The 90,272-nt window shown below is 55.8% G+C and carries 66 protein-coding genes (1 of these 66 only partly in view); 23 read left to right on the top strand and 43 right to left on the bottom strand.

Annotated features, from left to right (window positions below; translation table 11 throughout):
* Window positions 1-40 precede the first annotated feature (40 nt).
* The 6 genes from NB063_RS23520 to NB063_RS23495 form a co-directional block, all read right to left on the bottom strand.
* A complete protein-coding gene (locus tag NB063_RS23520; RefSeq protein WP_250931346.1) occupies window positions 41-460 on the bottom strand; it encodes a hypothetical protein in 420 nt (139 codons plus the stop codon).
* 495 nt (window positions 461-955) lie between these two features.
* Window positions 956-1,282, bottom strand: a complete 327-nt coding sequence (locus NB063_RS23515; protein WP_250931345.1) for a TfoX/Sxy family protein — start codon at window positions 1,280-1,282, stop codon at window positions 956-958.
* A gap of 204 nt (window positions 1,283-1,486) precedes the next feature.
* Window positions 1,487-1,990 (bottom strand): hypothetical protein, encoded by a 504-nt coding sequence (locus tag NB063_RS23510; RefSeq protein ID WP_250931344.1) that lies wholly within the window; start codon window positions 1,988-1,990, stop codon window positions 1,487-1,489.
* Window positions 1,991-2,572: 582 nt separating this feature from the next.
* On the bottom strand, window positions 2,573-2,962 hold the full coding sequence (locus NB063_RS23505; protein WP_250931343.1) for a hypothetical protein: 390 nt from the start codon (window positions 2,960-2,962) through the stop codon (window positions 2,573-2,575).
* A gap of 147 nt (window positions 2,963-3,109) precedes the next feature.
* Entirely contained in the window at window positions 3,110-3,598 is a 489-nt protein-coding gene (locus tag NB063_RS23500; protein WP_250931342.1) for a hypothetical protein, read from the bottom strand.
* Between the two features lie 186 nt (window positions 3,599-3,784).
* Window positions 3,785-4,267, bottom strand: coding sequence for a hypothetical protein (locus tag NB063_RS23495; protein ID WP_250931341.1), 483 nt, complete (start codon window positions 4,265-4,267; stop codon window positions 3,785-3,787).
* A 305-nt stretch (window positions 4,268-4,572) separates the two neighbouring features.
* Here NB063_RS23495 and NB063_RS23490 point away from each other — a divergent pair, with 305 nt between their 5' ends.
* Window positions 4,573-4,731, top strand: a complete 159-nt coding sequence (locus tag NB063_RS23490) for a hypothetical protein (RefSeq protein ID WP_250931340.1) — start codon at window positions 4,573-4,575, stop codon at window positions 4,729-4,731.
* A 264-nt stretch (window positions 4,732-4,995) separates the two neighbouring features.
* Here NB063_RS23490 and NB063_RS23485 read toward each other — a convergent pair whose 3' ends face one another.
* The 5 genes from NB063_RS23485 to NB063_RS23465 form a co-directional block, all read right to left on the bottom strand.
* Entirely contained in the window at window positions 4,996-5,274 is a 279-nt protein-coding gene (locus tag NB063_RS23485; RefSeq protein ID WP_250931339.1) for a hypothetical protein, read from the bottom strand.
* Window positions 5,275-5,984: 710 nt separating this feature from the next.
* On the bottom strand, window positions 5,985-6,329 hold the full coding sequence (locus NB063_RS23480; RefSeq protein WP_250931338.1) for a DUF3140 domain-containing protein: 345 nt from the start codon (window positions 6,327-6,329) through the stop codon (window positions 5,985-5,987).
* Entirely contained in the window at window positions 6,310-7,182 is an 873-nt protein-coding gene (locus NB063_RS23475; RefSeq protein ID WP_250931337.1) for an alpha/beta hydrolase, read from the bottom strand. The genes NB063_RS23480 and NB063_RS23475 overlap by 20 nt, the downstream gene beginning before the upstream one ends.
* Before the next feature lie 465 nt (window positions 7,183-7,647).
* On the bottom strand, window positions 7,648-8,586 hold the full coding sequence (locus NB063_RS23470; RefSeq protein ID WP_250931336.1) for an archaemetzincin: 939 nt from the start codon (window positions 8,584-8,586) through the stop codon (window positions 7,648-7,650).
* A gap of 383 nt (window positions 8,587-8,969) precedes the next feature.
* Entirely contained in the window at window positions 8,970-9,113 is a 144-nt protein-coding gene (locus NB063_RS23465; protein ID WP_250931335.1) for a hypothetical protein, read from the bottom strand.
* Between the two features lie 259 nt (window positions 9,114-9,372).
* On the opposite strand from NB063_RS23465, the gene NB063_RS23460 reads away from it, so the two are divergent.
* Complete coding sequence (locus NB063_RS23460; RefSeq protein ID WP_250931334.1) at window positions 9,373-9,654, top strand: hypothetical protein; 282 nt, start codon at window positions 9,373-9,375, stop codon at window positions 9,652-9,654.
* Between the two features lie 314 nt (window positions 9,655-9,968).
* On the opposite strand, the gene NB063_RS23455 is transcribed toward NB063_RS23460, so the two are convergent.
* The 5 genes from NB063_RS23455 to NB063_RS23435 form a co-directional block, all read right to left on the bottom strand.
* The gene (locus NB063_RS23455; protein ID WP_250931333.1) at window positions 9,969-11,165 is read right to left on the bottom strand and encodes a tetratricopeptide repeat protein; all 1,197 of its coding nucleotides are present in this window, start codon (window positions 11,163-11,165) and stop codon (window positions 9,969-9,971) included.
* Window positions 11,162-12,196, bottom strand: a complete 1,035-nt coding sequence (locus NB063_RS23450; protein ID WP_250931332.1) for a hypothetical protein — start codon at window positions 12,194-12,196, stop codon at window positions 11,162-11,164. Before NB063_RS23450 ends, NB063_RS23455 begins: the two co-directional genes overlap by 4 nt.
* Complete coding sequence (locus NB063_RS23445; protein ID WP_250931331.1) at window positions 12,193-13,464, bottom strand: multiheme c-type cytochrome; 1,272 nt, start codon at window positions 13,462-13,464, stop codon at window positions 12,193-12,195. The genes NB063_RS23450 and NB063_RS23445 overlap by 4 nt, the downstream gene beginning before the upstream one ends.
* A 113-nt stretch (window positions 13,465-13,577) precedes the next feature.
* The gene (locus NB063_RS23440) at window positions 13,578-13,988 is read right to left on the bottom strand and encodes a hypothetical protein (RefSeq protein ID WP_250931330.1); all 411 of its coding nucleotides are present in this window, start codon (window positions 13,986-13,988) and stop codon (window positions 13,578-13,580) included.
* A 37-nt stretch (window positions 13,989-14,025) separates the two neighbouring features.
* On the bottom strand, window positions 14,026-15,135 hold the full coding sequence (locus tag NB063_RS23435; protein WP_456061998.1) for a DUF1559 family PulG-like putative transporter: 1,110 nt from the start codon (window positions 15,133-15,135) through the stop codon (window positions 14,026-14,028).
* A 491-nt stretch (window positions 15,136-15,626) separates the two neighbouring features.
* Here NB063_RS23435 and NB063_RS23430 point away from each other — a divergent pair, with 491 nt between their 5' ends.
* Window positions 15,627-17,618 carry a LamG-like jellyroll fold domain-containing protein gene (locus tag NB063_RS23430; RefSeq protein ID WP_250931328.1) on the top strand — a complete coding sequence of 664 codons (1,992 nt, stop codon included), beginning with the start codon at window positions 15,627-15,629 and terminating at the stop codon, window positions 17,616-17,618.
* 144 nt (window positions 17,619-17,762) lie between these two features.
* On the opposite strand, the gene NB063_RS23425 is transcribed toward NB063_RS23430, so the two are convergent.
* The 4 genes from NB063_RS23425 to NB063_RS23410 form a co-directional block, all read right to left on the bottom strand.
* On the bottom strand, window positions 17,763-19,115 hold the full coding sequence (locus NB063_RS23425) for a hypothetical protein (RefSeq protein ID WP_250931327.1): 1,353 nt from the start codon (window positions 19,113-19,115) through the stop codon (window positions 17,763-17,765).
* Window positions 19,116-19,778: 663 nt separating this feature from the next.
* A complete protein-coding gene (locus NB063_RS23420; protein ID WP_250931326.1) occupies window positions 19,779-20,630 on the bottom strand; it encodes an HAD-IIA family hydrolase in 852 nt (283 codons plus the stop codon).
* 839 nt (window positions 20,631-21,469) lie between these two features.
* Window positions 21,470-22,963, bottom strand: a complete 1,494-nt coding sequence (locus tag NB063_RS23415; RefSeq protein WP_250931325.1) for a mannitol dehydrogenase family protein — start codon at window positions 22,961-22,963, stop codon at window positions 21,470-21,472.
* 59 nt (window positions 22,964-23,022) lie between these two features.
* Window positions 23,023-24,750, bottom strand: a complete 1,728-nt coding sequence (locus NB063_RS23410) for a purine-cytosine permease family protein (RefSeq protein WP_250931324.1) — start codon at window positions 24,748-24,750, stop codon at window positions 23,023-23,025.
* Between the two features lie 1,147 nt (window positions 24,751-25,897).
* Between NB063_RS23410 and NB063_RS23405 the strand changes: the two genes are divergently transcribed.
* The 3 genes from NB063_RS23405 (at window position 25,898) to NB063_RS23395 (ending at window position 31,741) form a co-directional block, all read left to right on the top strand.
* Complete coding sequence (locus NB063_RS23405; protein ID WP_250931352.1) at window positions 25,898-27,469, top strand: sulfatase; 1,572 nt, start codon at window positions 25,898-25,900, stop codon at window positions 27,467-27,469.
* Window positions 27,466-30,192, top strand: a complete 2,727-nt coding sequence (locus tag NB063_RS23400) for a PSD1 and planctomycete cytochrome C domain-containing protein (protein ID WP_250931323.1) — start codon at window positions 27,466-27,468, stop codon at window positions 30,190-30,192. Before NB063_RS23405 ends, NB063_RS23400 begins: the two co-directional genes overlap by 4 nt.
* A 61-nt stretch (window positions 30,193-30,253) precedes the next feature.
* Entirely contained in the window at window positions 30,254-31,741 is a 1,488-nt protein-coding gene (locus NB063_RS23395) for a DUF1501 domain-containing protein (RefSeq protein ID WP_250931322.1), read from the top strand.
* A 19-nt stretch (window positions 31,742-31,760) separates the two neighbouring features.
* Here the strand turns inward: NB063_RS23395 and NB063_RS23390 are convergent, their stop codons facing one another.
* The 13 genes from NB063_RS23390 to NB063_RS23330 all read right to left on the bottom strand — a co-directional run bounded on the left by NB063_RS23390 (window position 31,761) and on the right by NB063_RS23330 (window position 51,694).
* Entirely contained in the window at window positions 31,761-33,668 is a 1,908-nt protein-coding gene (locus NB063_RS23390) for a 3-keto-disaccharide hydrolase (RefSeq protein ID WP_250931321.1), read from the bottom strand.
* Window positions 33,669-33,766: 98 nt separating this feature from the next.
* Window positions 33,767-34,990, bottom strand: coding sequence for a glycoside hydrolase family protein (locus NB063_RS23385; protein ID WP_250931320.1), 1,224 nt, complete (start codon window positions 34,988-34,990; stop codon window positions 33,767-33,769).
* 54 nt (window positions 34,991-35,044) lie between these two features.
* Window positions 35,045-37,849 carry a hypothetical protein gene (locus NB063_RS23380; RefSeq protein ID WP_250931319.1) on the bottom strand — a complete coding sequence of 935 codons (2,805 nt, stop codon included), beginning with the start codon at window positions 37,847-37,849 and terminating at the stop codon, window positions 35,045-35,047.
* 60 nt (window positions 37,850-37,909) lie between these two features.
* Window positions 37,910-39,271, bottom strand: a complete 1,362-nt coding sequence (locus NB063_RS23375) for an arylsulfatase (protein WP_250931318.1) — start codon at window positions 39,269-39,271, stop codon at window positions 37,910-37,912.
* Between the two features lie 508 nt (window positions 39,272-39,779).
* A complete protein-coding gene (locus NB063_RS23370) occupies window positions 39,780-39,956 on the bottom strand; it encodes a hypothetical protein (RefSeq protein ID WP_250931317.1) in 177 nt (58 codons plus the stop codon).
* A 182-nt stretch (window positions 39,957-40,138) separates the two neighbouring features.
* Window positions 40,139-41,383, bottom strand: coding sequence for a DUF1559 domain-containing protein (locus tag NB063_RS23365; RefSeq protein WP_250931316.1), 1,245 nt, complete (start codon window positions 41,381-41,383; stop codon window positions 40,139-40,141).
* Between the two features lie 407 nt (window positions 41,384-41,790).
* A complete protein-coding gene (locus NB063_RS23360; RefSeq protein WP_250931315.1) occupies window positions 41,791-43,746 on the bottom strand; it encodes a glycoside hydrolase family 97 protein in 1,956 nt (651 codons plus the stop codon).
* A 164-nt stretch (window positions 43,747-43,910) separates the two neighbouring features.
* Window positions 43,911-45,368 (bottom strand): sulfatase family protein, encoded by a 1,458-nt coding sequence (locus tag NB063_RS23355; RefSeq protein WP_250931314.1) that lies wholly within the window; start codon window positions 45,366-45,368, stop codon window positions 43,911-43,913.
* Between the two features lie 10 nt (window positions 45,369-45,378).
* Window positions 45,379-46,887 carry a sulfatase family protein gene (locus NB063_RS23350; RefSeq protein ID WP_250931313.1) on the bottom strand — a complete coding sequence of 503 codons (1,509 nt, stop codon included), beginning with the start codon at window positions 46,885-46,887 and terminating at the stop codon, window positions 45,379-45,381.
* 278 nt (window positions 46,888-47,165) lie between these two features.
* Window positions 47,166-48,878, bottom strand: coding sequence for a LamG domain-containing protein (locus NB063_RS23345; protein ID WP_250931312.1), 1,713 nt, complete (start codon window positions 48,876-48,878; stop codon window positions 47,166-47,168).
* Window positions 48,879-48,882: 4 nt separating this feature from the next.
* On the bottom strand, window positions 48,883-49,431 hold the full coding sequence (locus tag NB063_RS23340; RefSeq protein ID WP_250931311.1) for a sigma-70 family RNA polymerase sigma factor: 549 nt from the start codon (window positions 49,429-49,431) through the stop codon (window positions 48,883-48,885).
* A 349-nt stretch (window positions 49,432-49,780) separates the two neighbouring features.
* Entirely contained in the window at window positions 49,781-51,214 is a 1,434-nt protein-coding gene (locus tag NB063_RS23335) for a sulfatase family protein (protein ID WP_250931310.1), read from the bottom strand.
* Between the two features lie 321 nt (window positions 51,215-51,535).
* The gene (locus NB063_RS23330; RefSeq protein WP_250931309.1) at window positions 51,536-51,694 is read right to left on the bottom strand and encodes a hypothetical protein; all 159 of its coding nucleotides are present in this window, start codon (window positions 51,692-51,694) and stop codon (window positions 51,536-51,538) included.
* A 153-nt stretch (window positions 51,695-51,847) separates the two neighbouring features.
* Here NB063_RS23330 and NB063_RS23325 point away from each other — a divergent pair, with 153 nt between their 5' ends.
* A complete protein-coding gene (locus NB063_RS23325) occupies window positions 51,848-53,290 on the top strand; it encodes a sulfatase family protein (RefSeq protein WP_250931308.1) in 1,443 nt (480 codons plus the stop codon).
* Between the two features lie 54 nt (window positions 53,291-53,344).
* On the opposite strand, the gene NB063_RS23320 is transcribed toward NB063_RS23325, so the two are convergent.
* On the bottom strand, window positions 53,345-54,349 hold the full coding sequence (locus NB063_RS23320; RefSeq protein WP_250931307.1) for an alpha/beta hydrolase: 1,005 nt from the start codon (window positions 54,347-54,349) through the stop codon (window positions 53,345-53,347).
* 314 nt (window positions 54,350-54,663) lie between these two features.
* Between NB063_RS23320 and pflB the strand changes: the two genes are divergently transcribed.
* The 3 genes from pflB (at window position 54,664) to NB063_RS23305 (ending at window position 59,641) form a co-directional block, all read left to right on the top strand.
* Window positions 54,664-57,027 carry a formate C-acetyltransferase gene (pflB, locus tag NB063_RS23315; protein WP_322975281.1) on the top strand — a complete coding sequence of 788 codons (2,364 nt, stop codon included), beginning with the start codon at window positions 54,664-54,666 and terminating at the stop codon, window positions 57,025-57,027.
* A 108-nt stretch (window positions 57,028-57,135) separates the two neighbouring features.
* Window positions 57,136-58,008, top strand: coding sequence for a pyruvate formate-lyase-activating protein (gene pflA / locus NB063_RS23310; RefSeq protein WP_250931306.1), 873 nt, complete (start codon window positions 57,136-57,138; stop codon window positions 58,006-58,008).
* Window positions 58,009-58,501: 493 nt separating this feature from the next.
* Entirely contained in the window at window positions 58,502-59,641 is a 1,140-nt protein-coding gene (locus tag NB063_RS23305; RefSeq protein ID WP_250931305.1) for a tRNA-uridine aminocarboxypropyltransferase, read from the top strand.
* Here the strand turns inward: NB063_RS23305 and NB063_RS23300 are convergent.
* A complete protein-coding gene (locus tag NB063_RS23300; RefSeq protein ID WP_250931304.1) occupies window positions 59,592-60,329 on the bottom strand; it encodes a thioesterase II family protein in 738 nt (245 codons plus the stop codon). The genes NB063_RS23305 and NB063_RS23300 overlap by 50 nt on opposite strands.
* 356 nt (window positions 60,330-60,685) lie before the next feature.
* Here NB063_RS23300 and NB063_RS23295 point away from each other — a divergent pair, with 356 nt between their 5' ends.
* The 10 genes from NB063_RS23295 to NB063_RS23250 all read left to right on the top strand — a co-directional run bounded on the left by NB063_RS23295 (window position 60,686) and on the right by NB063_RS23250 (window position 74,673).
* Entirely contained in the window at window positions 60,686-62,890 is a 2,205-nt protein-coding gene (locus NB063_RS23295) for an AMP-binding protein (RefSeq protein WP_250931303.1), read from the top strand.
* Between the two features lie 50 nt (window positions 62,891-62,940).
* Window positions 62,941-63,714: an RNA polymerase sigma factor gene (locus NB063_RS23290; RefSeq protein ID WP_250931302.1), complete on the top strand. Its 774-nt coding sequence runs from the start codon at window positions 62,941-62,943 to the stop codon at window positions 63,712-63,714.
* Window positions 63,714-65,159, top strand: coding sequence for an anti-sigma factor family protein (locus tag NB063_RS23285; RefSeq protein WP_250931301.1), 1,446 nt, complete (start codon window positions 63,714-63,716; stop codon window positions 65,157-65,159). The genes NB063_RS23290 and NB063_RS23285 overlap by 1 nt, the downstream gene beginning before the upstream one ends.
* A 306-nt stretch (window positions 65,160-65,465) precedes the next feature.
* Entirely contained in the window at window positions 65,466-65,897 is a 432-nt protein-coding gene (locus tag NB063_RS23280; protein WP_250931300.1) for a response regulator, read from the top strand.
* 109 nt (window positions 65,898-66,006) lie between these two features.
* Window positions 66,007-66,213 (top strand): 50S ribosomal protein L35, encoded by a 207-nt coding sequence (gene rpmI / locus NB063_RS23275; protein WP_250931299.1) that lies wholly within the window; start codon window positions 66,007-66,009, stop codon window positions 66,211-66,213.
* Window positions 66,214-66,371: 158 nt separating this feature from the next.
* The gene (rplT, locus tag NB063_RS23270) at window positions 66,372-66,743 is read left to right on the top strand and encodes a 50S ribosomal protein L20 (RefSeq protein ID WP_250931298.1); all 372 of its coding nucleotides are present in this window, start codon (window positions 66,372-66,374) and stop codon (window positions 66,741-66,743) included.
* 15 nt (window positions 66,744-66,758) lie between these two features.
* The gene (gene pheS / locus NB063_RS23265) at window positions 66,759-67,799 is read left to right on the top strand and encodes a phenylalanine--tRNA ligase subunit alpha (RefSeq protein ID WP_250931297.1); all 1,041 of its coding nucleotides are present in this window, start codon (window positions 66,759-66,761) and stop codon (window positions 67,797-67,799) included.
* A 134-nt stretch (window positions 67,800-67,933) separates the two neighbouring features.
* The gene (gene pheT, locus NB063_RS23260; protein WP_250931296.1) at window positions 67,934-70,003 is read left to right on the top strand and encodes a phenylalanine--tRNA ligase subunit beta; all 2,070 of its coding nucleotides are present in this window, start codon (window positions 67,934-67,936) and stop codon (window positions 70,001-70,003) included.
* 410 nt (window positions 70,004-70,413) lie between these two features.
* Window positions 70,414-72,633 carry a hypothetical protein gene (locus NB063_RS23255; RefSeq protein WP_250931295.1) on the top strand — a complete coding sequence of 740 codons (2,220 nt, stop codon included), beginning with the start codon at window positions 70,414-70,416 and terminating at the stop codon, window positions 72,631-72,633.
* A gap of 489 nt (window positions 72,634-73,122) precedes the next feature.
* The gene (locus tag NB063_RS23250; protein WP_250931294.1) at window positions 73,123-74,673 is read left to right on the top strand and encodes an outer membrane protein assembly factor BamB family protein; all 1,551 of its coding nucleotides are present in this window, start codon (window positions 73,123-73,125) and stop codon (window positions 74,671-74,673) included.
* A gap of 119 nt (window positions 74,674-74,792) precedes the next feature.
* Here NB063_RS23250 and NB063_RS23245 read toward each other — a convergent pair whose 3' ends face one another.
* Window positions 74,793-78,377 (bottom strand): 3-keto-disaccharide hydrolase, encoded by a 3,585-nt coding sequence (locus NB063_RS23245; protein ID WP_250931293.1) that lies wholly within the window; start codon window positions 78,375-78,377, stop codon window positions 74,793-74,795.
* A gap of 196 nt (window positions 78,378-78,573) precedes the next feature.
* On the opposite strand from NB063_RS23245, the gene NB063_RS23240 reads away from it, so the two are divergent.
* Window positions 78,574-78,780, top strand: coding sequence for a dodecin (locus tag NB063_RS23240; protein WP_250931292.1), 207 nt, complete (start codon window positions 78,574-78,576; stop codon window positions 78,778-78,780).
* Window positions 78,781-78,786: 6 nt separating this feature from the next.
* Here NB063_RS23240 and NB063_RS23235 read toward each other — a convergent pair whose 3' ends face one another.
* Entirely contained in the window at window positions 78,787-80,190 is a 1,404-nt protein-coding gene (locus NB063_RS23235; protein WP_250931291.1) for a sulfatase family protein, read from the bottom strand.
* Between the two features lie 323 nt (window positions 80,191-80,513).
* Between NB063_RS23235 and NB063_RS23230 the strand changes: the two genes are divergently transcribed.
* The gene (locus NB063_RS23230; RefSeq protein WP_250931290.1) at window positions 80,514-80,714 is read left to right on the top strand and encodes a small basic protein; all 201 of its coding nucleotides are present in this window, start codon (window positions 80,514-80,516) and stop codon (window positions 80,712-80,714) included.
* Between the two features lie 127 nt (window positions 80,715-80,841).
* Here the strand turns inward: NB063_RS23230 and NB063_RS23225 are convergent, their stop codons facing one another.
* The 6 genes from NB063_RS23225 to NB063_RS23200 all read right to left on the bottom strand — a co-directional run bounded on the left by NB063_RS23225 (window position 80,842) and on the right by NB063_RS23200 (window position 88,151).
* Window positions 80,842-81,441 carry a hypothetical protein gene (locus NB063_RS23225; RefSeq protein ID WP_250931289.1) on the bottom strand — a complete coding sequence of 200 codons (600 nt, stop codon included), beginning with the start codon at window positions 81,439-81,441 and terminating at the stop codon, window positions 80,842-80,844.
* Between the two features lie 442 nt (window positions 81,442-81,883).
* On the bottom strand, window positions 81,884-83,629 hold the full coding sequence (locus NB063_RS23220; protein WP_261367543.1) for a fatty acid CoA ligase family protein: 1,746 nt from the start codon (window positions 83,627-83,629) through the stop codon (window positions 81,884-81,886).
* Window positions 83,626-84,588: an ATP-grasp domain-containing protein gene (locus NB063_RS23215; RefSeq protein WP_250931288.1), complete on the bottom strand. Its 963-nt coding sequence runs from the start codon at window positions 84,586-84,588 to the stop codon at window positions 83,626-83,628. Before NB063_RS23215 ends, NB063_RS23220 begins: the two co-directional genes overlap by 4 nt.
* Window positions 84,589-84,604: 16 nt before the next feature.
* Window positions 84,605-85,594 (bottom strand): methenyltetrahydromethanopterin cyclohydrolase, encoded by a 990-nt coding sequence (gene mch / locus NB063_RS23210; protein ID WP_250931287.1) that lies wholly within the window; start codon window positions 85,592-85,594, stop codon window positions 84,605-84,607.
* Between the two features lie 36 nt (window positions 85,595-85,630).
* Window positions 85,631-86,503 (bottom strand): DUF4339 domain-containing protein, encoded by an 873-nt coding sequence (locus NB063_RS23205; RefSeq protein ID WP_250931286.1) that lies wholly within the window; start codon window positions 86,501-86,503, stop codon window positions 85,631-85,633.
* A 202-nt stretch (window positions 86,504-86,705) separates the two neighbouring features.
* The gene (locus NB063_RS23200; protein ID WP_250931285.1) at window positions 86,706-88,151 is read right to left on the bottom strand and encodes an amidohydrolase; all 1,446 of its coding nucleotides are present in this window, start codon (window positions 88,149-88,151) and stop codon (window positions 86,706-86,708) included.
* Between the two features lie 114 nt (window positions 88,152-88,265).
* Between NB063_RS23200 and NB063_RS23195 the strand changes: the two genes are divergently transcribed.
* A protein-coding gene (locus NB063_RS23195) for an O-antigen ligase family protein (RefSeq protein WP_250931284.1) crosses the window boundary here: on the top strand, window positions 88,266-90,272 show its 5' portion. Its footprint extends 813 nt past the window's final position; only the first 2,007 of its 2,820 coding nucleotides appear in the window; its start codon is at window positions 88,266-88,268; the stop codon falls past the right edge of the window.

Raw genomic sequence — 90,272 nt, 5'->3', positions numbered from 1 at the left:
AAAGCCTTACTGGTTACCCGGTGCGATACAGGGATAGCAGCTAGTCTTCGTATTGTAACAGCAAGCGCAGCAACAGAAACACGCCCGCAAGAACCAAGACGACGAGGGCAGTATACACTCCAGCGCCGACGAAACGTGGCGTTCCCCAACCGAAGCAGACGAAACGGCGTCTCGACAGAATGAAAGGAATCACCAGGCAAGCGGCAAGTGGGATCATCAATGAAATTGAGAGCGTCAATGCGCATGTCGCGTAAAAAAATGTCATCCGGATGGGATACGAGAATGCGCCGAACCATTCGTCAATCCGCGGCGAGTCGCGGAAGGAGGGGAACAGAAGCGAAAACAGTAACGCGACCAAATAACAGAGGACGGCGGATTCAGGTACCGACACCGTCAAACTGCGAGAATCCGCGGCAGCAATGTCGCGGGTCGTTGGCGATTGGTAAGGGTTTCGGCTCAATGGGCGTGCCAGGCGGTTGATTGCACGGATTGCAGTCGGATGACAAGCACTCCTCGCCGGTTGGGGCGGTGAGAACTTGGCCCCGGCGACAACCAGTTCATTGCCATCACCGGGCAACCCCATTAGAGGGAGTGAGCATGACGACGTCCACTCTTTTTGGGGTACGCACGGTTCGGCACGGGGCCAACTGGCGGGCGGTCGGCGTATTGATTCGCGAGCGGAAAAACACTTAGGAGTCAAATTCCCAAACAGTCGGCGACCGCTCTCGAAACCGTGCCGCTCCCCAACCCGTCCGATCTCACCAGCCGGCGACGTGAACGCATGCGGGGCCTAACTCATCTAGAGACCACACATTGCGTCCGCCTAAATGAAAAACGCAACACTCAAAATCTTTTACATGACATTGCTAAATCGGCATGTCGCCTGGCTCGCGACATGTGGACCGAAAATCAACCATGGAACACATTGGGAGCCACGTTCAATTCGAAGCATCGTTCATTTCTTCGCCACCGCGAGCGAAGCGGTAGCCCAACTGCGAAGAGACCGAGTGTTGGTCAAGACGCTGGCCGGAATTTCGTAGTATGGCATTCGCCCATGTTGTTTAGCCCCAGCCTTTTCAAACTTCGCAATGTTTGAATCGTCAGCCTTTAAGTGAGCAATGCCTTCGGAAGTCACCAAAGCAAACATGGAGCCCGATTCAAATATGCCGTAGCCACCAAACATTTTGCGGCTTGTGATGTCCCCAAGTGTGGCCAATTTCTCTACCAGCATTTCGGCCGTCCCCGTTGCCGCTGGTGTCAACTTGGTATCTTTTCGTCCCATGATTCCCACCTCGCGATTGTTTAAGCGACATAACGTTTCAACCACCCTGCATCGACGAGAGACTGTCCATGAACAACGCTCAACTTTGCCGCTCGGGTGCGTTTTTGTTCGAGCAAGCTTCTCACGCCGGCCCACCGGGCTTTTCATTGGCAATCCCGCGGCTTTGTGATGCCTCGGTGACGAAGTAACGTCACCTGTGGCACGTTAATGGGCAGCGACTCGACGCTTTCCAGAGCAGATCACAAAGTAGCCAGGCGAAGCGGCATAGAGAGTAACCGGCGTTTCCCCGACACGACAATTACGCTCGGCGACTTGCAACCCAAACCGCTCTACAAACTCCTTTTCCTCAGCTTCAGAACCAAGCCAGTATTTGTAAACAACGTCGCCATCCTTGAATGCGTGACCTTGGAGCATCGATTTGTAGTCAGCGACAGTATGGAAAACGTGGAGTACTTTATGATGGAAGACTGTGAAACGGCCATTTCCACGTGTGTCCTCTTCGAGATTGACTCCACCTGCAGCGAATAGTTGCGCCGCAGCAGCCCGTGGATTCGAAGTAATTACTTCAACGAAGTTGGGAACTCGATCTATTGTCGTGCCTTTGATCTTAAGCTCGATCTCAATCAATTGTTGAGCGTTCGACACCGATGTGAACACGAACGAGGCGACGAAGAGGGCTGCGAACATCAGACAAGGATTGAACTTCACTGGGCTTCCAGTTTGTTGTTGGAATCAGGTAACACGATCAAGCTGAAGAACATTGGCGGTTACCAGACATGGGTGTTATGGTTGCAAGCAGACCAAACGATGCGTCCTCCCACTCCGCGTGCACCATGGTTCAAGTAATCCGCTATCGAAGCCGGATGGATGCTGTTTCTTGCTTGATAGTCTAGCGGATCTGTCACGTGCTGACATGTTTTCTTGTTGTTTTCTACTCACTCGACAGGCATCAACGATGGTTAACGATGCCCCCCCGCCGCTTTTAGGCGACTGTCGGATATAGCTCTGAGTCGTCAAAAGACATCTGCGATTGAGCGAGCGCCGACTCAGCCAACCCTAGATCACGAAGTCCATCGGCACCACCTCATCCCCCGTCCGCCCCCAACAAGCGTTGACGTGGGAGCAAGAACGGCCTGCCCCACGTGCAGTTGACACTGACTCGTTTGATTTCCCCGTCGTGCTGCTATCCGCGATCAAGCAGTGAGTGCCGGTGGCCTGACAGGTTGACGAGTGCCGTCCATTGGCCCGACCTGAACATCCGGTGCAGTTTTTTGTTCGCGTCCAACATTATCAGTAGCGTACGACCGATGCAACGATGGCGACGACTAAGGCTGCGGTCGGCAACACGGAGCAAGTACTGAACCACAATTTGTCAGCCAACGAAATATCCCGGCGGCATTTGCGATAAACCAGCAGACAAACGATCAAAACGGGAATCGAAAAAAGCCATGCATACACCGGTGCAATGATCACCTCGTATGCTTCCGGATTTTCAGGGTCGCCGGTCAGCAACGCGAATGCTCCCAGTGAACCTAGTAAACCTAACGGAATAAGCAGCAACGTTACGACACGCAGCGTCCAAACCAGGAAGCGAGGGTTGTCCAATGGATCGCCGTCGAACCCGGGCGGTTGTTCCTCGTCCGACGCGTTTGTGGGCGGAGCATAGGGTGACGGCGTCAAAGATAATTCCTATCGAATATTCAGCAAGGCGAACACATCAGTTACGCAACGTCCGCAATACCTGAGTCGCGGCAAGCCTTTCTCACTCGCCCAAAAGAGACGGCTCCCCGACTTCGGTTCATCGGATGGTTCCACGCGAATATTGGACTATGCGGTTGAGAGTCCGGTGCCATTGGCAGGTGAGGTGAGTTTCGTCGCGGCAAACAGTTCGCTGATTGACGTCAAGTACGACAACGCGAGCACTGCACCAGCTGTCAGTAAACCAAGGTCGCCGAACAGTCGAGCGATTCCCCATGTTAGTGACAGATTAAAAATTCCGAACCCCAAAATTTGCAATCCCCAAGCGAGCATCAGGAACGTAAACAGTTTTCTGCCCCAAGACTGAAACCGAAGCATGCCAACAAATGCGAGCAAGAACGCCGGCAGGCCAACGAAGAGAGCCAAACGTGTGGCAACGAGGTACGACGACACCAGAAGCGACGGCTCCGCATCAACGGCCGGTGCAACGTTGTATCGACGTGAAAGGATTTCCACGAGTAGCGCCGATCCAAACATGAGGACGATGGAAACCATGTTGGCGACCAAACAGAGTTTGTAGCTGCGTTTCATTGATTCGATTGGAGATACGGTTGCCATTGTGTGCTCATTTATATGGTTGGGAGATAGATTGCGTGGCCCAGTTAGAGGGAACCTAGGGCGCAACGATCCGTGAATTTTGGTTCGGGGAACGCTACCGATCAGCAGGTGGCGACAGTTGAGCATCTACCTCAACACGCCCGACTTCGCTGTTCCGGTGCATCGGATGGCTCGTCCAAAAATGAGTCAGTTGTCGTCGACGTGGACGATTTTGGGTCTTTCTTCTGAGCTGACAACAAATGTCATCATCGCCACGTCGCGGGGATCCTTCCCAGCCGCACGTGCGCGTTCCGCGAGATCTCCTTTCAGTGCCAGCTTAACAAGTACCCCTTGCTGATCGCCAATGTGTTTCCGGACGCGTGGCCACAAGTCATCAGGATAGGAGTCTTCGAGCTCATCCATGTCCGCTTTGCGAAAAAATATGATTTGCGCAAGCTCAACTGACGCTAATTTTTCCGATCGCTGCTTGTTTAGTTTCGAGACAGCAGATCCGGGCGCAAGATCGCCCTGCACGGCTTCGTCGGCCACGAAGGATCTAAACGCTCCAAGGTCATGGTTCACAAAAAGTTTGGTGACGGCTTCTAGTGCAACTGCTTGTGGTTCGGAAGCGAAGCAAGAACTTGGAAGTGAAGCGGCCAGGACTGCCAAGGCTAGAAGGAGGAAACGCATTTCGTGTACTCTCGGTTGAATGGACGAACACCAGCGATAGCCAGGTTATATGACCGTTAAGAAGGTGCGGCAAAATGCCGAAGGCAACCCCGTCGTAGCGGAGAACATGTTACTCAGGTTCATCGCAATCGTTTTCTGCTCGGTTATGGAACCCGCGTTGCTCCACCGGAGAGCGGATCAATCGAGTCGACAAAATTTGGATGGGACTTGTCCGGCCAGAATCCGATTAGTCTTGCGGGTACTGGGTGTGACGTGAAGTATATCACGACCGGACGAACCAAGAACGCCCATGAGATCATCGCGGCATGAAACGTCCAATCTGGCAGGCCAAACCGACGTTCGACAACCGCGACTCCAAACAGCACGACAGCTACAAGTATCGCTTCAGTGCTTCGGATGACCGATGGCGTCCAAAGACAAAGCAACTGCCGGCAACCGCGACAACGAGCAGGGGGAAGCAGTAACCTAACCCGATTGCACTCATGCTGACACACAGGACACAAATCGCGAGTTCGTGATGGGGCGTCGGCTCCGCGTGGGGTCTGATACGGATTCGTCATTGTGTTGAATCAAAGTCGCTAATGAGTCGCTCCCCGGTACGAATTTGAGGTCCGGCAACGGCAACTGTCACCGCGGACGGCGAGTCGATTTTCCATTTTTAAACGCGCGATGTCGTCCTCCGCGTGCACGGCATTGTTATCCGCAATTCATATCGCTGTCGAAAATGGTCAAGGTATGACGCCCAATTCAAGAAGCAACCAGAATACCGCCGCAGAAGCGAGCGTGCCGAAATTAAGAAACGTAGCGATTCGGTTCTTTTGCGTCCAGTAAAGTCTTGACGAACACGCCCATAAAACCCCCAGCCCCATAAAGCCAGCTGCCACGAAATACCCTTTGATAATTTCCACGCCAATGCCTTGACGCTGCGATATACCGAACCCTTCCGCCGCAATGAAGAGCCCGACGCAGACGCTGGCAATTCCGAATCCGCTCGCGAAAATCACCATCAAAACGGATCGGCTTCGGACATGAGAACCGGGCCCATCACAAAGCAACGTTGGTTCGTACGGGTTCGGTTCAGTCATTCACTTGTGATCTGCTAGAAAGGTCAACCAGTCGGATAACCAAGGACTTCTCACAGGTTGGGGCCGGTGACAACTTGAATCCGGGGATCTTATCGCCGGATGACCGGCCATAATAGGTCGGCTGCCATCACCAAGCATTGCTATTAGAGGGAGTGGGCACGTTGTTGTCCACTCTTTTGAGGACGCGCACAGTTCGGTTTGGTGCCAGCTTGCGGGAGGGTGAGCTTTTTAATTCGCGATTGGAAAAAAGTCCGGGACTTCAGTTCAAAATCAAGTCCGTGATCCCCCGCGAAACCGTACCGTTCCCGAGCCTGCCAGCCCTACGCAGCTGGCGAAGTGAATATAAGAGAGGCATGCCCATTGAATCGTCATATCTTCCCGCAAAATTCTTCGGGAGTACAAGTTTATCCGCATCGACCGCGCAACATCGGCCCTGGGAAAAGATGAGCCACAGAGGAAACCGAGAAGAGACATGACAGGAGTCTGTGTGACTTCTGTGCTCTCGATGGCTAAATCGACCGCTCCCACTTCGATCCCAATCCCCCAAAAATCCACGCCACCTCATGCAAACGGCTAACCATGATCAACAGCAACTCGAAGATTGGTGGGAGGATCACTGATGTAGACCAACCTTAACGCGTCGGGTCGTGGCCCCAATTCTTTAGGCTATAACACCAATCGGTTTCCGCGACATCGCCGCTGGGACGCTGGGCAGTATGCCGTTTGATGTAGCCGCAGACCTTACGCATGTGGGTAAGTTGGTCTTCCGTCAAATCGGACTTTTGGGTGCGTTTGATCTCGACGATTTTGCCCCCGGATTGGTGGCCGACGGATTCTTTCTCGCCGTCTCGGGTGTGCCCGACAGACTGCGACTGCTCGGTTTCCAACCACTCTTCGATTTCTTTGGGTTGCATGTTTACAAGCTCATAGAACTCTTGATAAGCCTCTTCATTTTTTTCATTCAGCGTTGACGACATTTGTTAGTTTCTTCTTCGTTGGGAGATTTGTTTGACGGAACCAGTCCAACATTGCTTCGTAGACGAGTTCGCGCTGCTCTTCGATGAGCAAACTATGTTTCGCATCTTCGAAAACGACTCGCGTCGCCGAGGGCATGGCCTCGATCATGCGCTGAGTTGAATCTTCGTCACAAAGTGTGTCCTGACCACCGAGAAGAAAGAGCGTCTCCTGCGAGATTTCGCTGGCGCGTTCTCGCAACTCATGACCGCTGGACATCAACGCGCCTCCGATGCCGATGGACAGTTGCTCGTGAGTGAGTGGATCATTGGCCAGTTCGCGCAACATCTCAGTGTCGGTCGTTAATTCTGTCGGTTCGATATCGGCCGAAAAACGCACTCGTGGAATGACCTTCGATGTCAACCATGCGGCAAACGCCTGAGGTTTCGTCGGCGGATTTTTCGGCAGTATCATCGGATTGGTTACGATGGCGTGACGAACAGTTGTGCCGGATTGCTGCATTAGATATCGCAGTACCAGATGCCCTCCCATGCTATGACCAAGCAACACGACCTCCGCCTCAGGCCAATTCTCTTGGGCCGACGCAACCGCGACGCCAATGTCGTCGACGAGCGTTTGCAGAGTGGGCGCATCGCCGCGGCGACCAGGACTCTTGCCGTGCCCGTGCTGGTCATAAGCAAGCGATGCCATTCCCACCGCGGACAACTGGTCAGCCAGCTCGGCATACCAACCGCTGTGCTCGCCCAATCCATGCACGATCACAACAACGCTGTCCGCGTCAACAGCACCGCTGTGGCGACAATGCAGCGTTCGTTCGTCGGGGGTAACCAAAGTGTCATCAGGCAAAATAGGCATATCGGTGACTCAAAAGCATGGCAATCGGTAAGCGGACTGACCGTGGAGGGGGGCAAACTATCGCTCTACGATCTTCTGCGGAGCAATTCGGTTCGGAATGATGCAAACGTTGTTCCAATGTCGCGTGCTTGCTCTTAAATGGTGAGACCGCTGCGCCGAATAGCATGTCTTCTTGAGCCGGTTCGCAGTCCTACCACGGACGAACTGGGCCTTTCCCGAGAATCAACGTCAGCGGATTGGTGATATCGAAGTTTCAATCAAACTCCGTCCTCGCAACCACCAACACCACCAAAAAGAGGCGTCACCCCGATGCACCACCCCAAGGGGAAGCCTCAAACGCGGTTCCAGCAGCAATCAAGACGCTCGCCGTTCCGCCGTGCGGGCCGCCAACGTTTCTGCAGGCCTACGCAGCGTCCCAGCTTTGGCACAGGTCCCGATCGGGCACGTGACCACATCGACGCAGCCTTAGCTTGGCACGGCTTGGAGTGCTTTTGCGTAGTACTCGGCTTCGGCATCGAGCCCGTTCTTTTGGCAAAACGCGAGTAACCGTTGAAAACGCTGGAGCATGTCGCAACGCGTCGACCATCCTACTTTGGCAACGCATTGCGGGCACAAGTACAACGGTCGTCGGTCGGATTCGGCAAGACTGTTCGAACCACACATGTTGCACTCGTAGGCGGTGCAGTGGGGGATCGAAAACATGTGACCAGTCTCGTGCGTCGCGATTCGCAGCGTTCTTTTGAGGCAAAGATGAAAGTCGGTTTTCGGATCACCGTTTCGATACAGCGACCAAACGCCCACGCGATCACGATAAGTGGCTTGACCGAACACGAAATTCCAATCGTCGTCAGGATACAAGTCTGACGTCATGAAACAAATCAGCGCCACTGCGTCTCTTGGTACCCGCGGCGGTAAAAGTTTTTCGAGGACGTACGTCGACCGGATCTGCGGCATTCCCCATTGCGGATGAACGCGTTTGGCCTCTGCCGGTATCACGTTATCAGTCGACAGCGTTTCCAAAGTCTCGACCCGGCAGTTGACATAGATCGCGAGAAACTCGGCACTCAATTCCACGATACGGCGTTGAGCGTCATCAAACTCGCCCATCGGCAATACGAAAAGCACGTTTCGCGTCTGCGTCAGCGTGATCGGATTCGAACGCACGTAGTGAGTGAACGTTTGCCCTTTCTCCTTGTGCGATGCCAGCCAATCACCCGGCCGCACAGGTAGCATCGCCTGATGAAGAGGGATTAACGCCTCAGACAACTGTCGAAGATTTGTCATCCGCTGGCGATCTCGTATCTCGGCCGACGATTGACCGGAAGCAGTCGTCATCGCCACCGACAAAACGAGGTGCACACCAAGTGCGGACCAGTTGGCAACGAATTTGACGTTATCCCGCATCGTCTACTTTCCTTAAAGGAGCGTGTCCCATCGCAAGCTACACATGTCCTAACTGGACAGCGTCAATATTCATGTAGCTCGGTCGGTCGGGACATTGATTGTCTTAGTGCTCTTGTTACCAGCCGGTTCGCGTCGTTCCGCTACGTTTGAAATCCCGCAGTAATTAAATCGATGTATTCCGCGACCGAGAATTGCGGTCGACACCCGCTTCCGAAGCCCCGTCGAGGCTTTGCTACGTGAACGTCGAAAACTCCAATACCGCCTGCGGGAACGTGACGTTGTCCAACGAAGTCAAGGCTTACAATCGATCGAAGAACCTGGGCAATCTCTCAATCAGTTTTCGACACAACGAGTTATACCGCGCGGCGTCTGACCGTTGTTGTTCACGATCCTTTCAGATCGACAACAGAGGCCAACCCCGGGACGCTGCCGCCCCCGACGGAAGTACGCGTCATCGATGAAGCCGCGTCGTCGAACGCGTGCTGCACCGGATTGACGTCGCCTCCGACGAGAAAGAACGAGGACACCTGTTGGGTTCGGATCGCAAGACTGCGACTGCGTCCCCCAAGCGGAGTCATCCGCACCGGTACATCGCAGCGTCCAGCACTTGTAGGCTGGGCCCGGTACGGTGAGAGTCCTGTACGCTGAGAGCCCCGCACACTGCGGGGATGAGGCAGGATTTCGCATCTCGATGGCACTCGCTAAACTGCCCAGCCGCCATTCCCAGAAAAGGTCATCCCAGCGTTTCGAGGTACCTCGGAGGAACGGCGGTTCACGAGAAAAACAATGAAATCACCCCTCCACACTGCCGCCGCTGCTTTTTTGATCACAATTTCCTGCACGGGCATTGTTTCCGCCGGCGATACCGGTTGGTCACCCGTCGTGATCGCTCGCGGAGAGTATCGCGACCAAATCAAGTCTCTACCCATCGAACAGCGGCCAAACCGACCACTGCACTTCTACGGAAACTCTGTTCGACGCAAGCACCAACGCGACACCGTCATCCCATCACGACAAACCATCGCAACCCCAACAACCGCGTTCGGATCGAGGTGGCGTCAACGTTAACACGTGACAGCCAAAATAGATTGCTGCCATCCACAGCCCTTCCGCCTCCGCGGGCCGCAGGGAGCTGGGCTTGTAACCCGCATGACCTCCGAGGCAAGGAGGCTTGGCCAGCGAGTTTTCCGGCGAGGGAATATTACGAGAACGTCACATGTTTGCCACTCGACTGCGTCGTCCCGAAGCGTGATGGACGCGCATCGCCCCCAATAACTTAATGCGCTAGTGTGAAAGCCACGAAGCAGCTCACATACAATCCAGGCCGCAAAGCAGCGAAAGCTCAGCCGCATGAAGACGTGAGAACTTGGTTCTCAAGCGGCTCAGTGCCTCGGCACCAGCCAACAACCAAAATGATCCGTCGACATGGACGACAACATGGAATCGGATTGCCCCTTTCGTTCAGGCGCAAGCCGCGCTGCGATGGACAAGTGACGTGACGCCAGGTGTGTCTTTTGGTGCTCTCGGTAACACTGCGCCAACAGCATGTGGTTTTCCGCCGTGGGCGCGAGCTCAACGAGCTGTCGGTAAGCGTGCTCTTCCATGCTCCGTTCGTTGAGCCGGCGGGCGGCGAAGCCAACTCCTTTCCACGCGCTGGCGAGACTGGCTTGTCGTCGCGGATCCGGCTTTTGAGCCTGCCAATAGTCAACCGCTGCCTGATAGGCGTCGAGGCTTTCTTGAAAACGCTCGAGTCGTTGCAAACAAAGTCCGCTGTAGTCCAAACTGATCGGTTGAAAACGCGGGCCGTGAGTCAACGGAGCGAGCAACCGTAGTGCCTCTTCGTTTCGATCGAGCTGCATTAGAATCGTTACACGACGGCCTACGTCGGAAGTCGACAGACGCTGCGATGTCGGCCCTTGCAGCGAAGCCTCAAGTTCATCCACCATCCGCGAAAGTTCGCTTTCGGCGATCGCGATCGGCTTCTGCTGAATCTTGCTTCCCGGGTTGAGTTGACCGAGCCGCGCCGCATACACACTTGCCAAAGCATAACGCCGCGTCTGCAACGCCTTCTCCAGTTCCATACGTGTGCCTTCGGCGATCGAATCGGCATACGTTGCGGGAACCATGATTGCGATGACGACGAGTGCCAGCTTTGAGCCCCAAGATTGGCCCGTAAACGGAGACAACCACGACTCCGTCGCAGTCACTCGAACCCACATCACCACCACCAGCATCACAAGGACTGCGAAAGCGGTTCGAGCAAGCGAGGACACGACCAAACTGCCGTCGTGCATCCATTCCAGCGAACTCGCCGTGTAAGCGATGATCACGGTGATCGAAGTGACCACGAACGATACCGAGACGGACTGCCATCGACTCCGCCAACTGATTCGGCAAACGATCAAAATCGACAGGGGAGCAACCGCGAGCAATGTCACCACGAGAACATCCCATCTCGCAAACAGCCGCATCACGCCGCTCGGTGTCGTCAGCAACCTGCATATCAACGCGACTGCGGAAACGGTGAACAACGCATGGACGAGCCATCGCACCTGAAAGGGATGGGGCGGTTGGTTCATGAGGCGACAGCGGTTGCCGGGGACGGCTTACTTTTTCGCGACTTCCAGATCATGCCGTCAAAGCAATAGTGCCAAAACGCGACGATCAAATTGACGAAGACCCAAAAGTCAAAGTAACCACGCGAGAGCAGGTAATTTCCGATCCCAATGACCAGCACGAAGATTGCCAAGAAGGACAACCAAACGGTAGCCAAATGCGTCAGCACATCGCTCTGTGACCTTTCGCGAGAACGATTCATCGACCATGTAACAATGGCCATGTATTCCAGCGAGTGAAAGATCGCAGATGCAAGTGCCAACTGGACTACCCACTGGTTGTTCTCGAAATGGGACGCCAATAACAGCGCGGTAAACAACATCATCACGCTGGACAGATAGGCAACGCTCGCGAGCGTCACTTCTGATTTCCAAGAGTACCGGATGATCTGACGCCCTACGAAGCCGAATGGAACAACGAGTACCAACCAATCGACCGAGCCGATCCAGTAAAATGATTCCAGCGGCCCCTCGCTCCATCCCCACCCCGCAACCCGTGCAATCACGTATAGCATGAAACCACGAAACACGATTCGTTCGACTTTTAATTTCGCCGGACTCGTTAGAATCGACTCGTCGGGACGTTTCGGTCGCGATTGACGCTGATAGATTTGAAACACGCCGTGATGCTGGGAAGCAAAGTGCCACGCGTTCCAGATGTAATCGATCGCCCCTAGACAAAGCAGCGACCCTGTCCCCATTTTGACACAGAGACATCCGATCAAGATCGCGGATCCCAATGCCAGAAACTGACGACGACGGTCATGCCCCTTGTGGTGATCAACGGCCACCAAAGCCAACGTGATCCAGCGATGAGGAGCGGTCACGAAATAGATCTGCCAAAACAACAGACTTTGATGCGTCGTCACGCCGCCCACGCGGTCAACGAGCAAGATCAACGGCCAACAAACATTGATCACAAAGAAAAGATCGATCCACGGTGAGAAGAGAAACCCCGATGCGTTTCCCTTCGCTGAAACTGCCTCGCCCCTCATTGAACTCGAATCCAGTGGTCGTGAAACGAGATCTCGCCGGCCCATTCGACCGCTGGCATGTGGCACTCGATACAGTCCCCTGACGGTTCATGAGAACAGATCGCCTTGACAATCCCTGCCGCTTCCTGTCCCGCATCATGCGCTCCATCGTGACAATTCACGCACTGGGCAATCGAACGCAAACGGTCATGTGACACGGTATCGTGGGGATCATGACAAGTCGAACACGTGAGCTGACCGTCGGACTGCAAATAACACTTGCTACGCTTGATTCCATAGGGCTGAAACCGTGCCAGCTCGAACGCCTTTGCGTCGGGGTGCACGGAATTTTCATCACGATGACAGGCCGCACAGGCGTCCATGTAGGCTTCCGCGTTTTCATATTTCAGCATCGGCTTGGCCTGTTCGGCGAACCCGTGGTGCGCAAGATCGACATGATCTTTGCGAGGCCCATGACATCGCTCGCATCCGACGTTCGCGATCACCAGCGATTGCATGATCGGAATTGACGGCGGCGCAGCGATGGTGCTGTGACATCCCAAGCACGCCCGGATGTCGGACGCATCGAGCGGCCGACCGAAACATTCGATTGAACCAGGAACAAACTCGTCAAATCGCTCATGATCAGGCGTCAGACCGACTTCAACGTGACCGGCGAAAGATGACCATCGCAGTTCAACACCCTTTTGTGTTAATTCATCGACGGCAATCGGTGTTTGAGCATGGATCCCCGAACCGACCAACCAAGTCACCGGTACCGCGATCCCGGGAGCGTTCGCCTCGTCACGGACAAGGAACGTATCCGCCGTGGCGGTGAACGTAAATTCTTGTTCACGCCGAGAATCTTTGTGCATCCCCTGCTCGGATAACTCGCTAGCCAAAATCGACTTCGTCATCAACGTCAACGTTCGCGAGTGCCCTGACCGCTGATGGGCAGCATACTCGGCGGCATGACATTCCGCACACGCTTCGTCGCCCGCGAAATTGTTTGCAACGAACTCACGCCACGCCATCAACGATTGCCGAATACGCGGCGGAAGATTCGCCTCGTGCAAACGACGATCGGGAGCAGCCGAGCGACTATCGCGACTGCTTGCGCGGGCCTCTAAGGTTGTTGCTTTCGGATCTTCGTCAATATCCAAGTGTGATATCGAAACGGAGGCAGTACCCAGGACGGCCCATGTGACCATTCCAGCCAGAAACACAGACGCGATCAGAAAGCGAAGTGAAAAAACTGTAAACGGAATGGTCGCGGACTTCTTCGACACAAATAGCAAACGGGTGTGATGAGACTGTAAGAATGCTCTCGTCGCCGATGGAGACGAGAGCGTTTTTCGGCGTCACAGGCGTGAACACCGAAAAACGCTTGCAGGGGGAAGGATTAACTCAGTGGAGCGTCTTTAATTTTCCACTTGTCATCGACGCGGATTAGCGTCCAGATTTGCTCGGTTTGCGAAACGGCGCTAGGCTTTCCGCCTCGTTTTTCACCGCCGCTGGTAGCGTGCACACCGCCGAAGATTTTGACGGGAACGGTCGCCGTATCGCCGTCAAACGTTGCTTCTCCGGCGACTTCGTATCCGCGTTCGCTGTAGTCTTTGCGATTCTTGGGAACCGATCCCGCTACGAACGCTTTGGCGAATGACTCATCGTCTCCGGCCATATCGCCCAATCCTGCGACGCTGGCAAACGCGTTCTGCTCATCGCTCGGCTTCACGCTTCCCGATGAATCGCATCCGATCCCCGTCAGCGTAAACAACGCCAACGCGAGGGCCATCAATATTTGTGTTTTCATGATCTCTCTTCTATTTATCAGTGGGGAAAATTGGCACTCAGTCTTCCGTGATGACTTCGTGGTTTTGAGCCGTGCTCATCGGACGCCAGATCTTGAGATTGTCAACCGAGTCGGTCACAAACCGCACCGCACCGTCTGCCATCAGCACGTTCACACCCCCGACGTGATGGCTGCGAGCGGCAGCGTAGACGGCGGCCGTATCTCGTTCTTCCAAACACGCCAAGCGCGGTTTGGAATCTTCGAGAATGTCTTCGTCGCAAGCAGCCAACACGTCCTTTTCTTGCGTGTTCGGGTTGTAGTACGCTGAGAAGATGGTTGCTCCCATTGCCGGTGACATCCAAACGCCTCGAATGTCGTCCGCGCCGCCACCAGAAATGATCTCGCTCATCGCGATCGTGTTGCTCAAACCATCCAAGAAATCGCGGCTCTTCATACCATTGCGATTCTGGAATCGGTCACCGGCGGTTACTGTACTACCGACCGTGGTGATGATTTTGTCTTGATCCACGTAGTAAGTCCCAAACGCACCGCGGGTTTCTTTTTGTTCCCAGGAGAGCATGTCGCCCGATCCCCAACACGCAGCGTAGTTATTGCCCTTGGCAAGTGCCTCGAGACCATAACTGCTGTCGGTGAACTGCGTGTAATCCGACGGCGCCGAAGGGCACTTGTCGAAACCGGCCAACTGTTCGCGACCAAGGTTTCCTAGATCGTCGAGCGCCTCGCAGTGGTCGCAGGGATTGCTTGTGTGATCGTCGGCGCGATCATCCTCGCATTGATTCACCCATTCCCACATAGCGGTTTCCTCCATGTATGGGAACAGCATCGGCAACCAGTGCCAACCCATTTCATTTTGACCGTGTTGCCAGCCTCCGGTTTTGTACCGGTTACCCGATTCGTCATAGTTCACGCTTCCCGGTGGGAACGCTTCGAAAGCGGCCATGTGGTTGTGCATCGCCAACCCAAACTGCTTCATGTTGTTTTGGCACTGCATCCGCCGTGCAGCTTCGCGAGCTGCCTGCACTGCGGGTAACAGCAGGCCGACGAGCACACCAATGATAGCGATCACTACCAGCAGCTCGACGAGAGTAAAACCATTCCGATTAGCGAAAGCTCGCCCCGTCTTGGTTGATTCAGTGTTTCGGGGAATCACGTTAACGATGGACACGCATGTCCTCCTTGCAGGAAAAGTTTATAGGGCGCCCGAATCAATCCAACACACAATCTGCTGGCGGGCTTCAACGCGGCAAACAATACAAATCCATTGCGTGGAAACCGTGATGCCAATGCTAAGATCAGGTGAATGGCGGCACGCTCAAAACCAACAAAGGGACACACAACTTTACACGCCCCCAGAGTGCGTTCATGTCCCCTTAAGCGATTTCCTTTTGCAAATTTATTTGGTGCCGATCGTCACCCACCCACCGGCACGAACACGTCTGTCCACTCGCTCGCGAGGTGCGTTCGACCCTCATGCACAGGCGTTGCCCTAACACGTGAACAAACCCATTTTTCACACTGGACGCACTTGTTCTTAACACTTTCTTCGCTGCCGAAAGATAGGTTCTTTCCCCTGCTTTCCCCGCGAGGACAAAACAACTTCGCTCCTCGCCCCCATCCCACATCAATGAATTGAATTTCATGAACAGACTCTCTCCTTACCTGAAAATGGCAGCCTGGGTTTTGCTCGTCCTGAGTGTGCCCACAGTTGCCAACGCACACGAAGGTGCGCACGGACACTCACACGAACCGTCCCATAGCCCGTTCACCACCCGTAACGTTTCTCGAACGCTGCCCCTCGCCAGTGATGAGGAAGCGTTCCACTTCGTGATCTTTGGTGACCGCACCAGCGGCGTGCCCGCGGGACTAAAGGTGCTCGAACAAGCGGTTGCCGACACCAATTTGCTCGATCCGGATCTTGTCATGACCGTCGGCGATCTCGTGCAAGGTTACAACGAAACTCCAAAATGGATGACGGAGATGCAAGAGTACCGCGACATCATGGAACGCCTGAAGATGAAGTGGTTCCCCGTCGCCGGAAACCATGACGTCTATTGGCGTGGGAATGGCGAGGCCCCCCAGGGACAACACGAATCCAACTACGAAAAACACTTTGGACCGCTGTGGTACTCGTTCCGACACAAGAACGCCGGATTTGTTGTTCTCTACAGCGATGAGGGAGACCCGGTCACCAATGAAAAGAGTTTCAGTGAAGGACGGCTTCAAATGATGAGCAACGAACAACTGAGCTTTCTCAAACAAGCCCTCGACTCCCACAAAGACCTCGACCACGTCTTCGTCTTCCTGCATCATCCGCGTTGGATCGGTGGCGGCTACACCGGGAGCAACTGGGACGTCGTTCACGACATGCTCCGCGAAGCGGGCAACGTCACCGCCGTGTTCGCCGGCCACATTCACCACATGCGATTCGACGGCCCCAAAGACGGAATCGCGTACTACGCACTAGCCACAACTGGCGGGCACTTGCAGGCCGAAATTCCTGGTGCCGGTTACCTACATCACTTGAACATTGTCAGCGTTCGCCCCGACTCGGTAACCGTCTCGGCGCTACCAATTGGCGCGGTCATCGATCCTACCGACTTCACTCCCGAGTTCCTCGCGGAAATCGACAACGCTCGCGGGATTCGCCCCAAACAAGTGAGCAACACTGTCCAGTTGGACGTCGACGGAAACGGATCGGGGGCGGTCGTTTATGAATTGACCAACTCGTCACCGCGCAGCATTGATTTCACCGTCTCGTTCGATCCCGCCACGCGTGATTGGTTGACATCACTCGACCACGATCACTTCACGGTCGAGCCCGGTGAAACCAAGCGACTCGAAATCGCATTAAAACGTTTCGCCGATCCGAACGCCCAACTCACCGTTCCTCGAATGATTTTTGAAAAAGAATATCTCGGTGAATCCGCTCGGATCAGTTTGCCCGCCACGTCCATGCCCGTCTCGCTCGCACTCGCAGCTCTTCCGGCGGACTACTTCAGCGGCGAGGAGAACCATTGCCTGAAAGTCACCGATGGACAATCAACGCTGCGGATCGAATCCTCTGAACTTGCCTTACCAGATGGGCCGTTCACCTTGGAAGCTTGGATCAGCGCGGATCAACTGGCCGGTGAACAAGGCATCGTGGCCAAAATGCACAACAGTGAGTTTGCGTTCTTCATGAAAGAAGGCGTTCCGCAATTCAACGTCCACTTGAACGGGCGCTACGTGACCGCGAGAGCAACCGATTTGCTAACCGCCAACCGTTGGACACATCTCGCAGGTGTCTACGACGGCAGCGAAGTTCGATTCTACGTCGATGGCAAAATGGTGGCCTCGAAAGCTGGCAGCGGCAAACGCACGACCAACCGACTGCCGCTCTACATCGGGGCTGACCCTGGAAAAGGCGGTGAAGCGACACGTCCTTTTAACGGCAAAATCGATGAAGTGAAGATTTCGAAAGGTGAACTCTATCAGGCCGACTTCACCCCCGCGCGACGATCGTCTCCCACCGATGAGACCATCATGCTGTTGCACTTCGATCGAAAGATCGGCCCGTTCGTCTTGGACCACAGCTCCTCGGCACTCAAAGGCACCCTGGGTGTGAATGCCGAACTCGTTCCAAGTTTCTGAGAACGCCCCCACCCATTCGCTCGCCTGCTCGCGAGGAAGCGTGCAGGCTGAGCGTTTTGCCGCCAGGCATCGGCCGCTTTTTGAGATTCACAACCGACACAAACTAAAACGCTTTTTTCGCGACGGGTGAGGGGACGAACCGCGTCAAAATCGATATCGCAACGTTCCTTCAATCAATACCGCTTCGCCCGGTTCGGTCGGCGAATCGATAGAGGTAAACCCTGGCTCGTTGGTGCGGTTGTGATATTCGGTTCGGCGGTGCGATACCTCGACGCCAGTCGTAAGGTTGGTGTTGAACTGATAGAACAAGTTCGTGTAGATCGCTTGGTTCTTCGTTCGGCCAATCAGGCTGTCGTCGTCGTTCGGATCATCAATGGAACATCCGATGTGTGTTGTCACTTTGTCACTGCATCGATACTCGATTTCACACCATCCACCGATCGAACGTATCGGCACGCGTAGGCAAGGGCAGACTCCTTGTCCGGCGCCACCGAGCAGATTGCTCAGGTTGGAGCCCATGAAGAACTCACCTTGGCAACTGATCTGCTCCGTCATCGGTAACACGGCGTCCATGTTAGCCGACCATGTTCGAATGCGAACGTCATCCTCGGCGGCGAGCGCGGGGTTGGCGGGATGACCACTGGAGAAGTCAAATCCGGTGTCGCCGATGTGTCCTGACGTGCCAAGGGTCAGCGTCTTGCCTCCTGCTTGGATACTCGCACACTGAACCGCGGCGCGAGCTTGAATCATCGGCCAATTACCTGTTTCGCGAGTCACGCCCTCGGCACTGGAACCGGTCGCGAAGTCGGCGATCACATTCTGAGCAAGTGCCGTCTGAATCGTCAGCGTTGTTGTCTCGCCGAGCGAAAAATAGCGTTCCAGCCGCAATTGGTTGCGCCGAAAACCGATGTTCCCCGCCGTCCACAACACCGGAAAACTAACCGTATTGGGCAGCAACGGGGAAACGACGTCCCACGTCTGCCCCACTAAAAAGCGGGCGTTTTCGTTCTTCGCTTCCCAGTAGACGTGACGCAGCCGAACGTCCGGCTGATTGTCGGTCGTAAAATTGCCTAGAAAGTCGACCTCGAACTTTGCGCCGCTATCCAAACCGCCGAACACATCGATCGGTGGTCCGATGATGTCGAGCCCAATTCGACTTCGACGAGCGTCCAACTCAAACGCGGACTCGCCTTGTGATTCTTCCGACGCGATCCACAAGGTGAACCGCCCCGGAACCGTTCGGCTCGAAGCGTAGGTCATGTCTGACCAAACCGTGCCGTAGGGTCTGAATTCAAAACCTCCAACCGAAAACTGCGTCCGCTTCGGCTTTTGAGGCGTCAGACAACTCGTCAACTGAATCTCGTCGGCGTTCGCCCGGTATTCAGAGCTGACTAGATAATCAGAATCATTCAACCAATTTGTTGTCACCGAACTGTCCATCGGATCGACATCGAACGCCGCATGCAACACACCTTCGTCGGGAACCGGTGGTTGCATTGGAACAAGAGACACATCGCTGGAGAGACCCCCGCCACCCAGCATAAGGTCTGCGGTTTCCGCATGAACGGCTCGAGGATTCGATGCGATTGCAATGAAACATACAACTAACCCGCACGTAGCGAGTCGGCGGCGGGGCCGGCGGTGGGCGTTGCAATTGATATTCATCGATCGGCCATTTTCAACTCACAAACCCGTTCAGCCGCCATCCTTCGACTCGGTCATACTTTGATGCCTTTTGTACAGTTCTTCGGTATCGTCACCCCGTTTAATCGGTGTTCCCAGAAAAGGCAGTACGGATGACGTAGCCGTTAAAGTCAACCGACCAATGGAAAACGCGTTCAGGGCGTCTGGATGAGCCTGATAACCTGCCTCGGCCTGCATTCATGCTGCGGGACGACTTGCGAACCAACACCGCACTGTTTCACCGACGATAGTGGGCTCACCGGCGATAGTGGGGCTTCCAAGTGATAGCGGGCATAAAAACAGTGTGGGCGTGAAACGAGAATCCTCCGATGAAAGATCGAGCCTCTCCCCACAAACGCATCAGGCACACGCTGGGTACGCGAGAATGAATCTCAACCTACCAACGTGTGCCTCGAAAGAGCCGCATTTGCTGCGGCGATACTCAATACGTGCAACATTAATTGCCGCTACGTGATGCTAAGCGAGCTGCCGCTCACGCCATGCCGCGAGGTTAGTCACGGTATCGTCTTCCTGGTTACCTTGGGGCAACGCGTGTGCGAAGAAACTAAGTGGATCCTCCATGTCAGCGATCGAATCGATCACGACATCCGGCCCGAAGGCGAAATTGTCTAGGTCTTCCGATTTGGTTGTCCCGGTCAAGGTCAGCACCGTGCGGTATCCCATTTGAACGCCTCCGAGGATATCGGTATCCATCGTGTCGCCAATCATCACCGTTTGCGAGGTTTCCAACCCGAGTTGCTTGCGTGCGGCTCGCATCATGATCGGACTCGGTTTCCCGACTCCAAACGCTTTAATGCCAGTCACCGCCTCCAGGTACGCCACCGTGGCTCCGCATCCAGGACGCGTGCCGTTGATGGTCGGGCAGTTCGGGTCCAAGTTGGTGGCAATCAGTTTGGCACCATCCATGATCATGTTCACCGCACGCTCGAGGGTCTCGAGCGTAATGGTGCGTCCTTCGCCAACGACGACGAAGTCTGGTGAATGGTCGACGATTGAGTAACCATGGCGGTGCAATGCTTGCAACAGCCCACCTTCACCGATGACGTATGCGGTTCCGGATGGCTTGCGTGATGCCAGATACTGCGCCGTTGCCATCGCGCAGGTGAAGATGTGCTTCTCGGTGACTTTGATACCCATGCGTTCGAGCTTGGTAGCGACATCACGTCGAGTGCGTTGGCTGTTATTTGTCAAAAACATAAACGGGATTCGTTCACGTTTGAGCGCTTGGATAAAGCGATCTGCGCCGGGAATCAATTGACTCCCTCGGTAGATCACGCCATCCATGTCGATCAAGAGTCCTGTCTGCATCTGTGTCCCTTTTTTGTCTTTCTTCAGATAGAAGGTTGTGGCACCCTGACTTCTCCCGCTAACTCAATTGGTACTTCTGGGGGGAAGACAGGTTTGTGCGTTGACGATCAAGACGTGACCGTCGTCTCGATCGAAGTATTGCGGTGTGGCATGAGGCGTCAACCAAGAATCCGTTACGCGGTTTACACGCCAACACTGCGTGATGAGTAGGGTGGAAAACGAACCAAACCTACAAACCTTTTCCTATCTGCTTGGCTCTCACTCGCAGCGTCTGGGTCGTTTGACGGTGTGTTCTCGACGCCATATCGACAGTGAATAACGCTTGCCCTGAAAAGGGCAGAGGTTTTGCGTGGCCGACGGGCATAGCATTCGCGTTAAAAACTTTGGCGGCGTGTCTGCCATTAGCCGTCTCGTCGGGAAACAATTATTTTGGGCTGGTAGATACCGAGCAATCTCACCGCGACTTGCGCACAATGCCTGAGCGATTTGTCACCGACGAGGTCGATTACCGTTCAAAATGCGATGCATTCCATTGACGGCTATCCATGGAACGCCAAATCATCACTACGGCATGATCAGCATTGAAGATGGGGACGAAACCGGACGGCTTGCGCCGTTCCGCTAAAAACATCACGACAGGGACGTCGATTTAATTACTGCGGGATTTCAAGAGTAGCGGAACGGCGTGAGCCGCCCGGTGACTCAGGACCGGACGGCTTGCGCCGTTCCGCTAAGAAGAGCACTCAGACAATTAATGTCCCTTCGTTGTGTGGGCCGGATCGAAAAACGGCGTGCCCCCAGAAGGAGGTGCGCGGTTGCTCCGCGCACGCTTGGCCGTCTTAGCCATTGCTCATGACGTTTCGCATTTGCTGAGCCACGTCTGAGTCTTGGTAGAGTCGGCCTACCATTTCGGTGTAAGTCTTTACAAACCGTTCGTTGGACGCGAGATCGCCGAACACCGATTGAATTTTGAGGAATGACAGTGGGTCGTCGGATGTCTTCGCCGCTGCTTCATTGAGCGACGCCTTCATTCCATCGACAATATCCAACTCGTTCCCGTGCCGGTCGACTCCTCGGTCGCAATACAGACACCACGCGGCAATGACGAGCGTTGCGTACCGGATGCTCCCGCCGCGTTCAAGATTATCTTTGATCGTGGGGATCAGGAACACGGGCAACTTGCTGGAACTTTCCAGACATATTCGCGAGAGGCTGTCCTTGATATTCGGATTTCGGAATCGTTCGAGCAGCGTGTCTTTGTACTTATCCAAGTCGATGCCTTCGACGGCGTCGAGCACGGGCGTGGCCTCGGCGTCCATAAACTGCCGCAGATACCCGGCAAACAACTCATCCGAAACGGACCCGTCGATGGTTTGATGCCCATGGATCGATCCCAATATTCCCAGCACGGAATGGCCCGCATTGAGCAGCCGCAGTTTCATCTTTTCGTACGGAGTGACATCGGGCACGAACTGCGCACCGACGTTCTCCCACGGCGGTCGACCGTTTACAAAATCATCTTCAATCACCCATTGGCAGAACGGTTCGCTCGTTACCGGCCAAGCGTCGTCTAATCCGAACTCATTTTTGAGGTACTCGATATCCGCCTGAGTGGTGACGGGAGTGATTCGATCGACCATCGCATTGGGAAATTTGACATTTGCGTCGATCCAATCAGCCAACTCGGGATCCTGCCGACGGGCAAACTCCAGCACCATTTTGCGAGTCAAGTTGCCGTTGTGTTGAATATTGTCACACGACTGAACAGTGAACGCAGTCAGTCCTTGATCACGTCGTTTGCGAAGTGCCGCGGTGATGAATCCGAACACCAATTTCGGCTGCATCGGATGCGCAAGATCGTGCTGGGCATCCGGATTGCTGAAATCAAATTCGCCGGTAGTGGAATCGACGTTATAACCACCCTCCGTAATCGTCAGCGAGACGATCTTGGTCTCCGAACTCGCCATCCGGTCGATGACGGCCTGCGGATCATCACACCCCATCATAAAATCGACGATTGATCCGATCACTCGGTTCTCGATTCTGCCGTCAGGGTGTCGGATAATTAACGTGTAGAGATAATCCTGCTGCTCCAACACCGAGGCGATCTTGCGATCCCCATCCCGCAAACCGATGCCGCAAATCCCCCACTGCGAGAAATCACCCGTTCTCAACAACTCGTCGGTGTAGTAAGCCTCGTGCGAGCGATGGAACCCGCCCACGCCCACATGCACAATCCCAGCACAGATATTTTTTCGGTCGTATTCGGGGCGCGACACACCGTCCGGCAGCCGCTGAAGATTCTCCTGACTCAGCGGAATCGTTCCGTTCATTGCATTCACTTTGTGTTCTTTACTCGTTCCAAGGTGTGTCGACGATCCGGCTCGCCGAATCAGCTTTCGTGTTGTGGATTCAATGCTTTACGTCGGTGCAGTACCCAATAGGCAAAGACGAAATAGGTAATCGTAAAAACGAATCCCCAAGTATAAAAAATGTCGCGATTCTGGATGTAAGTGTTCATGTCAGGGCTCCAAAACATCACCATTAGAGCCAACACGAGGGTCAAACCGAGGCTGCTGCGTGAGATCCCATGAAACACCTTGGACAGCATCGAATGGTCTACCACTGGCTCACCTTCGGCCTCCGCCTGTCGCGTTTGAAACTCGCGAATCGCTGCGTTCATCTGTCGTTCAGCTTCTTCCTCGACTGGATACTTTTCCGCGGCGCCATAAAGCTTCGCGAGCAGGGTGTAGAGCGCGATCGTGAACAGCCATGTGGGGATGAAGAGATAGTAGAACGACATCACCTGCATCGCATTGAGCCCGAAACCGAACACCAATCCGGCAGCCCAAGACGCCACCGCGGGAGTGCTGTGCGTTAGTTTGCGGTAACTCGCCCAATAACGTGTGAAACCGATGTGAGGAAACACGACGTGTTCGGCAAAGACGATCCCGCCGACCGGAACGACCAACAGCCCCGCGTAGGTCAGCAGGGGTAACATTTGACTAAACACGAACGGAAAGCACGCTACCGCCACGGTCACACACCCCACCGTGAAGGTGACCCCGCGGCGAGAGTGATTGTGGAAAATCGCCTGCGCTGCCAAACCGGCCCGATACAGATTCGCGTTTGCCGTCGTCCATCCAGCAACGATCACGATCACGTAACCTGACAATCCCAAGGCGTTGTAGGCAACGTCACCGGGGTCGAGTTCGACGATCGTCGATTTCAAAAGCACCGCTGCCCCGGCACCCATGATCCCGGAAGCAATCCAAGCGACGTAATGTCCGAATAACATTCCCGCGCTCGTACACAACCCGTAGATGGAACGTTTGGCGTATCTCAGCAACGCCATGTCGATCAGACCGAAGTGGGTGATCGTATTGGCCGCCCACGCGAAACCGATCACCTCCAATAATCCAATCCCCGGTTGCCCTGCGCTGTTCCTCCCCGTCCAAATCGAATGATCGCCGATCTTGATGAAGTCCCCGAATCCCGTGAGCGTCGTCCTGCCCAGGACAGACTCCGACAAGGCAGGAAACAATACGAGTGCCCCACTGACGAACATGACGACCAACCACGGCCCGCAAAGACCTGAGAACTCAGCAACCGCATTGAAGCCATACATCGCGACAAACACGACGATCATCCCGACGGCCAGCACCACCGCGACAAACATTCCATCGGTGGGATACCACTGCAACTGCGCCGGGATGTTGAACAGCAGCCTCACCGCCGTACATGAAACTGTAATCATCGCCGCCGAAATGACGGTGAAAATCAGCACGTTCGCCCAGTTGTAGAGCGTCGTCATCGAGTCACCCGCGATCTTGTGTAGATACGTGTAGAGACTCAGTCGCGTTTGCACAGCAATCGGGGCCGTGATGATGGTCCAGCTCAAAATCGCCAGAATATTGCCGACCAGTAGACCAATCAGGATGTCTTTCGTTGTGGCCCCCAAGGCAACGAACGTCGCGCCAATAACGAACTCAGTCGCGGCAACGTGCTCACCCGCGTAAAGGCCGACAAAATGTGTCCAGCCGTGAAGACGATGCTCCGGAACCGGCAGTTGCTCTTGCTTCATATTTGCAATCGCCTGCTGGCTCGTATCAGCGTCCATTTTTGCTTCTCAACGTCGCGGGATAAGGTTCATCATCAAGAATCGTCGCAACTCGTCGTACGACATTAACCGATTGTAATGGTCGGGAAAGCTTCCGTGTTACGTTAACTGCCAATTAAGATCCCTCATCCTTGACGAACCATTTCCGCTGGCGTGCATCTGGCAAGTCGGTGATGAATGCGACGGCGTGCCAACTCAAACGCTCGGTTACTTGGGATCGTTATCGCGACTGCCTTCCAACGCTCAACCAAGCGTAGCGTTTCGCGTTTGAGGAGAAACACGCCGCGACATTGCGCCGCAATTTCGCGGCAAAAAAATAGACGGATCGCTCTGTCTTGAACTCAGACGATGGATCGTGTCGCCCATCTTTGGGTGACTCCTCGCTCGTCGAACGGGTACCTCACCGTAAAACGCCCCCCCTTCACCGCCGCACGTGCCGAGCCTTTCGGAAGATCGGAAAGTGAACAGCGTCCGCGATTCTCCACCTCGGAGAGAGCGAAGCGACCTAAATCGAACTCCAAACAGTTATTCGCTACCGCAAATGGGACGAACCATTGGTCCAATCTACTTGAGCCGGCGTGCATCGCCCCCCACGCGGCAGTTCGGGCCGCATTAAAAGTGGACAGGGATGCTATTTTGCGTCCCTTAAGCATCCGCCAGACGCGAAGCGATTGCTGGGCAAGCGGTCAAACAGGTGGGGGCGAGAAAGTTATCGATGCAGCCCGTTGAAGAGCTAAGCAGGTACATAGAAGTGATTCGGTATAACGACAATTCCGCGGATCGTGATCGGTTCGGCGTAGGCCGGACNNCCAGATGATTCCTGCACACCTGCTCAAGCAGTCGCCTGACTGAACAAGGTCACTGCCGCTGACATGCCCCCGACGAAAGCGGAAAGACTGCTTCACCACTAAACAGAAGCACACCTCCTGCGACAAAAAAGAAGAAATTGGAAGAATCCCCTCAACACACCCGCTAATTTGTCATACAATAGCAGCCATTTCTCCGCCGTTAGCTTCCCAACGCGGAGCCAGCGGGCAACAGCAGTCCCATTATCCACCTCAGCGGTTATCGCTGTCAGTCATCCTCAGACGTTCGATGGAGTCACCATTTGCTTCGCGCTAAACCATTCCTAACGATCCTGTTCACGATGATATTGGGTTGCCACGCGGACGCCGCGGATAGGCCAAACATCCTGTTCATCGCGGTGGATGACTTGCGTCCGGAGCTGGGTTGTTACGGTTCCCCCATCGCAGTGACGCCACATCTCGACGCACTCGCCGCGGACGGACTCTTGTTCAATCGTGCCTACTGCCAACAAGCGATCTGCCGACCATCCCGGGCGAGCTTGATGACTGGTGCCCGCCCCGAAACCACGGGGCTGTTCCATAACTACGTCTCGTTGCGAGAACTGCAACCGGACATCGTGACGCTGCCACAGCACCTAATCGCTAACGGTTACGAAACGGTCTACATGGGAAAGATCTTCCATCAAGGCGACAACGATGAAGAGAACTCCTGGAGCCGCGAACCGGTCGGCCGATTGGCGGGAATCAAGAAACCGACTCACGGGTTTGCATTGCCGGAGAATCAACGGATCCAGGCGGAAGATCGCCGGGAGATGATCGCGAAATACGGCGAGGCGGCGAAACGAGGACTCGCCAGCGGTCCGGCATACGAATGTGCGGACGTCCCGGACCACGCCTATGGTGACGGTTACGAAACGCTCCGTGCGATCGCAACGTTAAAAGAGATGGCACGAAAACCGGACCAGCCCTTCTTTTTGGCACTGGGATTCAAGCGTCCCCATTTGAATTGGGTGGCACCGAAGAAATACTGGGACATGTACGACCCATCACAGATCCCGATGGCGACGAACGACGCGGCGCCGCAAGATGGCGCCGCGATGGGATTACACGCTTCGTTCGAATTGCGGACGCGAGCGGGCATTCCCAAATCAGGACCACTCGGTTCAGAACTCTCCCGAACACTCAAACACGCTTACCTCGCTTGTGTCAGTTACGTCGACGCGCAAGTCGGAAAGATGATTGCGGCTCTGGAAGAGGAAGGTCTACGCGAAAACACCATCATCGTCGTTTGGGGAGACCACGGTTGGCATCTCGGAGACATGGGCGTGTGGGGCAAGGCGACCAACTACGAGATTGCGACTCGCGTGCCGCTGATGATTTGGACTCCCGACATGAAGACTCGCGGAGCGAAAACGGACGCATTGGTCGAGCTTGTTGACATCTATCCGTCGCTTTGCGAACTCGCCGGAGTCTCCGTCCCCGATCACGTTGAAGGGCACAGTTTTGTTCCGCTCCTCAATACCCCGCACCAAAAGTGGAAGTCGGCTGTGTTCAGCCAATATCCCAATCCGGCGATGCGGGAATGGGCAGCCAATCCGCTCTCGCCTGCCATGCGTGAAACCTGGTTTGGACCGTTGATCACCGAAGTCGAACAGCGTGTCAAAGAACAGCAATCCGAACACTGGAACCGTGAACTGTTTGAACAACACTTGATGGGCTACGCGATGCGAACGGACCGATATCGATTCGTCGTTTGGAAAGATCACCGTCAACCTGATGCAGTGCCGGTGTTTGTTGAACTTTTCGATCATCAATCCGATCCGCAAGAGTCGGTCAACATTGCCGCCGACAATCCAGACCTCGTCGACTCGTTAACAAAACAATTGAATGCCGGTTGGGAGGCCGCCCTATGAAGTGCTACCTACAAAACCTCTGCCTGTTCGCGTTTCTAGCGTGCGGAATGACGGCCACTGTCTCCGCCACCGAAATTGATTTTGAAAACGACATTTTTCCGATCCTCGACGACAACTGTTTATTTTGTCACGGAGAAGACGAGCAAGAATCCGGCTTAAGGCTCGACCGACGCGGTTTCATGCTGCGTGGCGGCGATTCCGGTCTGGCTGCCATCGTCCCCGGACATCCCGAAAAAAGCTACTTGGTCGATGCGATCAGTCATGTCGACGAAGACATGGCGATGCCTCCTGACGAAGACAAGATCGCCGACGAGGATATCGAGCTGATCACACGCTGGATCAAAGAAGGTGCGATCTGGCCGGGGCAGATGGACGACGTCGCCGAAGAAGAGATCGATCACTGGGCATTCCTGCCTCGACAAACGGAATTTGATCACCACACGATTGATGGCTTCGTACACGCCAAACTCAGCGAGGCGGGACTCTCCTTTTCACGCCCCGCGGATCCGCGTTCGCTCATCCGTCGTGTTTCGATCATCTTGACGGGCCTCGCACCAACTCCCGAACGTACGTTTGACTTTATCGCCGCATTCAACGAAGACGCGGACTCGGCCTACGAACAACTCGTCGACGAATTGCTCGCGTCGCCACATTTTGGCGAACGCTGGGCTCAGCACTGGCTCGACGTGATTCGATGGGCCGAAACCAACGGCAGCGAAAGCAATCTGTATCGTAAGAACGCGTGGATGTACCGAGACTACGTCGTTCGCTCATTCAATGAAGACAAACCGTACGATGAATTCATCCGCGAGCAAATCGCTGGTGACATCACGGGTCACGGTGATGCGACGGGCTTTCTCGTTGCAGGGCCACACGTACCGGCGGCAACCGTCGGTCAAGAACCAACGGCGATTCGCCAAGCTCGCGCGGATCGAATGGATGAGGTTCTGCAAACGGTCGGCGCCTCAATGATGGGCGTCACGATCGGTTGTGCCCGGTGTCACAATCACAAGTTCGATCCGATTTCGATCAATGATTACTACTCGATGACGGCAGCGTTCCAAGACGTCGAATTCGGGAGCCGGTTCCCCGAACTCGGCGCGGATCATCCCCGAACATTACGCGCCGCCCAATTGCGCGACGAACTCAAAACACTACGCGAACAGATGCGCTCCAAGGGCTGGGCATGGGTCGAAGACTGGACCGGCTATGAGGAAGTCCATTTCCCAACGAAGACAATCGACGAACTGAGAATCCACTTCGACGGCCGCTGGGTGATGCTCGACGAACTCGAAATCTTCGAATCCACGGGCGAGCAACGCAACGTTCTGGCGGAGGACATGGGAACCGTCATCACCGACAATCCCACCACACATGTTCCCAATCAACCGCCGAAAAACCTAAACGACGGTGTCTTTGGAACCAAAGGATGGCGTGGTGTCAGCAAGAAAGGCAACAAAGAAACGCCTTGGCTCGAGTTTGCGTTCGCGGCCCCATTCGATATCGGCATGATCCGGCTCAGTTCTAACCGCGAAGATTTCCTTGAAACCGATTACTTGGAAGGCATGAACCAATCCAAGTACGGTGATTTCAAGCTTGAAATACGCGACGCCGATGGCGATTGGAAACCGTTCGCATCGACTTCCGCAATGAAGAAACGATCGTCTGAAAACGAAGAACGCCAGGCCCTACAGTCACAGATCCAAGAAACGATTGCTGCGTTACTGATCGAAGGCCCACAACCTGCGTTCTTGGGACAATTCGTGCCGCCGGTGGAAACGTATGTGCTCGCCCGGGGAAGCCCCGAAAGCCCTCGCGACCAAGTCTTTGCGGCCGCACCGAAACGGCTCAACGGTAACCTGGACGTCGAACCGAACGCACCGGGGCCTCAGCGTCGAAAGGCGTTCGCCGAATGGCTTGTCGCATCGGACAATCCGCTCACCGCACGCGTGATGACCAACCGAATGTGGCACCACATCTTTGGTTCGGGAATCGTCCCGACACCCAGCGATTTTGGCAGAGCAGGTGCCCCACCGACACACCCCGAATTACTCGACTGGCTAACCTCGCAGTTCATCGACTCAGGTTGGTCGATGAAATCAATCATCCGTCAAATCGTACTTTCGAGAGCGTTCCGACAATCCAGCACCCCGGACCAAGACGGCCTCGCGAAAGACGGCTCGGCACAACTACTGTGGCGGTTCCCACCGCGGCGTGTCGAAGCCGAAGTGATTCGCGACAGCGTTCTTCAAGCGAGCGGTCGTCTCGACTCCACCATCGGCGGCCCCAGCTACCGGATTCACAACGTCAAGAAGCGATACGCCCAGTGGGAAGTGATTGATAATCACAGCGACGAGACTTGGCGAAGAATGCTATATCAAGAACGCATGCGCCGCGTCGACGATCGGATATTTACCGCGTTCGACTTTCCCGATTGTGGGCAAATCCGAGCGAAACGTCCGGTGTCGACAACGCCGCTGCAGGCACTCAATTTGATGAACAGCGATTTCGTCGTCACCCAGGCTCAACTCTTGGCAGATCGAGCGGAATCAGAGTCAGGTCCTTCGATCGAAGATCAAATCAACCGGTGTTTCGAATTGTTGCTTTGTCGCCGACCCTCACAAACGGAACTAACCGCATCGGTAGAGTTTGCTCAAACGCAAAGCATCGAGTTGCTCTGCCGCACGCTCATCAACACCAACGAATTCGCGTTCCTGCCTTAGCCTTCCATTTCCATCGTTTCATCTCTCGCCCTTCGACTACATTGACGTCCCGGATATCCAGATGAACCCTGAAAAACTATCACCTGTTGGCCGCTCACTTCTTGATCGCCGATCTTTCTTCGGTCAATCGGGGATGGCGATGGGGGCGATCGCGTTATCCCAATTACTGGCGAAAGACAATCTGCTCGCATCCGGTTTGGAGAGCGGTCCGATCCGCCCGAAGATCGACGACAAAAACCCGTACGCTCCTCGACCGCCGCACTTCGACATGCCGGCCAAACAGGTCTTGGTTATCTATTGCCCGGGTGCCGTCAGTCACGTTGACACTTTCGACTACAAACCGGACCTCTACAAACTCGACGGCCAAAAACCACCGGGTATTCCGCAGGTCACTTTTGAAGGACCTACCGGCAATATCGCCAAGCCGTTTTGGGACTTCAAACCGCGTGGAGAGTCCGGCAAGATGGTTTCCGATCTATTGCCTAACCTCGCCGGCATGGTCGATGACTTTTGCTTCATGCATTCGCTGACCACGCAAACGAGCGCGCACCCTCAAGGCGAAAACTTCATGAACACCGGTTTCACGATGGAAGGCTTTCCCTCGTTTGGTGCGTGGGTAACTTACGCGTTGGGCTGCGAAACCGATGAACTTCCCGCGTTTGTTGCCATCAACGACCCTCGTGGTCTCGCGCGTAGCGGCAAGAACAACTTCGGCAGTGGCTTCTTACCTGCCGCATTCCAAGGCACGGACTTCACCGCATCCAATCCGCCCGCGAACTTGGGGCGTCCCAATGCCTACACTCCCGCCGCTGATCAGGCGAGCGTCTCGTTGCTACAACGGCTCAACGCGAAACACTTGAAGCAGTTTCCCGGTGATGCGGATCTCGCCGCGCGGATCGCCAGCTACGAACTGGCCGGGCGGATGCAAACATCGGTCCCCGAAGTGATGGATATCGCAAACGAACCGGCACATATCCACCAAGCCTACGGCACCGGTTCGGGCACCGAGTTGAAGAAGGCATACGCCAACAATTGCATCCTCGCCCGTCGACTGCTCGAGAAAGGCGTCCGCGTCGTGCAACTGTTCAACGGCAGTGATCCGGCGGGCGGCAACGGTATCACGAACTGGGACTCGCATAGCGACATTAAGGAAACGCATGCGATGCAGGCTGAAATCATGGACCAGCCCACCGCCGCGTTGATCGCTGACCTGAAACAACGCGGTATGCTCGAACACACACTCGTCGTTTGGTGCACCGAATTTGGACGGATGCCGTTTCTGCAAGCCAACGGAACCGGTCGCGACCACAACCCCGATGCGTTCACGTGCTTCCTCGCCGGGGCGGGCGTGAAGAAAGGATACAGCTACGGAGAAAGCGACGAATTCGGATTCAAAGCCGCCGTCAACGAAACCTCCGTCTACGACTTTAACGCCACACTCTTACACCTGATGGGACTCGACCACGAACGCCTGACGTACTACCACAACGGACTCGAACGCCGACTTACCAACGTGCACGGGCACGTCGTCAAAGACATCCTCGCTTAGCAACGCTTCGGTTGCCGTGTTACATCGGGCGGACAGCGTTTGCTTGCGACCTACTCGATGTGCGAGCACGGATTTCGTGGTTCTGATTCTTGACGACCGGACGAATCACAATGTTACGATATTGAACGGACGTGTGATCGCCTTGCAGATAAAGCGGTCCCGGCTTGGATTCGTCGGCGTCGAGTGCCCCATTGGTGCATCCCGCCAGAGGTTCGTTGTCAATCACTTTGACACCGTTCAAAACCACCGTGACGTGCCGATCGACGAGTGTGATGTCGTAATGCTGCCACTCGCCGCCGACCTTTCCCGCGTTGACGGCTGGTTCAATCCGATTGAACAGTGAACCAATTCCGATGATTCCCTGCATGCGGCTGTCCCGATCAACAACTTGTACCTCGTACCGGCCGCAGAGATAGATGCCGCTGTTACCTCCCGGCGGAACATTGAAATCGATCTGCAAGTTGAAGTCATTAAACTCGCGATCGGTCCGCAGATTGCCGTAGCGAGCATAGGGATTGAAGTCCGTTTTCGGCGTTTCGTTGACGAGCACCGAATCAACGACTTTCCATCGATTTTCCTGTGCCGCATTGGTCAATCGCCAACCGCTCAAATCGGTGCCGTTAAACAGTTCGATCGGTTCGCCAAATGTCACCAAGCTCAAGTCCGGCTTTGGCGGCAATTCGGCAATCCGAGTCCCTGAATACGAAACTTGTTTGACGCCACCCGTTCCATCGGGTTGATCCATCACGATCGCCATCGCGTCTCCGTCAACCGCCGCCACGTGGCGGCGCGGCAGTTTCTCACCAACAGGCGGCCCGCCGGGATAGTCGGGCTCTCCAACGGCGCGTCGGTGATAGAACTGAAGCTTACCATCGACGACCGCGACGTCTGTCAGCGGCTTGGGTGCACCAACCGTCCAAAGCTGTCCCACGAGGGCACCTTGTGATTGGTTAAGCGACAGCCATCCGGCAGCACCATTTGGCAATTGCAACGCCCAATTCCCAACGTATGAATCAATGACCGATTTCGATTGAGACACGTCCGCGTCGACATCCTTCGCTGCTGGCACTTTGGATTCGAGGTTTAGCAACTCGATTTTACGAAACTCGGTCGGATGACTTTCCGACTGGATCGAGATCGTGCCGCGATCGATCATCAAATTTCCGTCGACAATCAACGGAGCCGCTTCGGGATCTTTGGGGTCGTACTGCGGGTGCGTGTATTCAAGGACCGTTTCGCCTTCCAGGATATGTCGTACGACTTCATTGCCGCGAACTTCGATTTCGGCCGTGACCCAACGATCGCCGTGGTAGGTTTTGGAATTGCTGCTCGTGCAATGCGGTTTGAACAGTTCGCCATTCAAGACGACGTTCGTACCGGGGGTGCACAAGTTTAAGTTCGTCCGTTCATCTTTGCCGTTGCCACCGAGCAATTGAACTTCGATCGATACCGGAAACTTTTGATCGCTTGTCATCAGCTTCGGATCTTGACCGTGCAGCATCAATCCATTGTTCCTGAACGCCCATCCAGGCCCGCCATCAATCTGCTCGCCAACGAATCGATATTCGATCCGCAACCGATAATGTGAGAACGCGTCCTTGTAAAACAGATGCCCGAACTTGTCAAAGCTGTGAGGTTTTCCGCTGTCGAGACTCGTAGAATCTTCCGGTTTGTAGTCATCGTACGAGACGACCAACAAACCGTCGCGGACGCGGAAGGTGTCGGCATAGTTATCACCGAGTTCATGACTGCGGATTTTGGGAGTCCAACCGGTCAGGTCTTTTCCGTTAAACAACTCAATCCATTCACCATCAACGTGGGTGCTGGATGCAGACGCATCCTCCGCCGGCGAGGAATTCGCGGAAAGGGTCGCCGCCAGCATCGCCGCCGCGACAATGGAAGCTGAGAATCGGGATGAAAGGTTCACGTCAGATTGCCTTGTAGCTTGGGGAGAAACACCAGCATGAGTATACCGAACTTACTCTGGAGCCCGCTCGGCGAGGAAGTCTTGCCAGCATTCGGCGTTTAATTTTTCTTGGACTTGGCTGGCTTCTTATCCGCATCGCCTTCGATCGGCTCAGTCACCACATCGTCTGCGAATTGGAATCCGTGTGCCGACACGTTCTCAACGACGACCTCGTAATTCGCATCGTTGAGCACCGCCGCAATCGACGGTCCGATGAATGGAGTCGCAAAGCCGATTCCCTCAGGTATTTCAGCATCGTCCATCAATTCACGCGGCATGTAAGGCAAATGCTTTTGTTTGAGCTGGGCATTTTCCCCAAACGTGGCGTCAACGTTTTTGACAAACGATCCGTCGGCAAAGGTGCCAGGCTTGAGGCCCGATGTCGAATATTTTTTCCAAACGAAGCCTCCCTCGATGCGGACTGCGAACCCGCAACCAACCGATTTCACCCCCTCTATCTGAACGACGCCATTGGTCATCGAATGAGGAGAAATCATGACGGCGGCGTTCCCCTCGGTGCAGGAAATGTTCTTCGCAACGAGATTGTGCAGGCCGCCGTACTGCGCGTCATTCATCTTGGTTAATCCGGTTTCAAACCGCAACGTAGCACCACCGATTCCCGACAGGTTTTGAAACAAGACGTTTTTGGCCGCCTGAGCTTGAATCGCCCCATAACCATAGTGCGCATTTTCGACACTCAGGTTTTCGACCGTGCCTTGCTCGGGCATTCCGGTGCCACCTGCTTCAAGTCCGGTCGCGTTGAAGTTCACGCAGGACATCGATGTCTGTTCGTCGAGGCAATGGAAATTCGCGATGTAAAAATTCCTAACGTTGCCGACGGCGACAACCTGCAAACCTTTTGCGTACCTGAAGAACTTCGCTGTAAAGCGTCCGCCGATTCCTCGGACACTCACATTCTCCACTCGCTCGTCGCCTTTTCCGATTTCGAAGAGAGTCGTATTTTTCACGCGATCTCCAACGAACGGGATCAAGACCGCATCTTTGTCGATGCCGACATGCACATTCGATTTGACTTCGATATTCGCAAACCGATAGGTCCCCGCGGGGATCGTTAAAACGCCCCCACCAGCGGCGTTCAACTCGTCGACCGCTCTCTGTACAACGCTGGAAACATCCTCGCTGCCATCGGTCGAAACGCCGTAGTCAGACACAAGATTTTTGACGACCGATCGGTTTTCAACCGACGAGTCGTAAAACTCGCTTGCTTGCGAATCCATCAGACAGCCAAACAAAATCAATGCGATGAAAAAAACTCGTTTCATTGGGGAACTCGTCAAGAGGATTCGATGGACGCTGGAAAATTTCAGCACGCGATGTCAGCGATTGGTTGTGAGTGGTTGCTTCAATTCGATATCGATGAATCGGAACATGCCCAGCGGCACGGAGACCTCGACCGCCGTCGGGTCACTGACATCAAAACGCGTACCGAACAAAACGTCGGTCATCGCTACGGGTTGAGCGGTGTGAAAATGAACGACCGCTTTACGGTTTTGGGGATTCAGATAGCCACTGTCGATCAGTGTGAGACGCAAATGAGTCGGCGACGATTGAGCGGCCACCCAAGCAACCTGACCAGTCACGGTTAGCGGCAACTTCTTAGATGCTTGTTTGATGTCTGCTTCAATGGTTTGGTAATACTGGTCCGCGGGAAACGATTTCGAACCGCTCGCCGCATAATAGCTGCGACCATCGGTGTAATATTCGCTCAGAGCGTTCCTATAGATCGGATGCAGCTGATCGACGAGTGCACCGCGTGGTGCGTCGGTATCGGCATATCGGCCGTCCTGGGGCGGTGTGATGAGCACGAGTCCATTTTCGTAAGGCGGCAAGAAATTCAACCGCCGATCCTTCACTCCGGCCGCGTATCGAGAGAAGTCCCATTTCGTCACCGGAGCACCGGGCCAGCTACCGTTGAGGCGGCTAAACACCATCGGACGCTCGGCCTCTTTTTCAGCATCGAAGAACGTGCACCATTTCACATTACTGCTTTCGAGCATGTACTCGTGGTCCGGCTCTTGTATGCTCAAATGAACGGGCGAGTAGCTGACGATCTCATCACGTTTGGGAACATACAACGCGCCTGTGGCGATTAGCTCCCAAAGCAGACTCATGTAGTCCTGATCGACCGCAAAATTGTCGATGTACTGCGCACCATGGGAGATGTGATAAATCATCATTCTCAGGAAATGGTTTGGCAGCATCTGGTGTGAGTGCTGACGCGACCGATCAAAACTCGTGTTGTCACGTGCACAACGACTGCCCCAAGCATTCGTCGCACCACTCGCCCAAATTCCTGACCGTCCCGCGATGCTCAACTCCATCGCCTTGTCCGTGGTCTCTTCCATCGCGGGGACGAACACATCGGCAAACTCGCCGGAGAGCAAACGCTCCCACATCGGCATGTAGACGTTTCCTTGCCAAAAACAGTGCTTGGTTCGGACATAGATATTCGTGTTCTTACCCTGAGCGTATTCTGCCAACGGATAAAAATGGTCATTCAATACAAACGCAAAATCTTCGCTGTGATCTTCCAATTCAGGATAAATCAAAACCGTTTTTTTGCCGTCGACCGCGTCGATTACTTTCTTCAGCGTTTCGAGCGTGTACATGTAGGGATCGTTTCCGTGGCCAGCCCAAAATGCTGCTCCTGACTCACCACGATAGACATCGACCAATGAGTCCACGGCCTGCTGCTGCGTCAACGTGTACTTTCGCCGTTGATCCCGTTTGGTTTGATACTTTTCGTTGCCGAGGTTCGAGCGATCCCAGTTCTCCGCAACTCCAAAATGCTTGTGGTCCAGAAAAACCGGGCTGTCGGACTGCTGCTCAATTTTTTCCACCAATGGCTCGAGCGATTCGCTGATACTTTCGGACATCAAATAGACCGGCAACGGGTCGCGTTCCCAACTTGGACGCTCGAACGCCCGTGTTCGCTGACGAACGAGATCCGAGGCCTTCAGGATCGCCGCAATTTTTCCGGGAGGCTCCAGTTCGACGAACTCCTGCTTCCACGCGTCGTTCTTTAAATCTAGAACATGAATACAACTTCCACCGCTCTGGGCACTCGCGAGCACAACGTTCGATTTCTCCGTATCCATCCACATGTCATTGAACGAGTAGCGACACGAGTAGACTTCACAATCCGCCGCGTTCAAGCTCGCTGGGATAAGCACGATCTGTCTACCGTAGAGCACGAAATATCGAAACGCACCGTCACCGGGCAAAAACGCCGGTTGCACGACGCGATAACCGAACCCATCGACATTTCGCTTGAGCGAACTCAATTCGAACGAGGTTTGCTTCCCATTACTGGGATCCAATAGGCACACGGATGAATCCTTGCCGTGCGCGGATGTCCCAAGCAAGATCTCGCCGTTGTCGGGTGAGACGAAAAGTTCGCCGACCACGCCTTTCGCCTTAACCGGCGTCACACTCAGCGGTTTGTCGGACATCGGTTCGAACAGGTAAACGGCACCTTTGTCCTGCATCCCATTCATCGTGCCATGGACAACGAGTGTTTCATTTCCATCACGTTGAACGATCTTGCGAAGAAAGTTCGCCACATGAAGCCCTTTGGGAGGCCGCGGTTTATGCGGATCGTTACCCCAGGGTTTCGCGATCGAGTACGTCTTCGACGGAAGAACTTTGACTTGTTCGCCGGTCGATGACAGGTAGTAGACGTTGTTGTCAAATCCGCCGCAGACCACGTAGGGCGTACCCGCATCGTGCACGACACAGACCGAATACATTGGCGCGTCGTTGGCTTTGAACTTCCACAGCAATTTGCCGGACGTTGACAGACAATAAACGTGCCCGTCTGCGTTGGCCGCCAGAATTTCATCCTGATCGTCGCCCGAAATGTCTTCACACCAGAGATCGTGATTCATGATCCCCGAAAGGACGTTCTTCCAGACCAACTTGCCATCCTCGCCGAGCGCCAGGATGGTTCCTTCATAGCTGCTACCGATAATCCTTTTCTGATCACCATGATCGGCGACACGCACTTTCGTGATTGTATAGCCGGTGTCATAGCTGGAGATACCGGCTGCGGCTTGGGCCACGCCAGATAAAGCGGCCAAAATCCCGATCGCGGTGAGAACACGTAAGTTAAATCGAGTCATGTGTGCAAGGATGATCAAATGTGGGGAGGATGGCCGCTCGCGAATTTGCGGACGGCCGGGTCAGTCAGATCGCGCCTGACTCATCAATTCGCTGAGCTCTTGAACAATCTCGGGATGCGTTGCCGCGACGTTGGTCGTTTCCTCGACATCCGTTGAAAGATCAAAGAGTTCGGGGGGCGCGTTTGGCTTTTTGTTGGTGTTGTATCGCACCGCTTTCCAATCACCTTTTCGAATCGCTTCACGTCCGCCTTGGGCAGGAAACTCCCAATATAAATATTCGTGTTCCTTCTGACCGGACTTACCCAGCAACGTCGGCAACATCGAAACACCATCGACCTCATGATCGAGAGGTGTTGCGGTCAAATCTGCCATCGTCGGCAGGAAGTCCCAGAACGCCGAAACATGATCTGATTGCGATCCCGCTTTAATTTTCCCTGGCCATGTTGCGATCATGGGCACCCGCACGCCTCCTTCGTAAAGGTCACGCTTGATCCCCCTCATGACTCCGTTGGAATCGAAGTATTTCGGATCGTGCCCGCCTTCTTCGTGAGGTCCGTTATCCGAACTGAAGATCACCAGCGTGCTGTCTGCGATCCCCAAGGTATCCAACTCGGCGACAATCTCGCCGACGTAATCGTCAAGCACCGTAACCATGGCTGCGAACGCCGCGTGCGGTTCGGCCTGGCCGATGTAATAGTCGTCAGGATAACTGGTCTCCGGCAACAGTTTGCCTCGAAACTTTTTCATGTACGCTTCGGGAGCGATCATGTCAGCGTGTGGTTGGATCGCGGCGTAGTAACAAAAAAACGGCTGTTCCTTATTGCTACGGATGAAATCCAACGCTTGCCGGTGGATGAAGTCCGGTGCGTAATCGTATGTGTGCGACGCCACATTGCCCCACAACAACTCCCGCTCATCATCGTTCCACAGGAAGGCCGGGTAGTAACAGTGTGCAAGCCGTTGGCAGTTGTACCCGTAGAAACGGTCGAACCCCATCTTCATCGGATCACTTACCGACCCTGGATATCCAAGCCCCCATTTGCCGAAAAGGCCTGTTTCATAGCCCGCGGATTGCAAGAAATGCCCGACGGTGAACGTATCCGCTGGCATCGGCATTTGGCCCTCGGGCTCGTACTCGGCGTTCCCTTTCACCGGCGTGTGCCCGGTGTGCAAGCCCGTCAATAACGAACAACGCGAAGGTGCGCACACCGTACTGCCGGAATAGTGCTGCATGAATCGCATGCCACGCGCAGCCAGAGCATCGATATTGGGAGTCTCAAACTTGGTCTGGCCGTAACAACTCAAGTCGCCATAACCTAAATCATCGGCCAGGATAAAAATGACGTTGGGGGGCTGCGTCTGGTCTGCGTAACCAAAGGCTGGCGATGCCAACGCGAGTAAACAAAGGATCAGCTTCTTCATGGTGGTATCTGGCTTCCGACAACGGAATTTTTGGAGGAACACGGGCGCTTCGTGGCAGGTTATAGGTGCCGCGACCAGTATACATCGTTCCGCAATCGGTGCCCGCGGCTCCACGTGATGTGAATCCATTTCCTAAACGACTTCGCGCCCCATATTTCAGAAACGCGGATACGATCCATCTGCGCCGCGAATATCGTGTCGAAGGCATTCGTGTGTGAAATGTCTCGCCACTTTCAACCACGCTGGAAACGCCCAGCAGACAAACGCGTCAGACATCAACGTTCTGCGATACTCAATGCGTTGCAGAGCGTTCGTTCGAATACTAGCGTCTGCCCCGACCGCGAACCAAGCCCGCCGAAACGGACTCATCACGTGGAATGAATCCTGTCCCAACAAAGCACCGCGTTGAGGCATTAAGCCGCACCGTTCCCTCGCACGAACTCAACCCCGCGTTCCTAGGCAACCGCGACTCTCAACTTACGAGCTCCCGTTGCTTCCGCAGCAAGAACTACTCCGGATTGGCATCTTCGTCGGCAGCTCGCGCCTCCAGTTCGGCGGCTTCCTTCGCCATCAGCTCCCGCAACTCATCGCGTTCGGTCGGCGAGGGCACCGATGGCGACGACTCACCGCATCCGTTCAAGGCAAAGCCCCCGAAAAGCAATACGACAACAAAAAACGATCTCATTCAAATCTCCTTGGTAGGTTACGTCGTGTTTTAATCTTGGGGTTCGCGATCAACACGAACTTGCGTCCGGCGTGCGGCACGGTGCTGTCACACCGCGCCGCGATTCAACATAAAAAAAGAGGTCTTGCGGATCGTCATCTGGATTTCCTCAACGAACGATCAGGACCTTATTGGCGATCAGATTAGAAATCTTGGTCAATCGTCTCTTTATTTGCACGAGTTCCGAGAGCCCCCCAAAGACCGTATGGACTCTGGCTACCTGGAGCCTGCGTCCCAGTGCCTTTCAACCAAACGCTACCGGCTCGCGAGTTACCGGCCTCAATCGAATCTGTGACAAACTTCACGGCACCATCGGCCATCAGGACATGGACGCCGCCTTGGTGTCGACTCGATGGCGGGTAGTTTCCGGTCGTCCGTCCAGCGCTGCAGATTTCACTATTGGGAGGCAACACGGTCTGCATCGCTGAGAACAGTGCGTCACCCGCATCCGCCCAACGATAACCACGAGCCGAGGTGACCGACGCAGGCGAGCCCGACCAAAACTGAGGCCGAGTTGCATCAATCCATCCCGCTTGGTCGCGACAATAGCTGGGATTTTGGCGGATCTGAGAATTCGATGGCGTACCTCCGTTTTGGGCAACGGTGCGATTGTCGTTGTCTCCGAGATCAGTCGCAATCTCCCCCATCGCGATCGTGTTCGACAGGCCATCAAGAACATCTCGGAACTTCGTCGTCTTATGCATCACGAAAATACCTCGACATGCAGCCCGAGCATCCTCACGCGATCCTTGCCAGTTTCCGCCGCTGCTGCCAACGTCGTTGTTTCTGGTATCAAAGACGCCATGATTGACGGCGTAGAGTCCGTCACCCAAACAAGCGGCGTAGTTGGTGCGACCAAGGGCTGGCAAGCCGGTGCCGGGGTCACTGGGACAACGCAGCGACGGAATGTTGGTCACCCATGGATCGTATTCGACATGACGAGGGGCGGGACCCATCGGTGGATAATCGGCGACCTCCGATTGCCATTGATGACCTGGAATTAAATATGTCAGACCTGCCGCGCCATCGTTCTCGTAGGGATTACTGATCCGTTCCCAGATCGCTTGCTGTTCGAAGAAAGGAAGCAGCCCGACCAAGATGCTCAAAGAATCTCGGTTCGAATACTGGCAGTTGCGATTGTGGTGCTGATTATCGTTCAGCGCCGAAGTGCCTCCGCCATGCCTTGGCAATTGCTTGTACGCGGAATGGTAATTGTGGATCGATAACCCGAGTTGCTTGAAGTTATTGCTGCAACTCATTCGACGCGCCGCTTCGCGTGCCGCCTGAACAGCAGGCAACAAGAGGCCGACGAGCACGCCGATGATTGCGATCACGACGAGTAATTCGACGAGCGTGAAGCCCGATCGATGATTACGTGTTCTGTGCATTGGAAACTGCTCCGCTAAAAGGAAAAGAGAAAAGCTCAAGGGGAGGGACGCGCCTAAGGCAAATCTCAACTCCCCTAACCCTATGATTCCGGCGGCCAACGCATTTACTTCAAAAAGCCACGCGTTTTCCCGAAATTTTTCCGTAGCTGCTTCGTTAGCAGTCCGCGCACCGTGTAACGTCGGTGAGCGTCGTTCATCTCAATGCGTTAAAACGCAAGCCAACTTCATGCGCAAACCAGTACACGCTAGCCGGTTGCGCAGCATCTATAGACAAAGCGATCGAGCACCGATACTGATTCGCGTAAGCTGCGATTGCGAAGCACAACGATTGCGAATACTCACGCGAAGTTTGAGCAAGCCGGTTGTTTACCTGAATCGGCCGAGCGAGCAAATTGAAACAGGGACGATTAGTTCACCACTTTGGTAAACCGGGCGACATAGCCGCCTCCTGGCGCAAGCTGCACCAGCACATCTTGCCCGCGACGCGATGCCCGTGTCTCAACACGCAGCGGCACGGCGGTGGTGAATTCGTGGAGCACCGCCTTGGGATTCATCCCGACAAGATCGACGCCGCGACGCTGTAGATCATCGCAAACGATCTCCATTTTGTATTGACCTTCGTCTAGAAACGAAGGACTTAACGAATAGCCTTTGGTTGCTTGCTCCCCGTTGAGAATTCCAACAAACCAGTCTTGATCGCGACGCCGTGCCATTACCGCGAGTTTTCCAATTTGACTCCCGGGAAGAACACGCGTTTCATCCCAAACGGCAGGTATATCGCTGATCACCGTGAACGCATCTTTGAGAATCGGATGACGCATCATCGTGTCAGGATGTTCCGCATACGTCTGCAATCCAGAAGTGAATAACACCAGTGTTGCCGCCTGATGTGCCCACGTCGTCGGTCCAGGATTAGAAAACAGCACGGGCGTGTAGTCCGCGTGACCCACCACAAATCGCGTGAACGGTAAAGCGGCGTTGTGGGATGCAGGCAGCGGCCCCTCTTTCATTTTGTTCACTTCGATACCGCGAATCCCTTCACGGGTCATTTCATTGGGATAGGTCCGTTCTTCGCCCGTTGAGGCGTGACAACCATGAAAGTTGATCATCAGCCGATACTTCGCGGCGTTTTGCAAAACCGCGACTTCAAAATCAACCAGTTCTTTTGACTCACCGTTCATGAAATCAATCTTCAGGCCAACCGCGCCCACCTCAGCGACTTGGGCAAAGTACATCCGCATTTGTTGATAATCGTTTGCTGGATCCATGATGTCCGCCGAATGCACCCACAACCACACGCCGACGCCCATTTCGTGGGCGTGTTTGCATAGTTTGCCGATGGTATCCCACGGTGCATCCCAGTTCTTCCATCCGTCATCAATGGTTGTGTATTCAAACCCCATTTCGGCGGCCAGATCGATGAATCGTCGCTGTGTCGTTGGGTCACCGAGACCGAGCGTTTCCCAACTCCAAACGGTGCGTCCTGACTTGATGTAATCGACATCGGTGAAAAGTTTGGCATCGGGGGGCGGATTAAGATTCTTAATCAAATCACTGTTAACAAGTTCGTTGAGATCATCCGCCAACATGGTGACTCGCCACGGAGTCACAATCGTGCCTTCGACGTCAAACCCTTTCTCCCCTTCGGTGAAATCGGCCACCAAGGTTCGATTACTCGTCGCCCGCAATCGCATGCCGCTGTAGTTGTAGGTCGCGGCCTTTGTGATTACGGCGTAGCCGATTTGACGGGGAAGCTCTAAGATGATCGGAGTGCCTTGAATCGGCCCCACCGGAGAAACCCGATGCAATTCTCCCACGTCCGTCGAGAGCCATTCGCCGGCATAAGATTTCAACTTCCAGCCTTTCGTCAGCCGTTCAAAGTACCACGCCGTGGCACCATCCATCAGCTTCCAACTCGAACTCTCTCGATCGACATGCTGAGTCCCCTCACCTCGCACGGTGTATCGCACCGCCACTGCATCGTCGTAAACGCGAAACTCTAGATCGCATTGTCGACCGCTATCCAAATGCGTGATCGGATAGAGCCAACTATGGAAATGATTGCGAGCCAAGTGATGGACGCCTCGCGTCGCGTAAGTCTCATCGACCGACGACATCGTGGGTGAACCGATGCTGACCCGTTTCCCGAAATCGACTCCGTCTACCGTGACGCCCAACGGAGAGGGTTCAACGATGTCTTCGCTCTTCCATTTGACTGAATAGCAAAGCACATCCCCTTCATTGACGAACACCGACACGGCAACCTGACCGTCGGGACTCGTCATTGTTCCCGCCTGCGATATGCCCGCCGCGAACAAACCAACGATGAACGCGAGATAAGTTGGAATCAGGGAGTTGCCCATTCGCAGCACGCTATGAGTAAGAGAGAAACTTCTGCAATTTACAAACAATGGTAGATGGCGACCATGAATGTCATCGCGACGCATTTTGGAAAGCGATTCGACTGAGCCACGCGAGCTTCTTGAACGTTTGCCGGACCACACAGCAAACCCAACGACAGACGGAGTTACTCAGGCGTTTCACCCCCCAGTTTTCGCTCCCACCACCGCAAATATTCAACATCGGAGATGTCGGGTGCGAGACCTCGTTTTTCCATTGTCTTCTCATACCATCGGCGTTTTTCCGCCATCAATGAGTCCATGTCGACGGTCTTACTTTCGTCGATGGCGCCTTTGTCGCCAGTCTCTTCGATCCATCGATCGACCGAAGCTCGCAGTTCGCCGAGTTGGCTCGCATATTCGGGATCAGTCGCCAAATTGTGCATCTCAAACGGATCGTCTTGAAGGTCATACAATTCTTCTTCAGGTCTGGTCTCCGCCATGAACGGTGAACTCCATTGCCCACTGGCATGCAGGACCTTCATCACCGTTTCGACGGGGTAGGACAGTTTCTTGTAGCTGCTCAGCTGCATGTACGGCCGATCGGGATGGAAGTTCCGAATGTACTTAAAACGTTTCGTGCGAACGCTGCGAATTCGGTCGGGGGCATCTCCACATCGATCTCGGGCCGCAAACAACTGCTCATGGCCCGTCGACGTTCTATCCAAAAGGTTGAGTCCCGGAAGATCAGGGGACGGCACATTTGCTGCCGCCAATGTCGTCGGCATCAAATCCAACAGCGACGCGAGCCGGTCGTCCACGGCACCTGCCGCCACCTTCCCTGGCCAACGCACAATCAGCGGCACGTGCAGACCTCCGTCGTACAGCCACTGTTTTCCTCGAACATGCGGCCGCCCATGATCGCCAAAGAAGATCACCAGCGTGTTGTCGGCCAATCCCTCCTCTTCGAGACGATCGAGCACGCCACCCACTTTCCAGTCAAGCACCTCGATACTGGCGAGATAGTTTGCCCAGTCCGCCCGCGTCACCGAGTGATCGGGGTAGTACGGCGGAATTGGCGCGTGGGGATACTCACGCGTGCTCTGAACGAACTCACGGTGTGGTTCTTTGATTTGCACTTGAGCGAAAAACGGCTGTCCCTCACTCCGCGCCGACCAATCAACGCCATCAAAGAACTCCTTCGGCGTATAGGCAAAGTTCAGGTGCGATTTGGCAAACTTGACGTCTGTCTTCTTTCCATTCCCGTTACAGACGAAGTAGCCCGCCTTCTGCATCAGGCCCGTGACGGTCGGAACATCGTCTGGCAAGACAGGGATGTCTCGCGTGTCATGGTGATGGCCACCCACTGTCGTTTGATAACGTCCGGTTTGAAACGCTGTTCGTGATGCTGAACAAACCGGGGCGGTCGAGAATGCGTGGGTATAACGCGTCCCCTCGCTCGCTAAGCAATCGATATTCGGCGTTGCAACGTCCGGGTATCCATAGCACCCTAGCTCCGGGCACAAATCATCCGAGATGATCCACACAACGTTAGGACGTTCGTCGGCAAATGACGAACACGATATGGAAGACAGCAAGGCGATCACGAAGGCACTCGCGATCGACAGAAGAGTCTGGAATTTCATAGGTGTTCGATCACGAATCGTTGCGGAACTGGTCATACTCGGGATTCACATCCGCGTCACGGAAGATGGGTTTGTTTTTCCAAAGGTCGTACGTGGCCTTTAATTGCTCGACCGATTCGGGATACTGCCCTTGGTCGTTCGTATTCTTGATCCAGCCCTCGAGTATTTCACGATGACGAATCAGTTCGTCGTGGTACGCGGGCTCGGACGCCAAGTTGTTGATTTGGTGCGGATCGGACTCGAGGTCGTAAAGCTCCTCCTCAGGGCGAACGCCGAACCAGTGCTCATCCTGGTAATCGGTGAGTTGTCCGGCCGCATGCAACCGCTTGAGATCAAGTACTTCCACTTTGTTGTCGCGGTACTGCGCTTGCAGCATCGGACGATCAGGGAAGTAATTGCGAATATAGCGAAGTTTATCTGTCCGCACGGTGCGAATGCGGTCGATGGTGTAGTCGCATCGATCGCGAGCCGATATGACATACTCACGCGGTTTAAATTGCGTACCGAATAAATCATGCCCGTCCAAATATTCGGGGATCTCGACGCCACCCAAAGCCAGCGTGGTGGCTGATATATCAAGTCCCGAAACCAGATCGTTCCGCACCGTTCCCGCTTTCAATATCGGATGACCGCCTTTGATGACTAGCGGAACATGGACGCCGCCTTCATAGCAAAACTGTTTGTGTCGCAGCGAGTGATTGCTGCCGTGATCGGAAAAGAAGAAAACAATCGTGCGGTCAAGTTCACCGTCGGCTTCAAGCTGCGCCAAAATTTCGTCGACGCGAGCATCGGCACCACGAGCGGCATTGTAGTGCATCGTCCACGAGGCACGGTGGCCCGGTGTATCGGGGAAGTACGGTGGCAAAGGAACTTCGTCGACCGCCAACAACTCGCCCTCACGAACGTGTTTCGCATTGGCCTTACCGCCTTTGATCTCGATCTGGCCAAACCACGGTTGATCTTTGTCGGGCCGCGCGTTCCACGTGTCCTCGGTTACCGACATGTTGCGATGAGCCGTATTCCCTTGCCAACCGTTCATGCCGGCTCGATAGTCAGGCTTGTTACCGACTGTGTAGAGTTCGCGCCGATCGTAGTGAAAGTTGTAGTCGTCTTTGCCACTGTTGAAGGTGAAATACCCAGCGGATCGCATCAACTCCGGAATCGTCTTGATCCCGTCGGGCAACTCGATCCGCAAATTCTCTGGAACGATTTGCCCGTTCGTAAACCGTCCCGACCGGTGTTGGTGCGTCCCCGTCGTGGTTTGCATCACACCGGTAATGATCGCCGAACGACAAGCCGAGCAAACCGGTGCAGGAACAAACACACGTTTGAAAAGCACGCCATTGGAGGCGAGTTCGTCGATCGCGGGCGTGTGTCCCGCATTGATGGGATCATCGTAACAACCCATGAACGGCGAGAGATCCTCAGAAAAGATCCAGAGGATGTTCGGACGATCATCGGCTGAGACAATCGTCGCGGCAAATAACACACAGAAAACCGAAACAAATCGATACATCATGATAGGCACAAGTGGGGGAAACTGGTGAGGTCCTGGATTCGATAGGAATTGTAACCGGTATTGGCCGGCCACACTGACTTGAGTGCGATTGACGCAGTACGGGCGAGGATGAAGCAAACAGACTCGAAATCATTGACCAAGCGCACAGCCTCTTACTCAATGCGACCGAACAGGCTGGCTCAACTCGCAGCCAACAAAATCCGCTCTGCGTTCACTTCCTCGACAAATGCGACACGCTGGACATCCCAATTCATTGAGACTCGATGCCGAACGGCTGGTTATCGAGTCGACAATTCGTACTTTTCAAGCAGCGCGTCCGTTGCATCTTGGAAGTGAGCGGCGTCGAGCATGTGATTATAAACGATGAGTTCGGCGATGTTTCCGGAGAAGAAGAACCGGTCGCCTGAACCGCCTGCGCCAAAGATGTGAGTGCCTTTTTTCGGCGGACTCCCCAACGGGGTCGCGGAACCTTGGAGTCGTCCGTCAACGTACAGGTCAAAGGTGTTGTTTTGGTGGCTGTACTGCACCGCACATAGAACTAACATGTCGGGCAAGTTCGATTCACCTTTGATCGCCGAACGCTGGTAACTGGATGCTTTGTCATTCTTCGTCGTGGTCGAGGAGGCAACAAACTTGGGTTGACTTAGTGTCTGTGAAATTCGGAACGAAGACTGACCTTGTAGTTTCAACAACGTGCCACCTTTTCCAAATCGCAAACTGGCGATAACGAAAGCGGTAAAATCGTCGCCCACTTCGACGGGTGATGTCACCAGAAACTCTTCGTTCTTTCGGCCACCGAATTGGATCGAAGGCCAACCATGCGGATGTCTCAAAACGGGGTAAGTATGCGGTTTCCACAGTGGACGCTGGGACGGGTTGACCTGCCACGCGGCGGGCTGCGACTTCTGCGAGCCCAGATCTTCCGATGAGCGATCAGCGAGGTTGCTCCACGAGATCACGCGAGACTGATTGTCGCGTTGGACCCCCTGACTCGCTTCGAACCAGAGAATCAGATCGTCAGTCAATGGCAAATTGGTAACTGGAATGTCCGATCGCACCTCGTCATCCCGGCCGGGAATCCGAACGAAACGGCTGCGGTCAGCCGGTATCGTTACGAACCAAGGCTCGTCGAGACGGACTCGTCTGCTGGGCACCTGCGCGGCCATCAACGCTCGCATGCGAAAACCCTGGGTCAGTCGATCGTCGCTCTCTACTGTGCCGTTGCTTCGGCCCACGATGCTTCGAGTCGGCACTAACTCAACTTCTCCGTCAAAGACATGTGCTTCGGTATTTCCAGTCCCATCGACACTGACGCCGAATTCCTTGCCATCCGCCAAGCAGTGCGCCGACGGTGTGATGATCTCAAAACCGTAGGCCGATTCGGGCACCAACGCGGAAAGCTTCCCGGTATGTAGAAACGCACTCTCGGCTGTAACAATTTCGAGCTCGGCGGGGCCCTCCAACGTGACAACGACGCCGTTGTTGAATTCGACAGCGAGCAGTCCTTGGGAAATCGCTATCGATTCCCCCGGATGAAATTCCTCCGACGTCGTTGCACCCCATTTCTCAACTTCGAGAACACAGTCGACACGTTGGACAATCCGAGCAAGCCCGCGGTGGACGACAGGTTGCTGATTGATGACGCTGCTGACTGCAATCGGCGATGCAACCCGAGCCTGGATCCCCACATAAGACTGCAACGTCAACGTGACCAACAATGTCGCGGCCGCAACCAGGGCTGCTTTTATGAACGTTCGTCGCATGCCAACGACTCGTGACAGGACACTCGGCCTCTCGGGTAGCGTGACTGCCAGCGTCTCTGATTGGAGCGTGCTCGGATCGGACAGAATTTCACAAACGTTCACCGCGCGGAGATACTCTTGTTGCAACTCCACATTGCCCAACATTGCGTCTTGCAGCCGATCAAAATCGCTGGGGGAAATCGTGTTGTCGATCGTTTGATAGATCAAGTCACGCAGTTCTTTATCCATGTTGTTAATCCTCAGCCATTCTCATCCGCACGCAGTCTAGCAATGCAGAACGCAGCAAATTGATTTGATAGTAGAGCTGTCGAGGCTTCTTCTGAGTTTCTTCTGCGATCTTTGCAACCGAATCACCACATCGATGGACGCTTAACAAAAGCCTCCGAGACTTCTCACCCATCTTTTCGAGGCAATCTTCAACAGCGTTCAGTTCATCCTCTTGTGAGCCCAGCCCGCCGAGCGCCAGGTCAGCCAATTCAGCGAGCAATTCGTCTCGAAAGACGATCCGGTCACGTGACCTATCACGCTGATAGCTAAGCACCTTGTAGCGAGCGATCACGCAAACCCAACAAGCGAAGTCGTTGGCCGTCCCGCCCAACTCGTTCGATTCAAAATCAGAGAACTTCTTCCAGGCCTCCAACGCCGTCTCTTGGAGAACATCATCAAGACCATCCCCTCCCGGAAGAAGTCCACGAGCGAACCGTCGAACGATATGCTCCGTCCGCGCCAGTAGTCCGATGAAACGCTGGTTGCGTTCGAGGTCTAAGCCAGGGTCAGTCAAGATAAAATTTCCTTCGTCTGGATATAGATTCCACGCAGCGCCATCGTTTACAAAAATTCCGGAAAATCTCCGCCGAATCCGACCATCGGCCAAAATGCGTTCAGACGAAGGCCCCTCACATGAGCCCCCCAGGTGGTCAGAAACCGCAGAGAATGGCGGCACCACGAATAAGAGTTTCCGCTATCGCGAATCGCCAGACGGCTCGCATGACGAATCAAGCTGAAACGAAGAACCGACCGATCTCCGAAGATCACCCCTGCAGGCGAGACCGGTGCGTCACACGAAATCGCTCACGAGCAAGTCGGCGAGACGATGCCCTGGCATGATCAACGAGTCACGCGGCCGAACTTTATTTGGAGGGTTCGTTCCGAAGCGACGAGAACGTTTTTGAGTCCGGTTTTGTCGGCAACGTCTCTTTCCAATTTGCAATTTCCTCCAGCAACTGGGCCGCCACTTCAGGCTTGGACTCTTTTAGGTCCACCTTCTCGTACGGATCGCTGACGATGTCATAGAGCTCGAAATAGGAGGAGTCTTCGTTGGCAAGAAGTTTCCAATTTTGGAACACGATGCAGTACGACACCCAGTGAAAAGGATTCCGCTGCGTCGGTTTGCCTTTGTTCCCCATTTTCCAGAACAGCGGTTTGCTGCGACCTTGGCTTTCCTTGCCTTGTAGTCCCGCAAGCTGACTGATCCCATCGGGTTGGTAACCTACAGGAAGCGGAGCACCGGCGACCTCGCAAAAGGTCGGCAACAGGTCAACCGCTGAAATCATCAGTTCGTCATCCACCTTTCCCGCTGCGATCTTTCCTGGCCAACGGGCAATGAATGGAACGTTGATCCCGCCTTCAAACAACGAGGCCTTATACCCCTTCCGTCCGGCTGTGATTCCTTTCGACGCCGCGATTCCGAAGCCTGCCCCGGTTGCCGTGTCATACATCAGATCCAGTGACGCCGACGCCGAGCCTCGCGCAGGCCCGTTGTCGGAACTGAAGATCACCAGCGTGTTTTCAGTCAAGTTCAACCGATCGAGAGTATCAAGAACTTCGCCGATGCGTTCGTCGGCGTGAGTCAGCACCGACGCATAGATCTCATCGGCTTCTTCCAAACCGCTGTCGCGATATTTCCAACGGTACTTCGGCACAACGTGAAATGGCGTGTGTGGTTCGTGCACCCACAAATTGATAAAGAACGGTTTACCCGCATCGACACTGCTGTGGATGAAGTCAGTCGCGTTATCGGCATCTTCGTGCACCGGCATTTGTTCGCCCGAACAATTAAATGCACCGTAACGGTCGTAGCCATATTCCATCGGAGATGGCGAATCCGGAATCATGTCGTTGGACAAATGCCATTTACCGAAGTGAGCGGTCGCGTAACCGGCCGACTGCAATAATCTCGGCATCGTCACCGTCTGCGGATCGAGCCAATCGGGCATGTTGCGTTTGGCGTTACTGGGCACCCACGCAAAGTGACCGTCGATATTAAAGCGTGCCGGAAAATGCCCCGTCATGACTGCGGTTCGACTCGGCGAACAAACACCACTGGCAACCGTAAATCGCTGGTAATCGGTGCCCTCGCGAGCCAACCGATCGAGATTCGGCGTCTTCACATACGGGTGACCGTGACAACCCAAATCGCCCCATCCCCAATCGTCGCCGAAGATAAACACGATGTTCGGTTTGGATGACGCCTCATCCGCCGACGCCGAATCGACGGCGAGACCAAACAAGGCAACACAGATCGCGACCAAGAACATCTTTTTGCACATCATCAATGGACTCATTCGTGAATCGAGGTTGGGGATATTCGTTGAGACAAGACGGCTTCGGATCGATCGGGTATCGGGCAACTCTGAACAGATTGACACATTCGGCGACGATGGGCTCGCTCACGGCCACGCAGCAAGCATTCATTGCAATCAGAAAAGCACGGTGATTACCGGACGATCAACGGACTTCATCGATCGGCAGGAGAGCAGGTCACGAGGAGCACGATCAACGACAACATTGTCGTTCGCGCACTGCGTTTCCCAATGACGTTTTCCGCCACCCCCATACCGATTTGCGTCAACCGACCGGCGTTGATTCCAACATTAATCCACTGGTCAAGAGAACGCCACCTCCCTAGACACCTCTTCCAATTGCACCCCATCCTCAATCGCGACAACGGGATTCGCCCATGCGTTGAGCGTCATCGCCGTCACCATCACGACGGAGACCAAGTGTGCGAATTCGATGAAATCGAGCCTAAAAACAGTGGCCAATGATTCTCGTTTGGTTCAAAATCAGCAAAATCGACCGACTCACTGCTTTAGAATGTCCGCAACGCGCCGCCCTGCCTGCCGCCGGCCCCGCGGTCCATTCGATCTGGCCTGCGACGTTTCTTGTCAACCTATTCCACACGTAACTGATTCCCCATGCGAACCAACATGTACCTCCTCGGTCTTCTCGCGTTCTTCTTCGGTTCGGTCACCGCGTTTGCCGCTCCGCCGCATCCCAACATCGTCATCATCATGGCAGACGATCTGGGATACGGTGACGTGAGTTGCTTCGGTGCCACGAAGATTCAGACGCCCAACATTGATACGTTGGCCAGTGAAGGCATGATGTTCATCGACGCCCACTCGGCGGCGTCGGTTTGTTCGCCATCCCGCTACGGACTGATGACCGGACAATCACCGTGGCGTCTGCATCGCAAAGGAAACGGTTACCGGCTCGAACCAGGCCGAATGACCTTGGCGTCACTCGTCAAAGAGCACGGATACCGGTCAGCCGCGGTGGGCAAATGGCATCTCGGCTACGGCCCGAATTGGGAAAAACCACTGAGTCCCGGTCCACTCGAAGCCGGCTTCAGTTACCACTTTGGAGTCCCCACCAATCACAACGATCAGTATCGCGCGTTCGTTGAGAACCACGACTTTTTCGGTCTCGAACCTGGCAAAAAACTAGAGGTTGTGAAGGGGCAGGTATTCCCATCGGGTTTGGCCGAACCACGCGTTGAAGATCAGGTCGACACGCGATTGACCGAGAAAGCGATCGAGTTCATTCGTGAAAATTCGGACACGCCATTCTTTCTCTACTTCACTCCCTGCGCCCCGCACACCCACGTGACTCCCGCAGCACCATTTCGCGGTACGAGCCAGGCGGGATTGCTTGGGGACTACGTCCAAGAACTCGATTTCCACGTGGGCGAAATCATCGACACGCTCGACGAACTAAAAATCGCCGACAATACCCTGCTTATCTTTACGAGTGATAACGGTAACAGCCCGAAAGATTTTAAGGGAACACAGGACACTGTCCTCAACCTCGCGGTCGATTCACACAACATCCGCGAAAAGTTCAAAACCGCAAAACTGGATGCTCGGGCGATGGGACACTATACCAACGGTCCCTGGCATGACGGCAAAGGCTCTCCTTACGAAGGCGGACACCGTATCCCGTTTATCGCCCGTTGGCCCGGCAAAGTCGCGCCGGACTCGCTGTCGACCCAATTAGTGTGCCTGACTGACATGATGGCCACGATTGCCGACATTCTCGATACCCCACTCCCTGACGACGCCGGGGAGGACTCGTTCAGCATCCTGCCGGCGTTGCTCGATACGAAACCGGAACAACCGCTTCGCGAGATCGCCTTTGTCCAAGGCGACACGAAGGACAACGCGATCGCAATTCGAGCGGGTCGTTGGAAGTTGATCGAGTCCACAGACAACGGCAAGAAGGTCCACGAACTGTTCGATCTCTCCGAAGACCGCGGCGAAACCAAAAATCTCGCCAGCAAAAATCCAGAAGTCATCGAACGACTCTCGGCAGCCTTGGCGAAAGCTCGGGCCGATGGACGCACGCGTTCAGTGCAGTAACACTCGGCACCAGCCGCTCATCAACGCCAGCGGGGTAAACAAGCCAGCGAACTCTTACTGACGTTCGATCCAGGGGTTTTCCGTCTTGCTGATGCGGACGTTTGCTTTGAGGAACTCGATGATCTTTGGAATGACCGTTGATTCTTCGTTCACCAAAGCGGGTCCGCTCAAGTTGGTTTGCGGCAACACCATCTCAAATCCCACTGCGGATCCGCGATGAAGTTTCTTTTTGACAGTCTCGAGACGACTACCCATGCGTTCGGCATCTTTGCCCTGCGAACTGTCTTTGCCGGCGATAATCAGCGTGGGAAGCCGAACCAGAGCCATATCCGTGACGGGCATGTTCATCGAGAGACCGTTGAGATTCTTCTCCGGTGAAACATAAACCAACGCCTTCACGTCTTGGCCTTGTTTCATCCGACCGACGCTAGGGATTTTCCAGTCGCGAGCCGCCCAATAACCGGCGATGATCGATCCTTCTTTGATCCCGATCATGCACAACGCGTTCAGATTGAGCCGGCCGGCGTTGTTCTCTCCTTTGAGAAATTGCTTCGCTTCCTCGATGTCGAAACGCACGATCGCGTCGACGTCTCGGCGGCCCATCGTTGCAATGTTGAAGTTCTCCTGATTCCCCGATACATCCGTGAATGTCTTGCTGTTGCCGTGCCCACGGTACTCGACCACCAAAACCGCAAACCCAGCTTCACGAAGGGCCATGCACAGTTTTAGGTACGGTGCGGCTTGGCCTTTCCATTCGTGGACCAGAATGACGGGCGGCGCTTCCTTCCCCAATTTGGACGGGAAATAGAACGTGCTGAGATTGACGTTGTCCTTCGTGACCAATTTCTCGGGTCGTGGCTTGAGCGCCGGATCCTCCTCCTCCTTCGCGGCGCTCTTGCCCCGCGTTTGGGCAGCGATGGGGGAGGACAACGCGATCACCGAGAAAACAGCGACCAGACCGATCGCAACCGCTGCGGTGACGCGACGAAATCCGAGGTAGGGGCCTGATCCGAGGGAAGAACGTGAGCGGCAGCAATCGAGGGGGCGACGTTGAGACATCGGGATCTATGCGTGGGGAAAAGAGGGACACGTATCGAAGAGAGCTTGCCCGCATTCTAACTGATATCGACCGTGGTTGCAGGCAATTGCTCCGGAACGCACGCTCGGACGTTCCCGCACACCTCCGCCACCCCACGCCTTCCTGTTTGCGTGCGAGATCGCACGCTGCCGCCCTTGCGTCAATTTGTCCTGACACTCGACGGGCACTCACCACACCCTAAATCGGACGTCGCGGAGCCCGTCGCTCCCCCAACGCATGCCCCGGCAACCGCGGCATCTCGATTGCAAGACGGAGACGATGAAAACCAAAAGGTATGAAACAGACCACAAACTTTATCAACTTATCGACGGAGCCGATTGATACGATGTCCACCACCCTGCCGAACGCACCCGCAGTTTCGACGCTCGCCAATTCAAAAAACAACGAACCAAAATCCGACATCCCTCAACGCGACGCTTGGCGGCAGTTTCGGCTAGGCAATTGGGAAAATGAGATCGACGTTCGCGACTTCATCCAAAAAAACTACACACCCTATGCGGGTGATGATCAGTTCCTCGCCGACCCGACCGAGCGGACGCGGCAACTCTGGGACGAACTAAAAGACCTGCTTGAACAGGAACGCCAAGCTGGCGGAGTCCTCGATGCGGACACGATCGTTGTCGGCAAACTGACTTCGCATGGTCCCGGCTACATTAACCGCGATCTCGAACAGATTGTCGGTGTGCAAACCGACGCACCGCTTAAACGTGCCATGCTGCCTTACGGCGGTGTTCGAATCGCTCAGAAAGCGTTGCTCGCCCACGGACGAGAAATGGATGCCGCGACGGCAGATATTTTTGCAAAACATCGCAAGACCCATAACGACGGCGTCTTCGATTGCTACACCGCCGACATCCGTAAAGCGCGAAGCGCCGGCATCGTCACGGGGCTGCCTGACGGCTACGGACGTGGCCGCATCATCGGCGATTATCGTCGCGTTGCCCTGTATGGTGTCGATCGTTTGATCGAAGACAAAAAGCAACAATTCCACTCGATCGAATCCCACGCGTTCAGTGAGTCGTGGGTGCGTGAACGTGAGGAATTGCAAGACCAAGTCCGTGCGTTGGCGGACCTCAAGAAAATGGCAACTGCCTACGGGTTTGACATTTCGGTCCCCGCCACGAATGCACGCGAAGCGGTTCAGTGGACGTACTTTGGATACCTCGGAGCGATCAAAGAACAGAACGGCGCCGCGATGTCGTTCGGACGCGTGAGCAACTTCTTTGACATTTACTTCGAACGAGACATTGCCGAAGGAACGCTGACCGAAGCGGAAGCTCAGGAGATCATCGATCACCTCGTCATGAAGATGCGGATCGTTCGTTTTATCCGAACGCCTGATTATGACGAATTGTTTTCGGGCGACCCAACCTGGGTGACGGAAAGCATCGGTGGAGTTGGCGAAGATGGCCGCCCCTTGGTGACTAAAACAAGTTTCCGCATGCTGCACACGCTGACCAATCTCGGCACCGCACCGGAACCCAACCTGACGGTGCTGTGGAGCCAAGATCTGCCTGAGGCTTTCAAAGATTTCTGTGCCAAGGTGTCGATCTCAACGAGTTCGATCCAGTATGAAAACGATGACCTGATGCGGCCCTATTGGGGCGACGACTATGGAATCGCATGTTGCGTTTCGGCAATGCGAATCGGCAAGCAAATGCAGTTCTTTGGAGCCCGCGCGAACCTTGCCAAAGCGATGCTGTACGCAATCAATGGCGGTCGTGATGAAAAAAGCGGCGAACAAATCGCCCCGCCGATGGAACCGATCCGCAGCGAATACTTGGACCTGTGGGAACTCGACGCCAAGTTCGACTTGGTTATGGATTGGCTCGCCGAAACCTACGTGAAGGCTCTCAATATCATCCACTACATGCACGACAAGTACTCGCCTGAGCACTTGATGTTTGCGTTGCATGACCGAGAAATCTACCGAACGATGGCAACCGGTATCGCCGGATTGTCGGTCGCAGCGGATTCGTTATCGGCGGTCAAAAACGCCCGCGTGCGGATCATCCGAAATGACGACGGGCTGGCGGTGGACTACGAAGTCGAAGGCGATTATCCGGCATACGGAAACAACGATGACGCTGTGGACTCGATCGCCGCAGACCTGATGACACGGTTCATGGAAAAGGTCCGTCGTCAACCGATGTACCGAGACTCGGTACCGACGCAGTCCGTCCTGACGATCACTTCGAACGTCGTCTATGGCAAGAAGACGGGCAGCACGCCCGACGGGCGAAAAACTGACGAACCGTTTGCCCCGGGCGCCAATCCGATGAGCGGCCGAGATAAGAAAGGCGCCATCGCGGCAATGGCCTCGGTTGCCAAGATGCCTTATGACCATGCTCAGGATGGCATCTCTTACACGTTCTCGATCGTTCCCGACGCGCTCGGCAAAGACTCACAGATGCGGCAGGACAACCTCGTCAATTTGCTCGATGGTTACTTTGCCGAGACCGGACATCACATCAACGTGAACGTCTTCGATCGTGAGACACTCAGGGACGCGATGGATCATCCTGAAAAGTACCCGCAATTGACGGTACGAGTATCTGGCTATGCGGTCAACTTCATCAAGTTGACTCGGGAACAACAACTCGATGTGATCAACCGCACTTTCCACAGTGTGATCTGACATCCAAGCGTATCCCACAACGGACGGGTAGACGCGTACACCGGTTTTGACCGGCTGACGCGGACACCCGTCGTCTCTTTTCATTAGCTCTTCAAAATATTTGACTCCATGGAAGATCGACGACCTTCACTTGCTCCTTTTGAGTGTGCCTCGGGCATATCGTGGCTGAGCCATTACTCGGCGAAAGGCACCAATCGGTGTGAGCGACGACTCGCGTCCGCACACGAGGATGCGTCCGAATCACCCCCTGAGTCGGTGCCTTGCTCCGGTTTCGTCCACTCAATCGAAACATGCGGCACGGTGGACGGCCCGGGATTGAGATACGTGCTGTTTCTGAGCGGGTGTCCACTGCGTTGCCAGTATTGCCACAACCCGGACGCTCAAGGCAAACCGCACGGCGAAATAAGAACATCCGAATCCGTGATCGAGGATGTGGTCAAATATCGAAACTTCATTCGCCGGGGCGGGATCACCATTAGTGGTGGCGAACCCATGATGCAAAACGAATTTGTCCATGACGTTTTCCGCCGAGCCAAGGCGGAAGGGATCCACACGACGCTGGACACGTCCGGGTTTTTAGGACACCGAGCATCGGACGAAATGCTTGAAAGCGTCGATCTGGTGCTGCTCGACATCAAAAGTTCGGATCCGCAAACTTATCGCGAAACCACCGGCGTGAGCTTGCAACCGACACTCGATTTCGCGAGGCGATTGAGCGACCTTGGCAAGTCCATGTGGATTCGGTTCGTATTGGTCCCCGGGCTCACCGATGACGAGGCGAACGTACGTGGTGTGGCCAAATTCGTGGCGGGACTTACGAGCGTTGAGCGTGTCGAAGTACTGCCGTTTCACAAATTGGGCGAATCCAAATACGAACAGCTGGGAATGCGATATCAATTAAGCGATACCGCCGCGCCGAGCCCCGAACAAATGGCCTCCTGCCGGCAAATTTTCTCCGAGGAGGGTGTGACAACCCGCTAACGTTTTCGCCCTCTACTGTTATCTCTACCGATTTCACTGCGAAAATCCCCCGAAAAACGCGGAAGGCCTCAGAACACTCCCGTTTTTCGTGTACGACGCTGCGTCCCGCCTGATGCAGTGTCGCTTCGACATACCGGATGGCTCGCGCCCACTGCCCCCCGTTATTCAACCGTGTTGACACGGCGGAGTAGCGGCGCGGCGCGGGCCGTCCGCGTATTCACGGTTCGTAAACGGGAAGCCAGCGAAAGTTTTAGGCCGCTGGTGCCCCTTCCTCGACTCCATGACTCCGACGCCCCAGTTGAGTCAACCGAACACGTGTACCGAACCACAGTCGGGTGCTAGACTCTGCCCCATCGCAGGCTCGCCCCGCCTGCCGAAATCAATCGGGTGCGTCGGCCGCAGATGCATCATCCGCATGGGAGCGGGCGTTCGCCGCTGCCTGGACCAGTTCTTTGGTACCGAATCGGGTACCACACGTTGAAATGATTTGCCCATGGCGCCGCCCACACGACGATGCACCCGCTGTTTCCGACCGCACCGGATGTGCTTTTGCGATGCGATCACTCAAGTCGCACATCGGACCGCCGTTTTAATTCTGCAGCATCGTCGCGAGCGGTTCCACCCATTCAACACCGCACGGATCGTCCACGAATCGCTCGAACAATGTGGGCTGTTGGTTGCTTACAATTCGGAACTCGCCGAGCAGTTTGAACGTGTGACTCTGTCAGACAACGCGGGTCTGTTGTATCCCGGTCCAGGCTCGCAATTATTAACTGAACTTGCCCCCGAGGAACGCCCTGACCAACTCGTGATCTTGGATGGAACCTGGCATCAAGCGAAAACGCTCTTTCGCGACATTCCACGGCTGCAAACCTTGCCGCAGTACCGACTGGCTCCCTCTGAACCGGGACGCTATCGCATCCGCCGCGAACCCAATGAACACGCGCTGTCGACGCTCGAAGCGACCGTGTCGGCGCTGCTGGCTCTGGAACCAGAAAACCAGAACTTGCAACGATTGATCGATACGTTTGATCGAATGATCGGAGATCAAATCAGCAGGCACACGGCTCCCAAGCACAAACCGAGCAAACCGAATTGGCGTCGAAATGAACGTCGTCGACGTGGGTCGGCAAACGTGCCGCGTGTCTTGACAGGCGATCTTAAAAACATCGTCGTCGCGTACGGTGAACGCGAACCCAACCACCCTGTTCCGATTTACTGGACCGCTATTCGCTTAGCCACCGGTGAACGATTTGAATGTGCGATTCAATCGAAATCCTTTGCCGACACCGGTTTAATGAACCACCTGCAACTCGATCCCAAAATCGTCGAGCGTGCGGTGAGCCTCAATGAGTTTCGCGATTCGTGGCGAGAGTTCATTCGGCCTGACGATCACATCGCGATGCGTCATCACGGCACCGCCCGATTGCTCAAGACGGCCGATGCCGTATTTGCGCCTCCGGTTATTTTGAAGTCGGTAAACGTTCCTGAAACCGGCTCGGAAACTGCGACCGTCAATTTGCCAGAGGGAGTCTCGCGAGCTTCCGTACGACTGCAGACGGCAGTTGACTTCGTCTACCATCTCAACTCGCTGTACCAAACCGCTGACGAGCAATCTGCAGCACTTGCTTGAAACAGCCGATCGGGAAAAAGTGGTCACCCGCAATCATTTGCAATCGAAATCCCGCTGTCGTGTAAGCTTGCCAGCCTAACATTTTGGCTGCCGTGATTCGGCCATCATCGGTGCCCGCGAGCGCCGTGATGGGAACGTCGATGACCTCGACGGGTCGTGATTCGTACGACTCAAGTAACGCCAGATCGCGTCTAACGGTCGGCAAGAATAACTTCATCGCCTCTTCATTTTCACGAAGTGTTTTGGGAACTCCACCGTAGCGAAGATCGAGTTGATCGGCGAAATCGCGATCATCTAAGTGAACGATGGAATCACGCCGGGTGATGTGGTCGGGCGACGACATCGCCATCACGACCAGCCCGTTTGCCCGGCAATGTTTGGCGACGCAGTATGCCAACAGAGCACCAAAACTATGCCCAACCAATACTGGAGGCCGTTCGAGTTTGGGTAGATTGTCAACAAGACTCTCGACGAGTTCGTCGAGCGACTCCGGTATCGACTCGGCAAAGCGTGCCTCGCGACCTGGGAGAGTCGCGACAAACAGATTCGTTTCTGGCGGAGACAATCGTGCTTGGCGGATCAAAGGCGAGGCGGCACCTCCGGCGTGCGGGAACCAAATGATGGTTTCGAACGAGTCGACTTGCCCGCCAACGCGTCGATACCACTTCGAAGGTTTTTCGGAGGTCATAGGCAACGTGTCGATTCGGGTTTTTGTTGGCGGTAATCTCGAACGCGAGCGGTCTTGGACTCGGCAGCCAGGAAATCAGCGACTCGCGATATTTTGGCGACAAGGGCATTCGGAACGGGGCATCATTTGCGGCAGACGCTCGACCACGTCCGGAAAGGCAAGATAGGGAAGATGTGCATGCGTCGAGTGTTCAATTGTCAGTGAAAGGACGCAATCGCACGACGGTTTCACTTCTCAACCACCCCAATTGGGTTTTATGCTGTAACACGATGGACGGCTTGCCGCTGCGTTAGATGACGATTGCTATCCCTAGCGAGCTGTTTTCTACTCGATTCACCTCTGATTACCTACCTCCCATGCACCTGAATACGGAATCGGCGGCTCATTCGTCCTCGTATCGGCCCTCACTTTTGCATGTGCTCAGGGAACATCTGGAGAGTCACCCAGATCGCCCTGCGTTAACGTTTGTGAACGACGACGGGACTGAACTCACGCTGACCTACGCCGAGCTCTATGGGCGCGTGGCCGAGCTCTCGCAACGAATCCTCGCCGGTCGCTGCGACTCCAATCCGTCGCAACCCGAACAGGATGCGGTGTCGACGCCGCGACCAGGCGATCGAGCGTTGCTACTGTTTCCCGCTGGCCTGGAATTCATCATCGCATTCCTTGCCTGTCACCACAGCCGCTTGGTTCCTGTCCCCACCTGTTTTCCCAAACCGGGGCGGGCGATGGCGAAACTCGACGCGGCAGCCGAAGACTGCGCACCCGAGTTGCTACTGGGCGACACGAAAACGCTCGAAGCGATCGACGTCAAACGACTCAGCCCCCAAGTCGCAAGCTTGCGCTTCGTCGCCACGGACGACAGTGCGTCAAAGGCCCCGTCCGAAAAACTCGATGACGCGTCACAGCAACTCGCGAGCGAGTCCTTGGATCAGATCCGTGACGAAGACTTGGCGTTATTGCAGTACACCAGCGGCTCGACCAACGCGCCCAAAGGCGTGATGGTATCCCACCAAAATCTGCTTTCGAATTTGGAGTCGATCCGATACGCCTTCGGACTCGATGCGATCGACCAGCGTTCAGACAACTACACTCGCGGAGTTTTTTGGTTGCCGCCGTATCATGACATGGGATTGATCGGCGGGATTCTCGAACCGTTGTACCTCGGCGGCCGCTCGATTTTGATGTCGCCCAATTCGTTTTTGTCGAAACCCCTTCGCTGGCTCCAAACGATCTCGAACTACGGCGGCACGGTCAGCGGCGCCCCGAATTTCGCGTTCGAATTGTGCATCGATCGGATATCGCCTGATGAGGCGGCGGCTTTGGACCTGAGTAGTTGGCAGGTCGCGTTCTGTGGTGCCGAACCGATCGCCGCGGCCACACTCGATCGTTTCGCCGCACGTTTTGAAGTCGCCGGTTTGCGTCGGGAATCGCTGCTCGCCAGTTATGGGTTAGCCGAAGCAACCCTGCTTGTCGCGAGCGGTCATTCGGCGACTGGCGTGGAACGACTTCGGGTCGATCGCGACGCACTCGCCAATGGAACGGCAACCCCGGTCGCGAAAGATCACCCTCGCAACCAAACACGCACGATCGTCGGTTGCGGCCGTCCGGGCGTCAACATGAAGATCGAAATCGTGGATCCGGCCGAACGCACCCGTGTTCCCAACGGCAGGGTCGGAGAAATTTGGCTACAGGGACCGTCGATTGCTCGGGGGTATTGGCAACGCGAAAACGAAAGCGAAGCCCAATTCCAAGCGAACATTGCCGGAGCCGAGAATGCCGGCGAGTTCCTACGCACAGGCGACTTGGGATTCATGCATGACGGCAATCTTTACGTGACGGGCCGTTGCAAAGACGTCATCATCCTGCGAGGACGCAACTACTACCCGCAAGACATTGAAGCGACCGTTCAACAGGCACTCGGAAGTGAAGTGGTTCGTTGCGTCGCACTGGCCACCGATGCGTTCGTTGGTGACGCCATGTCGGTGGTGATTGAGGTCCCCCGCCAAACCGACGAATCGGTGATGCCGGAAATGGTACGGCGGGTTCGCCGGTGGATCATCGACGAACACGAGATCGATGCCCGACAAGTCGTCCTGACTCGTCCTTGCGTGATCCCCGTCACGACGAGTGGCAAAGTGAAACGTGCCGAATGCCGGCGGTTGCTCGAATCCGATGAAATCGAGACTCGCTACCAATGGATGCGCTCGATCATTAACGACGACAGTCTGGCAACGATCCTGCCTGGTTTACCCGAACGCGTCGATGAAACCACGATCAAAACGGCCACCTCACAAATCCAAACTTGGTTGATGGCTTGGTTGGTCGCCCGCTGCGGCGCCGCTGCCGATCAAATCACATCGGAAACGCCCTTCGCTGAACACGGGCTCGATTCGATGGCCGCGGTCGAATTAAGTGGTGAATTGGACGATTGGTTAGGCGTCGAATTGAACCCCGTGGTGGCCTCGAATTACCCGACACCCGCGGAATTAGCGAAGTATCTGGCTGAGGAGATGCGTGGGGCGGCTGAAAATGCCGACTCTGGCCTCGTTGGAAATTAGAGTATGCTGGTGGAGATCCCGAAAACGTCATCCCCTGAAGTCTTGTTCCAGTGCCCGCATCCGACTCCACCGTCCTTCGCTACACGCAAACCGACCCGGATGTCCGGTTGATGTTGCGTGTGCGTGACGACGACGCAGGAGCGTTTGAAGAGTTGGTGCGTCGATACCAACCGCGTCTGGTCCGGTTGATGAACCACTTGGCGCCGCACACCGATCTCGCCGAAGACTTGGCGCAAGAAACCTTTTTGCGTGTCTACCGTGCCCGCCATCGATACGAACCGGGAGCAAAGTTTTCGACTTGGTTGTTCACGATCGCGGGCAATGTCGCCCGCAACGCGAAGCGAACCGTATCCCGCCGCCACGAGGTAAACGAGGGAGATTCGCCGCGATGGACGGGCACCGATGGCAATGGCGAAGAAGGCCCCGCTCTCGCCGCGACGGCGCTCGATGCGAGCGGATTGATGCCGGTACGAGTTGCCGAAGGCGATGAACGGGCCCGACTGGTTCGTGCGGCGGTAGCATCGCTCGGTGAACGACAGCGGATGGCATTGATCCTTTCGCGTTTTGAAAACATGAGCTACGTCGAAATCGCCGACGCGATGGACCTGAGCACGAAGGCGGTCAAATCGTTGCTGAGTAGGGCCCGGGTCAGCCTCAAACAAACGCTTGAATCGTACATGGAGAGTGGAACACTAGAGCAGGATTTCCAACCGTCGCGGTCGCTACCGTCGATGTCGCGGATGATCGACCAATATCGCAGTTCAGGCGACGACGAGTCTTCGGATGATGACGACGGCCCGGCAGAGGAAGGGGACAAGAGCTAATGAGCGACCCTGAAATCATCGATTCCGACGACGAATTGCTGGTCGCCTACCTCGATGGCGAATTACCACGTGAGGATCGCGATGCGGTCGAAAATCGCCTCATTGCGGAAGAACCTCTTCGCCAACGGATGCAGGAATTGCAGCGGAGTTGGGACATGCTCGATTGGCTTCCCAATCCGGTCACGAACGAAACCTCGGTCCAAACCACGTTGCAACTCGTCGTCGCGGATTTGAACCAGCCCTCCGATTCGTCGACCAAGAGCGGACCATGGGACTCGACGCAGCGCAAACGTATCGGAGGCAGACGATCCAAATACTGGCTCCTACTCGCACTGCCGATCTTGATCGCCGCTGCCGCGTTCGGATTGACCCGCTTGCGCCAATTGCGTGAAATCCGCAGCCAACTCATTGATTTCCCGGTCGCGATCGACATGGATGCTTATGCGGCCGGCAGCGACCTCGAACTGATCACCGACCTGATGGCTTCACCGCGATGGCGTGGTGTCGTCGGCGGATCGGTGACGCCCCAAATTGATGCGATCATTGATCCCAAATCGCCTGAATCCCTGTACCCGGCGTCGAACGAAAAAATTGCGTTACCGGACCGCCAAACACTCTTAGCAAAACTCGAGGACGTGCCATCGCAGCAGCGGATCATCGCGTTGTCTCGATGGGAGCGGTTCAATCGATTGGATGAGGAAGCAAAGCAGGCGCTGCGCCAGACCGCGGCACTCGTCCGAAGTTCGGACAAACCTACCGAGATGCTCAACACGATGCGGCAGTACGTCCGCCTGCGTGAACTGATCAGCGACGACGTCGTCGCGAGAATCGAAACGGGCTCGGGAGTGGTTCGCCAACAGGCGATTGACGATGCCATCGAAGAAACAATCACATCAATCGGACGTGTCACCGGCCGCAGTCTCAGCGAGGAAGCGATCGAACGGATCGACTTCACCGTGATCCAATTAGCTAAAGAACGGATCAAAGGGCAGGACCAGGATGACGAGCGTCCGGCCGCTGCGGCTCTGTTTCAATTCATTGAGCAACGTGGACGGCGCGGTGGCGATCCGAATGACGCCTATCGGATGTTCGCCCTCGGGACGTTGTTACGAGACGCCAATTGGGCTCGAGGACCGGGCCGTTCGTTTAGGGGTGCTCCTGGGTTCGAAAGGGTTGCGCCGTTGACCCAGCGTGAACTGCTAACGATTCAATCCATGTTGCCCAACAAAGACTTGGAAATGCTGCAACAGTACGTCAGCGACCCGTGGATGCAAAGTTTGGTACTGCGGGACTGGGCCGCCGAGGCGCTGCGCCGCAAACTGCGTGGCGAAGCCAAAGCCCCTTCATTCGCCGAACAATACGAATCGCTGCCGCCTAACCAACGCGAAGCATTGGACTTGGCATCCCCCGATGAAGTCCGCAAGGTTCTGATTGAGGGTTTCTAACGCTCCGTCACAGCGACCGATTGGCGGGAATTCGCACACGTTCCGCTCAAATATCGCCAAACAGTGGGCAAATACCCTCGCGTGAATAGAATGTCTTTGTCTCGCAAATCCGCAGCCACGCATTGATTTTTGTTCTGCCAAGGATTTTTGTTCTGCCAAGCCGACGCATACGAAATCGTCCCAACGGAATGAAATCACGTCGATGAAACCCAGTCGCACCGGATCGGAAGCCATCTTTCCGAGTCGGATTTTTAGCGACTGATTCCAATTGCCCGCTTCAAACTGTCCGCACACCTGGCCCAAACTATGCCTCTTCGCTTCAAGGTCGCGTTCCTTTTGGTCGAAGACAGTGCAATCGACGCAGAGGTTTTCCAGCGAGCCCTCCGTCGACACCGGATTGAACGATCGTTGCACGTTTGCCAGTCTGCCAAGGAAGCTCTGGAATTCTTGCGATCCCAGCCAGACAGGGGAGTGAACGAGCGGTACATCATCTTTCTCGACCTCAACATGCCGGGGACGAGTGGCCACGAATTCCTGGCGGAAATTCGGGCAGACGAAGAGTTATCAAGTTCGATCGTCTTCGTGCTGACGACGTCAGACCACGAAAAGGACATTGAAATGGCCTACAAACGGAATGTCGCCGGCTATTTCACGAAGTCGAACATCGATGTGCTGATGCAGGCGATCAAGCCGTACAGCGACATCGTTTTTCCGCCGCTCATCGAGGCGACTGCGTAAGCAAAACGCCGTGAACTCCCCCTGGCGAATCGCGATTCCCTTCGCTATCATCCGCCGCTCTGCATTTTGCAAAATTGAACACACACCCCCTCTAATGACGGATATCCCAATGGGAAATAAAGTCAAGACCCACAAGGGCACCAAGAAACGCTTTCGCCTGAGTGCGACCGGCAAAGCCATGCACCGCCAAAGCGGAACGAGCCACTTGGCCAAAGGCCTGAGCAAGAAACGTCGTCGTAACCTTCGCGGCACCGCCCCGTTGGACACGTGCATGGAACGCACCATTCACGCTGCCCTCAACGGTTACAGCAACTAATTTCGGTGGTCGGGCTTCGGTCCCGGCTGGTTCTCAAATTTTCTCCCTCTTAGGACTCGCCCTGCAACTCGATTGGGCAAAACTTCGGCACACGTTTGCCGGGGCCTGAATCGAGACACTCGGCAATGATTCACAACAAAAAATAAGGAATTCATCAGATGCGTACACGTAAAGGGTCCGCCCGTAACCAAGCTAAGAAACGTCTGTTCAAACGTGCAAAAGGCTTTGTAGGTGGTCGTGGGTCATTGACCCGTTCGGTTAAAGAAACGCTGCTTCGCAGCGGTGCGTACGCCTTCCGCGATCGTCGCGTCCGCAAACGCGAATTCCGTAAGTTGTGGATCATCCGTATCAACGCAGCCGTGAAGTCCCATGGGCTTCGCTACAGCGAGTTCATCTACGGGCTGAAGAAGGCCAACATCGGACTGGATCGTAAATCGCTGTCCGAAATGGCGATTCACGATGCCGCCGGCTTCAAAGATGTCTGTGACGTGGTGAAGGCGGCACTCGCCTCCGAAAGCCAACCGGCGTAAGGCCCGTCTCTCGCGATGTCACTGCAAAATTTTCTCAGCCGCTTGGACCAGCTCCAAAGCGACGCGGAGTCCGCATTCTCGGGCGCTTCGAATTCCGAATCGCTCGAGGAGGCTCGTGTTGTTTTCTTGGGCGCCAAAAACGGACAGTTCAAAGACGTCCAGAAAATGCTCGGTGGCATCGAGCCGACTGACAAACGAGCCGCCGGCATGCGGCTCAACGAAGTCAAGAACGCGATCAATGAAGCGTTCAATGCAGCCAAAGAGGCCCTCGAAGGCGGTGGCGGCTCTCAAGTCGATCCCACCTTCGATCCCTCGCTGCCCGGTACACGCCCCACACTCGGACACATTCATCCGATCACACAAACGATCGACCACCTTACGGAGATCATGGGCCGGATGGGCTTCGAAGTTGCCGAAGGCCCCGAGGTCGAGGACCCCTGGCACAACTTCGTCGCGTTAAACATCCCCGAGGATCACCCGGCCCGCGATCCGCTCGACAACTTCTACCTCGCCACCGCGGGAGTCGCCGGTGGCGACCCACTGGCGGCGACCGGTGAAGGCGAAGCGTTGCTCCGCAGCCAAACGAGCACGGTGCAGATCCGCGTGATGCAGTCATGCCAACCGCCGATCCGCGTGATCTCGCTTGGCCGCGTGTATCGCCCCGATGCTCCGGACGCGACGCACTTTCCCATGTTCCATCAAATGGAAGGGCTGCTCGTCGATCGTCACGTCACGATGGCTAACCTGAAAACGGTGCTGCGTGTGTTCGCCAACAATTATCTAGGCGACGACGTCGAAATCCGCTTCCGCCCTTCGTTCTTCCCGTTCACCGAACCGAGCGTCGAAGTCGACTTCCTTTGGAACGGAACGTGGATCGAATTTGGTGGCGCCGGAATGGTCGACCCTAACGTGTTCGAAGCCGTCGGCTACGATCCCGAGAAGGTTCGCGGATTTGCGTTCGGATTAGGCGTCGAGCGTTTGTGCATGCGTCGCCACGGCATCACCGATATTCGCGACCTCTACAGCGGCGACCTTCGGTTCTTGCAACAGTTCTAGAGACGCGGGCCCAAGACGATCGATGCCTCAGTCGTTTCGTTTCCCGCGTCGTCATCGCTGTTCCGCGGCCAGCGAGCCGACTCAGCACGCCGCACTTTTCCTGCCCACCGCCCTCAGTACTCAGCCTTAACCTGATGCTTGTCACTCTCTCTTGGTTGTCGCGTTACGTTGACATTACGCTCACGCACGATGAACTCGTCGATCGATTGAGTCTCTCGGGACTCAACCACGAAGGCAGCGAGACGGTCGACGGTGAAGTGGTCATTGACCTCGAAGTCACGAGCAACCGCGGCGATTGCCTCGGACACATTGGTGTCGCACGTGAGATCGGTGTCCTCACAGGACAAAAACTGAAACTGCCGACTATCGAGTTTCCTGAATCACCAAAGAAGATCAGCGACCTGCTCACCGTTCGGAACGAGTTCACCGAAGCCTGTCCCCGCTACACCGCCAGGGTCATTCGAGGCGTGCGGGTCGGGGACAGCCCCGAGTGGATGCAGAAGGCACTCAAGAGTATCGGAATCGGTGTCGTTAACAACGTCGTCGACGTCACCAATTATGTGATGATGGAATGCGGGCAACCGCTGCATGCGTTCGATGCCGCGAAGGTCGCCAAGAACACAATCGTGGTGCGTCCGGGCCGAAAAGGCGAAAAGCTCGAAGCGATCGACCACCGCAACTATGACCTCACGTCGGAAACGTGTGTCATCGCCGATGCCGAATCAGCTCTCGCGATTGCCGGCGTGATGGGCGGTGCGAGCAGCGAAGTCACCGAACAAACAACCGATCTGGTCATTGAAGCCGCCGACTTCACCCCGTTGTCAGTTCGCCGAACCGCACGCCGATTGAAACTGCACAGCCCCTCCTCGTTCCGATTCGAAAGACGCGTCGACCCACGAGGCATCGACTGGGCGAGTCGCCGGGCGTGTCAACTGATTACCGAGATCGCCGGAGGCAGCGTAGCGAGTGGCGTGATCGACACCGACGGCCCGATCGCCGACCGGGAACCGATCGTCTTGCGTTTGTCACAACTGTCGCGAGTTCTTGGAATCGACATCGACGCGGCAACGGTGGAACGCATCCTCAAAGGACTCGGCTGCCACGCCGACTTCGCATCAGTTGAGAAGGACGCATCTACCGGCGGCAGCGCGAACAGCCTGCAATGCGTGCCTCCGACGTGGCGTCACGACTTGACCCGTGAGGCCGATTTGATCGAAGAAGTTGCTCGCATTCACGGCTACGACCAAATTCCAGAAGACAGCCCGATTCCGGTCACGCCGAGCAGCAAACGCCCATTCGACTCTGCGATGTCACGACTGCGTGGCGTGTTGACGGCGGCTGGATTGAGCGAAGCGATGACACCAAGTGTCGTGACGGAGAAGATCGACGGTGCGTTGTCTCCGTGGACCGATCGTCCCGCGATGCAGACCCGCACCGCAATGCTGGAAGGATCGCGTCGCCTCCGTCGGTCGTTGATTCCGAGCTTGCTGCAAAGCCGCGCCGCAAACTGGGCCTCCGCTTCGATCAATGCCGAGCTTTTTGAGATCGCTCATGTCTACCTGCCTCCCGCCGATGGAACCACCGGTACCGACGCGTTACCAGCCGAAACGTATCACGTCGGGCTGATCACCGGCGACGATTTCTTCGCGACCAAAGGCATCATCGAATGCCTGCTCGAACGGCTCGGGATCACGGGACAACTCCAAGTCGAAACGGTCCAACGGGATGGCTTTGCCCCCGGCGGAGCCGTGGAACTCAAAGTCGAAGGCCACCACGAAACGCTCGGTTATCTCGGCCTACTCGATGATGGCCTCGTGAGATCATGGAAACTGCCCGGCAAGTGCGTCGCGGCAGAACTCTCGGCCGACCTGCTCGTCGCCTGGGCGCATTTGGTTCCTCAACAACAGCAGATCAGTTCATTCCCATCCATTCGTCGCGACCTCAACCTCGTCTTGCCAGAGTCTGTCCGTTGGGACAGCCTTTCAGGCGTGATCCGCTCGGCCGCCGACGAACGTTTGACGGATCTTTCCTATCAAGAGACCTATCGCAACGAAAAACAAGACGGGCCCGATCGCAAACGGGTGCTGTTCTCGATGGAACTACAGAGTCTTACCGAGACGATGAGCGGATCGGATGCCGACTCGATTGTCGAAAACGTCGTCACCGCCTGCGAGAAAAAACTCAGCGCCGTTCTGATGCGGTAGACGGGCTGCGCTAAATCGGCCGGCGTTGATTCGACCGGCAATGCTGCTTGGCGGGATGGAACGAGCCAGCTTGGCTGCGGACGTGAATTGATTTTGATCGATCTGGTTGCTGCCCCGGCATCGACGAAACCGGTCGCCACTGACCGCGAAACAATTCGCCAAAATTGTCGGGCAAGTTCACGAGAAATCCGCGGCGTTGTGCGTGGATTTTTCCCCGCAAATGCTCTTGCGCGCCCCAGAACGCATGGGTGGCACCTAGCCCGCGTCGATCGAGTCGGAGGGAATGGCTTGCCAAAGTTGGCACACGCTTTGCCAATTTAAAGTCTGCGACCTGAACCAGGGTTCCCACCCGATTCAGTGTCGAGACGTTCCCCCACAACAACACGACTCTTATCATCGGTAGCCATCCCATGAACCAGCGACTCAAATTTCGATCTCGCAATCCTTGGATCACACTCGGATGCATTTCAACCGCGATGCTATTGAGCCTAAACAGCATCGGCCAGACGCACGCACAAAATCCAGACGCCGGGCCGCCACCCGACCCGACACGATCGAGCGCCAATGCGGCCATTGGCGGCCAAGCATCAATCGACACGGCACAGTCAGAAGACCTGGACTACATGACACGCGGGCCGCTTCACGAAGCCTTCGCGGCTCCCTATCAACCTGACCCGGCCGAAGGCACCGTCGTCGATCAAGAGCCTCCCGAACCGATCAACGAGGTCCGTCCCGAATACCGCCCTGAAGGAAACAACGTCCAGTGGATCGATGGCTACTGGGACTGGGATCCCGAGGTCAATGACTTCGTTTGGGTGAGCGGACTTTGGAGAGACGTGCCGCCACAAATGCGATGGGTCCCCGGTTACTGGGCGAAGCTGCAAAGCGGCTATCAACGGATCCCTGGTTTTTGGTCCCGAGCAGACCGTGGCGAGCTGAGCTATCTTCCTGAACCACCACGGTCGATGGAAAACGGCCCTTCCTCGCCAGCACCCAGTGAAGATCACTTCTACATTCCCGGGCAATGGCAATACAACCAAACCAAATACGATTGGCGTCCTGGCTTCTGGGCTCCACGACAATCGGAATGGGTGTGGATCCCCGCCTGCTACTACGCTACGCCACGGGGCTATCTGTATTGTGAAGGTTACTGGGACTATGAGCCGGCACATCGCGGCGTGGTCTTCTCTCCTGTCCGATTCCATCGCCCCCTGTATCGCCAACCCGGCTATCGTTACCAGCCACGCTACTTGATTGATACCGATTTGGCTTTATTGGTGCACCTCTTCATCGGCCCTAGTCGCACTCAGTACTACTTCGGCAACTACTACGGTCCTGACTACAGCAACCGATATGAGTACTGGGGACGTTCTCGAAACAACAACCGTTGGAGCTACGATCCACTGCGTGTTTACTTCTCAGGACGTCAAACCGCGTCGATCGGCAACGTGCTGAGCTGGGCAGTCAATCAGCATCAATATTTCAACACCAACGAACGTTATCGGCCCGCTCGCACGGTACGGTCGCAGCAACAACTGATCTCTGAACTCGCCAATTCCGACATCGACTCCAGCACCGCACGCTTGGCACGTGTCGCCGATTCGATCGATGACATCGTTCGTAACGGCCAACCGGGCAACCGATTCGAACGACTCGGGGACTCAGCAACAGATCGCGAAAATCGCAGCCCGCTCGGAGACGTGCGAGACCGACGACGTGACTTCGAAACTCGGCTGGAAGAACTCCGCGACCAGGTGACAGGTACGACGGGGCGCACCGAGGGTGGCGAAAATTCTGACAGCCTGCTCGACGATGCGGCCGATGAACTGTCGACGAACGAGCGGGGCGAAGGAGATGAATCGACGACGCGTGAACGCTTTCAATTGCCTCGCTTAGATTCGCAACCAGATGGTCCACGCGGCAACATTGGCGATCGCGCCGATGATCGTCGAGGCAACGGTGACGGAGACAACAATCCGGCAACTGGTCGCAATCCGCTCAATGACGCAATCGATTCGATCAACGACGCCACCGAGCGTCCATTGACCGACCGGCCATCGCAAAACGATGCAATCGATAACCGGCTCAATCGTGCCGAAGAGGCGATCCGAAATCGCTTGGGCGGTGAACGAGGCGAGGACCAGCGTCCGACGCGCGGAAACAATCCGCTCGACCAGCTACGTCCAAATTCCGCAACTCCGCCATCGCAAACGCCCGCGAACCCAAACTCTCCGCGTGAGAACCGAAACTCCGCACCGGGGAACCCGAACTCGGCGTTACGATCCGCAGCCGAAGCCTTGCAATCGCAGTCGCCTCGGCAGCCTTCGAACTCGCTGCCTTCGATGCGGCGACCACTTAGTGATCGCAGCAACCGCATTCCGGGACTGCCGAGCATCGACTCGAACAATCGCCCGTCGCGCGGCCCAGCCAACCGCCCAGGTGGCATTCCGGGAACGGGTGGCATTCCGGGAACTGGAAATCGAGGCGGCCAGCCGAACATCAACCTGCCCGGCCCCGGAAATAGAGCCGGTGGTAACGCGGGACCAGTCGGCCCGATAGGCGGTAACTCAGGTGTGGGCGGCTCCTTGCCAAGTGGAGGTCTCCCCTCCGTCGGCGGTCTGCTCGACTGAGCCAGCGATTTCTAAACGCCGTTTCCTTCAGGCACCGCACCTCGCTCACCCCGTTCCAGTAAAAACCAAGGGGCAGGGCGAGTTGCGAGTGCCTTTTTTCGATGGTGAATATCGGGCCGGTCATGCCGAACCCCGACTGGCGTCCAGGACTGTCGCTATCACGATTAAGGATTGACGCAAAAAGCCGTCATTCCCACATCTGAGCAAAGATTTAGCAACGCCGGCGAATGCAAAAACTGCTGATCCTGCTCTATCTCGGGATTCCTACTGTTCGCTGTCGCGCCGCTGGCCGCACACGCAATCTTCTGCGAAGCCGGGAAAAAAACGACATGCGGCGGAACCGGCGGGGCAGGTGCGGGTTTAAAGCCCAACATTGGATTCCGCCTTCGCCGCGATGGACGTGGCATCGGACGCGAGAGCACGTCATTGGATTGGCGTTTCGCGCCGCTGATCGGAATTCCTAATCCGCCCTCTTCTCAGAAATTTCTCATGCTTCGAACTTCCGCATCGGCAGCGCTGTTGGCCGCGTTTGCCTTCTCAATCTCGACGCCGGCAAATGCTGACTGGCCCCGTTTCCGAGGTCCCAATGGGACGGGGATCAGTGAAACCGACGCTCCGACCACGTTCGGTCCCGAGCACAACATGCTGTGGAAACTGGATCTTCCCGGCCGCGGCATCTCGAGCCCCATCGTGGTCGGCGACAAAGTGTTCGTCACCTGTTATTCAGGTTACGGAATGGGCGACGGCGAAGGCACGCTTGAAGATCTGAAACGTCACCTCGTTTGCGTCGATCGGCAATCCGGAAAAACTCTCTGGACCAAAACGGTCAATGCAAAGATGCCCGAAGACGAGTTTCGTCCACCGGGAGTGACGACGCACGGGTACGCGAGTAACACGCCTGCGAGCGATGGCACGCACGTCTACGCGTTCTTTGGAAAGTCAGGCGTTTACGCTTATGACATGGACGGAAACGAAATCTGGAGTCAAAGCGTCGGCGCCGAACGCAGCGGCAAAGGCTTTGGATCGGCGGCGAGCCCGATCGTGTTCGAAGATAGCCTGATCGTCAACGCGGCCGATGAGTCGCGTTCGCTCGTATGGTTGGACAAGATCACGGGCGAAGAAAAATTCCGCACCCAAGACAACGGACTCAGCGAATGCTGGACGACACCGATCGTCGTCAGCGATGGCGACGCCTCCTATGTCGTCCTCTCCGTCATCGGCGAAGTTTGGGGTTTCAGCCCCAGCACAGGCAAACTCGAGTGGTATGCCGATGGGGTCAACTCACGCAACGCGCAAGTCAGCGCGGTTGTGGGTGATGACAACATCGTCTACGCCACGGGTGAAGAGGCAGTCGCGATCCGCGTCGGTGGCGAAGGTGACGTCTCTGACTCCAATACCGTTTGGGACGGTCGAGTGAGACCACGCTACGCAACCCCAGTCGTCGTGGATGGTTATTTGTACTCCGTCAGCGGCTCGGTTTTCGAGTGCCTCGACGCAAAGACCGGTGAAAGAGTGTTCCAAGAACGGCTCCCCGGTGCACCCGATGGTGACAACGAACCAGCCCCCAACGCCGGCGGACGCAATTTCCGAGGTGGCGAAGGTGATGGTGGACCACAAGGTGACCGTGGAGCACGTGGTGACGGTGGCCCACGAGGCGAAGGCGATCGTGGCGGTGAAGATGCTCCGCGAGGTGGCGGCCGCGGCGGCTTTGGTGGCGGACGACCCGGGGGCGGCGGATTTGGGGGTCCCGGAGGCGAAGGACGCGGCGGTGAAGGACGTGGCGGACGACGCGGCGGCGGTGGCGGAGGAGGAGGCGGTGACTACGCCTCTCCTGTCGTCGCCGATGGCAAGATTTACATCACCACGAACGCCGGCATGGTCCACGTGATCGAAGCCAAACCTGAATTCAAAGTGATCGCGTCGAACGACATGACGTTCGACAAGAGCGGATTCGGATCGACGCCAGCCATCAGCGATGGCAACCTGTTTTTGCGATCCAACAACACGCTTTACTGCATCGGCGCAAGCGACAACCAGTAATCGCTCGTCAGCTTGCGGCAATAACCTGATCGATCAGCCGGTTCCCACCGGCTGACGTTCAGCCAAGCCAGTGGAAACGGCCGATAAGAACTGATCCTACCCGCTTTCGCTGAATCTGTTTACTTCAGCCGGCGGATGGTGACGTCCCGGTATTCGACCGGGTCGTTGTGGCCGGCGAAGCCGAAGTGGCCGCTCTTGCGATCTTTGCCAGGGTGCGGGCTGTCAGACTTGAAGTCGGTGATCTTCGACAGATCCGTCTTGAGGATCACGTTTCCGTTGAGTTCGACCTCGATTGTCGATCCCTCAACCCGCACTTGCTGGTAGTTCCATTCGCCGATCGGTCGCAGGTAGCCGCGAGCTGCCGCAGCCATCCCGTATGCTGAACCGTGGTACTGGCGTGGGTCGAGCCCCGCGTAGGCCGGATGATCGTTGTCGAGCACCTGCAACTCACACATCGCCACGTAGGCGGCGTCACCTTTAAGTGGGCAACGAATCGCCAGACCGTTGTTGCCCCGAGGTGGAAGCCTGAAATACAGTCGAACGATAAAGTCGTCGTACTCATCTTTGGTCAACAGATTCCCACCTCGGCCAGGACGACACTGGATCGTGCCTTCCGGGGTAACTTCGTAGTCGTCCACCGCACCGATCCAACCATCGAGCGTTTTACCGTCGGTCAGCGACACGAAACCGGTGTCATCGTCCTCCGCCAGATAGGCGTTGGCCGCCGCGGTACTGAGCGGTCGCAGCGTGATGTTTTTCCACCGGATTTCACCGCCGTGCGTTTGCAACTGGATCGGGCCGCGTCGCCGCAGCGGTTCGTCGCGTCGCCAGAAGTTTTCCATGATCGCGCGATCGACGACCAATTGCTCATTAAGCCAAACGCTCGTTCGCGCCCCGACCTGAATCACCCGAACCTTGTTCCACTCGCCAAAGGGACGATCGGCGAGCACGAGCGGATCTTTGCCAGGGCTACCTTTGGAGTTGTTCCACAATCCGCCACTGCCGAGGTTCGCTCCGATCGCAAACTTCGATTCTTGCGTCGAGTCCCAAATCTGAACTTGGGGCGTACCCTTGAGATAGATTCCACTATCCGCCTTCGCAACCGTCTTGTACTCGAGTTCCAGTTCGTAGTCTTCGAACTCTTCGTTCGTCGTCAGATAGGGCCCGGCACCATCGTTGATCAACTCACCGTCTTCGACGCGCCAATGTTTGGCGGCATCGGCGGTCCATTCGCGGAACTTGGCCGTTTTCTCTTCGGCGGGCATTTCGTCGAGCTTGTACGGATCGAAGTGTGGCTGCCCATGCCAGCCGTCCATGTTCACCCCGTTAAACAAACGTCGTGCACCGGAGTTGTCTTCGACATGCAGCGTGACCGGCCATCCAGGGAATTCGTTTTCCGGTTTTCCATCGGTGACATCGACGAGGAAACGATAGCTGTGGATCTCGTAGGTTTGTGTGTTGGGGTCCAGCAGCACGTATCCGAAACCGCTTCCCTTCTCGTGAGCCCGCTCGTACCGATTCGCGGACTTGGCAACGACGGGATTTCCCACCGCGTAGATGTAGACCAAGTTCCCAAACCCATCGACGTATTCACCGGTATTGGGCAGGTCATGCATCGGACGATTGGCGTGGGGCATGTTCTCCTCGTCAGGACGCCACCAGCGAGGATACCCCGCTGAGATCGCTGGGGTGCAGAACGACCAATTTGAATCACGCTGATCATCAACGCCGTATTGACTCAGCGTCGTCAGGTGTTGATCACCACTGACGTGCAACGCCTTCGACTTACGAATGATATCGACGGTACGATTGCGTGCGGTCTGCGGCCATCCGCCTGAATCCAAGTCTGCTTTAAGGTAACCGTTGTAACTACCGTGATGAGTCGCAACGCCGGCGAAAACGGTTTGCGAAAGGAGCACCTTCATGTTGGCTCCCCGCCAGTCATCAGCCCAATGTTTCAGAAACGCTTCTTGGCGTTCGCCGAGCAATTCCAGCCCCGGTTTATCGAGGACGGACGTGTCGAAGTCTTTTTCAACGACATGATCGGCGCGTCCCGAACCCGTCTCCACCTTCTCGGGACCACTCTTGAATTGCCGATCGGCGACGATGGCAAAACTGACGCCACCGTAAACCATGTCGCCGTAGTAAACACTCATGCCCTGGGCAGCGGGCGTCGGATCATACGCGTCGGGATGGTGCGCGACACAGGTACGATGGACCGCGTTGACCATCCGTACGGGTTCACGATATCCGCCCTTGGACGACGCCCCACCGTCTTTCCCGTCCGCTATGTTCATCGGCACGCCGCCCTCGCCCCAGATGTTTCCCTGGAAAACGTCATGGTCATCGGGAATACAGAGCGTCGGGCTGTACCGCATCGGTTCGCCGAATGCCCAACCGAACATGTAAAACTTACGAAGGTAGTTGACGATCGCTTTGTCAGCCGGTTCGCGGATAATCCCAAACCCGCCGTTGCCTTCATACAGTTGATCGCCCGAGAAATACAGCAAGTCCGGGTCGAGTCGCAGCAAATTTTCCGAGACGGGTGCGTAAGGGAACCCCGAGTCGTGTTGGCAAGTCAACGCGGCAAATTTGAGCGGCCGATCTTGGGGGTTGGCTTTGATCGTTCCTGCCCACTCGTGCTCGCTCGTCTCGCCTTCACGGTACGACTGTGCGTAAACGACTCGAAACGGAACATCGGACGACGCATCCCAATTGGCAATCCGGAAAGTGGCCGTCCAAGCATCGTGATCGAGCGAGGCGTTTCCGATCGTTTCCCACTGTTCCCCACGGCGGATTTGCAGCCGCACTTCGTCCGAATCGTTCTCGCCGAGCGGTGGCGTCAATGCGGTGAGTTTGAGCACAAACCCGTCATCACCCCGCGAGTCCGAGAGTGAGTACATCGTCCATAGGATCGGTCCCCATGTAGCATCGGCGTCAACGGTGAAGGCATCCCCCGACACCTGCCAATCATGAAAACGAAAACGCGACAACCCTTTGCGTGCCCCAGAGTGAGATTGCAGGTTACAACCGATCGCAATGTTCCCTCGCACCGCTTCGGGTGAAACCATCGACGCCATCTCGCCGACCGATTCTCCGGCGGCATTGCGAACGGTGAGCGTCAACTCGAAGCTTTGACCGTCAGGCTTGCCGCCCACCCCGACCGTGACATCGTCTAAATCGATCGTTTGATTTAGCTTGACCGAATCGTCGCCGATGAACATCTCGCCTTGACGAACCCCCGCCGTCACAGGGCCTTTTTTGTTTTTTCTCTTACCGGGGCCGACGTTGGCGGCGAAGCAATTGCTTTTGACTTCATCGAGTTCACTGCGGACACCAATCAGGAACCCGACGCTGCCATCGCCATCGCCATGTTCGACTTCGGAGACGCGTGTGCTCATCCGAAACGCACCTGATGGGTTGGTCAAATGATGCGTGATGAGGTGCACGTTGCGATAACCTCCGGCGGAGACGAGCTCGGCAGCACCGTCAACGATCGCCCAATCCTCCATGGGGTTGGCCCAGTACTCAGCCCCCAACCAAATTCGGTCATGGTCGCGTTCCCAGGCCGATTGATGCGGGTTCGCCGCGAGCGACTCGGCTTCACGACCAGCGGATCCCGCCGCGTCGTCAGCAAACGTGGGTGTAACGAGGGAACCGGACAACACACCAAGAAGCTTCAAGGACTGGCGTCGACTATACATAGGTAAACCGGGGTTTTTAGGAAACTGACTACGGGGAAGCGGGTTAATCGAACGAATTTTCACCAAAAGTGAAGTCGACCACTGCGACAAAATGGACAGGCGCCGCACGCCTCCGCCTTCTCAGGGGCGCGGTATGATGCGAAGCGGCGTACTACGTCTCGAACGTCCGTTTCATGGCTATCAACAGGAAAACAAGATGCCTCATCATACCTACAAGAAAATCGAAGTTGTCGGGACCTCAACCGTGTCGATCGAAGACGCGATCAACAACGCGGTGGAACATGCTGCGTCGACGGTTCGAGGACTGAGTTGGTTCGAACTCGTCGAGACACGTGGGACGATTGGTGAAGGCAAAGTGGCTCATTGGCAGGTGACGGTAAAGATCGGTTTCACTCTCGACTGAGTGAAATCAACGATCCAAAGGTTGCACAGAGACAATCGTTTGACGCTGCGTGACGGGGTACCACTGGTCAATCGCAGCGGCTAGGTCCGCGACAACGTTCGGGTGCTCGGCCACCACGTTGCGTTGTTCAGTTGGATCGCTTAGCAAATCAAACAACTGTGGCCCCTTTTCGGTTCTCGGGTGAGTTGACGCGTAGCGGTGGGTTTCGCCATCGTAGGTCAGCAGAAGTTTCCACTTGCCGCGAATCGCCCATCGATACAACAGCGACGCTTCGGGGTTTTCGATATCGGCGATGTCGTGTGCAAAGCTCTCACCAAAAATCGTCTCGCGTCGGATGGAATCACCCCTCTCAAGTGCCGGCATCAAATTCAATCCCGGTAAACCATCGGGGATTTCCGCGTTCACGGCAGCGAGGATCGTCGGGACGATATCAATGCTCGACGTCAATTCCGAACGCTCACCTACGCGGATCTTTCCAGGCAGTCGGTAGAGAATCGGAGTCCGCACACCGCCTTCGTAGGGTGTCTGCTTCGAGCGAGGTGCATACCGCGCGCTAGTCGGATCTTGGATCCATCCGTTGTCAGTCACGTACACGACCAACGTGTTGTCGCGGAGATTTTTGTCATCGATCAGTTTCAGCACGTCACCACAAGTTTCGTCGAACCACTCGCACATCGCATAGTACTTGGCAACCGAGACCGGATGATCGGCGAGATAATTGTCTAGCAACCGTTGCGGAGGGTTGTGCGGCGAATGCGGCAGGAACGGGGCATACCACAAAAAGAACGGCTTCTGCTGCTGCACCGCCATGTCAACAAAATCGACGATCGGCTCAATCCCCTCGCGTCCAATGCGTAGTCCGTCGTCACCGTGTCGTCCGCCTCGATTTGGAAACCCGCGGGTCATTCCATGCGTGAAGCCACAGTTCTCGAAACTCCCCTCCCAAAGTTTGCCGCTCTGGTGACTCAGGTATCCATGCCTGCCGAGAATCTCGGGTAGCGTGTCAAAACGGTCGATGTAGGAAATCAGTTGAGCACGCTGCTCGTTGTACAGAGGCGATCCCGGTGTGGCATATTTGGGTGACGGATCGTTCCCGGTGATTCCATGAACGGACGCATAATGCCCCGTCAACATCGTCGCCAGCGACGGTCGACACAGCGCCGTCGGCACGTAGCCGCGGCGAAACACGGCACTCTCTTTCGCGAGCTGGTCCAGATACGGGGTGCGAATATCGGGATGCCCCATGAAACCGTAGTCGCCCCAAGCTTGATCGTCGGAGATCAGCATCACCACGTTGACCGGCTGGGACCCTGCCGACTCCCCGGCGGGCGGGGCCGCATGCACCGTCGAGACAGCGTCAACGAACCAGAATCCGGCCAATAACATGGCCAGGGAGAGAGCAAAACGCATGGGGGTTGCTGCTTAATTAGAGGCGAGAGAGGTGGGGAAAGCCCCGGCGGGAGGAGCGTCCGGGGACGCCCGACCAATATACTTCCTGGCGACACAGGATTGAACGCCTCAAGCGATTAATTGAATTCGCGAACCGTCCGCGGCACGTGGATGCCCGTTGCGGGAATGCCAAAGGCGAATATTGTGTCTTTTTTCCAATTTACCCGCCCCCCAACAGCCGAATATCTTTGGTGAGGTTGTCAACATTGGGGTGGTTCGTTAGACTTCGTCGCTTCCAAATCACCCCCACCTCCTTCCCGTTCTCTCATTTCAGATTCGCTGCCATGACCATGGATCGTAGCCTCAAGGTGCAAGCCGGGGCCATTAAAAGTCGCAACGTTTTGACCCGCGCCGAGCGCATCGCCCGCTTGAAGGAACTCGACAAATTCGACGAGAACGCGTCGATCATTGGCATGGCCAAAACGCGGGTCCAAAAGATTTCGCTGAAGAAGAAGAAAAAAGTGAAGAAGGCCGAGGACAAATAGTCCTCAAACTCCTCTTTTTTCGACTCAAAATCGACATACGCAACGGCCGACGCTTCCAGCGATTGGCCGTTTTTGCTGCGCGGATGCCAATCTCTAGGCTCGCCCAAGTCTCGGCTACAGCCGAGTCCTAATTCAAAGCCAAGCCGACTGCCGTCATCGCCACGCTGATGGCGGTGCAGGCGCCTATCAGAATGCCGACGGCTTGCCCTTTGTTCAAATTCGCCAAGCCAAAAAACGCGAGCACGTTGCCTTTGAAGAAATACAGAAATAGCAAGGCGTGGATCACGATCCGCACGCTGTGCTTGGCGATGTAATACCCCGGGCCCCGTGCAGTGTCCTCCAGTTGATCAGCCATCGAAATGACGGTTAGCAATGCCGAACCGTTTCGAAAGACGCTGTAGACATAGTAGAACGACGCGAGCCACCATCCCCACTTCGTTCCCAACCACATGCCTACACCGGACGCGATCGCGAGAAGAGCCAGAAACATCACACCGACGATCATCAGAATCGGTGGGATGCCGACGGTGCGAAGAGACTCCTCCATCGCCCCAAGATTTGCAATCAGCAGAAACTGGACACCAAAGAGCAACACGCCACCAATGAAATTGAGAGCGGCGAGCAGCGTCACGCCAACAGGACGCTCAGCCGGTTGCTGAGGCTCCAACAAGTGCGAATGAGGACTCGACGGGAATGACGAAGGTGCTTCGTAGGGGTTATCTGTCACGGACGTCTCGGTACCCAAGTGAAAATGCTGACTGACAATCGGAATGCCGAACAACGATCGACGGTACTGCCGACCGCAGCGATCCGACCAAGCAAAAGAACATGGCGGCAGGGCAAAGTATACAAGCCTGCTGACGTCGCGTCCCCCATCACGGCTCAATCGAGTGACATCGGGCGTCCGGCATTTCACTTATTCAACGCCGCCGCGTCTGACAACCGACTGAGGCCGTCGTCTATCGATGCTTCGAGTGGCAGCCTGAATTTGCTGATGCCTTCGGTTTGCGTGAGCATGATCCCGATAAGGCCTTGTTCGAAATCGATCCAAAAATCTGTTCCCGTGCAGTTCGACGACGCATACCTGCGGCAAGCATTTTGGAGACCGCATTCCTTCTCACGAAGTGCACGGTTTCGAACTTTCCCGGGCTTTTGCGACGAGCCGCGAATCACCCGTTGATTTCTGCCGTCAGCTTTTCGCGGAAGATCTTGCTGTTGTGGCGGATGTCAACAGGCAGCGGCGAGCTCCGAACAACGAACTCTGTGATCCGATGCGTGAGCGGATTGCGGGCGGCGACGTCGCGGAGACTTTTAATCAAAGCGTCACGTCTTTCAGGCACGTCAGCGATCGACAAGTCAGTCGGCTGGACAATCAGGACAGGGGTTTTCGTGGGGCCTGCCCCACGTCCAACGAGGGCGCATTTTTCGACGTCAGGATGCACGTTAAAGACGGCTTCGCAAGGCACCGTGAAAAACGTACGCCCCGCTGAGATGACGCGGTGAGCTTTGCGTCCACAGAACCAAAACCGATCGTCTGCGTCGAGATAGCCGACGTCACCCATGCGATGCCACACGATGTCTCCGTCAGCGACTTTGTGGACGCGGTTCTGGTCCGTTCGCGTGACATAACTGCGAGTGACCATCGGGCCGCTGACCAGCAATTCGCCGATCTTGCCCCGAGGCAGTTCGGTGACCTCATCGAGAGTTTTGATTTCACCATCGCTGATCTCGATCACCTTCCAATGCACGCCTTCAAACCGCGTTCCCACACAGACGCCTTTTCCTTTGTTGGCCGCGGGGCCGGTTTCGGTGATGACTTGTCGGGATTCGATCGACGCAATCGGCAGCGCTTCGGTAGCACCGTAGGGCGTCTCAATATCGGCCTCTTCGTGAACGAACCGGCGAAGACTTGCGAGCGTGGCGGCGGGAACAGGTGCCCCGGCGGACAAGACGCGGCGGAGAGTCGGAAACGGTCGTCCGATGGCGTTGGCCTCGCACCAACGGGTTACCGTCCGCCACAACGCAGGTGAACCGAACGCTTGATCGACCTCCCATTGCCGGGCAGCCGCGATCAGTTTTCGCGGATCGACATCGGCCGGTCGTGTCGGATCCATATCGGGAATGATGGTCGTCACGCCCATCACGGCATCAAATAAACCGAACAGCGGAAAACAAGCGAGGTCGCGCGAACCGCGTTGGATTTGATAACGCTGAGCGATGCGATCGATCTGTGCATGAAAGGTTCCGTGCGTATACGCGACACCCTTGGGTGGCCCGGTGCTGCCGGTGGTGAAGATCACAGCAGCTTCGCTTTCGGCACCCAGCTTGGGAAGCGACACGTCGCCGCTGCGGCCCATCTCAATGATCTGGGACAGCGTTTTACCGCCCCAGAACCAACGCCTCCCGACCGTGACGTTCCAACGTGCCGAAGGAAAGCGACGCCGCAACACCGTGCGGATCGCCTGAGCCTTGGGGATACCGACGAAGCCGTCAGGGTTGATTTCCTGCAAACAATTGACGAGGTGCTTGCGATCCATGCCGGGATCAATCAAGACGACCGTCACGCCCGCTTTCATCAGCGCGAACACGAGTTCAATGAACTGGGCGCCGAAGGGCACGAGACTGATCAAACGCATGCCCGGACGCACGCCCCATGCGGTAAGCCCACGCGCGATCATCGTACTGCGTTCATCGAGCGTCTTAAACGTAGTCAGCGTGTAGTCGCGGGTAAGCCCGTCATCCTTGGGCGGCCCGGACGGTTCCGCGATCGCAATCGCACCGGGCAGCATCTTCGCAATGTAGGTCAGCCGATCAGCGACGTTGCCGGCCGTCAAGTCCGTCGCGGGTGTACTTGAGCAAGACGAAGCGGTCGACGACTCCGACGTGGGTTCGTTGTCATCTGCGGACGCGTTCATTCGGATCTCGATTTTAAAACGGAGATGATTTGTTCAGCGAGGTTGACATCCATGACGGTTTGAGCCGACTTCCAACCCGGAATCGCGTTGACTTCCACCAATCGGTACTCGTTACCGTTTGCCAGTTCGATCAGGTCGACGGCGGCAAATGTCAGATCGAATTCGCGGCAAATTTGCTCAGCCAAATGGCGCCATTCCGCAGTGCATTCGATCCGTTCCGAGCGTCCCCCGGCGCGTACGTTGGTACGAAAATCATCGCCGCAGCTACGCCGGATCGCATGGACATGGGGTCCGATCACGAGCAAACGCACGTCGCGACCGCCGGGCGGACAGAATTGCTGGACGTAAAAGACGGAACCGAGTTGACTCAGTGTCGAAAATGTGGTCCAGGCAAGTTCCTCGTCGCGGATTCGCATCACGCCACGTCCTTCACCACCAAAAATCGGCTTGACCACGACGTCGCCCCCGCACTTTTCGAACGCCAGCATGGCCTCGGACCTCGACTGGGTCACGATTGTCGCCGGCGTGAGGATACCCATTCGAGTCACGCGCGCCAGTGTCGCGTATTTATCGATGGCCAGTTCGAGCGATGCCGGTGGATTGACAATACTTGCTTGCTGTCCCTGTTTTAGTCTGCGGTAATACTCGTCATGCAACGTGGCCAATCGAAACGCGAGTTGTTCCATCGATCCGAACGGCATCGTTCGCGTGAAGATACCATCGAACTCATCGAGCCACATTGCAAGCGGACGATCGACATCCACTGTTTGGCACATCGCTCGCGTCCGCGTGCACACACCATCGACTTCCGCCGCCAGTGTTTCGTAGTCGGCAAAGAACAGCTCGACGCCTACCCGCGCCGCCACCATTTGCAGCTCGGCGAGATGCCATCCCAGCGGAAGCAGCGGAGCCCGGTGAAAAGACCGGCCGCCGAGAACGAGAATGCGCGGTGAACTCACGCCGAACGTTCCGTCATCACAATTCCATTCCAAAGGAAACGCGAAGGATTTCCGGAGCGAGACGTCCGCATCGCCACGTCCGTCCGGTGACGAGTGAATGCATCGTGACGACTGCGGGACTGAACAGCATCGGATCGACTTGATAGAAATCGTAATCGTACTGTTTGAAGATCTTCGCAAACGGCTGTCCGTAATCCGCTGACGACTGACTTGGTACTTTCGCGGCGACCGCTTCGATCGCGTCGTCATCGGCATCCACCCACAAACTCACTTTGGCCCCATAGAGCATGGCGTCGTTGGTGCGTCCGATGCCGCCGACTGTATCGCCCGGTTTCGCGCAAGGAGGCAAGGGAGCGATTCCCGTCGCAGACACCACCCGGGTCACGTCAAAATCCAAAGCGTGGAGTTTGTGCAAAGCCGTTTCAACGCTTCTGGCGACAACCTGAACACTACCCGCGATCGACGTGCTCGGGGCGATGCCGAGACAAACCCGCTGAGCAGGCATACCGCAGTCGACCGCGATCTGCGAAATGACGTCTTCCTCGGGCAAACGATCCGCTTCCAGAACGCCGACCGCAAAATCGTCCGGCTGGGCGTCACTCACCAACCCGAGATGTTCGAGCATTTCTTCGCGGCCACGTAACATCCGCATCGGGCCGCTCGCCATCGCAAAAAACTTGCCGACCGAGACTGGCCAACCCGCGTACTGACCGCCCAAACACGCTTCGACGGGACGATCGGTACGCACCGCGACGGCGTTATCGGTCACCATGTCAGCCTCCGCCGGCGCCAAAGTGACATCGGCGTAATCGCCCAAACACAACCTCGCGAGCAACAATCCGGACTGCAAAGATCCCGGTTGTGAAATGCCGCAATCTAGGATGGTCGCTCCACCAATCTCGGCGACGGCCGAACGAAGATCGAGCAGGCGGAGCAACGAATCTTGAAAAAGAGCGTGGGCTCGCGCGTGCAAGCGGGCCGGTGGGAATGCGATAGGCGATGTCATCCGCGTATGTTGAACGTTGATGAATCGGTTGTCCAGCTAGGGTTGCTTGAGAACGAGAATCAACGCGACCAGGAGGACGACAAACACGCACGCGAGCATCACGCTGATTGCGACCCGCTTTCGCGAAACCTTTTTCTTATTCGTGCCGAGCACTTTGCCGCCCTCTCGGATCTCGACTCTCGATGGAGCCGGCCCGGACGCAGCCGCAGGATTTACCGCTGGGGAAGGCATGACCGCTGGTGCGGTTGCGACTCCCGGTGGAGACACCGAGCCGTTGGATTGGGGCGTCGGCTGAGGTGCAAAAACCGGCAGCACTTCTTTGGCCATTCGCCAATCCGGCCAACCATCTCTCCACAGCATCGCGGTGTCGGCCACACGCCCCTCTTGGATCCATTGGCCAAGCGTTGGGCCGTTGGCAGGTCCATATTGCCCACCACTGGGCGGCCGCACATACCACGTCGACGCTGCATCCCCGAGAATCTCATCCATGCTCGGTTGGGGGCCGTGTTGCGTTTGCGGCGCAACCGAGTGAGCCGGGCTCGCGTGCAACGGCGTGGCATCAGCGACACTCTGCGAAACGCTACTCGCGTGAGATGCAGCTGACTGCGTTGCGACAACTGGGGCCCCCGGGCTCTGTGCGTAGGCGGTGCCCTTTGCCGTTGAGGGGGCGGTCGCAACGGCGCTCCCGTGGTGTGCCTCGCGTGTTTGCCCCCCCGCTGAAGAGACCGAACCGGACGACTCGTCGCCCTCGTACGTTTCTCCCGAATGGATGGGTGTGGAGGTTTCGGTGTCGTGAGTGGGAATGCGAAAACGAGCCGAGCACGAAGGGCAAATCCCTCTTCGTCCGGCTAGCTCCGATTTGATGTTCAGTCGCTTGCCACACGCGTGACAAGCAAAACGAACTCCCATTGTCCTTACCTTCCTTTATCGCCCACACCTGACACGATGGGGCACTGCGACGAGGCTCCAGAGCAGCGACCGCCGCCCGATGATTACTTCAAACAACCCAGTATAGTTGATTGACACCTGTTCGTGGAATTTACACGATCGCCAAACCTCGCAGATCGTCACCAGGCAAGGTTTCTCGGGGGGCAATCCGGTCGCAAAAAGTTCAATTGGCCGGCATGAGGTCGAGCACCGCGGTGATCATCGCGGGCACAGAAACTCGGAAGGTTTCCTCCGCGTCGGGATAATAAATCGCCGAGTGCAGAGAGGCCGGCGGGATCCCCAACTTTTCAAACCGGTCGAGCCGCGCGCGGCTGACCGTGCCCACCCGATACATCAGAATCGGAACACCCGCGATCCCGTAACGGCTGAAATCCTCGCCACCCATGGACGGGTCGTCTTCGAGAATGTTTTCGCTGCCAAATTGTTCACTAAAAAGTTCACGCATGCGGGCAGCCAATTCCTCATCATTTTTTAGCGACGGGGTTCCCTCACTGATGACGTAGATGGGCTCCGACGCTCCGTGGGCCTGCGCCACCGCGAAGGCTCGGCGTTTGATCGCGGCCAACACTTTTTCTCGTACCTCTTGGCTATAGCTGCGAACGGTCAACTGTAAATGACAGTCGTTGCCAATGATGTTGTGCTTTGTACCCCCATGAATCGAGCCGACCGTCACCACCGCCGGTTCGATCGGAGAGACCTCACGGCTGACGATCATCTGCAGGGACATCACCAACTCAGCGGCTTGGACGATCGGATCGATGGTTGTGTGAGGCGCCGATCCGTGTCCGCCGCGACCTTTCATGGTGATATCGATGCTATCCACGTTGGCGAGTGAGTAGCCCGCGCGGAGACCGATTTCGCCCGTTGCGGTGTCGGCACTGCAGTGCATCGCGAGTGCGTAGTCGGGACGCGGGAAGCGTTCAAACAATCCGTCGTCGAGCATCGCTTTGGCGCCCGCACCGCGTTCTTCGGCAGGCTGACCGATGGCAAGCAGCGTTCCTGACCAAGCGTCCTGGTGCTGCATCATCCATTGAATCACTTTCGTCAAATTCGTCATGTGCACGTCGTGTCCACAGGCGTGCATGATGCCGGTGGTGCTGCCGTCTTCGAGTTTGGTGGTTTGCGTGGACGCGTAAGCAACAGGCGTTTGTTCGGTCACCGGCAACCCGTCCAAATCGGTTCGCAACATCACCACCGGGCCGTCACCGTTTTTGAAGACGCCCACGATCCCGTGGCCGCCCACGCCTGTCGTCATTTCGAGACCTGCTTCGCGCCAAATCCCGGCGAGCTTGGCCGCCGTTTGCTCTTCTTCAAACGAAACTTCGGGGTGAGCGTGCAACCACGTGTAGAGTTTGAGCGTGTCCAGCATTTGCTCGTCCAGCCATGAGTTGACGTCGACCGCTGATCGGTGGGTGCTGACTGGTGTGGCATTCGCATCGTCAGCGGCAAGGCGGGGCCCCCAAACGAGCGAGGCGAATAATAGCAGTGGCAAAACAAGGCTTTGCAGGCGGGCGGATCGATTGCTTGTCGCGTTCATCAGAGTGTCTTTGTTGAAGGTCCATTTCATCGTGTCGTCGGCGGGCGAGGTCCCCGTTCGCAGTCGCCCCATGTTAACTCAATTACCGGTTCTTGCGTTGGCCTTCGACTGGCTCGCTTTCTCGACCGATTTTTGGGATAAACGGGGGTAACACCGGGGTGGTAGTCCTTCCACCTCAAATTCCCATTGCCTATTCCCCTCGTCTTGCCCGAATTCACCTTGTTTTCATTTATACGAAGCCTTTGCTTGTGGATTTCGGCCGCCCTCCTCGTGGTCATTCCGTTGCTTCTGGCGGTTGACTTTGGCGGCGTCTATCACTGGAGCCAATACCTGGCTGCCATCGGGATTCTCGTCGCTGCGGTATTCGCGATCCCCGGATTAACGGATACCACCGCGTCGTCGGGTATCCGCCAGCATGCGATTTTGCTGCCGCTCGGGATCCTGGTTGGGTACGCTTGGTTTCAGACATTGCCACTGCCCAGCGGAGTCGTCGCTTGGCTGAGCCCGGGCTCGCACGCGGCCTACACTCAGTGGCTCGATGGACTCGTCGATCGAGGGGGTGAAACCCCTGGAATTCCGCTGTCGGTCTCACCCGAAGACACCGTTCACGTGGCCTCGTTGTTCACAATACTGCTGCCCCTGTGCTTTGCCGCCTCGGTCGTCTTTCACGCACGCAGTCGATTGCAGATGTTGCTTAGCGCGATCGCCATCGCGGGAGCTAGCGTCGCGATCCTCGGTTTTTACCGAAAACTGGATCCGACTGCCGACCTTTGGATATTCCAACCCAAGTCGACCGCGTTCGCCGGGTTCGTAAACCGCAATAACGCTGCCTTGATGCTCAACTTTGGGTTGGCCGCGAGCCTGGGTTTGCTCTCATGGCGAATGATGGCGCTGCACTCGGTGGAACTCGATGACCCGGATTTTGAGTTCAATGATTTGTTCGCGTTGGTTTCAGATCGGGAATCGTTCGTGGGCCTGCTTTCGGGAACCGCGTGCATTGCGGGGTTGTTGGTCAACGGATCCCGCGGCGGAGTCGTCGCGGCACTGTTCGGTTTGATGCTCGCCTTTGGGTACGTTCGCCCCCGCCGAGGATTAATCAGCATTCCCGTTCTGATCGTGGTGCTGGCGATATCGGTCGCCGTCTTAATCACGCCGATGAATTTGAACTTGGAATCGATCAGCCGCTGGGAATTCTTTTCCGCTGAAGCCGATACGTTGCAAAGCGACGGTCGATTGCTGCATTGGCAGGACGGTTGGCGGGCAGCGGTAGCTCACCTGCCCGGCGGAGCGGGCGTATCGGCGTACGCATATGCATACCTTCCTCATCAAATCGTTTCGCCAAGTTCGTGGTTTGAACATGCGGACAACCTGTGGTTGGAGATGCTCGTCGAAACGGGAATTGTCGGCGTGATCGTGGCCGGATGGCTGTTGGCCGTTCTTCTGATCGCGCTGAACCGTTTGTCGTATTCGGCGGATCCGCTTGATCAAGGGATGCGGGTGGCAGGCTGGTACGCGATCACCGCGATCGTTGTCTCTCAGTTTTTTGATATGGGAATGGCGATCCCGGCCAACCTGATCGCTGCGTTGCTGTTGTGCACCGCCATCATTTCCCGCGACATCGCCAACGGGGGCGCGAGCGCCAAACCGCCCATGATCACCGCCGAAGGTTACCACGGATACGACGAGTACTACGACGATGACGAAGAACTCGAACCGGCCGAAGCGGCGAGTACTGAAGAACAACCAAAAATACGATTGAAGTCCAGCCCCAAGGGACTCACGATGGGCAATTGGTCGTCACCGGGATGGTTGGGTTCCGGGATGATAACAGTGGCGTCGATCGTCACGGGAGCCATCGTGTTGCCCGGGCTCCATCAGGACGCGATCTCCGATTCGATGCTCAGTCGGTTGAAAGACGAATACGGTCAGTGGCGATTGAATCCCGATTCGCTAGCCAAGATGGAAGAGGCGCTCAGGGAACGCGTTGAAACCAGATCCTCACCGCTGTTACGAGGCCGATTGGCAATGGTGCAACGTGACCGAGGACGAGTCGCCGAAACACTCGAATGGCGACCGCAGACCAGGGAGAAAATGCTGGAGATTTACAAACAGGTAGATCTGCAAAACCGAGAACTTCCTTACCCCCCCGAACCCGACCCGCCCCAACCCGGTCGTCTCGAAAGCCAGCAACAC

It is taken from the genome of Aporhodopirellula aestuarii, assembly GCF_023701485.1.
In the GTDB taxonomy this organism is placed as follows: Bacteria; Planctomycetota; Planctomycetia; order Pirellulales; family Pirellulaceae; genus Rhodopirellula; species Rhodopirellula aestuarii.
The sequence above is the reverse complement of the archived record's forward strand: the minus strand, read 5'-3'. Positions and strand labels throughout refer to the sequence as shown.

Coding starts and splice junctions, on each gene's coding strand:
- NB063_RS23515 (WP_250931345.1), bottom strand. CDS start 1,282: ATGGGACGAAAAGATACCAAGTTGACACCAGCGGCAACGGGGACGGCC.
- NB063_RS23500 (WP_250931342.1), bottom strand. CDS start 3,598: ATGGCAACCGTATCTCCAATCGAATCAATGAAACGCAGCTACAAACTC.
- NB063_RS23495 (WP_250931341.1), bottom strand. CDS start 4,267: ATGCGTTTCCTCCTTCTAGCCTTGGCAGTCCTGGCCGCTTCACTTCCA.
- NB063_RS23490 (WP_250931340.1), top strand. CDS start 4,573: ATGAAACGTCCAATCTGGCAGGCCAAACCGACGTTCGACAACCGCGAC.
- NB063_RS23485 (WP_250931339.1), bottom strand. CDS start 5,274: ATGGTGATTTTCGCGAGCGGATTCGGAATTGCCAGCGTCTGCGTCGGG.
- NB063_RS23480 (WP_250931338.1), bottom strand. CDS start 6,329: ATGTCGTCAACGCTGAATGAAAAAAATGAAGAGGCTTATCAAGAGTTC.
- NB063_RS23475 (WP_250931337.1), bottom strand. CDS start 7,182: ATGCCTATTTTGCCTGATGACACTTTGGTTACCCCCGACGAACGAACG.
- NB063_RS23470 (WP_250931336.1), bottom strand. CDS start 8,586: ATGCGGGATAACGTCAAATTCGTTGCCAACTGGTCCGCACTTGGTGTG.
- NB063_RS23460 (WP_250931334.1), top strand. CDS start 9,373: ATGAAATCACCCCTCCACACTGCCGCCGCTGCTTTTTTGATCACAATT.
- NB063_RS23455 (WP_250931333.1), bottom strand. CDS start 11,165: ATGAACCAACCGCCCCATCCCTTTCAGGTGCGATGGCTCGTCCATGCG.
- NB063_RS23450 (WP_250931332.1), bottom strand. CDS start 12,196: ATGAGGGGCGAGGCAGTTTCAGCGAAGGGAAACGCATCGGGGTTTCTC.
- NB063_RS23440 (WP_250931330.1), bottom strand. CDS start 13,988: ATGAAAACACAAATATTGATGGCCCTCGCGTTGGCGTTGTTTACGCTG.
- NB063_RS23430 (WP_250931328.1), top strand. CDS start 15,627: ATGAACAGACTCTCTCCTTACCTGAAAATGGCAGCCTGGGTTTTGCTC.
- NB063_RS23425 (WP_250931327.1), bottom strand. CDS start 19,115: ATGCAACCACCGGTTCCCGACGAAGGTGTGTTGCATGCGGCGTTCGAT.
- NB063_RS23420 (WP_250931326.1), bottom strand. CDS start 20,630: ATGCAGACAGGACTCTTGATCGACATGGATGGCGTGATCTACCGAGGG.
- NB063_RS23415 (WP_250931325.1), bottom strand. CDS start 22,963: ATGAACGGAACGATTCCGCTGAGTCAGGAGAATCTTCAGCGGCTGCCG.
- NB063_RS23410 (WP_250931324.1), bottom strand. CDS start 24,750: ATGGACGCTGATACGAGCCAGCAGGCGATTGCAAATATGAAGCAAGAG.
- NB063_RS23405 (WP_250931352.1), top strand. CDS start 25,898: ATGATATTGGGTTGCCACGCGGACGCCGCGGATAGGCCAAACATCCTG.
- NB063_RS23400 (WP_250931323.1), top strand. CDS start 27,466: ATGAAGTGCTACCTACAAAACCTCTGCCTGTTCGCGTTTCTAGCGTGC.
- NB063_RS23395 (WP_250931322.1), top strand. CDS start 30,254: ATGAACCCTGAAAAACTATCACCTGTTGGCCGCTCACTTCTTGATCGC.
- NB063_RS23385 (WP_250931320.1), bottom strand. CDS start 34,990: ATGAAACGAGTTTTTTTCATCGCATTGATTTTGTTTGGCTGTCTGATG.
- NB063_RS23380 (WP_250931319.1), bottom strand. CDS start 37,849: ATGACTCGATTTAACTTACGTGTTCTCACCGCGATCGGGATTTTGGCC.
- NB063_RS23375 (WP_250931318.1), bottom strand. CDS start 39,271: ATGAAGAAGCTGATCCTTTGTTTACTCGCGTTGGCATCGCCAGCCTTT.
- NB063_RS23370 (WP_250931317.1), bottom strand. CDS start 39,956: ATGAGATCGTTTTTTGTTGTCGTATTGCTTTTCGGGGGCTTTGCCTTG.
- NB063_RS23365 (WP_250931316.1), bottom strand. CDS start 41,383: ATGCACAGAACACGTAATCATCGATCGGGCTTCACGCTCGTCGAATTA.
- NB063_RS23360 (WP_250931315.1), bottom strand. CDS start 43,746: ATGGGCAACTCCCTGATTCCAACTTATCTCGCGTTCATCGTTGGTTTG.
- NB063_RS23355 (WP_250931314.1), bottom strand. CDS start 45,368: ATGAAATTCCAGACTCTTCTGTCGATCGCGAGTGCCTTCGTGATCGCC.
- NB063_RS23350 (WP_250931313.1), bottom strand. CDS start 46,887: ATGATGTATCGATTTGTTTCGGTTTTCTGTGTGTTATTTGCCGCGACG.
- NB063_RS23345 (WP_250931312.1), bottom strand. CDS start 48,878: ATGGATAAAGAACTGCGTGACTTGATCTATCAAACGATCGACAACACG.
- NB063_RS23335 (WP_250931310.1), bottom strand. CDS start 51,214: ATGAGTCCATTGATGATGTGCAAAAAGATGTTCTTGGTCGCGATCTGT.
- NB063_RS23325 (WP_250931308.1), top strand. CDS start 51,848: ATGCGAACCAACATGTACCTCCTCGGTCTTCTCGCGTTCTTCTTCGGT.
- NB063_RS23320 (WP_250931307.1), bottom strand. CDS start 54,349: ATGTCTCAACGTCGCCCCCTCGATTGCTGCCGCTCACGTTCTTCCCTC.
- pflB (WP_322975281.1), top strand. CDS start 54,664: ATGAAACAGACCACAAACTTTATCAACTTATCGACGGAGCCGATTGAT.
- pflA (WP_250931306.1), top strand. CDS start 57,136: ATGGAAGATCGACGACCTTCACTTGCTCCTTTTGAGTGTGCCTCGGGC.
- NB063_RS23305 (WP_250931305.1), top strand. CDS start 58,502: ATGGCGCCGCCCACACGACGATGCACCCGCTGTTTCCGACCGCACCGG.
- NB063_RS23300 (WP_250931304.1), bottom strand. CDS start 60,329: ATGACCTCCGAAAAACCTTCGAAGTGGTATCGACGCGTTGGCGGGCAA.
- NB063_RS23295 (WP_250931303.1), top strand. CDS start 60,686: ATGCACCTGAATACGGAATCGGCGGCTCATTCGTCCTCGTATCGGCCC.
- NB063_RS23285 (WP_250931301.1), top strand. CDS start 63,714: ATGAGCGACCCTGAAATCATCGATTCCGACGACGAATTGCTGGTCGCC.
- NB063_RS23280 (WP_250931300.1), top strand. CDS start 65,466: ATGCCTCTTCGCTTCAAGGTCGCGTTCCTTTTGGTCGAAGACAGTGCA.
- rpmI (WP_250931299.1), top strand. CDS start 66,007: ATGGGAAATAAAGTCAAGACCCACAAGGGCACCAAGAAACGCTTTCGC.
- rplT (WP_250931298.1), top strand. CDS start 66,372: ATGCGTACACGTAAAGGGTCCGCCCGTAACCAAGCTAAGAAACGTCTG.
- pheS (WP_250931297.1), top strand. CDS start 66,759: ATGTCACTGCAAAATTTTCTCAGCCGCTTGGACCAGCTCCAAAGCGAC.
- pheT (WP_250931296.1), top strand. CDS start 67,934: ATGCTTGTCACTCTCTCTTGGTTGTCGCGTTACGTTGACATTACGCTC.
- NB063_RS23255 (WP_250931295.1), top strand. CDS start 70,414: ATGAACCAGCGACTCAAATTTCGATCTCGCAATCCTTGGATCACACTC.
- NB063_RS23250 (WP_250931294.1), top strand. CDS start 73,123: ATGCTTCGAACTTCCGCATCGGCAGCGCTGTTGGCCGCGTTTGCCTTC.
- NB063_RS23245 (WP_250931293.1), bottom strand. CDS start 78,377: ATGTATAGTCGACGCCAGTCCTTGAAGCTTCTTGGTGTGTTGTCCGGT.
- NB063_RS23240 (WP_250931292.1), top strand. CDS start 78,574: ATGCCTCATCATACCTACAAGAAAATCGAAGTTGTCGGGACCTCAACC.
- NB063_RS23235 (WP_250931291.1), bottom strand. CDS start 80,190: ATGCGTTTTGCTCTCTCCCTGGCCATGTTATTGGCCGGATTCTGGTTC.
- NB063_RS23230 (WP_250931290.1), top strand. CDS start 80,514: ATGACCATGGATCGTAGCCTCAAGGTGCAAGCCGGGGCCATTAAAAGT.
- NB063_RS23220 (WP_261367543.1), bottom strand. CDS start 83,629: ATGAACGCGTCCGCAGATGACAACGAACCCACGTCGGAGTCGTCGACC.
- mch (WP_250931287.1), bottom strand. CDS start 85,594: ATGACATCGCCTATCGCATTCCCACCGGCCCGCTTGCACGCGCGAGCC.
- NB063_RS23205 (WP_250931286.1), bottom strand. CDS start 86,503: ATGGGAGTTCGTTTTGCTTGTCACGCGTGTGGCAAGCGACTGAACATC.
- NB063_RS23200 (WP_250931285.1), bottom strand. CDS start 88,151: ATGGGGCGACTGCGAACGGGGACCTCGCCCGCCGACGACACGATGAAA.